Raw genomic sequence first — 114,337 nt, forward strand, 5'->3', positions numbered from 1 at the left:
TCCGGGTGACTTTGAGCAGGCGCTGCGAGTCGAATTCGTCGCCGACCGGGATGATAAGCCGGCCGGCGACGTCGAGCTGTTCTTGCAGGGCGAGCGGTGCGCCGGGCCCGGCGGCCGCAACCAGGATCGCATCGAAGGGTGCCGCCTCGGGCCAGCCCTTGGTGCCGTCGCCGGTGCGGACTTCGATATTGTCGTAGCCAAGCTTTTTAAACCGCTGCCTTGCCGTTTCAGCCAACGCGGCGTGGCGCTCGATCGTGTAGACGCGTTCGACGATCCGGCTCATTACGGCAGCCGCATAGCCCGAGCCGGTGCCAACCTCGAGGACGTGGTCACCGGCTCCGATCTCCGCCATTTCGATCATCAACGCAACGATGTAGGGCTGCGATATCGTCTGACCTTCGGCGATCGGCAACGGCCCGTCCTCATAGGCAAATTCTTCAAAACCAGGCTCGACGAAAGCCTCGCGCGGCACCTCGCGCATCGCCTGAAGGACATTGCGGTCGCGAATGCCACGGCGGCTTAAGTGAATGTCGACCATTTGGTTGCGGGCATGGGAGAGATCGAGCATTTTTCTGCTCCTCCTATGGGCCTCCGCCACAATCGCCCAAGCTGCTCAAACGGCACTTTGGCCGGTCCATGTCCCAAGGCCTCGGCAGTCCGCCTGGATTCATACAATGCGGTGCACCTTCCTAACCGTTGGCAAGCCCCGAGGTTCCCCAAAGACCAACCCGCTTTTGTCGGGCTCGCCAGGTTGCAGGATCGGCAAGCGGCGCTGGCGGCCGCCCAAACTTATTTCGAGGCAAATCCTTTCTCCGGCGCGACGCCACCCCAGATAACGACGGACGAGGGTATTCCGGAGGCATTTCCATGAACGACGAGGCCCGCACCACTGCGCAAACAACCGGCCTTGACCAGATCGATGTGATGGACCGCTACTGGCGCGCCGCGAACTACATTTCGGTTGGCCAGATCTATCTGCTCGACAATCCGCTCTTGCGCGAGCCTTTGCTGCCCGAGCACATCAAGCCGCGGCTGCTCGGCCATTGGGGCACGACACCCGGCCTCAATTTCATCTATGTGCATCTGAACCGGATCATCCGTGAACGTGGTCTCGATGTTCTGTTCATCTGCGGTCCGGGTCACGGCGGCCCGGCAATGGTCGCGAACACCTGGCTCGAGGGGACCTACAGCGAGATCTATCCCGAGGTCGGCAAGGACGAAGACGGCTTGCGAAAGCTGTTCCGGCAGTTCTCGTTTCCCGGCGGAGTGCCGAGCCACGCGGCTCCGGAGACGCCCGGCTCGATCCACGAAGGCGGAGAGCTCGGTTATGCACTGGTCCATGCCTTCGGCGCCGCCTTCGACAATCCGAACCTTGTGGTCGCCTGCGTCGTCGGCGACGGCGAAGCCGAGACCGGTCCGCTCGCCGCGGCCTGGCATTCCAACAAGTTCCTGAACCCGGCATCCGACGGCGCCGTCCTGCCGATCCTGCATCTCAATGGCTACAAGATCGCCAGCCCGACGATCCTCGGCCGCATGGAAGACGAGGCGTTGCGCAGCCTGTTCCTCGGCTATGGCTACGAAACCTTCTTCGTCCAAGGTCATGAACCTGCTGCGATGCATCGGGAGATGGCCCGCACGCTCGATACCGTGCTCGACCGGATCCACTCCATCCAGGAGCCTGCACGAGCCGCGGGCTGGAAGGGAGAGCGGCCGCTGTGGCCGATGATCGTGCTGCGCAGCCCAAAGGGCTGGACTGGGCCGAAAGAGGTCGACGGTAAGAAGGTCGAGGATTTCTGGCGTTCGCACCAGGTACCGGTATCGAACGCACGCGGCGATGCGGCGCACCGCCAGATCCTCGAAGACTGGATGCGCAGTTACGACCCGGAAAAACTGTTCGATAAAGGCGGCCATCTCCTGGCGGAGATCGCGGCGCTGGCACCTACGGGGTCACGACGCATGGGCGCAATCCCCTACGCCAATGGCGGCCTGCTGAAACAGGACCTCGTGCTTCCCGACTGGAAAGGCCTGGCGCTCGACGTACCGCGTCCGGGCGGCACTGTGGGAGAGGCGACGCGCACGGTCGGAAGCTATCTTCGCGACGTGGTCCGCTTGAACGCCGAGGCCAGGAATTTCCGGCTGATGGGACCGGACGAGACATCCTCCAACCGCCTCGACGACGTGTTCGAGGTTACGGACCGCGTCTGGATGGAGCGGATCGAGCCCTACGACGTCCATCTTTCCCGTGACGGCCGCGTCATGGAAGTGCTCAGTGAACATCTTTGCCAAGGCTGGCTGGAGGGCTATCTGCTGACCGGCCGCCATGGCCTGTTCTCGTGCTACGAGGCGTTCGTCCACATTGTCGATTCCATGGTCAACCAGCACGCCAAATGGCTGAAGACCTCCGGCGAACTTGCCTGGCGCAAGCCGGTCGCCTCGCTCAACTACCTGCTGACCTCGCATGTCTGGCGGCAGGATCACAATGGTTTCAGCCATCAGGACCCGGGCTTTGCCGATTTCGTCGCCAACAAGAAGGCCGACACGGTCAGGCTCTATTTCCCGCCCGACGCCAACACGCTGCTGTGGATTACCGACCATTGCCTGAAAACCTACAACCGCATCAACGTCATCGTCGCCGGCAAGCAGCCGGCGCCGCAATGGCTGTCCGCCGAAGACGCGGAAGCGCACTGCAAGGCCGGTGCCGGCATCTGGGAATGGGCCGGGACGGTTGCCAAGGGCGAAGATCCGGATGTGGTTCTCGCTTGCGCCGGCGACGTGCCGACGCTGGAGACGCTTGCCGCAGCCGACATCCTGCGCTCAGGCATTCCGGACCTGCAGATCCGCGTCGTCAATGTCGTCGACCTGATGATTTTGCAGTCGAATTCCGAGCATCCGCATGGCTTTGCCGACGACAGATTCGACGCGCTGTTCACCAAGGCCAAGCCGGTCATCTTCGCCTATCACGGCTACCCCTATCTCATTCACCGCCTGACCTACCGGCGCGCCAACCACGACAACATGCATGTGCATGGCTTTCGCGAGGAAGGCACGACGACGACGCCGTTCGATATGGTGGTGCTCAACCAGCTCGACCGCTATCATCTGGCGCTCGCCGCGATCGCGCGCGTGCCGGGGCTGGCCGAGCGGGCGAAGGATCTTGCCGCGGCGCTGCATGGGAAATTGGCTGAGCACACGGCCTATGTCCGCGAACATGGCGAGGACATGCCCGAGATCCAGAAATGGTCCTGGCCACAGGACAGCGCGACGAGGGCCGGCGATTGATGCGACGATCGATCCTTGCGTTGAATGCCGGCTCGTCGAGCATCAAGTTCCGACTTTACGATCTTGCAGCGTCCGCCGAGCTGGATCTTGCCTCGCGCGGTTCACTGGATCTGGGCGATGCGCCAAGGCTGACCGCGAAAGCCGCCGATGGGGAGCTGCAGTGCGATCGGCCACTTGCCGCAGACGCATCACGCGACATGGGCATCGGCCAGATGCTGCAATGGATCGAGAACGAACTTGGCGGAAGGAAACTGATCGCCGCCGGACATCGCATCGTCCATGGCGGACGCGAGTTCGTCGAACCTGTCCGCCTGATGCCGACAATTATCGAGGCACTCGACAGGCTGACGCCGCTTGCGCCACTGCACCAGCCGCGCAGCCTCGCGCCGATCCGGGCGCTTGCCGCGTTGCGGCCCGACCTGCCGCAGGTCGGATGCTTCGACACGGCCTTCCATCGGACCATCGAGCCTCTGGTCAGCCGTTTCGCGCTGCCGCGCCACTATGAGGCAGACGGCATCCACCGCTACGGCTTTCACGGGCTTTCCTACGAATATGTCGCCGGCCGGCTCAAGCAGATATCGCCCGATCTGGCGGCGAAAAGAACCATCGTCGCCCATCTCGGCAACGGGGCGAGCCTGTGCGCCATGCGCGACGGGCGAAGCGTCGATACGACGATGGGCTTTTCGGCGCTTGACGGCCTGGTCATGGGCACACGCTGCGGCGCCATCGATCCGGGCGTGCTTTTGTACCTGCTATTGGAAAGAGGGATTTCGGGAGAGGCGCTGCAAGACATGCTCTACGAGGAATCCGGCCTGCTCGGCGTGTCCGGCATTTCCGGCGACATGCGCACGCTGGAAGCCAGCGACGACCGCCGGGCGCGCGAAGCGGTGGAGCTTTTCGCCTTCCGCGCCGCCAGGGAGATTGCCGCCCTCGCCAACACGCTGGGCGGGTTCGAATGCCTGGTGTTCACCGGCGGCATCGGCGAGCACTCGGCCCCGGCCCGCAAAGCGATTTGCGACAGGCTTGGCTGGCTCGGCGTGGCGATCGACGAGGCGGCCAACAGCTCCCATGCCGCGCTGATGAGCCAGGCGGAGGGCAAGGTCGAAGTCCGCGTCGTGGCGACCGACGAAGAAGGTGTCATCGCCCGCCACACGCGCAAGGTAATGGAGGGGCCCGGCTGATGCGGATGGCCTCGAATGACCCCGCTTGCGGCAGCCCTGCTCGTGCGGCTACGAAGCGAGCGCGGCCGATCTGTTGAAGACGATGGTCACTCGCGTTCCTTTGCCGGGGGTCGAGTCCACCTCGAACCGGGCTTTGGCGTTCTCGGTCAGCGATTGCGCGATCAACGCTCCGAGCTTGCCGGGTTTCGGCCAGGTCTCGCCTTCGGGCAGGCCGATGCCGTCATCGGCGACAACGATGAGAAAGCCGTCGCCGTCGACAACACTGCGCAGCGTGATTGTCCCGCCTTCGCGGCCCGGAAAGGCGTGCTTCAGCGCGTTTGTCAAAAGCTCATTGACCACCAGACCCGTTGGCATCGCCACGTTGATGGACACGGGATAAGTGTCGACCTTCATGTCCAGCCGGATGCCTTGCATGGCATGCGACGTCATCACGGCGGAAGCGATCTGGCTGAGATAGACGCCGAGGTCCACCTCGGCCTTCTGTTCGTCGACCGACAGCGTCTGGTAGAGAATTGCGAGCGCATCGACGCGGCCGGCGAGACGCTCGAAACGCTTCTGATCGGGTGACGCCGCGCTGCGGGCCTCCAACCTGATGAGAGCCGTGATCATCTGGAGATTGTTCTTCATCCGATGCTGCAATTCGCGCAGCAGCATGTCCTTTTCCCGGATGCGTTGTTCGAAGGCTTCGCTGTCACTTGCCTTGTGCGCGGTAACATCGACAAGGGCGACCAGTCGAAAGGACCGTCGCCCGCGCTCGTCCTCGATCAGGTTCGAATAAACATCGACAATGGCGGGCTCTGTGCCGGCACGTTGCATGCTGAACGTTCCCGCGCGATCGATATCCTCGACGATGGCCCGGGCCAGCGGCCGATGCTCGTATTCGCCCAACCCTTCTCCGTTCAGCGCAGCCCAGTTGCGGCGCTCCAGCTCTGCGACGGAAACGCCTGACAGTTTCTGGAACTCGGAATTGACGTAGACAACGCGTTCATCGCCGCCCAAATCGGAAATTGCGATTGCAATCGGCAGCTGGTCGAGAAACCTCTTGTAGCTGTCACTGTCCAGGGCGCCCGCCAGATCGAGGGTGTCGAGCAATTGCTGGATCTGGTCTGTTTCGGCTTCGGCGGACATTCCAAGCTTTCGATGTTTCGGGTGGGACCATGATCAATATCAGGTCGCTCGCCAACTGCGAAGTCCGCTCGTTGCCACCGCGCGGCCAAGCATGGGGGAGAGCCGAGATCGTGGGAAGCGGCTGAAGGCTCAGCTCGAATGACTCTGCTCGACCAGATGGTATTTGTACCGGTCGCGAATGTGCTCGTTGAAGAACCGGCCCTTTGACGAGGCTTTGCGGAATGCCGCGTGGACCTGCGGCGGCACGTCCTCGTAATCATAGCGGTTTCCGCTCGGGACGAACCATACGGAGAGTACCCTCGTCGCCGGCTGGTAATCGATGTTTCTGATCGCAGTTGAAGGCATCCTCGACAGGTCCAATGCTCGGCAGTGCTCAATTCCATGCCGTCGTGGGAATAACCCTGCACGGAGAGCGAGGTTCCTTGCTGCCGAAGCAGCCTTGCCGCTACGGGCTGGCTTCACCAAATACGGTTGATGCCATCGCCCAAGACATCGGCTGCAGCCCGCCAGGGCGATCTCTTTGCCGCCGCCGCCGACCTGCCGGAAGGATTCCGCTACCGGCCCGAACTGATCACGCCGGACGAAGAAGCAGCGTTGGCAAGCCAGCTCGCAACCCTGCCTTTTCAGGCCTTCGACTTTCACGGCCATCTCGCAAACCGGCGGGTGGTCGGTTTTGGGCTGCGTTATGATTACGACCGGCGCGAAGTCGTCGAGGCGCCGCCGATACCCGGCTTTCTGCTGCCGCTCAGGGAAAAGGTTGCGGATTTTGCCCGCTTGCCCGCCGAGACCTTCGTGCAGGTTCTGATCAATGAGTACCGGCCGGGCGCCGGTATCGGTTGGCACCGCGACAAGCCTCATTTCGAGGCCGTCGCCGGTGTTTCCCTGCTGGCCGCCTGCAGCTTTCGCCTGCGGCGGAAAAACGGCACGCGATGGGACCGCAAGACGGTCATCGTCGAGCCAAGATCGGCCTATCTGATGACGGGCGCCGCACGCAGCGAATGGGAGCATAGCATCCCGCCGGTTGCCGAGCACCGCTACTCGATCACGTTGCGCACGCTGCGGCCGCAACGCGTTTAAAGCAGAGCGGTAAGGAAGCCCGAGCACTGCCCTAAGAACTGGGCTGAAACAAATTCATCCGGCGCCGTGCCGACCGGCAAAGTCCGCCAGCATGGCGCGCTGGCCTTTCAGGATCTTGACGTTGGCTTCAGGCAGGGAGAACCAACCCGCTCTGTCGACTTCGGCAAATTCCTTCATCGAGCCGGACCTTGGCGGCCATTCCATGACGAAGGTGTTGCTGCTGATGGCGTCGCTGTCGAAATCCGCCTCGACACACCATGCGATGACGAGCTTGCCGCCCGGCTGCCTGTAGCTGCCAAGGCTTTCGAAATCTCCGTCAATGGCAAGACCGAGTTCCTCTTCGGCCTCGCGTTTTGCTGCCGCCAGCTCGTCCTCGTTCTCGTCGACTAAGCCCTTCGGGATCGACCATGCGCCGTCGTCCTTCTTCGCCCAGAATGGTCCGCCGGGATGCACCAGCAAGACCTGGAGATGTCCTTCCCTTCGGCGAAAGATGAGCAATCCTGCGCTGCGTTGGGCCATTCCGCTATTCCCCTGACGAAAATGAAACGAACGTCCGGGCCGGCATATGGAACAGCCTGCCATGGCGGAACGATTTCCGCGCGCAGCCGTTCCGTCCGTTCGGCAAATGAGTGATCGACATGGCGACGCCGCGAGCTGCCTGGAAGGGCTTTATGAAAGTCGGATCGGTTTCCTGTGGCGTCAAGATCATCGGCGCCGTCAGCGAGGCCGAGAAAGTGCATTTCAGGATCCTGAACCGCAAGGACGGTCTCCCGGTCAAGAGCGCCTATCTAGACGAGGAGACCGGCGACACGGTCGAGGCGGCGGAGCAGGTAAAAGGCTATGAGGTCGAAAAGGGCGAGTTCATCCGCATTGAGCCGGACGAAATCAAGAAACTGAAAATGGTATCGCAGCATACGCTCGAAATCGGCGAGTTCGTGCCTGCCGCCGAAATCGACGCACGCTACCTCGAAAAACCCTACTATCTCGTTCCGGCCGACGCGCCCTCCACGGAGGCTTTCGCGGTGATCCGGGACGCCATGGCCAGGAAAAAGGTAGCAGCCCGCTCCTGCGTCGTGCTCTACCAGCGAGGCCGAGAGGTGCTGATCCAGCCGCTGGGCAAGGGCATGGTAATGACGGAATTACGCAACCACAATGAAGTGGTCGCGGCGGACGCGGTGTTCGAAGGGCTGAAGGCTCGCAAGGTCGATCCCGAGATGCTGGAAATCGCGCAATTGCTGATCGACAAGAAGCCCGCCAAATTCGACCCGTCGAAGTTCGACGATACTTATGAAAAGGCGCTGGTTGCAATGATCGAGGCCAAGCGCAAGGGCAAGAAACCGCCCAAGCCGGCACCTGAGCCCAAGACGAACGTCATCAATCTCGCCGATGTTCTGCGCAAAAGCCTGGCGCAGGAAGGCGGCAAGGCTCCCAGCAAAAAGCCGAGAACGGCCCCGAAACGCAAATCAGCCTGAATGTCCGAAAGCCGATCGAACGGAACCGAAAACGCTCGCTCGCATTTAGATGACGTAGCAATCCGTCGGCAAGCCAAGCGGAGCGGGGGACTGGTGGACGTCGTTGAACTAAGGACTGGCGGGATCCCGCAAGTTTCCTCCGCCGATCTGATGCAGGCGTTGCCTGTGGCCGTCTACACTACCGACAAACGAGGCTACATCACCTTCTTCAACGAAGCCGCTGCCGATCTCTGGGGATATCGTCCGGTTATCGGCCAGGATCGCTGGTGCGGGTCATGGAAGCTTCGCCACCTCGACGGGCGACCGATGGCGCATGACGAGTGTCCAATGGCCGTTGCCTTGCTCGAGGAGCGGGACGTTCGTGGGGGCCGAGCCATCGCCGAGCGGCCGGACGGCCAACTCATCCCGTTCAGTGCGCATCCGGTCCTGCTTCGCAATGAAGCCGGCGAGGTTGTCGGCGCCATCAACACCCTGCTCGACCTGCGCGTGCAGACGCTGGCCGACGACGCCGGCATAAGGCTCGCCGCCATCGTCGAATCCTCGATGGACGCCATCGTGTCCAAAGACCTGAACGGCATTATCACCAGCTGGAACGACGCGGCACAACGCCTGTTCGGCTATACGCCCGCCGAGGCGATCGGGCGCCCGGTGACGATCCTCATCCCGCCCGACCACCTGGATGAGGAAGCCATGATCATCAGCCGCATTCGCGCCGGCGAACGGATTCCTTCATACGAGACTATTCGGCAGCGCAAGGACGGCACCTTGGTTCCGGTTTCGCTCACCATCTCGCCGATACGCGACGGCATCGGGCGTATCATCGGCGCCTCCAAGATCGCGCGCGACATCAGCCCCCACAAGGAAAGCGAACGGCGCATCCGCACACTCATGCGCGAAGTCAACCATCGCGTTAAAAACCAGTATTCGGTGATCGTCTCGATGATCCGCGAGACCAGCAAGCTGGCGGGTACGCCAGAGGCCTTCCTTTCACAGGTCCGGGAACGCATCATGGCGCTATCGGAATCGCACGACCTCCTGGTCGATGCGGAATGGCGTGGCGCGACCATCGGCGAATTGATCCATGCCCAGACCAAGGCCTTCGCGACACAGGCCCGGCTGTCGATGAGCGGGCCGATGATCATGCTGCAGCCGAACGCGGTGCAATATCTCGGCATCGCCTTTCACGAGCTGGCCACCAATTCGGTAAAGCACGGAGCGCTGTCGCGCCATGACGGACGGGTCGAGGTCGAATGGACCGTGACGCCCGCCGCCGATGGCAGCCATGGCTTCCGCCTTGTCTGGCGGGAGCTGGACGGACCATTGGTGGATGAAAACACCCGACGCGGTTTCGGAACGGTTGTGCTCAAACGCGTCACGCCGCAGGCGCTCAGCGGCACCGGCCGCCTGGAATTCGCCAGGCGCGGCGTCGCCTGGACGTTGGAAGCGCCGCTGCGCTTCGTGCAGATGTCGACGGCTGGCATCGCGGCTGATTGAAGGCCGCTACACCGGCCGCGGCTTGGCGACCGTGTGGCAGCACAATCCCCATGGAGGCAACCAGGAGGAGCAGCGATGAGTTGGCTGGGCATCTGGCAAAACCAGTACGGGTCGGTGCTCGAACTGACCAGCGAAGAGGGCGGACGGATCAGCGGAACCTTCAGGACGGCGCTGGAGGACAGCGCCTTTTTCGGCATGACGGTGCCGCTGTTCGGAGCCTGCCATGGAGATGTCATCGGCTTCACCTGCGCGGCCGAAGGGCGGGTCGGAGCCGCAGCGGTGAGCTATACCGGCATTCTCAGGGATGGGAAGCTGGAGATGCTGTGGCACACCGTTGCGGATGCCGCTCTGTCGGCGGAAAAGGAAGGTGCCCCGGCCCGAGCCAGGAAACTGCCCGCCTGGCGCGCCTTTGGAACCAGCCTCGACAGTTTTGAACGCGTGTCCTGACGCGTCGCGCCCGCCGCTCGCAAGTGAGGCAGCAGGGTCCCGCGGCGCGTAGGAACTCGCACCGACGATGGCGCGTTGGTGCGCCAGGACATGCTTTGTTCGCCACGGGGTCGACCCAATGAGCGTGCTTTATCGCGCAGCGAAAATCGCCGAACAGGCTCATGCCGGGCAGACGGACAGGACAGGGCGGCCTTATATCGACCATTGCCGCCGGGTCGTCGATGCCGTCGAAACGCTCGACCAGAAAGCCATCGCCTATCTTCACGACGTCATCGAAAAAGGCGACGGCTGGAACCGCGACCGGCTTGAGGCGGCCGGGTTCGGGCCGTCCATCGTGTCTGCCGTCGACGCCATGACGCGGCTGCCGAACGAGGGTGATGCCGCTTTCGTTCGCAGGGCCGCGGCCAATCCGTTGGCGTTGCCAGTCAAGCGCGCCGATCTCGCCGACAATCTATGGCAGGCACGGCAGATCGGTGCCTCGACAGCGAAATACGAAGACGGCCTACGCATTCTCAGGGAAGAGTTCGCGAGCTGACGGACAGCTGACGGCTGTCGCCGATGTGGGTCTACTCGGTGACGTGCGGCGTGTGCCGCTTGTCTTCCGCGGGATCGGCGTCGATCCGCGCCCTGCCGGGATCGAACGCACCATGGCGGGCGATCGCCAATGCCGGGGTGTCGGGCGTCTCGTAGGCCCACATGAAGTCTTCTGCCGACGAACCGACCGCATGAACACGCCAATAGCTTGCCGTGCCCTTCAGCGGGCCGTGGCTCGTCGTGTTCGTCTTCTCCAAGAGGTCGAAATAGATGTCCTCGAAGGGTATGTAGAAAACAGGATCATGGCCGTCTTCATAGAGCACCTTTGCCCGCTCGCTCGACGCAATAATGGCATCGGAGAACCGAACGGTCACAGTTCCATCGAACGGGACAATCCTGAGCGGGCCGGGGCGGGGGGCGGAATCTGCGGCTAAGGACTGCATTCGACTTCTCCGTTGACTGCGCTGCCTTCCCGAAACGTGTTGTTGCCCGTCTGAGTTCCAGACCGCGGGCGCGCCGAGGCCGGTGGTGGAACGGTTTTGCAAGGTCGTCGTTGTTTCAGACCTCCGCACGCGCCATAATCGCAATGGCCGCCACTCGCCGACTCAACCGCAAATGGACCACATGCTGGATCGATCGCCTACCCTCCCAAGGTCGCTTGGCGCTGCGCTGCGAAGGGAAGTGCCGCGGTTTACGGCACCCGGCAGTGAAATTTCATGCACCACGGTCGCATCCTACAATGTGCATAAATGCGTCGGCACCGACGGCAGGTTCGATCCGGAGCGGGTCGCGGCCGTGGTCAAGGAGCTCGATGCCGATATCATTGCTTTGCAGGAGGCCGACGAAAGGACCGGAAGCAGGCAGGGATTGCTGGATCTCGCAGCACTCGAGCGCGACAGCGATCTCGTCCCCACACATGTCCCGGAAAACCGCCGCAGCCATGGCTGGCATGGAAATCTGATCCTGGCGCGACGCGGCGTGGTCGAAAGCGTGAACCAGATCCGGCTGCCCGGCCTCGAGCCGCGCGGCGCGGTTATCGCGGACCTGGAGCTGAAGGGCGTCTCGCTCAGGATCATAGCCGCGCATTTCGGCTTGCTGCGGCGCTCGCGCTCGCAGCAAGCCAACGCGCTTGTCGAAGCCACGCACCCGGTTCTGCGGCCGACAATCTTGCTCGGCGATCTCAACGAGTGGCGCGTCCGCAACAGGTCTTCGCTGCTGGCCCTGCTGCCGCATTTCGGTCCGATCGATGCGGTTCTGCCGAGCTTTCCGTCGCGCTTTCCGCTGTTTGCGCTCGACCGCATCCTGGCCAGGCCGCCGCACCTCATTTCCAGCATCGAGGTGCACAAGACGCCGCTGGCGCAGCGCGCCTCCGACCATCTGCCCATCAAGGCCCGCCTGAACCTGGACGCGATAAGGCAGCCGCGACTGCAACCAGAATGAACCTGAAGGGTTGTTAGTCAGATTTTCAGATCGTTTGCTTCGCTGACGTTCGCCGGTGCATTTCATGGATACAGCCATTTCGCGGTTTGCCCAGGACAAGATCGCGGCCGGTAATAGCGGACTGCTGCTGATCGCCGACAATTATGACGCGTTTGCCGCGCGAATCCTTGCCGCGCGCAGTGCTACCAGCAGCCTCGACCTGATGTACTATCTCTGGCACGACGACCATAGCGGCCGGCTGCTTATGCAGGAGGTCGTCAAGGCGGCGGAGCGCGGTGTCCGCGTCCGCCTGCTGCTGGACGATATCAATCCGCGCAACAGCGACGCCGCTTACCTGGCGCTCAACAGCTACAAGAACATCGAGCTGAGGCTATTCAACCCCAGCGGCATGAGGAACGGCAGCATCTTTCGCTCGCTGGAGATGGTCGCCCGGCTGTTTGCGATGACCCGCCGCATGCACAACAAGGCCTGGATCGCCGACGAGAGCCTGGCCATCGTCGGAGGAAGAAACATCGGCGATGCCTATTTCGACGCTGCGGAGACGAATTTTCGTGATCTCGACCTGTTGCTTCTCGGTCCTGCCGTAGGGCAGACGATGCAGATCTTCGAGGCGTTCTGGAATTGCGAGGCGGCAAAGCCGATCCAACTGCTCAATCCGGCTACGGCGGGCTCGCGCGCCGATTTCCTCGACAATCTCGATGCGACCGCGGACGGCCAGCTTTTGAACAGCCTGCGTGCCTGGCGCACGATCACGGAGTTCATTGTAGCGCACAGCGACGTCTGCTGGACGAAAGGCGTTCGCGTCATTTCCGATCCGCCGGAAAAGGTGCGCGGCAAGAGGCGCAGGAACTGGCTGACAAAGGAGCTGCTTCCCGCTATCGCGGCGACCAGGCAGCGCCTCGAAATTGTCTCGCCCTATTTCATCCCCAGCCGCACCGGGTTGGCCATCCTGTCGAAGCTGGTGAACCGTGGCGCCGAGGTTGCAATCCTGACCAACTCGCTCGCCGCGACGGACGTCGCCGCCGTGCACGGCGCCTATGCCAAATACCGCCGCAAGCTGCTTAAAAAGGGTATCCAGCTTTTCGAATTGCAGCCATTCGACCGCCAGGCCAACATCTCCGTTTTCGGCTCAAAGGGAGCCAGCCTCCACACCAAGGCCTTCACGGTCGACGACACGTTGGGGTTTGTCGGTTCCTTCAATTTCGATCCGCGTTCGGTGTCGTTGAATGCGGAAATGGGCGTGCTTTTCCATGATACCAATCTGGTGATGGAGTTGCGCCGGCGGTTCGAGCGCGAAAAGTCGGCGCAGACGAGCTACCAGTTGGTCTTGGACAAAGGCGCCTTGCGGTGGCTCGGCATGGCGGATGGCGAGATGCGGCAATACTCGCATGAACCCGAGGCCAGTCTCTATCGGCGCATCGTTGCAGCGCTGGTTGGATGCCTGCCTATCGAATCGCAATTGTAGAGGCGACGGATTTGCCGGAACGCAACTCTTTGCTGGAACGGAACTCCGGGATGACGAGTTGTAACCGTTGTCCGGAGCATGCCGATGAAGACCACGATATACAGTTTTCTTGCCGAGCTCTTGCCATTCTGGATGGCGCATAAACGCAAAATGCGCGCCGACCGTGTCGCTGAGCGGCCGACACGATCTGCCGCAGATGACGATGTTCGGCCGTCCGGCGACCCGAATCGCGCAACACCGGCGCGACGGCGCAACGCGTCTTAGGGCGGGATGCCTTCAAATTACATCCCGCTCCAACTGTCTGGTTAGCCGCATTTCTGCGACGCCAAATGATTTCCCTGGCTGCAAAGCTCTAGCTCCTTGGCGATCACGCTATTGTCAAGTATCGCTACTCGAAATCCGGCGTTGCCAAGCATCCATTTTGCAGCACGTACGTTAATGGCACTACAGTTTGCCGCTACAGGTGAGCCCCATGAGTGATAGTGCGATAGAATTCTTGCAGGACTGGATTCACGAAAACGTTCATGTGCCGCCGCCTCCGATCAGGCTTGAAAGAGAGGCGGAAATCCTCGCCAGGGAATGCGAGGAAGAGGCGGCCGACGCCGGCGTACCCATCGAAGACATCGAGGAAGAGGTTGGCGACCTCAAGGATCTGCTCGTCGCCAAGCTTGAAGACGCAGCCGAGGACGAGGCCCGGCATCTGAATGGCGATGGCCAAAGGGCTTCCATGCCCGCGGCCGAGCAAAAGCCGTCCGTGCAAAGCCGTTCCGGAGCCGCTGTAAGGGTATGAACGAGGTGCGCCGCTTCGGCCTATTGTCCGATCAGCGTCAGCCCGAACAGGATCATCAGCCAAAGCCCGGCAGCAGCGACCGCAAGACGCGGCAGGACGCCGGCGCTGGGCAGATGCATGAACAGGATGGCGATGACGGCAGCCTTGGCCGCGGCGATCGTCAGGTTGAGTGCCGAATTGAAGGCGCCAAGCGCCAGGAAGGACGAGCCGACAGTCAGGGCCAGCAAGGCCAGAAGCCCGACATAGGCAAGCGTGAGTTTGCGGAACTCGCTCATCTGTTGATCAGATAGAGGACGGGGAACAGGAAGACCCAGACGATATCGACGAAATGCCAATAGAGGCCGATTGCCTGCACGCGGCGGAACCGGCTGGCCTCGATCGTGCGCGGCCACAGAGCGAGGATGCCGCCGATGACGATTACGCCGCAAATCAGATGCAAGGCATGCAGTGAGGTCATCGCGAAATAGAGGCCGAAGAAGAATTCGGCATGGACAGGATCCGGGCCCTTATAGATGAAAGGCGCGCCGAGCACCGGCGCCAGCCCTTCGCCGAATTCCCTGGCGTACTCCGTCGCCTTGATCGCCAGGAAGACGACGCCGAGCAGCGCCGTCGCAGCCAATGCCCGGCCGGCGGCGCGCCATCGCCGCGCGGCCGTGTACATATGGGCGAGCGCCATGGCGAAACTGCTGGTGATCAGGACGACGGTATTGGCCGTGCCCAGTGGCAGCGACAGATGCTTCGCCGCGCCGGCGAAGGCGTCGTCATAACTCAACCGGGCAAACATGAAGACGAGCAGGATGGCGCCGAACAGCATCGCCTCGGAGCCGATGAACACCCACATGGCAAAGCTGGCGGCTGCCGTTTCGCGAGCCGGCCGGTCGAAGGCGATGCTTGTGATCGGTGACTTCAAACCAGATCCTCCACCGGGTCCGACCGTTTCTCGGTCAGGCCTTTCATCGGATAATCGTAGGCTGGCCTGGTGACGGTCGGCATGCGATCGAAATTATGCGCCGGAGGCGGCGAGCTTGTTTGCCATTCGAGCCCGGTGGCTCGCCATGGATTATCCGGCGCCCGCGCGCCTCGAAACAGCGACCACGCCAAATAGAGGAGCGGCATCAGATAGCCGATCGCCAGCACCACGGCGCCTGCCGACGACAGGATGTGCCAGAAAGCGAATTCCGGCGGATAGGTATGGTAGCGCCGCGGCATGCCCAAAAAGCCGAGCACATATTGCGGAAAAAAGGTCAGGTTGAAGCCGATGAAGGTCACAGCCGCGGCTATACGGCCCCAAATCTCCGAATACATGCGGCCGGTGAGCTTCGGCCACCAGAAATGCAGCCCGGCCATGTAGGCGGTCACCATGCCGCCGACCATGATGTAGTGGAAATGGGCGACGACGAAATAGGTGTCGTGAACGTGGACGTCGACGGCGAGGGCGGCAAGGAAAAGGCCGGCCAGCCCGCCAAAAGTGAATAGCGCCAGGAAGAACAGGGCATAAAGCATCGGCGTCTCGAAGCTGATTTCGCCCTTGCGCAGCGTCAGGCTCCAGTTGAACACCTTTATCGCCGATGGGATCGCGACGCAGAAGGACAGGAACGAAAACACCACGCCGGCATAGGCCGACTGCCCGCTGACGAACATGTGGTGGCCCCAGACGAGAAAGCCGAAGACGGCGATCGCCATTGAAGCCAGGGCGACGGCCTTGTAGCCGAACAGTGGCCGGCGGCTGAAGCACGGCAGCACTTCCGAGACCACCCCCATGCCCGGCAGGATCATGATGTAGACGGCGGGGTGCGAGTAGAACCAGAACAGATGCTGGAACAACAGCGGATCGCCGCCGAGGTCGGGATTGAAGATGCCGATGCCGAAGACGCGCTCCAGCACGATGAGGATCAGCGATGCTGCAAGCACCGGCGTTGCCAGCACCATCACCAGGCTGGTGGCGTACAGCGTCCAGACGAAGATCGGCAGCCGGAACCAGGTGAGGCCGGGCGCCCGCAAGGTGTGGACGGTAACGATGAAATTGATGCCGGTCATGATTGTCGAAAAGCCGACGATGAAAACGCCAAATGCCGCGGTCGAGACAAAGCCGTTGGCATAGAGCGTCGACAGCGGCGTGTAGAAGGTCCAGCCGGTGTCGACGCCGCCCAAAAGCACCGAGGCGAGCGCGAACAGGCTGCCGAACATGAAGACATACCAGCTGGCCAGGTTGAGGCGGGGAAAGGCAAGATCGCGCGCGCCGATCATCAGCGGCAACAGGAAATTGCCGAGCGTCGCCGGGATCGACGGCACCAGAAAGAACCATACCATGATGATGCCGTGCAGCGAAAACAGCCGGTTGTAGACATCGTCGGAGACCAGGTCGCCGGCCGGCGTCGCAAGCTCGATGCGCATCAGCACGGCAAACGCACCGCCGAGGAAGAAGAAGGCCGTCAGCGAGACGAGATAGAGCCACGCTACCCGTTTGTGGTCGGTTGTCAGCAGCCAGGCGCGCGGCCAGGCACCCTCACTGAGATAGTTTGCCGGCGCCAAATCGCGATTCATTGCGGCGCCTCGCTGTTTGCCGCCGGGAACGAGGGAAATTGGAACGAAAGCGACTTGAGATAGGCCATCAGCATCTGCAACTCGGCTTCATCGACCAGACCGTCGAAGCTCGGCATCACCGGCTGGTAGCCGGCGGCGATTTCCTTGTTCGGGACAAGGATCGAATCGCGCAGATAGCGTTCGTCGGCGATGACCGTCTGCCGGTTCGCCAGCGCCACCGGCCGGCCGAAAATCCCATCGAGGCCGGGCGCCCGCACCTTACTGGAATTGCCATGACAGCCGGAGCAGCCGAGCGCGCGGAACAGTTTCCCGCCGCTCGCGGCGAGGCTTTCGCCTTCATCTTGGCTGCCCAGCCACGACGCATATTGCTCCGGAGCCTGCACCGTTACCCAGCCGCCCATTTCGGAATGCTGGGTGCCGCAATATTCGGCGCAGAACAGATGGTAGCGGCCCGGTTCGGTGGCAATGAACCAGACGTTGGTGGTGCGTCCCGGCACCGCATCCTGCTTCACCCGAAAGGCCGGCACATAGAAGGAGTGGATGACGTCCTGCGATGCCAGCGACACCACCACCGCCTTGCCGACCGGCACGTGCAGCTCGTTGATCTCACGCTGGCCGCCGGAATGGCGGAACTCCCACATCCATTGCTTGCCGAGGCCGGCGATCTCGATAGCGTCCGGCGGCGGATGGTCGCGCCGCACAAACAGGACTGCGCCCCAGCCGAAGAAGATGAAGGCCATCACCAGGCTGGCAATGCTCCATGTCATCTCCAGCGGCAGGCTGCGGGCACGCGCTCCGGTACGGTCGGCGGCGGAGCCGACGCGATATTTGACGGCGTAGCCGACCACGAGAACGGTCAGGAACAGGCCGAGCGCGGCCGCGAAGGCCAGCAATGTATAGAACAACGCATCGATGCTGCTTGCGATCGACGAGGCTTCCGGCGGGAAAAACCGGATACCGAAGCTCACGCCCGCCTCCTGCGCGCCAGCTGCAGTATGGCCGTCGCCAACCCCACCACCATCACGATGCTGGCGAGCTTCAAGGCAGCCCAAATCGCCGGCGTATATTGCCCCTTAGAGGTATCGAAGCCGGCGCAGAGCAGGAAGGCATGATCGGCGATCGAGCCGAGCTTGCCGGAAGATGCCTCGACAAGGGCAAGCTTAAGATCGCGCGGCGTGAAGCTCAGCGCCGGCAGCACCTGCGCTATCCGGCCTTTCGGCGTCAGCGCGATGACGGCGATCGGATGGGCGAACTGGTCGATCCTGGCGCGTGTGTCGAAGCTGATGCCAGCCTCCGCCGCAAGGGCGGCACCGGCGCCGTCGGCACTGGTCAGGAACCGCCATGCCGACAGGTTCCTCGCGTCGGCCACAGCGGCGACGGTGGTTTGCGCATCGCTCGCATCACCGGCCGCGTCGGCGGCATCGATCGAGACGAACAAAGCGCGATAGGTTTCGGGATCGAGCGACGTCTTTTTCAAATCCGAAGCGACCGCCTGTTGGGTCACACCACAAAGGTTCGGGCATTTGTCATAGCCGAAAATCAGCAGCGCCGGCCGGCCCGCAAGCGTTTGGCCGATCGTGCGCTGCACGCCGGATGCATCACGAAACACCCGGTCGAGGCTGAGCTGTGCGCCGATCTCGGGATCGAAGGCCGGGCGTGCGACGGCTGAGGCGGGCAGCACCACGAGGAGGGAAAAAGCGGTTAGCCAAGCCTTCACGGCCGGCCTCCCTGGCCTGGCGCGGTCCGGCAGCGAGCGGCCTGTGGCGCGCGTGGTATCTCGGCCTCGACCAATCCGCAGTCGGCGCCGGCGGCCGCCGGCGGCTGCCCCCAGTTCGGCAAACCGTGGCTGACGATCGCCCACATGGCGTCCTCGATCGGAATGCGAGCAATGCCGGCGGTGCGGTCGACCCAGCCGACTTTGTTCAGTGCCTGCTCCTCCGCCTTGCGGAAGGCGGCTAGGTCGTCTTCCGGAAAGCGCTGCAAGGCGGGACTGGCTCGGTTGCCGGCCGACGATGGCCCCGGCAGCGGCCACAACGGTCTGGTGTCGAAGACGAGCCCGAGGACGATGGCTGATGCCGCCAGGAACAGCAGCAAGCCGGCCGCGAAGGCAAGCAGCGCGCCCGGCCAGATATCGCGCGTTTCGGGATGGCGGGCCGCCCTAGCCATGCGCCGGCCCCCGGCGCCAGAAGCCGATACCGTCCGGCCGGCCAAGCACGAAAAGCAGCAGCGCAAGCCAGAGGCCGCCGGCTCCTGCCAGCGCGGCAAGGTCGCACCAGAACGCTGTCACACCGCCACCGGCAAGCGGCGGTCTGATCCGCCACAGGACATCGACATAATGGCCGGCCAGCACGATGCCGCAGATCGACAGAAGGCCGGCATGGCTGCGCTTTAGATCCCGGCTGAGCAACCCGGCAAAGGGGATCGCGAATTGCAGCGCAATCAGCAGCCAGAGCAGATATTGCCAGCCATTGCTGCTGCGAATGAGGTACCAGCGGATCTCGTTCGGCAGGTCGCCGCCCCAGGTCACCAGCCATTGCATGAACGACAGGTAGGCCCATAGCAGCACGAAGCCGAACAGCATGTTGGCCAAATCCTCGCTCAGCGCGACATCCTCCTCGCCGCCCGGCATGACCTCGATCGAGCGGTTCGCACACAGCACCGTCATTGCCAGAGCGTAAGCGCCGACGACTTCGGCGGATGCTTCCAGCAGCGCATAGATCGTCGAGGAGAACTCCGGCTCGAGCGAGAGCATCCAGTCGATGGCAAAGATCGTCACCGTCAGCCCATGCGCAATCAATCCAGCGGCATAGGCCTTGCCGCGGCCGGCGCTGCCGCGGCCGCTATCGGTCGTTGTCCAGTCGAGCACGCGCCACGCCAGCACCAGCCAGATCGCAGCGCAGGCGGCAAAGCGCAACAAAAAGAACGGAACGTTCAGATAAGAGAATTTCAGGCGCACCGTCTCGGGCAATGCAGCCGCGTCGGCACTCGCCCAGGGAAAGACCAGGTCGAGCCTGGGCAGAACCGGCAGCAGCAGAAGCAGCGCCAGCGGCAGCGTCGTGACCAAGCCGCGTAGCGGCTGGCGGATTGCCTCGCCCCAGCGGCCACCGGTCAGCCCATGCACCATCAGGATGGTCAGCGCACCGAGCGGCAGGCCGAGCAGGAACAGCGCCGCAGGCAGCCAGCCGGCCAACATGGCTCTGAGGTCGAAGGCCAATCCCGCGGCGCAAAGCACAAGTCCGGCGGCGGCCACGGCAAGCGCCGGCAAAATCAAACGTTCGGTGGCAAGCCGCATCATCGATCTGGCTCCGCATTGAGCTCGGCGCGGAGGCTTTCCGGCAGTTCGGCAATTGGCGCCTCGCGCGAATATTGCAGGGCGCGGATATAGGCGACGATCGCCCAGCGGTCGGCAGGCGGGACGCGCGCCGCGTAGGAAAACATGGCGCCATAGCCGTAGCTGATGACCTCATAGAAATGCCTGTCACTCGCCTTGCGCAGCGCGTCCTGATGATAGGTGGGCGGCGCTGGAAAGCCACGCTCGACGACCATGCCGTGGCCGTCGCCGGTGCGGCCGTGGCAAGGCGAACAGAAGATGTCGAAGCGCTGCCGGCCTCGCCGCAGCAGCGTCATGGTGACCGGATAGGGAAACGTGTCCGGCACCGGCGAAAGATCGGCATCGCGTGCGACCGTGTCCTCGGCCGGCGCCCGCGCCGACATGCCGTTGGCGAACTGGTTGCTCTTTTCGAGCGGATCGTAGCGCGGCTGGTCCTCCATGTCCTGCCGGCAGCCGGCGAGCAGCAAGGCTGCCGCCAGCAGACTCGTGCGCATGTTCACGCCTCCACCTCCTCGACGGTTTCGGCGCCAAGCCGGGTCAGCTGGCCCTTGGTCACGCCCTTGCGGAACTTCGGATCGGCGGCTTCGACGAGCAGGTAGAACTTGCCGCCGCGCGCGTAGGTGAAGCTCGTGGCATTGAAGACCGGGTGGTAATATTCGGGCAGGCGATTGGCGGCCAGCCCGCCGAAGAATGCGGCCAGCGCGGCGCCAAGTATCGCCGCCTCGAAGGCAATGACGAGAAAGGCCGGCCAGGAATGCAGCGGCCGGCCGCCGACATTGAGCGGATAGTCGATCTCGACCGAATAGAGGATCAGCCCGTAGACAAACACCGCGCCAGCGATGGCGCCGCCAAGGATGGCCCACGGCAAGCGCGTTTTGCGCATGCCGAGCATCTCGGCCAACCCACGCACATGGAATGGCGAGAACGCGTCCATGCGCCGGTAGCCACGCGCCCGCATGGTGCGGACCGCCTCGGTCAGCGCTTCCGGATCGGCGAAAGCCGCGATGACGCCGTAAAGGCTCATCCTGTGCTGCCCTCTCCCCGGCCAGCTTCTCGACCTCGAAGATGGTGATGGCCGGCAGGATGCGGATGAACAGGAAGACCAATGCGAAGAAGGTGCCGATCGAGCCGAACAGGATGCCGAAGTCGAGCCACCTCAATGACTGCTCGCCCCAGGACGACGGCAGGTAATCGCGGCTTGGCCCGGTGACGACGATGACATAGCGCTCGATCCACATGCCGACGTTGATGATGAGTGCAATGGCGAACAGCCCCGGCATGTTGAGGCGCACCCGTCGGAACCAGAGCAATTGCAAAACTGCGCCGTTGCAGGCGAGCATGGCCCAGAACAGCGGCGCATAAGGTCCGAAGGCGCGCTGCCACATCATCGTGCGCTCGTAGATCTCGCCCGAATACCAGGCGAAGAAGGCCTCGGACGCGTAGCCATAGATGACGATCATGCCGGCGGCGATCATCAGCTTGGCGGCATTGTCCATGTGCCGCAGCGTGATCAGATCCTGGACCGAAAACGCCCAGCGCAGCGGGATGGCGATGGTGAGCACCATGGCGAAGCCGGACAGCAGCGCTCCGGCAACGAAATAGGGAGGAAAGATCGTCGAGTGGAAGCCCGGCGTGATGGCGAAGGTGAAGTCGAGCGAGACGATCGAATGCACCGAGACGACCAGCGGCGTGGCCAGTGCCGCCATCAGGAAATAGACCGTCTGATAGCGCGCCCAATGAAAGGCCGAACCGCGCCAGCCGATTGCCAGTATGCCGTAGAACAGCTGCGCCGGGCGCGATTTCGCTCGGTCGCGCAGGACGGCGAGATCGGGCAGCAGGCCCATATACCAGAACATCAGCGAAACGCTGGCATAAGTGGCGATCGCCGCGAAATCCCAGACCAGCGGACTGCGCCATTGCGGCCAGTGCATATGGGTGTTGGGCAGCGGCAGCAACCAGTAGAAGAACCACGGGCGGCCGAGATGCAGGATCGGGAAAAGCCCGGCCATTGCAACGGCAAACAGCGTCATCGCCTCGGCAAAGCGATTGATCGAGGCGCGCCACGGCTGGCGCAGAAGCAGGAGCACGGCCGAGATCAGCGTGCCGGCATGGCCGATGCCGATCCACCAGACGAAATTGCCGATCATCGTGCCCCAGACGACGGGGACGTTGATGCCGTAGGCGCCAACGCCGACCGAGATCAGATAGGTGACCGAATAGAGGAAGATGAGGACGAAGACGAAGCAGGAAAAAAAAGCTGCCCAGAAATAGCGCGGCAGCCTGCCGTCGAGAACGATCGCACTGATACGGCCGCTGATCTCCGGAAGGTCGTGGCTGCCACGCAGAACGGGCAATGCGCCCGGTTTTGCAGCAAAAGCCTCAGCCATCGGCTTTCCCGCCTGACGAGAGACGGCCATTGATATTTTTGATCTTGCCGAGATAGGTGGTGCGCGGTCGCGTATTCAGCTCCTCGAGCAAGGCATAGTGATGCGGTGCCGCTTTTTCCTGCGCCACCCTGGCGCCCTTGCTGTTGAGATCGCCGAAGACGATCGCCTGCGTCGGGCAGGCCTGCTGGCAGGCGGTCACCACCTCGCCGTCGGCGATGGCGCGGTTTTCGATCTGAGCCTTGATGCGCTTTTCGGAAATGCGCTGGACGCAGTAGGTGCATTTCTCCATCACGCCGCGCGAACGGACGCTGACGTCTGGATTGTGCACGGCCTGTTCAGGTCCCGCCGCATCCTTGTCGAATTCCTGGAAGTCCAGGAAGTTGAAGCGCCGCACCTTGTAGGGGCAGTTCTGCGAGCAGTAGCGCGTGCCGATGCAACGGTTATAGACCTGCGCGTTGAGCCCGTCATGGGTGTGGGTGGTGGCGTTGACCGGACAGACGACCTCGCACGGCGCCTTCTCGCAATGCATGCAAGGCACCGGCTGGAAAAAGACCTCGGGATCGTCGAGTGGGCCGGAATAGTAGCGGTCGATCCGCAGCCAATGCATCTCATGGCCGAGTGCCGACTCGTCCGGCCCGACGGTGGCGATGTTGTTTTCCGCCTGGCAAGCAGAAACACAGGCCATGCAGCCGATGCATGCCGACTGATCGATCGACATGGCCCAGGCTTCCTGGCTGTATTGCCAGTCAGGATAGAGCGACTCGCTTGGCGTCGGCGGCACGCCGTCGCGCACGAAGTGCGGATCTTTGCGAAAGGCATCGAGCGAGGCATGGCGAACGATCGCCCTGCCCTCCATCGCCTGGTGGTGTTGTGTGGTGATGACCCGTGCGCTGCTGTCGCGCGGCGTGATCATGGCGCCATAGACGATCCAGGGAGCCTCAGGGCTTCGCAGCCTGTACGCGTCGTGGCCGTCAGCGAGTGCTGCCACCGAACCGAGCTTCCGGCCGAAACCCAGAGCAAGCGTCACGGTGTCGTCGGGATGGCCAGGCATGATCCAGACCGGCGCATCGATGTCCATGCCGTTCGAGGCGATGTTGACGACCCGGCCGTTTTCCACCTGAAACCGTCCTGATGTCGCCGGCGACATCAGGGCTGCGTTGCCCCAGACGATCTTGCTCAGCCGCCGCGGCAGCTCCTGCAGCCAGGACGAATTGGCATTGCGTCCATCGCGCAGCCAGGGATCGGCAACGAAACGGATTTCGACGCCTTTTGCCGCTTCGATGCGCGGCTTCAGGCCGCGCAAATCCGCAGGCATTGCAACATCGACTGGACTGCTGGCACTGCCGGATACAAAGCCGTCGCGAAGCGCCTTTCGCCACGCCGGATCGTCCAGTGCTTGCGCCCAAGTCGTTTGTGCCCATGTCCTACGGACGAGCGGCAGCGCAGAAACAGCTAATTCACCGCCAAGCACGGCCAGGAGTTCATGCACCGTCCGCCCCTCGTAAAGCGGCCTGATCAGCGGCTGCACGATCGACGCGGTTCCGTCATGGGCGCGCAGGTCACTCCAGCTCTCGAGATCATGCGCAGCAGGGATATGCCAGTGTGCGACGAAGGCGGTTTCGTCGCGGTAGAGACCCCAGTGGACAAGAAGCTTCAGCTGCGAAAACACGTCGTGGACATCAAGTCCCGCAGGCGCAGTGTGGAGAGGATTGGCGCCAAGTATGACAACGGTGTCGATGTCCCGCCCGGCGATCGCCCGGCAAAGACGCGCGAGGTCGCCCTCGATGGGCATCGCGTCGGGCGGCTCGATCAGTTCCACGGTGTTGCCAAGCGCACCAAGCCGCGCATTCATGGCAAGAGCGGCGGCATGGACGAACGGCGTTTGATGGGCGCCCGGCACGATCAGCGCCGAGCGGCCGGCCGCCTTCAGGTCGTTCGCGGCGGCAGCCAGCCAGGTCGGGTCCAATGCCAAGGCGCTTGGCGCCGCTTCGCCGCCAAGCACGGCGCTCAGCGCCGCTGCGACGGTTTCGACCTCGCTCGGCCGCACCGGCCGGCGATGATCGGCGGCAGCGCCGGTGATCGTCGGCGTCGACTCCACCGCATAGAGCCGGCTCATCGTATCGTCCGCCCGGCGCACGCGGCGTCTTGCAGCGAAATCACGGGCGTAGGCGAGACGACCGGGGCCCTCGCCCAGGAAATCCGCGTCGAGACTGAAAATCACCTCGGCGCGATCAAACCGGCAGACCGGTGCAAGCGCCCTGCCGAACAGGGCCTGTGTGGCTTCGGTGCCGGACAGCGTCGCCAGGGGATCGTGCCGGAACAGCCTCAGCCTGGGATAGCGCGCGCGCAGCGCCTCGAGCTGCGCCTTCATGGTGGACGAGGTCGTTGCTTCGATCAGCAGCGCCGTGCCAGCTCCAGCGAGCCGCGAGGTGAGCTCGGCCATGTCGGCAAGGAAGTCGTCATAGGCTGCGGGTTCGCCATGCTTCAGCGGCATGCGCGAGCGATCGGGATCGAACAGCGACAGCACCGCCGCCTGCATGACAGCGTCCGTCGCGCCGCGCGAGGCCGGATGGTCGGGATTGCCTTCCACCTTGGTCGGCCGGCCCTCATGGCTTTCGACCACCGCACCGATGCCGTAGCCGTCGCTCGACAGCGTGGTCGCGTAATAAAGCGGCCGGCCGGGAACGATGTTTTCCGGCTGGCGGATATAAGGCAGGATGTCTTCGGCCCGGCTGCAGGCGGCAAGCCCGGCCAGCGACAGCGATGCACCCATCAGCTTCAGCAGCGTGCGCCGGTCGAGCCGCGCCGGGATGCGCTCGGCGATCGAAGGAAATTCGGCATCGACGAAGCGGCGGAATTCCGGTGTATCGGCGAGTTCGTCGAGGCTCCGCCACAGCTCCGGACCAGGCGAAAGCCGTTCGCGCAGGCCGGCCATGTCTGGAGCCGCAATCGGCTTGTCAGCGGTGGCAGACATAACAGTCGGTCATGGTCTCGGGGTGGATATCGAGAAGGCTGATGAGCGACCGGCGGATTTCGGCGATGCCGGCCGGCGGCTTCCAGTGCATCAGGAACACGTCCTGCGGCGGACGCAAATTGGGCTCGGGATCGCGATGGCATCCCAGGCACCATTCCATCGACAGCGCGTGCGCCCGCCGTATCAGCGGCATGTCGTCGACCTCGCCATGGCACGTCTCGCAGGCGACGCCTTTGGCGATATGGATCGAATGATTGAAATAGACGAAGTCGGGCACACTGTTCACCCGCTGCCACTGCAATGGCTGCCCGGAGGCAAGGCTCGCCCGTACCGGCGCCAGCATGTCCGCGTTGGTGAAGAGCTGCGAATGGCAGGTCATGCACACCTCCGTCGCCGGCAGACCAGCCGATGACGAAGTCTCGACGCCGCTATGGCAATAACGGCAATCGAGGCCGAGCTCGCCGACATGGTGCCTGTGGCTGAACGGCACTGGTTGCGCCAACGGCCGGCCAACGCCGGTGACGAAGTCCGAACGCAGGATGGCGGTACCGCCGAGAGCCGCAAAGATGGCCATGAAACACGCGCCCCACAGAGCGAAGCGTGAAATGCCGTTGGCGCTCCTTGAAAAGACCTGCGGCATCCCCTCGCCGATTTCACATCCAGCAACCGTATCCACCCCCCCAAAGCCCCTAACTGCGGCTGCGTGGGTAAGTTCCGGCCGGGGCAGCGGAGATCACAGAATGGTTACCCCGCCCTGGCCCATCGGGTCGGGCTGACCGGAAACCATCGAACACTCCATGCGTTCGGATGAGGTCACGTTTCGTTTCACCCGGACAACCATCATGACCATCCCCGACCTCCATCCCATTCGCCGCTGGGCGCGCGCGGCATGAATCTCGCCGCATCATTCGCCAGGCGTTTCGTCGAAGGCACGCTGGCCGGCTACACAAGCGAACGCCACCCGATAGGGCGACGGTGGATCACCCTCAGCGAGCGCATCCTGTCAATGGCCCGGTCGGACAATGGCATCATGCAAAGCTTCAGGAACGCGGCCTTCAGCGTCGTCGGCCATCTACCGCGGCTGCAACGGCCGCTGCTGGAGCGGGTCGCCGGGCTGAAGGAATGAAGTGGTCGCATAAACCTTTTCGCCGGACGTGCGTTGTTGGGTTTCAAGCCAGGGAGATGACCATGCAGATGAAATCGGAAATCGCCGGCGAGGCCGCCAAGCAACGGCACATCCAGCGCCGTATCGACGAGAAGGACAAGTCCAAGTCCAAGGGCAAGCCAAAAGGCGCCATGCAGGCCGGTGCCCGCAAATATCCCGAGCCGCCCTTCCCCGAACAGCACCAGCCGAAGCCGGGGCATGAATGGGCGATCGAGCCGGCGCCGCTTTACGATGCGCCATTTTATATCGGATCGAAAAAGCTCGACGGCAAAGTGGCCGTCATTACCGGCGGCGATTCAGGCATCGGCCGCGCGGTGGCCGTGCTCTATGCACGTGAAGGCGCCGATGTGGCGATCGTCTATCTGTCGGAGGACAAGGACGCCGAAGAGACCAAAAGGGCCGTCGAAACCGAAGGCCGGCGATGCATCCTGATCAAGGCCGATGTCAGCGAACGCGGCCACTGCCACAACGCGGTGGCTGAGATCGTGCAGCAGTTTGGGCGGATCGACGTGCTGGTCAACAACGCCGCTTTCCAGGTCCATTCCAGCGATTTCAGCGAGCTGACCGAGGAGCATTTCGACACCACGCTGAAGACCAACCTCTACGGCTATTTCCACATGGCGCAGGAGGCCGTTCCGCACATGAAACCCGGTTCGGCGATCATCAACACCGGTTCAGTGACCGGCATCGAGGGATCGAAGCAACTGGTCGATTACTCCATGACCAAGGGCGGCATTCATGCCTTCACCCGCGCGCTCTCGGGCAACCTTGTCGACAAGGGCATAAGGGTCAACGCCGTGGCACCAGGCCCGGTTTGGACGCCGCTCAACCCCTCGGACAAGGAAGCCGGCGATGTTTCGAAATTTGGCGCCGACACACCGATGAAACGACCGGCACAACCGGAAGAGATCGCGCCAGCGTATGTGTTCCTCGCCTCGCCGCACTGCTCGAGCTACATCACCGGCGAGATATTGCCAATCGTCGGCGGCTACTGACGACATGTATTTCATAGCCTTGGCCACCGACTACGACGGCACGCTGGCGCATGAAGGGATTGTCGCCGAAAAGACACTTGCGGCGCTTCAACGCTTCAAGAAGAGCGGCCGCAAGCTCATTCTCGTCACCGGGCGCGAGCTGCCCGACCTGAAACGCGTCTTTCCCGAAGTCGCGATCTTCGACAAGGTGGTCGCGGAAAACGGGGCGCTGATCTACACGCCGGCCAGCGAGGAGGAGCGGACGATATCTCCGCCGCCCGCCCCCGAGTTCATCGCCAAACTCAGGAAACACGGTGTCAAACCGCTTTCGGTCGGACGCTCGATCGTCGCCACCTGGGAACCGCATCAGGTTACCGCGCTCGAGGTCATCAAGAAATTGGGGCTGGAGCTGGAAATCATCTTCAACAAGGGCGCGGTGATGATCCTGCCCAGCGGCATCAACAAGGCGACCGGGCTGACAGCCGCGCTTCAGGACCTCAGATTGTCGCCGCACAACGTCGTCGGTGTCGGCGACGCCGAAAACGACCACGCCTTCCTGCGCGCCTGCGGCTTCAGCGTCGCCGTCGACAACGCACTGCCGGCAGTCAAGGATACGGCGGATCTCGTGACACGAGGCGCGCGCGGAAAAGGCGTCGAGGAACTGATCGCCAAGGTGGTCGAGCGCGATCGCGAGCTTGTGCCAAGCCGCGATGGCATTCTGCTTGGCTCGGACGATGGCAAGGAGGTGTATCTGTCGCCAACCGATACGGTGCTGATCGCCGGCAGCTCGGGCATCGGCAAATCGACCTTGGCGACCGCATTGACGGAGCGTTTTGTCGAGAGAAAGTTCCAGTTCTGCATCTTCGATCCGGAAGGCGACTACGATGGCCTCGAGGGCGCCGTCCGGCTGGGCGACGGCTCGAACGCGCCGACGAAGACGCAGTTGCTCGATCTCCTGGAGAAGCCGGACAACAATCTGGTCGTCAACGGCCTGGCGCTGCGCGTCAACGAGCGGCCGGACTTCTTTGCCGACCTGCTGCCGGGCCTTGGCGGTGTTCGCTTCCGCACCGCGCGACCACACTGGCTGATCATCGACGAAGCGCATCACCTCTTGCCGAAGCGGCGCGACGACACGCCAATGGTTCTGGCGATGGAATTGCCGGGCACGATCCTGATCACCGTTCATCCGGATGCGATCTCAACCGAAGCATTGCGGCTGGTCACCGCCGTCATCGCACTCGGCCCCAAGGCGAAAAAGGTCGTCAAGACATTCTGTCGCGAGACCGGCACCGAACCGCCAAAGGACAAGGATCTGAGCTCTCCAAAAGACGAGCACGTGTTGTTCTGGCGGCCGCAGGCGCACAAGAAACCTTGCACGGTCGAGCCGATCGAGCCGCGGCAGTCGCTCAAGCGCCATAGCCGCAAATATGCCGAGGGCCAGCTCGACGAGAAGGGCAGCTTCTATTTCCGCGGCCCCGACCATGCGATGAACCTGCGCGCCCATAATCTGATGATTTTCGCCCAGATCGCCGAGGGCATTGACGACAAGACTTGGGAACATCATTTGCGCGCCGGCGACTATTCCAAATGGTTTCGCCACCAGATCAGGGATAAGGAGCTGGCGCGCGAAACCGCCGAAGCGGAGAAAGACGACACACTTTCGGCGCAGGAGAGCCGCAACCACGTCCTGGACGCAGTGCGCCGCCGCTATACCGCGCCCGCCACCGCGCCGAAGGAATAGATGCAAACTGCGCCTAGCCGGTCCGAAGCCGGGCTGAGTTGGAGAGGTCAGACGATCAGGTGATCGATCCTGATCGGCAGGTCGCGAATGCGCTTGCCGGTGGCGTGGTAGACCGCGCTCGCGACCGCCGCGGCGGTCCCGACATTGCCGAGTTCGCCCAAACCCTTGACGCCGGCCGGGTTCACCTCGTGGTCAATCTCCGGAACCAGTATCACTTCCAGCTGCTTCACGTCGGCGTTGACCGGCACGAGATAGTCCTGCAGGTCGCGATTGACGTAGCGCGCATGACGCTTGTCGATTTCCGTCGCCTCGTGCAAGGCTTGGCCGATGCCCCAGATCATGCCGCCCATCAGCTGGCTGCGAGCGGTGCGGGTGTTCATGATGCGCCCGGCGGCAAAGGCGCCGACGATGCGCGGGACGCGGATCTCGCGCGTATGGCTGTTGATGCGCACCTCGACGAATTCCGCGCCAAAGGCGTATTTCACCGAATCCTTGTCCTGGTCGCCGCCGTGGAACTCCGATTGCCCGGCATAGAGCTTCTTCAGCGCCTCCGGTGACGATCCCTTTGGCGCGAATTCGGCATATTCCTCGATCGCACCGATCTGCATCGTCTTGAAAACATCCGACAGCTTGGCCGATTTGCCGTTGTCCGCGACGATTTTCTCTTGGCTCATTTCAAGCTTGGCGTTGCCGGACCCGGCCAGCGGCCCGGCTTCGGCGACGGCCGCGGCGAAAAGCTGTGCGCGGACGGCATCGCAGGCCTTCAGCACCGCCGAGCACACGCTTGCCGTCGAAATCGACCCGCCGGACACCGGTGCCGGCGGCAAGGCGCTGTCGCCCATTTCGACGCTGACCTTGTCCATTTCTATCCCGAGCCGTTCGGCTGCCATCTGCGCTGCCACCGTGCGCACGCCGGTGCCGATCTCATGCGAGCCGCATTGGACGCGAACCTCGCCGTCAGTGGTCAGGCGGACGCGGGCGGCGCATGGCGCAGCCGCCGTCGGATAGATTGCGGTGGCGCAGCCCATGCCGACCAGCCAGTCGCCGTCACGCATCGAGCCAACCGCGGCCTCGCGCTTGGACCAGCCGAAGGCCTCGGCGGCCTGGTCGTAGCATTTCACGAGCGAGCGGCTGGAGAAGGGCTTGCCGCCGATCGGCTCCTTCTGCGGCTCGTTGACGCGGCGGAACTCGACCGGGTCCATGCCGAGCGCCACCGCCATCTCGTCCATGGCATTTTCCAGCGCATAGACATAGGGCGTCTCCGGCGGCGAACGCATGTAGCCAGGCGTATTGCGGTCGGCATGCACCAGCGAGACGTGGGTCAGCACCGAGCCGTAATCGTACATGCGTCCGGTGGCCGAAGTGCCACCGACGACATAGGGATCGGGCCGCGACGTGACTTCCCAGCCTTCGTGTGCAAAGGCGGTGATGCGGCCGTCCTGGTTTGCGCCGATGCGGATGCGGTGCCGGGTCTCCGCCCTATAGGTCTGCGTGCCGTACGCCTGAATGCGGCTGACGACGCAGCGCACCGGCCGGCCGACGCGGCGGGCCGCAACGGCAACGATCGCCGTGCGGGCCGTCATCGGCCCCTTGGAGCCGAAAGCGCCGCCGACATAGGGACTGACGATCCGCACATTGCCCGGATCGATCTTCAACTGCCGGGCGAGCTCGGCCTTCCAGCCGGTGACGTTCTGGCTTGGTTCGTAGACCGTAAGCTGATCGCCCTGCCAGACCGCCGTCGTCGAGAACAGCTCGATCGGGTTGTGGTGCTGGGTCGGCGTCGAATAGTTCTCGTCGATCTTCACTGCGGCTGCGGCATAGGCAGCATCGAAGTCGCCGGCTTTGACGTCCTCCTTGAACAACGGACTCTTGCCGGCGGCCGGCTCCATCTCCGTTCCCCTGGAATCGAAGCCGGCGCTGGGCGTCTCTTCGGCGTAGTCGGCGCGGATCAGCGCCGCGGCTTCCTCGGCCGCCTCGAATGTTTCAGCCACCACCAGCGCGATGATCTGGCCGTCGTGGAAAATGGCCTTGTCATGCAGCGGCGCGATCGAACTTGCACCGGTGTTGCCGAATTTCGGCTTGTCGATGCCGTCCATGTCGCCGACGCTGACGATATCGAGAACGCCGGGCACCTTACGCGCCCTTTCGAGCCGGACGGCGGTGATGCTGCCCTTGGCGATGCTGCTGGTAGCAAGTGCGCCATAGGCCATATTGGCGGTTGGAAGATCGGCCGAATAGCCGGCCTGTCCGGTGACCTTCAGGCGGGCATCGATGCGCGGAACGGGATTTCCCATGTTCTCTTTCGGCGCGGGAGCAGCTTGGTTCATGGGTCAGACCTTCATGTCGCGCGTTTCGAGCAGTGCCCGCACAAGCGTGCGCTTGCCGAGCGGTATCTTGAACGCATTGTGTTCGCGCGGTTTCGCCTCGGCGAACGCGGCTTCGGCGGCAGCTTCGGCCGCCTCATCGTCGAGTGCCTTGCCGCTCAGTGCTTCCTCGGCCGCCTTGGCCCGCCATGGCACGGTTGCCACGCCGCCGAGCGCAATGCGCGCCTGGCTGACGGTGTCGCCGTCCATATCCAGAGCCACGGCCGCCGAGGCCAGCGCGAACGCATAGGACTCGCGGTCGCGGATCTTCAGGTAGCGTGAGCGGCGGCTCCAGGCGCCAAGCGGCACCTCGATGGCCGTGATCACCTCGTCGGAGGCCAGTTCGGTCTCAACGTTGGGCGTATCTCCCGGCAGGCGATGTAGCCTCGAAAACGCTATCTTGCGCATACCGCGCCTTGCCTCCACCTCGACCGTCGCGCCGAGCGCGATCAGCGCTTGGGCGAAATCGCCGTGGTAGGTGGCGATGCAGGCGTTGCTGGTGCCAAGGACCGCATGTTGCCGGTTGAAGCCTTCCATGGCCGCGCAGCCGGAGCCCGGCTCGCGCTTGTTGCATGGCCAGGAGGTCTCGCGAAAATACTCGCACCGCGTCCGCTGCAGCACATTGCCGGCCAGGCTCGCCATGTTGCGGATCTGGCCGCTGGCGGCGAACTTCAGGCTTTCGGCAAGCATCGGGCAACGGCGCTTGATCTCGCCTGTGTCAGCAGCCTCGCCCATGCGGACCAGCGCGCCGAAGCGGATGCTGTCGTCGCCGACCTCGATCTGCCGCAGGGCCCTGTCACCGAGACCATTGAGATCGACCAGCCGTTCCGGCCGGGCCACGCCAAGCTTCATGTAGTCGGCCAGATTGGTGCCGCCGGCGATGAATTGCGCGGCGGCCTCGGTCGGCGGAACACCCTCTGCGGCAAAACGGGAAGCAATGGCGGCCGCCGCGGACACGCTGGCCGGTCTCTCGTAAACGAAGGGGCGCATCTCAGGCTTTCCTTGTTTCGTCCCGGGCCTGCATGATGGCCGCGACTATGTTGGGGTAGGCAGCGCAGCGGCAGAGATTACCGCTCATATACTCGCGGATATCGTCCTCGGAGCCGGCATGGCCTTCGTTGATGCAACCGATGGCGGACATGATCTGGCCGGGCGTGCAGTACCCGCATTGGAAGGCGTCATTGTCGATGAAGGCCTGCTGCATCGGATGCAGATTGCCGTCGGCGGAAGCGAGCCCTTCCACCGTGGTGATCTCATGGCCCTTGTTCATCACGACGAAGCTCAGGCACGACAGCACCCGCTTGCCGTCGACAAGAACGGTGCAGGCCCCGCACTGGCCGTGATCGCAGCCTTTCTTCGTGCCCGTCAGGCCGACATGGTCGCGCAGCGCGTCGAGCAGGCTGGTGCGATTGTCGAGGGCGAGATTGTAGGGCTGCTTGTTGATGCGCAGTGAAATCGCCGACAGATCGCGCGGCTCGGCCGAAGCGGCAGGTTGCGGGGCGGCGGCTTTTGCCGACGTGGCCATGAGCGGCCCTGCCGCAGCCGCCGAAACGGATCCGGTCATGAAACTGCGTCGGCTCAGGCTGGCAAGGGGGGGTTCGGACATGGCTGGCTCCCGGCTGGCTGGGTCTCAAGCCGGCCGAACCAGTCACGCAAGGCAAGGTTCCTCCGCCTCACGTGGCTGTGATCCTATGTTCATCCGAACCGTGCCGGGGAACTCTCGAGCCGGCTTGCCGTTCAACCCCGATCGGACAGAACCGAAATGGCGTCTGGAGCGAGATCATGAAGTCACAGATTGTTGCCGAAAGCGCCGGCCAAAGAACGTTCGTCGTTGTGCTTGATCCCGGCGAAGAGGCGTTTGCGCAGCTGGCCTCGTTTGCGGCCGACCACGGCGTTGGCAGCGCGTCGCTGACCGCGCTCGGCGCTTTCGAAAGGGCAACTGTCGGCTGGTTCGACCCTAGGGAAAGGACCTACCGGAAAATTCCCATCCGGGAACAGTGCGAGGTGCTGAGCGCGATTGGCGATGTTGCCATCGGCGACGACGGCAAGCCCAGCCTGCACGTCCATGCCGTGCTCGGATTGAGCGACGGCAGCACAAGGGGCGGCCATCTGCTGGACGCCATCGTTCGCCCGACGCTCGAGGTCACGCTGGTGGAAACGCCTGGACATCTGCGCCGCAGGCACCGTCCCGAACTCGGTGTCGCGTTGATCGACCTGGAGGCTTGATCCGAGCCGATCACTTCGTTGATTTAACTGCGGTCGTTTCGGGGGCGACTTCCCAACCGAAGACGCTGCGGCCGCCGAGCAGATGCGATTGGTCGAACTCCCCGGCGACGATTTCCTTCAGGCTTGGTCCGGTGACATAGCGCTCGACCTGCCGCGACTGGTCGTCCAGCCGCCGCAATGCGCCGATCTCTTCGTCACGGCCGAGCCTGGCCTTCTGGACGGCCGACTTCAGCACGCCTATCGTCTCGTCATAGACCTTCAGCGGCACAGGGAACGGATGCCTGTCCTTGCCGCCATGCGCCAGCGAGAAACGCCCTGGATCGGAAAAACGGCACGGCGCGCCATGCACGACTTCGGCGACCAGCGCCAGCGCCCGCACCGTGCGCGCGCCGACATTGGGCACCAGGAGAAGCCCGGCGAAATCTGTTGGGCCGCGCTCGGCCGCCGCCGCGATGTTGCCGTGCAGGCGGCGCATGACGACATCGCTTTCGCGTACATCGTGGTGCGCCGGCATCACCAGATGCGGCAGCAGCTTTTGTGCCGGCTCCGGCGCTGGCGCCGAACCCCGCTCCAAAGCGGCAAGCTCCCTCACGATGCGATCCGGTCCAAGGTCGTGCAGAAGGTCCAGTTGTCCCTGGCGCGACGCTTCGGCGCGGCGGTCGGTCAGGTTGACGATCTCGCCCTGGTTGGCGCCTTCGATGGCGGCATGCGGCTGGTCGACAAAGCTCTTCAGGCCCTCCGACAGCCAGTGATAGCGGCGCGCCACCTTGCTGTCGCCGTTCATGCCTTGCTGCACCACCACCCACTTGCCGTCATCGGTGACGATGAAGCCGTGCAGATAGAGATCGAAACCGTCCTGGACCGCGGCGCTGTCCACCTTGGCGACGAGCCGGCTGGCAGTCGCCAGGCCTTCCCCGTCGAGGCCGACACGCTCGCCGATCAGGGCAAGCTCGTGCGGGGTCTTGCGCGAATGCGCGCCGCGGCCGCCGCAAACGTGAATGCCGAGCTCGCTGGAAAGCGGCGACAGGCCGCGCTTCAAGGCACCGACGACGCTGGTGGTGATGCCGGAGGAGTGCCAGTCCATCCCCATCACGGCGCCAAAAGACTGGAACCAGAACGGATGCGCCAGCCGGCGCAGCAATTCATCGCGGCCGTAATGGTGGATGATCGCCTCGCACATGACCGCGCCAAGCCGCGTCATGCGGTCGCCGAGCCATTTCGGCACGCGCCCGCCGTGAAGTGGAAGGTCAGCACTTCCCGATCGCTGTGCCACGCTCTTTTGCTTGCTCCTTGAGTCCTGCCTCGACAGATAGGTATCGAAAGTGCCGCGAAGAAGCGATGGCCTGATTCAGACCGCGATCGTTGCGAGCCGCTAGAGCACTTCCAGGAAAAGTGTGAAACGGTTTTCCGTCCGGAATTGCGCAGAAACAAAGCGATAGAGCGGTTCGGCGTTTCCGTGAAACGATGAACCGCTCTACCGGGCAGGCTCGCTGAGGAGATCAAACTTCTGGATCTCGCAATGCTCGCCCACCGATGCCAGCAGATCCATTGGCGGTGCGCCAGTGTCGGGCCGCCTCCAACTGATCTCGAACGAGAACACAGGGTCCTTGAGATCTGGGCGCCTCTCTATTGCGACGAGGCGTGCCTGGTAGCCAAGCGGCCCGATGAGCGCATCGAGCTCCTGTCGAGCCGCGGCCTTCCACGTCAGTGCCAACTGGGCATGGTGTTCGCGCGACATTCGAAGGTCCACCCATTTCAGGACCAGCAAAGTGGCCAGCGTCAGCGCCGTGCCGGCCGCGCCCAAGCCGTATTGGCCGCCACCGAAAGCCAATCCGATCGCCGTCATCACCCACAACGTGGCCGCTGTGGTGACCCCGCTGACAAGATTGCCGCGGCGAAGAATGGCGCCACCGCCGATAAAGCCGACGCCGGTCAACACGCCCAGCGGAAAGCGCAGGACGTCCATCGATGCAAACGAATCCGGGTGCTTGCCAACGGTCTCCAGCAGAATACTGGCCTGGATCATTGTGATGGCGGCGGCCAATCCCACCAGCACGGTGGTGCGTAGCCCCGCCGCGTGCCCGCGCGCCTCCCTGTTGAGGCCTATCAAAAGGCCTGCGAGCGCGGTCAGAAGCAGCCGTGCCGCGATGTCTTGCCAAACCGGAACAACGAGGAGCATCGCGGTCACCCGTCAGGCCAAGCGCTGCTGGCCTGGATTGGCGCCAGGGTCAAAGCGAACAAGGGTAACAGCGTCTTCATCGCAGACTCTTTTCGTCGATAAGCAACAAACGATGCGCTTAGGTTTTGGTTGCGCAGCCGACGATTCACCTCGGCTATGGGCAGCGGCGGAACAAAACCTTCGGCTCGGGGTTGGTGGGTTCACGCCAACGAAGGATTTTCAATCATGGTCCGCTTGCTGGCTGCAGGAGCCGTCGCTTATCTGGCCTATCGCATTACCAAGGAGATCGGCGGGTCCGACGAAGTCGATCCGCTGGCGCCTTCGCCCGACCAGACCGGCCGCAAAGTGGCGAGGCGGCAAAGCAGGGCCCAGGGGAATGGCCGACGGCGGTAGCGAATGCCTCGGCGGCGGCGCGGACCAGCCATGACCGCATTTCCGTTGCCGCTCGACCTTCGTCCGATGGAAGCCAAAGCCGCCGACGCAATTCCTGGCGGCGACGGGCTTTGGCAGTACGAACCGAAATGGGACGGATTTCGCTGCCTCGTGTTCAAGGGCGACGATGCCGTCGATCTGCGTGCAAAATCGGGCAAGCCGCTTGGCCGCTATTTTCCCGAACTGGTCGCGGTGCTGCGCGATGTGAGGTCGCGACAGTTTGTGGCCGACGGCGAGATCATCATCGAGGTCGACGGCTCGACTTCATTCGAGGCCCTGCAAATGCGTCTCCATCCCGCCGAAAGCAGGATCCGCAAGTTGAGCCTGGAGACGCCCGCCATGCTGGTCCTGTTCGATATGCTGGCCGAACCCGGCGGCAAGGTCATCATCGAACAACCGCTCAGCGCCAGGAGACGGGCGATCGAGGCCTTTGTCGCGTCGGCGGGCCGGCCCGAACTGCGCCTGTCCAAATGCACGGACGATGCCGCTGCCGCCGAGCGCTGGCTGCAAGGCGCCGGCCATGGCTCGACCGACGGTGTCGTTGCAAAACTGATCGCCGAGCCATACCGGCCCGGCGAGCGCGCCATGGTCAAGGTCAAGCGGCTGCGCACTGCGGATTGTGTGGTCGGCGGCTTTCGCTATCTCGCCGGCAGCAACGAAGTCGGATCCCTGCTGCTTGGCCTCTACAATAACGAAGGCAGGCTGGACCATGTCGGATTCACCTCGACCATCGGCAAGGACGACAGGGCGGCGCTGACCAGACAGCTGGAAAAACTGCGGGCTAAACCGGGTTTCACCGGCAAGGCGCCAGGCGGACCAAGCCGCTGGAGCACGGAGCGCAGCGGACAATGGGAACCGATAAAGCCTGAACTGGTGGTCGAGGTTCGTTTCGACCATGTGACAGGCGACCGGTTCCGGCACGGAACCAAGCTGTTGCGCTGGCGGCCGGATAAGGAGCCCCGGCAATGCACGTTCGAGCAGATGGAGTAAGTCCCGCCGGAGGCAACGCTTCAAGGCGCTCTTGGTGTTCCGTTCTGCCGCCTACGACGGAACCGATGCAGAATTCACTGGTTCGCCGCACTAGCCGAGCCTCGGCAATCCATTGCCGAGGCTCGGGATGCAGTCTGAAAATCAAGCGGCTTCTTGCATTGCGCGTTCGTTGACACCGCTTTCGCCGAGCTTGGAAAGCGCTTCGTCGGTCGCGACCTCTTCCTTGAGTGTTGCCCTGAGCAGTTCGACAACGTCGCTCTTGCCGAGTTCTTCCGCCCATGCGATCAAAGTGCCGTAACGAGCGATCTCGTAATGCTCGACGGCCTGCGCCGCGCCGACAAGCCCGGCGTCGAGTGCGGGAGCACCGTTATACTCCTCGAGCACTTCCGAGCCCTCTTCGATGATGCCGTCAATCGCTGGACAGGTCTTGCCGCGGGCCGGCTTGCCGAATTTCTCGAACACCTCCTCCAGGCGATCGACATGTCCTTCGGTTTCCATGCGGTGCTTCTCGAAGGCGGCAGTCACTTCTTCCGACTCCGCGCCCTTGGCCATTTTGGGCAACGCTTTCAGTATCTTCTTCTCGGCGTAGTAGAGGTCTTTGAGCCCGTCGAGGAACAGGTCCTCGAGGCCCTTGCTTGCCGCCTTCGCGGCCTTTTTCGTAGTCGGCATGGTCGTCTCCCGGGAGTTGGTGGCAGCCTCGCAAAGTAGAGGCGTCCGATAACCCTCCGATGGGAAACAAGTTCCCTGACGGTTCAGGAGCTTTGAAAATTTTTCCGACGGCACTTGTGTCGTATCGCAAGGGGCCTCGACCTGCGGTAGCAACAGGCGAGAAAAGCACTCAGCGCTCGCCGGTATGTCCGACCAGGCGGATATATTCGGCCTCGGCCAGGCCGTAGCCGCCATCCGCTAGCGAAACGAGACCATCGCGGTCGCGGATAATGATTTCGCCGCGGCGGGACCGGATGAGCCCTCGGCCCTCAAGCAGCTGGAGCGCGACCGTGACGCCCGGACGTCTTACGCCGAGCATGATCGACAGGAATTCGTGGGTGATCGTCAGCCGGTCGCCGGCCACCCGATCGTCACACATGAGCAGCCAGCGCGCCAGCCGGTCTTCAAGCTTCGATCGCGCGTTGACCAGCGCGGTGTAGCCGGTCTGGACATGCAGACACTGCACGTAGCGCAACAAAAACAACCGCAGTGTCGGGCTTTGGGTCAGCGCTGCCTTGAATGGCTCGGCATCTATCCTGGCGGCTTCTCCCGCCAGTTGCACATAGCAATCATGGACCATGCGATCGTCGCCCATCACCAGGGCCGAGCCGGTCATACCTTCCAAGCCAATGAGGCCAACTTCCGCATCGCTGCCATTCGGCATTTTCGCAACCACTGAACCAATGCCGTCCTCGACGAAATAGATGGCCTCGATCGGTGATCCGGATACTTCGAGCGATTGCCGCAACTCCAGCGAACAGCGCTCGATGTGCGGCTCGAGGAATGCAAAATCGCCGGCGCTCATCCGGCGCAACAGCTTGTTTTTGAATAGATTTTGATTGGAAATTGCTGGATCAGACATAGCCGGGCCCAAAACAGGGCAAGAGCTTTTTGATCTCCCAGCCGTCCGCGCCCGGTATAACCTGCGGACGATACGGTTTATATAAGCGCTGAAAGGTATGGAGCCTACTAAATAAATAAATCAATCGATGCACGGCAGTTTCTCCTGCCGCTTGCCTACGAAAACATCCCACTGAAAGTTAGAGTTGAAAACGTACCAAAGGTGCTTTGGTACGAAATCGACAAATGAAAAATGTCGGGCGCGAAAGAGCCCGTCGCGAGGGATGCAACGGGCTCCATTCGGGCGTCGTGGGCTACGCCCAGTGATCCAAATGAGGGTGGCTTGGATCACTACAATAATGCAGGTGAAAGGTAGTCGTTCCCGATCTGTCCGCTCGGTAATTTCCGTACATTGAGTTTGGAGGCGAGCGGCGCTAATTGAATTTGAGTCGTCCACACAGACATGGCGAGTGGATGCTTGAAAGACGCTTCGCGCTTTCGCCCTTTTCAGGGAGGATGGTATGTCGATGCATGGTGCAGCAACTCCAGCCGAACTGAGCGTGCTGAGAAAAGCGCTCGACGACTGCTGCCGCGAGTTGGGTGTTGCGGACGACAGTCCGGTCCGCGAGCGGTTGGCCGCCCGTATCATGTCGCTGTTCAACGAGGGCGTGCTAAGCGCCGATCTAAAAGAAGCACTGGCCGCCGATCGCCAACACTAAAGCTGCTGCTATGGCGGGGTCCTCGGTGTAGAAGGGTCCGGCGCGGGTCGGCATTTTTAGCCAGGGTCCCAGAGACTTTTTGTCTGTTCACGACAAAACGCCCGCCGCTTATTACCGGCGGCAGGCGTTTTGTCGTGAGCGTGACGCTAAATGCGCCCAAGCACGACCAAGATGATGACGATGAGCAGCACCAGGCCGAGGCCACCGCCACCGTAATAGCCGGTGCCGTAGAACGGTCCGCCGCCCAAGCCGCTGAAGCCGCCAAGCAAGGCAAGGACCAAGATGATGATGAGAATGGTTCCAAGGCCCATGATGTCTGCTCTCCTTGTTTGCGCTGCCGCCATTCGCATCAGCGCGTTCGCATTGTACAAAGGTATGAACTCGCAAGGAGCATTCCTGTTCCGGCGGGACAGCAAGGCGCACGCTCATGTAGCGAGGAAAACGCCGGGCTGTGCAATGGCGCGCCGGCCACCTTGAACACCTGAGAACATGCTGAATTCATAGGAAATTTGTCGGAACCTTCGCCCGCCCGAACGGTTGTTTTCGTAGTCGCAACGCGACGACCCTCGTAAAAAAGGAGAAGCATCATGCTCACGAAAATTCTCGCAGCTTCGGCGCTTACGATCGGTCTGGCCACGTCAGCGATGGCCCAGAACGTCGGCGACCCCTCCGGAGCCGCTGCCGACGGCAGCGAGCGGACGGTCGTAGTCCCGGATAATGGCGGCCCTGACACCGGCACAGATTCGACCATCACCAACAGCATTCGCGATTTCTCAACGACGAATTCGAATGCCGACCGGAATTGCCCGCCGGGCCCGCAGGGGGCTCTGCCCGATGCGACCGGCAAGGCTCCGGGCACGATGGCGCCGACGGTGAACGACAACCACTGCGGCAAGTAAGCGCCCTGTGATCATAGCCTGACGAGGCTGCGGAGCGTGCGCTCCGCAGCCTCGTCAGTTTGCCATAAATCAGCCGCCTAACGGCCGCGGTGGTCGAAGCTGACGGCGATCTCCCGACCGTCCAGCGCCCGAATGATGAAGCCAACCAGCTCCTCGTCGGTTTGCCGGCACCAGGGAAAGCGTCTGCGCAAATCGGCTATGACGACGGTGGTCGAGAGAATGTCGCCGGAATGGTAGTCGCCCATGATGGTATGAACGGCAGCGTCGGTGTCAATACCGATTCCCAGCGGCGACTTGATCTGCCCCACGGAAGCCTCCACCCATCTCTCCCAGCCAACGATAGCAAGACTGCGGCAAAGCGAAAGAGCTTGTACGATTCCGTACGATCTCGTGGCTTGCGTTGCACTTTGCAGGACGCAGCCGGCGTCTTTTTGTTTTGCGTTTCCAAACCATTGTTTCGCGTGCGGGGGGGGGGGGGGCCCCCCCGCCCACCAGGCAACCTCGCCGCAGCTTCCGCGTTGAGCCATCGGAGGGATGACATCAGCCTCGGAGAACTTCCATGAAAACACTTCTATCGATCACTGCGGCAGCGCTGACGGCCGGCGCGCCTTTGGCTGCTTTTGCCCAATCGGCGACGCTGACACCTCTGACGACCGACACCATGAGCAAGGTTGACACGGCGACGTTCGTGAAGACGGTGCCCATCGCCAATACATTTGAAATCGAGTCGAGCCGACTTGCACAGAAGCAGGCGACGGCCGACGATGTGAAGGCCTTCGCGGCGCAAATGGTCACGGACCACGCCAAGGCCGGCGAGGACTTCAAGGCGGCGCTCAGCAAAGGTCAGACAACTTCGGCCACCGCGCCGGCCGGCCCGCCGCTGGACACCAAGCACCAGGCGTTGCTCGACCAACTCAAGGAGGCCAGCGGTGACAGCTTCCAATCGAAATATATCGACATGCAAACCCAGGCACATAAGGAAGCGGTGGCGCTGTTTTCCGCCTACGCAAATTCCGGCGACGATCCGGCGATGAAGGAGTTTGCCAAGAAGACGCTGCCGGTGCTGCAAATGCACGAACGTCATGTCAAGGACCTCGCTGCGGCGCATCAATGAGAGCGAAGACCGCCTGCGGTCTTGCCAACGGAAACGCCCCGGCATGAATGAAGCGGCTGTCGTCCGGCCCGGAACAAAGCACCGAGAGTGCCGTTATTCACCTGGCTTATTCCGGGGAGTATCCAATGGAAGGCGGCATTCGCGAGGCGCCAAGGGCATTAGCGCTGGGTTTCGGCGGCATCCTGGTCGCCGCTGTCACAGGCTGAAATCGCTTTCCGAACGGGACAGGCTGCCTTCATGCGCTACGGCGAGATATTTGCAAATGTTACGGCACTCATGTTGCTGGCCTTGATGATTGGCGGCGCCTTCGTCCTGTTTGGAGAGCCGCTGTGGCCGCGGCACTACGCGAGAATGGTGCTAGTTACGGATATCGAGGGCATGACCACCGCGTCAGTCCGAACAAGCTGCGTGCCCAGTCCATGCCTGCCCGACACCATCGATCACACCGTGCTCACTCCTCGCCCCGAGGACGGACCGTGATCTGCGATTTGCAGCAGACGCGGAGCGAGGAGATGCGGAAAGGGCCGCCACGCGACCTGCGCGACGGACCCTTTGGTTCAATCAAACCGTCTGGCCACGACTAGGTCAGGATAATCACGATCTTGTAGGTATTCGGGTCGACGATGACGATCCGACCATCGGCGAGCACGAAATACTCATAGCCTTCGTAAGCCGGAACGATCTTGACGATGCGCGCCGGCAGACGATGCAGCCGGACCTTCTTCCGCGGAACCTCGATGCCGACAGAGATGTCGAAATCGACGCTGGAAACGGGTTGGACGTTGGTCTCCTTGATGACCTGAGTGATCTGGGTTTTCTGTTCAACGGTCACATTGCTGATGGAAGCGGTCGAACTCTGGTCCTGCGTCTGCGTAGAAGCATTGCCCTGAGTCTGCTCGGTGGTCGTGGTCCCAGTCTTGCCCTGAGCCTGCTCCTCGGTCTTCATTTTCGTGTTGCCTTGGGCCTGCTCGGTAGTGGTGGTTCCGGTTTTGCCTTGGGCCTGTTCGTCGGTCTTCATCTTGGTGTTGCCCGTGGCCTGCTGGTCGGTCGTGGCGCCGGCCTTGCCTTGGGCTTGCTCGTCGGTCTTCAGCTTCGGTTTGCCCTGCGCCTGTTGATCAGTCGCAGCGCCGGCCTTGCCCTGAGCCTGCTCGTCCATCTTGGCGCCATTCTGGCAATTGGCAGCGCCGGCTGCGCAATTGGCGCCGGACTGGTCGTCGGTCGACTGCTGCGTCTGGGCAAGTGCAGCTCCGCAGCTGACGCTGATTGCTAGCAAGCTGGTGATCAGAACGCCTTTCATGAGAGATCTCCTTGGAAAATGCGTCCCTTCACCGCGTAAAACTGCGGCTAAAAAATTTTGTTCCAAACCAATGGAGCGAAACGGCAAGCGATCCGAGCGGCGGAACAAGCTCCACCTGATGACGTTACCCGCCTATAGCGACCCCGCTGCGAATAGCATGACGCGGCGCAGCGCAGAGGTGGCCCACCACGAAAGGAGACAATCATGAGAATGCATCTTTCGGCAGCCGCGGCTGGGTTCTTGCTGCTTGCGGGTATTGGCGCCGCTGCCGCTCAGGACGTGGTCATCGAACCGCAGCAGGAGACGATCGTACGCGAGTATGTGAAAAAGCAGCCTCTGGCGTCCGTCCAGCTTCCCGGCGTGGAGCTCAATGTCGGCTCGACCCTGCCCGATACCGTCGAGCTTCATGAGGTTCCCGACGTCAAATACCGCTATGTCGTCGTCGACAACCAGACCGTCCTGGTCGATCCGGGCACACGCAGGATCGTGAAGGTCATCCAGTGAGCAATGCGCGTCGTTTTTTGAAGGGACATGCGGCGCGTCCTGCATTGTCGATATCCCAAACTGGTGCCCGTGCCCCTGGGCATTCGGACGCAGAAAGGCCCGCCGTTCCGACGCACGGCGGGCCTCATAGCGGAGTCAGCGCGCTAGGCGGCAGCGTCCTGTGCTCGCTAGGCCAGAAACTTTGAGAGAATATTCCCGGCTCCGCATTTGGCGGGAAATACCGTTCTTTGATCTGGCGATCAGCATTTCCGATGATGCCCGCAAGGCTTCGCATTCCGCCTGGCCGCAATGATTTCAAAACCGATGGGATTGACCATGCCTGGGACTATCAACACTTTGCTTCCATTCCTCGCAGCAACTATAAACCGGCGCGCCGGCCTCGCTGTACTGTTTGCATCGGCGGTTGCGATTGTCGGCATGGCTGCGCCGTCGTTCGCCGAGGACAAGACGGCGATCAAGGTCGGCATCATGAGCGGCGAGGACGAGGACGTCTGGCGCGTCGTCACCGCCCAGGCGGCGGAGAGGGGGCTGACGATCGAGACCGTGGTGTTCAACGACTACACCCAGCCGAATGAAGCACTCGAGCGTGGCGAAATCGACGCCAACGCCTTCCAGCACAAGCCCTATCTCGACAACCAGATCAAGACGCAGGGCTATCACATCGTCCCGGTCGGCTATACCGGGGTCTGGCCGATCGGCCTCTATTCCAAGAAGTACGCGAAGATTGGCGACTTGCCCGAAGGCGCCGTCGTCGGCGTGCCGAACGATCCGTCCAATGAAGGGCGCGCGCTGCGTGTCCTGCAGAGCGAAGGTCTGATCAAGCTCAGGGAAGGAACCGGCATTCTGGCTACGACGACCGACATTGCCGAAAACCCGAAGAAATTGGTCGTCAAGGAGCTCGACGCTGGCATTGTCGGGCGCTCGGTGGAAGATCTCGACGGGGCCGTGGTCAACACGGATTGGGCGCTTAAAAGCGGCCTCACACCGGAGAACCGCATCGCCCAGGAGGCGGTGGCCGACAATCCCTACCGCAACTTCATCGCGGTCAAGGCCGGCAATGAAAACCAGCCCTGGGTAAAGACATTGGTCGCCTCCTACCAGAACGAAAAGGTGAAGGCCGAATTCGACCGGGTCTACAAGGGAACCGGCATCAGCGCCTATTGATACCGAGCTCGACTTGGCGCTGAAGCCCGGCATGATAAAGCGGTCCGCGCTCCAACGCGGACCGCGATCGCGTTTTGCGGGACACCTATACAGGAACTTTCATGAACCAGCATTTCGCCCCGGTCACCGAAGTCATGCATCCCGTCGGCAGCCGTTCCGCGGGACCGCACGATGTCGTACGCCTCATCGAGCTGAAGCGCCGCTTCGGCGCAACAGCGGCGCTGGACGGCGTATCGCTCAGCGTGCGCCAGGGCGAGATCCTCGGCATCATCGGCCGCAGCGGCGCCGGCAAGTCGACGCTGATACGCTGCCTGAACGGCCTTGAGCGGCCGGATACAGGACAGGTCTTCATCGAAGGCCGCGAGATCAGCCGGCTCGGCGAGCGCGAATTGCAGCCGCTGCGCCGGCGTATCGGCATGATTTTCCAGCATTTCAACCTGCTGTCCGCCAAGACGGTCGAAGACAATGTAGCGCTGCCGCTCAAGATCGAAGGCCGGCCCAGGGCCGAACGCCTGGCGCGCGCTGCCGAGCTGCTCGAGCTCGTCGGCCTGTCGGAGAAGGCGAAAGCCTATCCGGCGTCGCTGTCGGGCGGACAGAAACAGCGCGTCGGCATTGCCCGGGCGCTTGCGGCGCGCCCGGCGCTGCTGCTGTCGGACGAAGCGACCTCGGCGTTGGACCCGGAGACGACGCGCTCCATCCTTGCCTTGCTCAGAGACATCAACCGGCAGCTCGGCCTGACCATCCTGCTCATCACCCATGAGATGGAGGTGATCCGTTCGATCGCCGACCGGGTCGCGGTGATCGACGCCGGACGAATCGTCGAGCAAGGGCCGGTGTGGTCGGTGTTTGCCGATCCGAAGTCGGCGATCACACAAAGCCTGCTCGGCGGCATCAGGCCGCAATTGCCGGCGGAGATCGCAAGCCGGCTAACGCAGAACACCGGCGTGGAGGCGATCCTCAGGATCGACGTGGCGGGTGAGGCCGCGCGAAGCCCGCTGTTGTCCGATCTTGCCTCGGCAGTTCCCGGCTCGTTCCGCCTCGTGCATGGCGGCATCGATCACGTCCAGCAGCAGCCTGTCGGGACATTGTTCGTGGCGGTCGCGGGCAGCAATCAAGACCACCTGGCACAGGTGATCGCGTTCTTGAAAGCCCGCAATGCGCGGGTGGAGGTGCTTGGCCATGTCGCCAATTCTGTTTGAACTCCTGCTTCGATCCATCTGGGAAACGATCCTGATGACGGCCGCCTCCGGCCTCATCTCGCTGATTTTCGGGCTGCCGCTCGGCCTGGCCCTGGTCGCCACCGACCGCGGCGGCATCGCCGAAAACCTGTGGGTGAACCGCGCGCTCGGCGCGGTCATCAACGGTTTCCGCTCGGTGCCTTTCATCATCCTGCTGGTTGCGCTGATCCCGGTGACGCGGCTGATCGTCGGCACCTCGATCGGCACATGGGCCGCCATCGTGCCGCTGTCGATCGCGGCCACGCCCTACTATGCCCGGATCGCCGAAGTGTCGCTGCGCGAGGTCGACCACGGGCTGATCGAAGCGGCGCGCGCCATGGGCGGCAACCGCTGGACGATCATCCGCGAGGTGCTGGTGCCGGAAGCGCTGCCCGGCATCGTCGCCGGCTTCACGGTGACGCTGGTGACGCTTATCGGCGCCTCGGCCATGGCCGGCGCCATCGGCGCCGGCGGGCTGGGCGACCTCGCCATCCGATACGGCTACCAGCGCTTCGAAACGTCAGTCATGATCGCCGTGGTCATCGTCCTGATCGTCCTGGTCTGCGGCATCCAGTGGGCCGGCGACCGGCTGGTCGCGAGGCTGGATCATCGGAACTGAGCGTGGCACAGCGGAGATGCTGGCCAGCATCGTCAGCCGGCGCGCTTCTTTTCGGTCGCTGCCTGGTCAATCGCCAACCCGTTCGCCGACAGCGCGACGCCGAACTTTTCGCCGGCTTCTGCGGGTGTGTAATAGCCTAGGGCGATATCCCGAGCGACCAATTCCGGATCACGCTGCCAGGGATTGCCGTAGCCGCCGCCGCCCGGCGTGCCAACGCGCACGCGGTCGCCGGCCCTCAGCGTGATGTCCTGTTCCTTGGAGAGGTGCGGCGGCACATGCGCCTCACCGTCGCGGAACACGGTCACCGTGTTGACCGCGCCGTCCTTGCCGCCGAGCGCGCCTTGCGGGCCGAAACGGCCATGGTCCATGACGAAGGAGGCGCGGGCGTCGCCACGCAGGATCTCGACCTCATAAGCGAGCCCAAAACCGCCGCGATGCTTGCCGGCGCCGCCCGAGCCTTCGCGCAACGCATAGTGGCGATAGAGCACAGGGAAAGCCTGTTCCATGATCTCGACCGGCGGCGATTTGGAAATGCCGATGGTCGAGCAGCCATTGGTCAGGCCATCATGATCGGCATTGCCGCCATAGCCGCCGCCGGATATCTGGTACATGACGTAGTCGCGGCCACGGAGCGGATCGTTGCCGCCGAGCGCGAAATTGCCGCTGGAGCCGGCGGGAGCCGCAGTCACCCTGTCCGGCAGCGCCTGCACCATGGCCGCGAACACCGCCTCGGCGATGCGCTGCGAAACCTCGGCCGCGCAGCCCGATACCGGCCGCGGATATTTGGCATCGAGGAAGGTGCCTTCTGGCCGCTTGACGATGAGCGGCTCGAAGGCGCCGGCGCTGATCGGCACGTCGGGGAAAATGTGGCGCATGGCGAGGTAGACCGAGGACAAGGTCGTCGCCAGCACGCTGTTCATCGGCCCGGCGCAGGGTTTTGACGAGCCTGAGAAGTCGAAGCGGAGCGTGTCGCCTTTTTTCTCGACGGCAAGCGCAATGGTCAGCGGCTCGTTCACCACCCCATCGGAATCGACGAAGGCCTGCGACCGGTAGATGCCATCGGGAATTGCCGCGATGTTGGCACGCATCTGTTCAGCGGCCCGGCGCCGCAATTCGGCGATTGCTTCGACGACCGTTTCGTCTCCGTAACGATCCAAAATGCCGTTGAGCCGGTCCTGGCCGATCAGCAGTGCTGCCGCTTGCGCGCGGATGTCGCCGATGCGCTGGTCGGCAACCCTGATGTTCGAGCAGATGATGGCGTAGATCTCAGGGTCGAGCACGCCCTTCTTGAACAATTTCACCGGCGGCAGCCGCAAGCCTTCCTGCTCCACCGCAGTCGCCGAGGCGGAGAAGCCGCCCGGCACCGAACCGCCAATGTCGGGCCAATGGCCGGTGTTCGACAGCCAGCAGAATATCTTGCCGTCGCGATAGACCGGCATGGCGAAGCGCACATCCATCAGATGGGTGCCGCCGAGATAGGGATCGTTGACGATGTAGATATCGCCCGGCTCGGGCGGCAGGCAGCGTCCGTCGGCGATCATCTCGATCACCGTTTTGGTCGAATACTGCATGACGCCGACGAACACCGGCAGGCCCTGGCTGCCTTGCGCGATCAGCGAACCATCGACTGCCGAATAGATGCCGTCGGAGCGGTCATTGGCCTCGGCGATGACGGGCGAGAAAGCGGCGCGCGAAAACGTCAGGTCCATCTCGTCACAGACCTGCTGCAGCGCCGCCTGGAGGACCGAAAGGGTGATGGCGTCGAGCTTTTGCATCTCAGGCCTCACCAATGTCGATGATAATGTTGCCGTCGGCATCCGAGCGCGCCCGGTCGCCGGGCTCGAGCACGGTTGTGGCATCCATCTGTTCGAGGATCGCCGGGCCTTCGATGATGGGGTCGAGCGGCAACTTTTCCCTACTGTAGACCGGCGTGTCGTACCAGCGCCCGCCATACCAGACCGGCCGGATCTCGCGCCGCGCCTCTTCGAGCGTTTTGGCGCGGCCAGCCGGATCGATCAGCCGCGACAGATCGATCGCCGGCCGCACGCCGGTCACCGAGGTGTTGAGATTGACCAGATTGGCGCGGATTTCCGGCAGCTCGACCTTGAAGCGGGCGAAATAGGCCTTCTCGAACAGTTGCTGCAGGACCTCGCGCGTCACCGCAGACGACGGCAGCGGCACGTTAATAATATGCGTCTGGCCGACGAACTGCATGTCGGCGGAATGCGTGACGCGGATCGTCTCCGGCTTCACCGCTTCCTTGCCGATCAACTCTTCGCCTTCGTTTCGGTGCCGTTCCAATATAGCTTGGAGCTGGGCTTCATCGAGCCCCGCCACCGGCTGGTTGACCGTGTTGACGAAGTCATGGCGCAGATCGGCGACGACGCAGCCGAGCGCATTGGTAATGCCCGGCCGCGCCGGCACCAGCACCCGCGGCAGGCCGAGCTCGCGCGCCAGGGCGGTCGCATGCAGCGGCCCGGCGCCGCCGAAGGCGAACAGCGCGAAATCGCGCGGGTCGTGACCGCGCGACACCGAGACCATGCGGATGGCGCCCGCCATCTTCATGTTGCCCAGCCGCAGCACCGCACCCGCCGCCTCGACGCCGGACAGGCCGGTAGGTCGCCCGATCCTGTCCTCGAATATGCCCGTGACATGCTCGACGGTGACTGGGTTCTCGACCGCCAGCAGCTTCTTCGGCGCCAGCCGGCCGAGCACCAGATTGGCGTCGGTGATGGTCGGCTCCAAGCCGCCGCGGCCGTAGCAGATCGGCCCGGGATTGGCGCCGGCGCTTTCCGGGCCGATCTGGATCAGGCCGGCTGCATCGACGCGGGCGATCGAGCCGCCGCCGGCGCCGACTGTATGCACCGCCACCATCGGCACATGGATCGGCATCGCATATTCGATCTCGATCTCGTTCGACACCGCCGGTTCGGCATTGCGGATCAGCGCCACGTCGGTCGAGGTGCCGCCCATGTCGTAGGTGACCAGGTTTTCGAAGCCGGCGCGCTTGCCGGTATAGGCCGCGGCAATGACGCCGGAGGCGGGGCCGGACATAACGGTCTTGGCCGATTCACGTGTGACAAAGCGGGCCGAGATCATGCCGCCATTGCCGTTCATGATCAGGAAGTCGCGGGCGTAGCCTTTTGACGCCAGCTCCTTGCGCAGCCGTTCGACGTAGCGTTCGAGGATCGGTTGCACCGAGGCGTTGACCGAAGCGGTCACCCCGCGCTCGAATTCGCGCGCTTCCGAAAGCAGCGCATGGCCTGTCGTGATGTAGCCGTTCGGCCAAAGCTCGGCGCCGATCTCGGCCGCGCGCCGCTCATGCGCCGGGTTGGCGTAGGAATGCAGGAAATGGATGACGAGCGATTCGCAGCCGGCTTCGATCAGTTGTGAAATCGCTGCCCGCATCTCGGCCTCGTCGAGCGGTATGCGCACCGCGCCCGAGGCCTCGACCCGCTCCGACACTTCGAGCCGCAGATTGCGCGGAATGATCGGCACAAAGGTGCCTGTCATGCCATAGGCTTGCGGCCGTGTCCGCCGGCCAAGCTCGATGACGTCACGAAAGCCGCGCGTGGTGATCATGCCGGTTTTGGCCAGCCGGCGCTCCAGCACCGCGTTGGTTGTGGTCGTCGTGCCGTGCACGATGAGGTCGATGCCGTCCACGCGAAAGCCGGTGGCACCAAGAGCTGCAACGACGCCGAAAGCCTGGTTGTCGACCGTGGTCGGGGTCTTGGCGATATGCACCCGGCCACCATCACGGCCGTCGATCAGAAGCAGATCGGTAAAGGTGCCACCGACATCGATACCGGCGACGACGCTGCCCCTCGAATCCAGAGCTTGCGCCGAAAAATTCTGTTCCATTGTCGAAACCCGAAATGCCCGAACTGCTTACATGCCTCAGTTTGGAAAGCTGTTTTACGGCGACGTCTTGACGCAAATATCGTTTGTATACTAATAAATTCCGGACACAAGAGCTTACCGCTTCGGAGTGTGCAAGGGCACGCAGGAACCTGACCGGTTCGGGCGCGCAGGTGATAATTTGGCCCGGCGCTGAGCTGGCCCAGAAGGTTAGGTTTGATGAACACCACATCCGCGTTCAGCACCGTCGGCGCCCGGCCGTTGCAGTTCCCGATACCGGCCAATGTCTATGCCGAAACCGTGGTCTCGGTGAAGCACTATACCGACCGGCTGTTTTCGTTCCGCATCACCCGGCCGCAGTCGCTGCGCTTCCGCTCCGGCGAGTTCGTCATGATCGGCCTGCCCAATGCCGAGAAGCCGGTGTTCCGCGCCTATTCGATCGCCAGCCCGTCCTGGGACGACGAGCTGGAATTCTTCTCGATCAAGGTGCCGGACGGCCCGCTTACCTCGGAGCTGCAGAAGATCCAGATCGGCGATACCGTCATCATGCGGCAGAAGTCGACCGGCACGCTGGTGGTCGACGCGCTGACGCCGGCCAAGCGCCTGTTCATGATCTCGACCGGCACCGGCATTGCGCCCTTCGCCAGCCTGCTGCGCGATCCCGACACCTATGAGAAGTTCGGTGAAGTCGTGCTGACCCACACCTGCCGCGACAATGCCGAGCTCATCTACGGCCAGGAGCTGGTGGCCGCGCTGGAGAACGACCCGCTGATCGGCGAACTGACCGGCGGCCGCGTCACGCTCTATAATTCGACGACGCGTGAGACGTCCGAACGCATGGGCCGCATCACCGCGCTGATCGGCTCGGGCAAATTCTACACCGATCTCGGCATCGACAAGCTCAATCCCGAGACCGATCGCATCATGATCTGCGGCTCGATGCATATGCTGAAAGACGTGAAGGAACTGGCCGAAAGCCTCGACTTCCAGGAAGGCTCGCTGCATCATCCGGCAAGCTTCGTAGTCGAGCGCGCCTTCGTCGGCTGAGACGCGGCAGTTCAGCGTCCACTGCTTTGAGACCCTGATTTTGACCGGACGGTCAAAAATCGGCTGCCTTGACTGTCTTTTTCCGCTATGACCGCCTGAAGGACTCGTGAAGCGCTGCTTCACGGTCTATCTTCGGCATAAGTCGCTGAACAAGGGGCAGGAGATGAGCAGCACAATCCGCGAAACCGATCTCGGCACGTCCAAGATCACGCCGCTGCCGGCGCGCGCCGCCGCCAATGCGCCGATGCCGCAGGCCCATGCTATTGCTCGCAATCCCGGCATGAGGCTCGATCTTGGCTTCATGGAATCGATGCGCAGCGTCAACCGCTCGGCGCTGGAACGCCGCGTCGCCAGCCTGACCAAAAGACGCTCGATCAAGGCCGATAACCAGGCTGCCTGGCTGCTGCGTGCCGTCGCCTGCATGGACCTGACGACGCTGAACTCGAACGACACAGAAGAGCGCGTGCGCCGGCTCTGTGCCAAGGCGGTCAACCCATTCCGCCGCGACATTGCCGAGGGGCTCGGCATTACCGGCGAAAATATCCGCCCGGCGGCGGTCTGCGTCTATCATCCCTTCGTCGCCACTGCCGTCGAAGCACTGCGCGGCAGCGGCATCCGTGTCGCCGCCGTTTCCACGGCTTTCCCGCATGGCCTTGCCCCGCTTTCGACACGTCTGCAGGAGATCGAAGCATCGGTCCGGGACGGCGCCGACGAGATCGACGTCGTCATTCCGCGCGGTCTGGTATTCGGGGCGAAATGGCAGGAGCTCTATAACGAGATCGTCTCGATGCGGGCCGCCTGCGGCGAGGCGCATTTGAAGGTGATCCTCGGCACAGGCGACCTCGCCACGCTGCGCAATGTCATGCTCGCCTCGATGGTGGCGATGATGGCGGGTGCCGATTTCATCAAGACCTCGACCGGCAAGGAAAGCGTCAACGCGACGCTGCCGGTTGGCCTTGCAATGGTGCGCGCCATCCGCGCCTATTTCGAGGAAACCGGCTATCTCATCGGCTTCAAGCCGGCCGGTGGCATTTCCACGACAAAAGCCTCGCTCGATTGGCTGGTGCTGATGAAAGAAGAACTGGGCCGGCCCTGGTTGGAGCCGGAGCTGTTCCGCTTCGGAGCATCGAGCCTTTTGACCGACATCGAGCGCCAGCTCGAGCATCACCTGACCGGCCACTACTCGGCCAATCATCGCCACGCAATGGCGTGATTCGGAGCGCTTCATGAACATTCTCGAACGCTATCACGCCATGGATTACGGCCCGGCGCCGGAGGCCCGCAACGAGGCCGATGCCTGGCTGACGACCCGTGATTTCTCGAAAGCCCTGTTCATTGGCGGCGACTGGAAAGCAGCTGCAAATGGAAAGACCTTCGACACCAGCGATCCCGCCTCCGGCAAACTGCTGGCCAAGGTCTCGGATGCCGGTGCTGCCGATATCGATGCGGCGGTTTCGGCCGCCACAAAAGCGCTGCCGAAATGGAGCGCCAGCACCGGTTATCAACGCGCCAAAGTGCTCTATGCCATCGGCCGCGCCATGCAGCGCCACCAACGGCTGTTCGCGGTGCTGGAATCGATCGACAACGGCAAGCCGATCCGCGAAAGCCGCGACGTCGACGTGCCGCTGGCGATCCGTCATTTCATCCATCATGCCGGCTGGGCGCAGGCGCTGGACAGGGACTTTCCAGCCCATAAGGGCGTCGGCGTCGTCGGCCAGATCATCCCCTGGAATTTCCCACTTTTGATGCTGGCCTGGAAGATCGCGCCGGCGCTCGCTGCGGGCTGCACTGTGGTGCTCAAACCCGCGGAATTCACGCCGCTCACCGCGATCCTGTTCGCCGAAATCTGCGAGCGCGCCGGCGTGCCGAAGGGCGTCGTCAACATCGTCCAGGGCGGGCCGGAGGCGGGTGGGGCAATCGTCAACCATCCCGGCATCCAGAAGATCGCCTTCACCGGTTCGTCCGAGGTCGGCAAGATCATCCGCAAGGCCACCGCCGGTTCGGGCAAGAAACTTTCGCTGGAGCTTGGCGGCAAGTCGGCCTTCGTCGTTTTCGAGGATGCCGATCTCGACAGCGCCGTCGAGGGTCTGGTCGACGGCATCTGGTTCAACCAGGGCCAGGTCTGCTGTGCCGGCTCGCGCCTTCTGGTGCAGGAAGGCATCGCCGACGCCTTCATCGCCAAGGTCAAGACGCGGATGAGCCGGCTGCGCGTCGGCAGCCCGCTCGACAAGAACACCGATATCGGCCCGCTGGTCGATTTGACCCAACTCGACCGCGTCAAGGGCCTGATTGCCGAAGGCGCCAAGCAGGGCGCGATATGCTGGCAGCCGGACTCGGCACTGCCCGCCTCGGGCTATTACCATCTGCCAACGCTGGCGACAGGTGTTTCGCCGGCTAACATTCTGGCCCAGGAAGAGGTGTTCGGGCCGGTGCTGGCGACCATGACCTTCCGCAATACCGAGGAAGCGGTCGAGCTCGCCAACAACACACGCTATGGCCTGGCCGCCTCGGTGTGGAGCGAGAACATCAATCTTGCGCTGCACGTCGCGCCGCAATTGAAGGCCGGCGTCGTCTGGGTCAACGGCACCAACATGTTCGACGCCGCCTGCGGCTTCGGCGGCTATCGCGAGAGCGGCTTCGGCCGCGAAGGCGGGCGCGAGGGCATGTTCGAGTATCTCTCGGCAAAACTGCCGCTCGGCCCGATCATCAAACCGGCTGTGGCCACTGCCCAGCCCATCGAGCGCCCGGAAGGCGATGCCATCGACCGCACGGCAAAGCTGTTCATCGGCGGTAAGCAGGTCCGGCCGGACGGCAATTATTCCCTTGCCGTCGCCAGCGCCAAGGGCAAGCTCGCCGGCGAGGTCGGTCTCGGCAACCGCAAGGATATCCGCGACGCCGTCGCGGCCGCGCGCGCCTGCAAGGCCTGGCCGGAAGCGACCGCCTACAATCGCAGCCAGGTGCTTTACTATCTGGCCGAAAACCTGTCCGGCCGCGCCGACGAGTTTGCCGCCCGTCTGACCCAGCTCACCGGCGCGACGGCCAAGGCGGCGGGTGAAGAGGTCGAGCTGTCGATCGAGCGGCTGTTCCTCTATGCCGGGCTTGCGGACAAGTTCGAGGGCCGCGTCCACCAGCCGCCGGCCCGCGCCGTCACATTGGCGCTGCACGAACCGGTCGGCGTCGTCGGCATCGTCGCGTGGGACAACGCACCTTTGCTCGGCCTGATCTCGCTGGTTGCGCCGGCGCTCGCCATGGGCAACACCGTGGTCGCCGTGCCGGCCGAACGATATCCACTGCTTGCCACCGACCTTTACCAGGTCATCGAATATTCCGACGTTCCGGCGGGCGCCATCAATATCGTTACGGGCCGTAGCGCCGAGCTGGCCGGCGTGCTCGCCAAGCACGACGATGTCGACGGGCTCTGGATGTTCGCCGATGCCGAGACCTGTGCCAAGGCGGAGGCCGAGTCCATCGGCAATCTCAAGCGTGTCTGGACCGGCAACGGCCACAGCCTCGACTGGGCGTCGAGCGAAGCAGCCGGCGATGCCTTGCTGCGCCGTGCGATCGAAGTCAAGAACGTCTGGGTGCCCTACGGCGACTGAGTGTCCCGGAGGGACGTCCGGGCTTGACGGGCCAAAAGATGTTCTTTACCGAGAAAAAACATTTGGCCGGCAGGGCGAATATCGAAACAGGCGGGATGGTAGCGCCCTTCTGGCACATTGCGCCCCGGCCTTGTGCCGGTAAAAAGCCGAACGACCACAGACAGGCGAGGAGAAAAGCATGGCGGATCTGACAGGCAAGGTCGTTGTCGTCACGGCGGCGGCGCAAGGCATCGGCCGGGCAAGTGCGCTGGCTTTCGCCAAGGCCGGCGCCGTCGTCCATGCCACCGACATCAACGAAGTGGTGCTCGCCGACCTCGGCAAGACCCCCGGTATCAAGACCCGCAAGCTGGATGTGCTAAACGACGAGGCGGTGAACGCCGCTTTTGCCGAGATCGGCGTCGTCGACGTGCTGTTCAACTGCGCCGGCTTCGTCCATTCCGGCTCGATCCTCGAGATGAAGGACGGCGATCTCGACTTTGCCTATGATCTCAATGTCCGCTCGATGATCCGCACCATCCGCGCCGTGCTGCCCGGCATGCTGGAGCGCGGCGACGGCTCGATCATCAACATGGCGTCGCTGGCCAGCTCGACCAAGGGCGTGCCCAACCGTTTCGTCTACGGCCTGACCAAGGCGGCCGTTATCGGCCTGACCAAATCGGTTGCCGCCGACTATGTCGGCAAGGGCATACGCTGCAATGCGATCTGCCCGGGCACGGTCGAAAGCCCGTCGCTGCACGACCGCATGCACGCGCAGGGCGACTACGAAGCAGCCCGCGCCGCCTTCATCGCCCGTCAGCCGATGGGCCGGCTCGGCACGCCCGAGGAAATCGCCGACCTCGCCGTCTATCTCGCCGGTGCCACCTATACGTCGGGGCAGGCCTATAATATCGACGGTGGCTGGTCGATCTAGGAGTCTGAAAATCCAATTCTGCCGGGCGCCTGGCGCGGCGTCCGCGCTTGCCTAGGCTCACGTACTTTAAGTACGCTCCGCTCCGGTCCTCGAAACCCACGCCATTCGCCGCAGCGGAGCGAGTTTGCAAACGGCCTCTGGTCGCAACTGGGAGAAAAAACTGCATGAAACTGCTGCGCTATGGCGAGGCGGGGAGCGAACGCCCTGGCCTCCTTGATGCGGATGGAACGATCCGCGACCTCTCCGCCCATGTCACCGACATTGCCGGCAAGGCGATCGACCCGGCATCGCTCGAAACATTGTCGAAGCTCGATCCGAAATCGCTGCCGGCGGTTTCCGGCAAGCCGCGGATCGGCGCCTGCGTCGCCGGCACCGGCAAATTCATCTGCATCGGTCTCAACTATTCCGACCACGCCGCCGAGACCGGCGCTACCGTGCCGCCGGAGCCGATCATCTTCATGAAGGCAAGCTCGGCTATTGTCGGGCCGAATGACGACGTGCTGATCCCGCGCGGCTCGGTCAAGACCGACTGGGAGGTCGAGCTCGGCGTGGTCATCGGCAGAAAAGCGAAGTATGTCACCGAGGCCGAGGCGCTGGATTATATCGCCGGCTATTGCGTCGCGCATGACGTCTCCGAGCGCGCCTTCCAGGCTGAGCGCCAGGGCCAGTGGACCAAGGGCAAGAGCTGCGACACGTTCGGGCCGATCGGTCCGTGGCTGGTGACCAAGGACGAGGTCAAAGACCCGCAGAACATTCCGATGTGGCTGACGGTCAACGGCAAGACGATGCAAAACGGCTCGACCAACACCATGGTCTTCGGCGTCGCTTATCTCGTGTCCTATCTCAGCCAGTTCATGTCGCTGCACCCCGGCGACATCATCTCGACCGGCACGCCGCCCGGCGTCGGCCTCGGCATGAAGCCGCCGGTGTTCCTGAAGCCCGGCGACGTCGTGGAACTCGGCATCGAAGGGTTGGGGGTACAGAAGCAGACGTTCAAAGCGGACGCGTAGGCGCTCTTCCTTCTCGCCATGTGGGAGAAGGAAAGGAGGCGCTACTTCATCACCCTCCCATCAGTTCCAAACCGGTACGTCTTCGCCGGATCCGGCGTCGCGTAGAGCGTGGCACCAGGTTCGGCATTGTAGACGCCAAAAATGCGCACGGTGATCAAGCCGGCCTTCTCGCAGTCGAGATAGAGGTTGGTGTCGGCGCCGAGGTGCTCGGCATGCACGACCGTGCCTTTCCAGGCGCCGGATTTGGGATCGACGGTCAAATGTTCGGGCCGGACGCCGATGGTCTTTGCCGTTTCGCCAAGCCTGGTGCCGTCGACGAAATTCATCTTCGGTGAGCCGATGAAGCCGGCGACGAATTCATTTGCCGGCGAATTGTAAAGCTCCATCGGGCCGCCGATCTGCTCGATCTTGCCTGCGTTGAGGACCACAATCTTGTCGGCCAGCGTCATCGCCTCGACCTGGTCGTGGGTGACATAGATCATCGTCGCCTTCAGCCGACGGTGCAGCTGGGCGATCTCCAGCCTGGTGTTGACGCGCAGTGCGGCATCGAGGTTCGACAGCGGCTCGTCGAACAGAAAAAGCTTGGGTTCGCGCACCACGGCGCGGCCAATGGCGACGCGTTGACGCTGGCCGCCGGACAATTCGGCCGGGCGCCTTTCGAGGTAGGGCTCCAGCGACAGCATCGACGAGGCGATGCCGATGCGGCGGTCGATCTCGGCCGCCGGCGTGCCCGCCTGCTTGAGGCCGAGGCCCATATTGTTCTTCACCGTCAGATGCGGGTAGAGCGCATAGGTCTGGAACACCATGGCGATGCCGCGCTTGGCCGGCGGCGTGGCGGAAACGTCCGCCCCGTCGATGACCACGCGGCCCGAGGTCGAGTCCTCCAGCCCGGCAATGACCCTGAGCAGCGTCGACTTTCCGCAGCCGGATGGACCGACGAAGACGACGAACTCGCCATCCGTCACCTCGAGGTTGATGCCCTTCAGCACCTCGACCGGCCCGAAGGCCTTTTTCACGTTCTCGATGTTCAGCGAGCCCACGGCTTCGTCCCTGTTCTAGAGTTTCACGGCGAGGCCGCTGCGCACGCTCTCGTCGGCGGCAAGGCAGACGGCGAGCGACTTCACCGCGTCGTCCATGTGGCGGCCAAGATCGAGGTCCTCGCGGATCGCCTTCAGCACAAACGCCTGTTCGAGGTCACAGAGGTCCTGATGGCCGGGCTCGCCTTCCATCGACAGCATCTCGTCCGGTTTGGCGAACTTGCCGTCCGCGCCGGTTGCAGCACTGTGCAGGCGGATGGTCGAGGTCTTGGTGTGGGTGTCGATGTCGTCGGACCTGACGCCCTCCTTCATGACGATCGACACGCAGCCGTTGGGCGAGATCACGTCTTTGACGAAGAAAGCCGTCTCCGAAATCATCGGCCCCCAGCCGGCCTCGTACCAGCCGACCGAACCGTCGTCGAACAGCACCTGCAGGTGGCCGTAATTGTACATCGTGGGCGCAATCTCGTCGCTCAGCCGCAGCCCCATACCGCGCACCTCGACCGGCCTGGCGTCGGTGATCTGCAGCATCACGTCGAGATAATGCACGCCGCAGTCGACGATCGGCGACGTCGTTTGCATCAGCTGCTTGTGCGTCTCCCAGCTGTGTCCGGAGGATTGCTGGTTGAGATTCATGCGGAACACGTACGGGCCGCCGAGCTTCCGCGCCTCGGCGATCAGCCTGATCCAGGACGGGTGGTGGCGCAGGATGTAGCCGATCACCAGTTTCTTGCCGTTGGCCTTGGCCGCGGCTACGACGCGTTCTGCGTCCGCGACCGTCGTTGCCAGCGGCTTTTCGACAAAGACGTGGCAGCCAGCCTCGAATGCCTTGACCGCATAATCGGCATGGCTGTCGGAATAGGTGGCGATGCAGGCGACGTCAGGCCGTTCGTCACGCAGCGCCTCGTCGAATGAACGCCGGATGCCATAGCTCGAAAGCCCTTCCGGCAGCGGCACATCCGAGCGGTTGACCAGTGCGGTAATCTGGAAGCCCGGGTTGGTGTGATAGGCCAGCGCATGGCTGCGCCCCATATTGCCGAGCCCGGCGACGACGACGCGAAGGGGTGTTTGCGAACTCACTTGACCGCTCCCGAAGTGATGCCGCGGATCAGCTGCCGCGAGAAGATGACGTAGAGGATCAGCACCGGCATGATCGCCAGCGACAGTGCGGCCAGAATGGCGTTCCAGTTGGTGACAAACTGGCCGAGGAACAGCTGCGCGCCGAGCGTCACCGTCTTGGTCTCCTCCGACGGCGCCAGGATCAGCGGGAACCACAGGTCGTTCCAGATCGGGATCATGGTGAAGACCGCGACCGTCGCCATCGATGGCCGCACAAGCGGCAGCACCAGCCGGAAGAAGATGGTGTATTCGGACAGGCCGTCGATCCTGCCGGCATTCTTCAGATCGTCGGAGACTTGCTTCATGAATTCCGACAGGATGAAGACGGCGAGCGGCAGGCCTTGCGCCGTGTAGACCAGGATCAGCGCCGTCAGCGTGTTGACCAGCCCGCTCGCCACCATCAGCTGCAGGATGGCGACGGTGCCGAGGCGGATCGGGATCATGATGCCGAGCGCCAGGTAAAGCCCCATCAGCGAATTGCCGCGGAAGCGGTATTCCGACAGCGCGAAAGCCGCCATGGCGCCGAACAGAAGCACGAAGAACAGCGAGGCGACGGTGACGACAAGGCTATTCTGGAAATAGTGGATGAAGTCGCCCTGGCCGATCACCGTGGTGTAGCCGATCAAGTCGAAGGTCCCTGGCGTCGGCGGCGTCAGCGGCGCGCCGAAGATACCGGCACGTGATTTGAACGAATTCATGATCACGAGGATCACCGGAAACAGCGCGATCGCGGTGTAGGTCAGAAGGATCGCATGCGCGCCGATGGTGCGGGGCAGCGAACGGGTTGCGGTGCTCATGGTCACGCTCCCCTAAAACTGGTAGCGACGCAAGCGCGTCTGCACGAGGAATAGGTAGACGCAGACGCCGCCGAGGATGATCAGGAACATCATCGTGGCGATCGCCGCGCCCATATTGGGGTCGCCGACCTGCAGCTGGAAACCGAAGAAGGCGCGGTAGAGGAAGGTGCCGAGGATATCGGTCGAATAGTTCGGCCCGGCCAAGGCGCCTTGCGCCGTGTAGATCAGGTCGAAAGCGTTGAAATTGCCGACAAAGGTCAGGATCGAGATAATGCCGATCGACGGCAGGATGAGCGGCAGCTTGATCTTCCAGAATTGCGCCATGCCGGTGATGCCGTCGCATTCGGCGGCCTCGATCACCTCTTCGGGGATGGACAGCAGTGCCGCATAGATCAGCATCATCGGGATGCCGACGAACTGCCACACTGAGATCAGGCTGAGCGCGGTCAGTGCATATTGCGCCTTGCCGAGCCAGGGCGTGAACAGGCTTTTCAGGCCGACAAGGTCCATCATATGCGGCGCCACGCCCCATAGCGGCGACAGTATCAGCTTCCAGGCGAAGCCGACGATAACGAAGGACAGGATCGTCGGCACGAAGATTGCCGTGCGGTAGAAGGCGGAAAACCGCAATCGGGGGCTGGACAGAAGTGCTGCCAAAAGGACGCCGATCGGGTTCTGCACCAGCATGTGGATGATGAAGAACCAGACATTGTTCCGCAGCGCGTTCCAGAAATTGACCGACCAGTTGGGATCACCGAACAGCATGCGGAAATTTTCCAGTCCGACGAACACCTGCGACTGGTTGATGTTGCGGAACAGCGACAGCTGCAGCGTGCCGGCCAGCGGCAAGATCATGATCGCCGTGTAGACCAGCAACGCCGGTGCCAGGAAAACGCCGATATGCCAGCGGAACGGTCTTTTCGGTGCTGCGGCCATGCGTTCGGTCCCCGCCGATCAGGTCTTGCTATTGCCGTCAAAAGCCACGGCGCCTCCCTCCCCCTCGAGGGGAGGGTGCCTCGCGAAGCGAGGCGGGTGGGGTCGGCCGAGGCAGCGCGCCATCGTCGTTCGACCGTGCTTTCCAGCAACGATCAAGCTGCCGCCTGCCTCGACCGACCCCCTCTGTCGCCTTTGGCGACATCTCCCCTTCAAGGGGGGAGATATCGCTTCGCCGCGCCTTACTTCGCCGGCTTGTACCAGCTGTCGAGGCCGTCCTGCAGCTTCTTGGCGGCAGCTTCCGGCGTGTCGGTGCCGTTGATGACGTTGGCCGATTCAACCCACGTCTCGTTTTCGAGGTTCGGCGTGCCGCGCGACAGGATCTGGTAGGTCGAGCGGATCGTCGACTTGCACTTGCCGCGCCAAGAGACGAATTCCTGGGCCAGCGGGTCTTCCATCTTCACCGGCGTGTTGTTCAGGCTGAAGAAGCCGGGCAGCGCGTTGGCGTAGATGGTAGCGAAATCCGGCGAGGCCACCCAGGACAGGAAGGTCTTGGCCGCATCCGCGTTCTTCGAGGCCGCATTGAGGCCCATGCCGATATCGGTGTGGTCGGAGATGTAGCAGGTGTCGCCGGCCTTCTGCACCGGCGGCGGGAAGGCGCCCATCTTGAATTGCGCCTGCGTGTTGAACAGGCCAATTTCCCACGAGCCGGCCGGGTAGATGGCGGCGCGGCCGAGCGTGAACAGGTTCTGGCTGTCCGGATAGGTCTGCGCCTCGAAGCCGTCGCCGAGATAGTCCTTCCACTTGGCCAGTTCCTTGTAGGGCTCGACCCACTGCGGATCGGTCAGCTTCTGCTCGCCCTTGATCAGCGCCAGGCGGCCTTCCTCGCCCTTCCAGTAATTCGGGCCGATGTTCTGGTAGCCCATGGTCGCGGCTTCCCAGAGATCCTTGGTGCCCATCGCCATCGGGATGTAGGTGCCGTCGGCCTTGATCTTGTCGAGCGCGGCGTAGAACTCCTCATTGGTCGTCGGCACCTTGATGCCGAGCTTGTCGAAGGCGTCCTTGTTGTAGATGAAGCCATGGATGACCGAGGCCATCGGCACGCAGAAGCTCGACTTGCCGTCGTCGGTCTGCCAGGCGGCCTTGGCAACATCGGAGAAGTTCTCCATGCCGGGCAGCGTCGAGATATCGGCGAGATTGCCCTTCTTGAAGAGTTCCAGCGATTTGTCGAACGGGCGGCAGGTGATCAGGTCGCCGGCCGAGCCGGCGGCGAGCTTGGCGCCGAGGGCGGCGTCATATTCGGTCGGCGCCGACGGTGCGAACACCACCTTGATGCCGGGGTTCTTGGCCTCGAAAGCCGGGATCAGCTTGTCCTTCCAGATGGCAAGGTCGTCGCCGCGCCAGCTTTCGATGTTGAGCGTTACGTCGTCGGCATAAGCCACCCCGGCGGTGCCGAGAATGCTGGTGCCGAGAAGAAGTGCCGTCAGTAGCTTCGTTGTCATGCTCAGTCTCCCTGTTGACCTTTTTCAGGTTCGGTTTTGATGAGAACGGAGGCATTGCGCCCCTTGCTCCCCTCGATCGCGGAAAGGGCTGGCCGCAGCTTGTGGCCGGTCCCTTCCAGTATCTTCTCGGCCGCATCGGCGCTGGCGGCGCCGGCGGCGAGCAGAATAGCGGTCTTGACGACGCCGCCGCTCTTATCGAGCAGGCGCGCCGCCTCGTCCTTGTCGCGCCCGCTGACGGCGGCAACGATGCGTGCGGCGCGGTCGCGCAGCTTGATGTTGTCGGCCGTGAGGTTGACCATGTAGCCATCATGGACATGGCCGAGATGGATGGCTGCCAGCGTCGACAGCATGTTGAGTGCGATCTTCTGGGCGGTACCGGCACCCATGCGCGTCGAGCCGGCAATCAGCTCGGGCGGCGTTTCGAGCAGGATGGCGATGTCGGCCAGCCGCAGCAGCAGCGCATCCCCGTTGTTGGCGACAGCAATGGTCGCCGCGCCGCGGCGCCTGGCATCCTCGATCGCCCTGACAGCATAAGGCGTCGAGCCGCTGGCCGAGACGGCGATCAGGCAGTCGCCCTTGCCAACGCCGGCGGCGGCGACCGCTGCCGAAGCTTCGTCAGTGTCATCCTCCGGCCCGCCGGCCAGTGTCTTGAAAGCTTCGTCGCCGCCAGCGATCAGGATGGCGATACGGTCGCGCTGGATGCCGAAAGTGCCCGGCAGCTCCAGCGCATCGGCCAATGCCATCAGGCCCGAGCTGCCGGCGGCCGCATAGGCGAGCTTGCCGCCGCTTTTCAGTCTGCTTGCGATGATTTCGGCTGCCGCGGCAATGGCAGGAATGGCGCCGTGAACGGCCTTGGCGGCCTCGATCTGCGCGTTGGCCAAAGAGGAAAGGACGGCTTCCGGGGCCTGGATATCCAGTCCCTCGGCATTGTGGTGAAGCGCTTCGGTGCGCGTTTCGGCCATCCGCTTTCCTCCAATCGAGAAAACCATACCAAAAAAATACCACTTGTCCACACGCATTAATCAAATCCTTGCGGTGGCGCAGGCTTGCGGACGAAATCAGCTGATTTTCCAACAAACTACGCCTTAACTTTTTTGAAACGGAAATTAATCCTTGGCTATTGGTATTTTATTGGTATTATCCGTCTGGAGGAGAAATCGCGTGAAATTCGTGCTCGGCATCGATGGCGGCGGCACCAGCTGCAGGGCGGCCCTTGCGACGGCCGATGGCAGCGTCCTCGGCCGCGCCAAAAGCGGCGCCGCCAACATCCGAACCGATCTCACCGGCGCCAGGGCCAACATCGTCGACGCGGCGCAGCAGGCCTTTGTCGCCGCGGGCAGAGATCCTGGACTGATCCCGCAAACTCCGGCCATTCTCGGCCTAGCCGGCGCCAATGTCGGCACCTACAGGCAGCAGCTCGAAGCGATCTTGCCGTTCCGCATCAGCCGTGTCGAGACCGACGCCGAGATCGCGCTGGAAGGCGCGGTCGGCTCTGGTGACGGCGCCATGGCCATACTCGGCACCGGCACCGCCTATATGGCGCGCAAGAACGGCCGATCGCGTGCCATCGGCGGCTGGGGGTTCCAGGTCGGCGACCAGGGCAGCGGCGCCCGCATCGGCCGCGACCTGCTCGAGCAGACGCTGCTCGCCTATGACGGCATCCGCGAAGGATCGCCACTGACGCAGGCCATGCTCGCCATCTTCCGCAACAATCCCGAGGATGTGGTCGAATTCACCACCAATGCCAAGCCCGGCGATTTCGGCGGCTTCGCACCCAAGGTGTTCGAACATGCCGAAAAAGGCGACGTCGTCGCTATCTGGATCCTCGACAAGGCGGTGGCCGATGTCGAGGCAGCACTTGGCGTGCTCGACCTTGGTGGCGACGATCCGCTTTGCCTGCTCGGCGGCCTGGCGCCGCTTTACGCGCCGCGCCTGTCGGCGCGCTACCGGGCGCTGCTGAAGCCGCCGCTCGACGACGCGCTGGGCGGCGCGGTTCAGATGGCGGTTCGGATTTTTACGAAGGCGGCGGAGGCGGCGCGATGAGCGACGCCGCCGACCAGATTTTCGCGGCGCTGAGACAATCGTCGCAGAGTGGCGCGCCACTCTATCTGCAGCTGAGGAAAAGCATCGAGGACGCCGTCAAACGCGGGCTGATCGGACCGGGCGATGCGCTGCCTTCCGAGCGCGACATCGCCAGCAAGGCCGATATTTCGCGCGTCACCGTGCGCAAGGCGGTGCAGGACCTGGTCAAGGGCGGCATCCTCGTCCAGCGTCATGGTTCCGGCACCTTCGTTGCGCCGCGCATGGAGCGCGTCGAGCAGTCCCTGTCGATGCTGACCTCGTTTACCGAGGACATGGCACGGCGCGGCATGGCGGTGCGTTCGGCCTGGCTCGACCGCGGCCTCTATCCGCCATCGCCCGACGAGATGATGGTGCTCGGCCTGGCGTCGAACGAATTGGTGGCGCGCGTCGCGCGCCTGCGCATTGCCAACGACACGCCGCTGGCGATCGAGCGCGCCTCACTATCGACAAGCGTGCTGCCCGATCCGGCGGCGATCGGTTCGTCGCTCTACGCGGCGCTGGAAAAGACCGGCAACAGGCCGGTGCGGGCGGTGCAGCGCATTTCCGCCACCAATCTCGGCGATGGCGACGCGCATCTGCTGGAAGTGCCGCCGGGCATTGCCGGCCTGCACATCGAGCGTATCTCCTATCTGGCGAGCGGCAAGGTGATCGAGTTCACCCGCTCCATCTACAGGGGCGACGCTTATGATTTTGTCGCCGAACTCCGGCTGAGCGGGCCGGGCGAAGAGGGCAGGCCATGACCGCAACAATGACCCATATGCGGCGCGAGATCGAGGAGATCCCGGAGGCCACCGCCCGCCTGCTCGACGGCTCGGCCGCCGTGCTGACGGTAGCCGGGCGCGGCATTCGCGAGCGCGACCCGAATTTCATCGTCACAGTGGCGCGCGGCTCGTCCGACCATGCCGCGACCTTCATGAAATATGCCGTGGAGCTGACCGCGGGCCTGGCGGTTGCATCGGTCGGCCCGTCGATCGCCTCGATCTATGGCGCAAAGCTCAAGCTGGGCGGCTCGGCCTGCCTGGCGATCTCGCAGTCGGGCAAGAGCCCGGACATCGTTGCGATGGCGCGAGCGGCGCGGGCCGGCGGTTCGCTGACCGTCGCCATCACCAACACCGCCGATTCGCCGCTCGCGCGGGCTTCGGACTACGCGATCGACATCCTTGCCGGACCGGAGCGCAGCGTCGCAGCGACGAAGACCTTCGTCAATTCGGCGGTCGCAGGGCTCGCTCTGATGGCGCATTGCACCGGCGACGACAAACTTCTGGCAGCACTTGCCCGCTTGCCGGAGCATTTTCGGAAGGCGATCGCTTGCGACTGGATGGCGCTGGCCGGGGCACTCGAGACGCCGAAATCGCTGTTCATCCTTGGCCGGGGCCCGTCGGCGGCGATCGCCAACGAGGCGGCGCTGAAATTCAAGGAAACCTGCGCCATGCATGCGGAAGCCTATAGTGCCGCCGAAGTCATGCACGGCCCGCTGGCGCTAGTCGGTCCCGGCTTCCCAGTGCTGGCGCTGGCTGCCCGCGATGCGTCCGAACCATCCGTCGCCGAGGCCGCCGACAGCCTGGCCGGCAAGGGCGCCGCTGTCTTTGTGACTTCGGACAAGGCAAAGAAGGCGCAGCCTCTGCCGCATGTCGCCACCGGTCATCCGCTGACCGACCCGCTGACACTGATCGTGTCGTTCTATGGTTTCGTCGAGGCTTTTGCCCGCCATCGCGGCCTCGACCCAGACACGCCGCCCAATCTGCGCAAGGTGACGGAAACGCTATGAGCGATCGCTTTGCGCTGACCGGCGCCCGGATATTCGATGGCGATGACTGGCACGACAATGCGGCGCTTGTCGTGCGCGACAGCCTCGTCGAGGCCATCGTTGCCGCCGGCGCCGTTCCATCCGGTGTTGCGCCTATCGAGACCGGCGGCGGTATGCTGGTTCCGGGTTTCGTGGATTTGCAGGTCAATGGCGGTGGCGGCGTCATGCTCAACGACCATCCCGACGTCCCCTCGATCGAGACCATCTGCCGGGCGCACGCGCCCTTCGGCACGACGGCGCTATTGCCGACGCTGATCACCGACACGTCCGAGATCACCGCCGCGGCGGTTGCCGCCGGAGCAGAGGCCGCACAACGGAAGGTGCCGGGCTTCCTAGGCCTGCATCTCGAAGGCCCGCATCTGTCGATCGCCCGCAAGGGCGCACATGACCCGGCCTTGATCCGGCCGATGCTAGATCCCGACCAGGCGATGCTGATCGCGACGCGGAAAAACCTGCCGGTGCTGCTGACTACGGTGGCGCCCGAATCCGTCGAGCCCGACCAGGTATCGGCGCTCAGCAATGCCGGCGTCATCGTCAGCATCGGCCATTCCGATACCGACTATGCCACGGCCCGCACCTTTTCCGAGGCCGGCGCAAAGGTGGTCACCCATCTTTTCAACGCGATGAGCCAGATCGGCAATCGCGAGCCGGGGCTGGCGGGCGCGGCAATCGATACCGGCACATTCTATGCCGGCATCATCGCCGACGGTATCCATGTCGATCCGGCCACCATGGCCATCGCCTTGCGCGCCAAGCAGGGGCCGGGCAAGATCCTGCTCGTCACCGACGCCATGGCGACGATCGGCACCGACATGACCTCGTTCACGCTGAACGGTCGCACCATCCACCGCAAGGATGGCAGGCTGACACTTGCCGACGGCACGCTGGCGGGCGCGGATCTCGACATGATTTCCGCGGTGCGCTTCGTGCATCGCGTGGTCGGTCTCGACCTCGACGAAGCCTTGCGCATGGCCTCGCTCTATCCGGCGCAGGCGATCGGCCAGTCGCACCGGCTCGGGCGCTTCGCCAGGGGAACCGCCGCCAACATCGTTTCGTTGTCGGACGATCTGGACATGAAAAGCGTCTGGATCGACGGCGCCAGGGTTTTTGCAGCCAGCCCTGCTTGTTAGGGTTAGCCGGCTTTGGACGTATAGAGGTCTTTGTAGGCTTCGCGCAGCAGGTTCTTCTGCACCTTGCCCATCGTGTTGCGCGGCAGTTCGTCGACGAAGATCACCTGTTTCGGATGCTTGTACCTGGCGAGGTGCCCAGCGATGGCCTCGATGATCGCGGCGGCGCTGATCGTCGAGCCCGGCGCCCTCACCACGATCGCCGTGACACCCTCGCCGAAATCCGGATGGACAACGCCGATGACAGCGCTTTCGGCAACACCGGCAAGAGCGTCGATCTCGCTCTCCACTTCCTTCGGGTAGATATTGTAGCCGCCGGAAATGATCAGGTCCTTGCCGCGGCCGACGATGTGGACATAGCCGTCGGCATCGATCAGCCCGAGATCGCCGGTGATGAAGTAGCCGTCGTCGCGGAATTCCGCCCTGGTCTTTTCCGGCATGCGCCAGTAGCCGCAAAAGACGTTCGGGCCCTTGACCTCGATCATGCCGACCTCGCCCGGGGCAAGTGTTTCGCCGCCATCGGGATCGGAGATGCGCAGGCAGACGCCGGGCAAAGGGAAGCCGACCGTGCCGGCACGCCGCTCGCCCTCGTACGGGTTCGACGTGTTCATGTTGGTCTCGGTCATGCCGTAGCGCTCGAGGATGGCGTGGCCGGTGCGCTCGCGCCACGCTCTGTGCGTCTCGGCCAAAAGCGGTGCCGAGCCGGAAATGAACACCCGGATGTTTTTCGCCGCTTGCCGGTTCAAACCGTCCTGCTGCAGCAGGCGGACGTAGAAGGTCGGCACGCCCATCAGCGCGGTGGCGCGCGGCAGTAGCGAGACGATGCGGGTCGGGTCGAATTTGGTTTCGAACAGCATCGAGGCGCCGGCCATCAGGACGACATTGGTGGCGACGAAAAGGCCATGCGTGTGGAAAACCGGCAGCGCGTGAATCAGCACGTCTGCGGCAGTGAAGCGCCAGAGGTCGACCAGCACCCGCGCATTCGAGGCGAGGTTTTCGTGGCTGAGCATGGCGCCTTTCGAACGGCCGGTGGTGCCGGACGTGTAGAGGATCGCGGCAAGGTCGTCCGGTCCGCGCGCCACATCGTGGAAGTCCACGGCCGCCTCAGAGGCTCGATCAGTCAACGAACCCTCGCCCTTGCTGCCGAGTGTCGCGACCGCAGCGCCCGAGGTCTGCGCCAAAGCGCCGATCTCGCCCGCTCGCGCCGGGTCGCAGACGACCAGTCGCGGCTCGGCATCCCTGAAGAAATAGTCGAGCTCGGTCAGCGTATAGGCGGTATTGAGCGGCAGGAAGATCGCGCCGGCACGCAGGCAGGCGAGATAAAGGAAAATGGCCTCCGGGCTCTTCTCGACCTGAACGGCGACGCGGTCGCCGGCTTCGACGCCCAGCTGCGACAGCGCATGCGCCAGTTGAGCGGAGCGCGCCAGCGTCTCGCCATAGCTGATCGAGCGCCCATCCTCTGTCTCCATCAAAAGGCGTTCGGGCGCGGGCATCCGGGCACGGAAAGCATCGAACAGATGGTTGCTCATATTTCCCCCCGAGCGGCTGGTCCGGCCGGACGGCAGCGGTCAGCCGGCCGCCTTGTCCGCCGCTGCCCTGATTGCCTCGATGTTTGCCCGGTAGGCGTCGACGCTGCCGCCCTTGAAGATAGCCGCGCCGGCGACCAGCACGCTGGCGCCGGCCGCGGTGACAAGGGGCGCAGTTTCAGGCGAAATGCCGCCGTCGATCTCGATCCGGATCGGCCGGTTGCCGATCAGCGCCTTCACCCGCTTCACCTTGTCGACGATCGCTGGAATGAAAGCCTGGCCGCCGAACCCCGGATTGACCGTCATGATCAGGACCAGATCAAGCCGGTCGAGCACGTATTCGATCATCGTTTCCGGTGTCGCCGGGTTGAGTGACACGCCGGCCTTCTTGCCAAGGTTTTTGATCGTCTGCAGCGAGCGGTCGAGATGTGGCCCGGCTTCGGCGTGCACCGTGATGCCGTCGCAGCCGGCCTCGGCGAAGGCGGCCAGATAGGGGTCGGCCGGCGCGATCATCAGATGGCAGTCGAAAAACGCCTCGGTGCGGTTGCGGATCGCCTTGATCACCGGTGGCCCAAACGTGATGTTCGGGACGAAATGCCCGTCCATGACGTCGAGGTGGATCCAGTCGGCGCCGGCGGCCGTCACCGCCTCGACCTCGTCGCCGAGCTTCGAGAAATCGGAAGCAAGCACCGATGGCGCGATCAGGGTTTTTTTGCTCATGATGCGGCCTTCCCGTACGCCCCGGTTTGCGGACCCTCTGTCTGTATCGACTGCCTAGACCATGAGTCCGGAAAGTGGAAGCCGGTTTGTCCTTCCGCCGATGCAGCGGCTTCAGGTTTGCGCTGCCTTCTCATCTGCCCGCTGAAGAAAAACCCCGCCGGATCGCTCCGGCGGGTATTGGGTGACGAGTACGGTCACTGTTTGAAGTTCTGGATTTCCCGCGCCGTATCCTATTGCTCCGGCTGCGGCTTGCGCCTTGGCACGACCTGCTGAGGAACATTCGGATTCAGCAGCAGGTTCGGCTCAAGCGTCGATTTCCTGCGGACCGGGACGCAGTCCGGATATCGTCCGACCGTTCCGATAGGGCAGCGCCGCTTGATGATCGGCTGGCACTGGCCATTGATCGGCCGCGCGCCCGGTGCGCATTCCAGCCGTGGTTTGCGGCAGGCGCCGTCGCGCAGCTCTGTCCCACGCGGACAGACGCAGGCGCCGCGCTTGTTGTGGATCTGGCCAGGTATCGGGCACTCCACCACAACCGGCTTCTTGCGCCTGCAGGCATTGCCCTGCAGTTCCGTGCCCCGGGGGCAGACGCAATCGCCGTTGGCGTCGTGGATCTGACCACGGATCGTGCACTGCTTGGGCTGCGGCCGAATTGGCCGGCAGGCATTGCCCCTGACTTCCGTGCCCCTCGGGCAGATGCAATCGCCAGCGGCGTTATGGATCTGGCCCCGAATGGTGCACTGTTCGGGCTTTGGCTGGATTGGCCGGCAGGCATTGCCCCTGACTTCCGTACCTCTCGGGCAGACGCAATCGCCAGCGGCGTTGTGGATCTGACCCCGAATGATGCATTGCTCGGGCTGCGGCTTGTTGCCCACGCAAGCGCCGTTCTCCAGCTCGGTCCCGCGCGGGCAGACGCAGCGTCCGTCATCGGTACGGATCTGGCCTTTGAGCAGGACGCAAGGTTTTGGCTTCGGCACGATGACCGTGCCTCCGCCGGACAAGCATTGGCCGTTACGGAAGGTCGTGCCTGGCGGGCAGACGCAGTTGCCGGCGTCGTTCATGACGAAGCCTTGCGAGCATTCCTTCTTCACCTCATGCGTGATGATGAAGGGATGGCAGGCATAGGCCTTGCCGCGATCGCCCTGCACATTGGCGGCACCACGAGACAACACGTCGCCACCGCCTTGCACCGGCGTCTTCGGAGACAGCACGCCGACGCAGTTCTGGCCGTTGACAGTGCCCTGCAGATTGGTCAGACGGCCATCGTCGGGAATGATCACGGTCACATTGTGCACATGGCTTTCCCCGGCGCCGAGCGTCAGTTGGGCGATGCAGGACAGAGGCAAGGTTGCCGGCTCCTGCGAGCAGCCGAAGGGCGGATCGATCGAGGTGATCGCAACGCCTTCCAGCCGGCCGAGGCCTTCGACGCCGATCGCATCGCCGATGCGAACCGGACCGGAGAAGGCGCTCGTCCCATCGTTCGTGATGGTGATCTTGAACGAGCAGGGCTGGCCGGGCTTGCACTCGGCGTCGCCAGTCTTCTCGACGCGGATGGTCGAGGCGCCGCCGCCCTTGGCGCAGGCCTGGCCGATCGGATAGACGATATCGTCTCCCGGAGCCGGGCCGTAGGAGCCGCGTGCGCAGTTCTCGAATTCGCCGTTCGCGGCAACCGTCACGTCGAAATGGCGGCTGGTTCCAGGCGTCATAACGGCGCCGGGAATCTGGCACGACAGCGCATTGGCCGGAACCGGTCCGCAAGCCCATTCCGCGCCGTCTGGGGTGACGCTCTGGATCTGGACCGGCGCTCCGCCGGCTATCAGCGTCGCGGCATCGTTGACCCGCACCGGACCGGTCGGGGCTGTGGCGCCGAGGCTGATGACGGTAATGCGGCAGGAAACGACCGCAGCACCGGCCAGCGAGCCATTGCACACCTTGGTGATGCGCATGGCCGGCTGCCCGCCATTCGGATGACGGATGCGTTCCTTGGCGCAGGCCCTGTTGTTGGTGATGTCGTTCTCACCGGGAATGGCCTTCACCTCGGCGCAGTTCTCGACACTATCGGGCCGGAAGTTGGCCGGCATCACCGCCCTGACGAAGATCGGCGTCGAGGCGCCCGGCATAAGCGCGATGCCGGGATTGTCGCAGCGGAACTTGCCGGAACCGTTCGGTCCGCACGTCCATGGCGGCGTCGGGCCGAAGGTCGAGGATGCCGGCGCGCCGCCCGGATAGCTATCGACGACCGTCAGCGGCCCATTGTAGGGGACGCTGCCATTGTTGATGATGTCGATCACGAAGGTGCAGACGCCATCGGCCGAACAGAATTCGGTGCGGGCGCGCTTCTTCAGGATCAGGTCGACCTTCTTCTCCACCGGTGGCCGGCAGTCGCGGTCACGATCGCCACGGCGGCAGACCGGGATCGACGCACAGCCGCGGTCGTTTAGCTGGCTGCCGAAAAGCGGCTTGCCGCTGGCGCCGTAATTGTAGGTGGCGCAGTTGCGCAAAACGCTGCCTTGCCAGCCTGCGGCCGGCTTGAAGCCGAGCTTGAGGTCGACAGAGGCACCCGGATTGAGCGTGGTCACCGGATGGGTGCAAATCATCGGGGTGATTCCAGGCGCGCAGACCCAAGGCGGGTTCGGCCCTGAATCGAGGGTGGAGCCGGCCGGCAGGGTGACTTCGTCGAGCACGATCTTGCCGTAGTAGGGCGCATCGCCGACATTGGTGACCCTGATGGTGAAGTCGCAGCCGCCCGCCATCGTGCAACGTTGCACGTCGGCACGCTTTTCGACTTTCAGATCCGGTTCCTTGTCCTTCGGCGGGCACCTCTGGTCACGCGGGATGACGATGTCGATGGTCTGCGTACAGCACAGGCCCCAGCCCTCCTTCGGGCCGGCATAGGTTTCGATACCGGTGACGATGATGTGGATGACGTCGCCCGGTGAGGCGCCGACGATCTTCCAGTTGAGCACACCGCCGCCGGCCGGCACCAATTGGGTGTCGGGAATGATTGTGATGCCGGGTGTCGTCGTCGAAAGCTGCACCCATTTGCCAGCCATCTCTGGGCCGACCGGCATATGGTAGATGAAGGCGCCGCCGCCGGGCACGCAATCGACCGTGCCTCGCTCCACCTTGAAGCATTCACGATTGCCAGGAGGTGGAGGCGGTGGGTTGCACTCGGTGACGTCGATCTTGATCGACGTCTTTGCACCCGTGAGGTAATTGCCGTCGTCCGGCTTGCCCGGATCCTGCGACAGGATTTCGATGCCGGCGCCGCGTTCGCGGCTCACCTTGACCACGCCCTGGTTGTTAACGATTGCCGGCGACGGAAACGCCGCATGGTCGATCTTGGCGGTGATCTGGAAGGTGATGGCGCGCTCGTTCGCAGCGCCGATGCCGTCGAGGTCGCTGGCGGAAATCCGGAAATCGGACACCGTCGCCGTATCGTCCGGGCCAGCCGAACTGCTGATCGCAGCGCCGGGCAGCGGTCCGCCGGATGCGTCGGTGCCGTCGCCGGTCACATGCACGCCGACAATCCGCAGGCCGTGCGGGAGTTGGTCCCTGAAGTCGAGCCTGACCTTTTTCAGCATGGCCGCGAGGCCCGGGCCGGCAAAACCCTGCGGATTGCCGCGCAAGCCAAAGCTCAGCGAGTATACGACATAGTCGCAGCCTCTCTGGCCGCCTTTCTTGGTGAAGAAGGGCACGATCCGGCCCGGCTCCGGGTTGACGATGCGAGGATTGTCGAAATCGAGCTTGGGATCTGGAATGACAGTGCCTGCATCGGCAGGCTTGGCCTTGGCCGGAGCAAGGTCTTCAGCGAAGCCTTGCAGCGGGCTCAGCATGGCGACCGCGATACCGGCCGCCATCAGCCAGCGCGCGCCGCGCCTGGCGAGTGACAGGGGTTTCATGATGGTCTCCATGACGAATGATTGTTTGCCGGTTGATTGGCTGCTCGTCGCAAGCGGGGACTGTGCAAAATTGCTCATCTTCCCCTTCTCACGGTTCGCAGCTGACGGCTGGGGTTCTGAGCGGCAAGGTCATCTTGCAGCAAGGGTAGTAGCCACCCTTGTCGCGGTCGGACTGCCTGTAGAAGCAGAGCCCGACATCGACCCTGTCGCCAGGATAATGGCCGGTGATACCGATCGTGAATGGCGCGCCGGGCGCATGCGACAGGGGCGAAGTCACCCCGACGCCAGGCGTCCTGGACAGAGCCTTGATCGAATCGCCGCCGAAGCCGGTATGGTCATGAAGATAGAGATCGGCCTCGAGGCCGGAGGGCGTGCAGAAATACTCGACATCCTCGACATCAAGGCAAGGAGGCAGATTGCCGGGGGGCGGGAAGTCCGGCGGATAGAACGGTGGCAGATAGCCGCCCGGCACCTGCTCGTAATAGCCGGCACGGCCTTCGCAGGGGCGCCAGACCTCGACGTCGCCGACATGGCCTTCCACTTCCGGGTCTTCGAAATAAGTGTCGAAATCGACGAACCACGAGCCGAAAGGCGGCACGTTGGCCGGCCTGACCAGCGCCGTCGGCGTGATCTGCACGCCGTGCACGGCAAGCGGCCCCCCGGCTGCGAGCTGTTCGGCGAGCGCCGGGTTGTCGCGCAACTTGTCGCCGGTATCGACCAGCGTGTCGGTGCAGATGCCGGTATCGAGATTGCCTTCGGAATCGTAGCCATATTGCAGGTCGAGGCCGCCGGCCGACTGCCGGTTGTCTTGCGGGAAGCCGACCGCATATTCCTGCGGCACTTCCACCCAAACCGATTCCGTTGCCGGATCGTCCGGATTTTCGCGCCAGTAGCGGATGACCTCACCCTTGCCGGAATCGGCGAACTGGCTGTAGTCGTAGCGGTTTTCCACCGGGCCGCGCTGAGCCAGATACATGAAGCCCTTGTTGTCAAAGGCGATGTCGGTGACCGCGTAATCCTTGTCGGCCTTGACGGTCAGCTCCCAGCGCGGGTCGCCGAAGCTGCCGTCGCCGGCAATGCCCACCGACCAGATCTCCGCCTTTTCCCCGACCGAGTAATAGAGCCGGCCGCCACGATAGGCGACCGACCAGACGCGGCGCTCGTCCTGTGTGTAGCCCCAGCTATCGGGGTCCTCGCTGTCGAAGGCAGCACCCTGGATGTCCATCACCGAGCCGTCGTCGGCGACTGGGGGCAGCCCGTGCGCCGGGCGGCCGGCGACGCCGTGGTCGAACGTGTCGACTAGCGCGCCATTGGCGTCGATGCGGTGGATAAGGCCGGTGTCGAGATCGCTGGCGAAGAACTGGCGGTGGATATTGTCGAAAGTGACGTCGCCGATGCCGGGACCGCTATTGGCGTCGATATCGGCGAATTTCGAGACGGCGCCGGTGATGCCATCGATCTTCCAGATCGTTCCGGGGCCGCCGCCGTTTTCGGTGCCGAACTGGCCGTCCATGAAGACCGCGTCAGCCGTGCCGCGGCGCTGCCGCTCCGGCCGGCCGTCGGCATCGCCGTCTGGTGTGACGATGCGGATGCCGTGCAGCGAGGTGGCGCCGGCATAGAGGTTTGGAATGGCCGAGGGAACGCCGTCGCGCACGCCGTCGTCATAAGTGATGCCGAACACCTGGCCGATTTGCTCGGCCGTGACCTCGAAGGGTGGCGGGGTGAAGACCAATTGGCCAGACGCCGGCCCGCCCAGCCTTGAAACGTCGAAGACGCGCAAGGTTGCGCGCGCCGTGTCGATGAAGGTCTCGTCGACCGGATCGACGCCCGGCGGCAGGCCTTCCTCGAAATTGGGGATGATGGTGCCAGAGAATCCGGTCACTGCCATCGAGCCGGGATAGATGATCTGGGTTTCCTGGGCCTGTGCCGAGCCGCCGAGCCAGAGCCCAGCGGCGAGTGCCAAGGCCGATAATCCGCTGGCAGCCTGGATTGCGCGGCGCAAATGGCCGGCACGAGAGCGCACGGACGCGCCATGGTCGCAAGACATGGATCTCCCCCCACAGGTCATGGGAGAAACATCCGGTCTCGGCGCGCAAATCAGGGCAAGGCGCGGCGTTCCGGCACGTTCATCCCTGATCGAATTGTCTGCTTTCCTCACCGTCATGATACGCCGGCGTCCGCGCAGGGTCAACGGAACCAGCGGAAAGCCCAGCGCATCGACCCGGTCCCGAAGGCGACTGTCGCGCTGAGTTCCTGCTGTTCCCGGAGACCATCGAGCCTCTGGATCTGTGGTCATGGGGCTTTCCTTTCCGGGGCCGCACCACGCGGCACCTGAGCGTCAGTCGCGAGGTGAGGCGGAAAGGTTCATGGACCGGGGCCGGGCCGGCTGGATCACGGCCGGAAAATACGGGCCTGCCGGTCCCGAATCCGATCAACCGCGATGAATGGTGAACGCCTTGCGCAGAATGCTTGCGCGCCACGCAGCCTGTTCTTATATACGCGCCAAGCCGTCCAGCGCCGAATGCCGGTTGCCGGAGCGGAATTTCTTGTGAACAGGGGCTTTCGTCGGAACGCCTGTACGGGTCCTGAGAGCCTGCTTAGCGGAGAGATTAGAGAAATGGCAAAAGTAATCGGTATCGATCTGGGAACAACCAACTCCTGTGTCGCCATCATGGACGGCAAGGAATCCAAGGTCATCGAGAATGCGGAAGGCGCGCGCACGACCCCTTCGATCGTCGCCATCAACAGCGACGGCGAGCGCCTCGTCGGCCAGCCGGCCAAGCGCCAGGCGGTCACCAATCCTGAAAACACCATTTTCGCGGTCAAGCGCCTGATCGGCCGCCGCTATGACGATCCGGTGACGGAGAAGGACAAGAAGCTTGTCCCCTACAAGATCGTCAAGGGCGACAATGGCGATGCCTGGGTCGAGGCCGGCGGCAAGAACCAGTCGCCCAGCCAGATCTCGGCGATGATCCTGCAGAAGATGAAGGAAACGGCGGAAGCCTATCTCGGCGAAAAGGTCGAGAAGGCGGTCATTACCGTTCCGGCCTATTTCAACGACGCCCAGCGCCAAGCCACCAAGGATGCAGGCAAGATCGCCGGCCTGGAAGTGCTGCGCATCATCAACGAGCCGACGGCGGCAGCACTTGCCTATGGCTTGGACAAGAAGGAAGGCAAGACGATTGCCGTCTATGACCTTGGCGGCGGCACGTTCGACATTTCGGTGCTCGAAATCGGCGACGGCGTGTTCGAAGTGAAGTCGACCAATGGCGACACCTTCCTCGGCGGCGAGGATTTCGACATGCGTTTGGTCGAATATCTGGCGGCCGAGTTCAAGAAGGAACAGGGTATCGACCTGCGGAACGACAAGCTCGCCCTGCAGCGCCTCAAGGAAGCGGCTGAAAAGGCCAAGATCGAGCTGTCGTCCACCACGCAGACCGAGATCAACCTGCCCTTCATCACCGCCGATGCCAGCGGCCCTAAGCACCTGACGCTAAAGCTGACGCGTGCGAAGTTCGAGAGCCTTGTCGAAGATCTCGTCCAGCGCACCATCGAGCCCTGCAAGGCGGCGCTCAAGGATGCCGGCCTCAAGGCCGCTGAGATCGACGAGGTCGTTCTGGTCGGCGGCATGACCCGTATGCCCAAGATACAGGAGATCGTGAAGCAGTTCTTCGGCAAGGAACCGCACAAGGGCGTCAACCCGGATGAGGTCGTCGCACTTGGCGCTGCCATCCAGGCCGGCGTGCTGCAGGGCGACGTCAAGGACGTGCTGTTGCTCGACGTGACGCCGCTGTCGCTCGGCATCGAGACGCTGGGCGGCGTATTCACGCGGCTGATCGAGCGCAACACGACGATTCCGACGAAGAAGAGCCAGGTGTTCTCGACGGCTGAGGATTCGCAGTCGGCGGTGACCATCCGCGTCTTCCAGGGTGAGCGTGAAATGGCCGCCGACAACAAGGCGCTCGGCCAGTTCGACCTGGTCGGCATCCCGCCTGCGCCGCGTGGCGTGCCGCAGATCGAGGTCACGTTCGACATCGACGCGAACGGCATCGTCAACGTTTCGGCCAAGGATAAGGGCACCGGCAAGGAGCACCAGATCCGCATCCAGGCGTCTGGCGGCCTTTCGGACGCTGACATCGAGAAGATGGTCAAGGATGCCGAGGCCAATGCCGAAGTCGACAAGAAACGTCGCGCACTGGTCGAGGCCCGCAACCAGGCCGAGGCTCTGGTGCATTCCTCGGAGAAGTCGCTGAAGGACTATGGCGATAAGGTCTCGGAGACCGACCGCACGGCGATTGCCGATGCGATCGCGGCGTTGAAGACCGCTGCCGAAGGCGATGATGTGACCGAGATCGAGGCCAAGACGCAGACGCTCGCCGAAGTCTCGATGAAGCTCGGCCAGGCGATGTACGAGGCTTCGCAGAAGGAAGCCGCCGAGGCCGACGCCAAGGCTGATGCCGCCAAGGACAGCGATGTGGTCGATGCCGATTTCGAGGAAATCGACGAAGACGACGAGAAGAAGAAGTCGGCCTGAACCGCCTGACGGTACAGGTAAGCAAAAAGCCCGGCGCACAGCCGGGCTTTTTTGCAACCCTTTGCCGGAAAAACGCCGAGCTACCCGAAAAAATGCGGACAAAGCCTCGTAGACACTGGCATCCCGGCTCCATCACACCTAAATCGGAACAGCGTGCCGGCAAACGACGCAACGATACTTCAAGACGTTGACTATCCGGACTGCGGGAAAACATGAAAGCTGATTTTTACGAAACGCTGGGCGTGCAAAAAGGCGCCGACGAGAAGGAGCTCAAGAGCGCTTTCCGCAAGCTGGCCATGCAGTTCCATCCCGACCGCAACCCAGGCGACCATGCCTGCGAGCACAAATTCAAGGAAATCAACGAAGCCTACGAAACGCTGAAGGACCCGCAGAAGCGCGCCGCCTACGATCGCTTCGGCCACGCCGCCTTCGAGCACGGCGGCATGAATGGCGGGGCGCAAGGCTTTGGCGCCGGCGGCTTCGCCGACATTTTCGAGGACATTTTCGGCGACATGATGGGCGGGCGCCAGCGTCGCTCGTCCGGCGGTCGCGAGCGCGGCGCCGACCTGCGCTATAATATGGAAATCACGCTGGAAGAGGCATTTTCCGGCAAGACCGCGCAGATCCGCGTGCCGGCATCGATCTCCTGCTCGGAATGCTCGGGCAGCGGCGCCAAGCCCGGCACCCAGCCCGTCACCTGCTCGATGTGCAACGGCCACGGCAAGGTGCGCGCCACGCAAGGGTTCTTCTCGATCGAGCGCACCTGCCCGCAATGCCAGGGGCGCGGCCAGACCATCAAGGATCCATGTCCGAAATGCGCCGGCCAGGGCCGCGTCACCGAGGAGCGCTCGCTGTCGGTCAACATCCCTGCCGGGATCGAGGACGGCACCCGCATCCGGCTTGCCAATGAGGGCGAGGCCGGCCTGCGCGGCGGCCCATCGGGCGATCTCTACATCTTCCTCGCGGTCAAGCCGCACGAGTTCTTCCAGCGCGACGGCGCCGATCTTTATTGCAAGGTGCCGATCTCGATGACGACGGCAGCACTTGGCGGCTCGTTCGAGGTGACGACATTGGACGGCACCCAGACGAAGGTGAAGGTGCCGGAAGGCACCCAGAACGGCCGCCAGTTCCGCCTCAAGGGCAAGGGCATGCCGGTGCTGCGCCAGCCCAATATCGGCGACCTCTACATCCAGACCGTGGTCGAGACGCCGCAGAACCTTTCGCGCCGCCAGCGCGAATTGCTGGAGGAATTCGAGCAGCTTTCCTCAAAGGACAATTCGCCCCAGTCGAGCGGATTTTTCGCCCGCATGAAGGACTTTTTCGAAACGTTCGGCGAGCATTGAAGCTGATCCCTGGAAACGCTTCCCGAGCGTCATCAACACCTTATCCGGGGATTCGCCTTGTCTTGCACCTCGTAGCTGCTAAGTAGCATGCGAGGGAGCGTTGAGGAGGACTTTCGATGACGCGTAGTCCCGGACTGCGAAAGACGCTGGCGGAAAAGTTCGACGACGAACTGAAGTTCTTCAAGGGCTGGATCGACAAGCCGAAGGCGGTCGGTTCGATCGTCCCGACCAGTTCCATCACCGCGCGCAAGATGGCCTCGATCGTCAATCCGAAATCCGGCCTGCCGGTGCTCGAGGTCGGGCCTGGCACAGGCGTCATCACGCGCGCCATCCTCGCTCAGGGCATAAAGCCTGAAAATCTCTACGCGGTCGAATATTCCACTGATTTCGTGCGCCATCTGCGCCAGCTTTATCCAGGCGTCAACGTCATCGAGGGCGACGCCTTCAATCTCGACGCGACGCTCGGTGACAAGCGCGATCTGGTCTTCGATTCGGTGATATCGGGCGTGCCGCTGCTCAACTTCCCGGTCGCCCAGCGCATCGCCTATGTCGAGAGCCTGCTCGACCGCATCCCGGCGGGCCGGCCGATCGTGCAGCTGACTTACGGGCCGCTGTCGCCGATCCCGCCGGGCCGCGGCGACTATACGGTCGAGCATTTCCATTTCGTCATCCGCAACATTCCGCCGACGCAGCTTTGGATCTACCGACGCGGGGCCGCCTGAATTGCAGCGTTGGGTTTGAATAGCACTTGTCTTATACCCATCGGGTGACAAGGCAGACCCCATGGCTGTGATCCCGAAAATTCTCGTCGTCGCCGGTTCGGTGCGCAGCGGCGCCTATAGCGCCAGGACCGCCGACGTTGCGCAGAAGGAACTTGCCATGCAGGGCGCGGAGGTGACCCGCATCTCGCTCGCCGACTATCCGTTGCCGATCCTCGACCAGGATCTGGAAAAGGAAGAAGGCATTCCCGAAAACGCCGTCAAGCTCGGCCGGATGATCGCCGCCCATGACGGGCTGCTGATCGCGACGCCCGAATATAACGGCTCCATTCCACCGCTGCTCAAGAACACCATCGACTGGGTAAGCCAGCTGCGCAAGGATGGCGGCCAGACGTTCAGGCCGCTTGCCGGCAAGGTTGCCGGCCTCTGCTCGTCTTCCAACGGACCCTTCGGCGGGATACGCTGCATCAACCATCTGCGCGCCGTTCTGGTGCGCTGCCGGATGGAGGTGGTGACACCGGAATGCTCGGTGCCGGAGGGCGGCAACGCCTTCGACGACGAGGGCAACTTCAGGGACGAGAGACTACGCCAATCGATGGAGCACCTATGCCGAACGCTGATCGAAACCTCGCGCATGCTGTCGACGCGGATCGAGGCATGATCCCGGACGCCGCGCATGCCGACACGATGCAGGAAAGGCTGATCGTCGGCCTCGACCTGCCGACGCTGAAGGAAGCCGAGAAAGCGGTGCGCGAGCTCGACGGGATCGTCTCCTTCTACAAGATCGGTTACCAGCTCGCCTTTGCCGGCGGGCTCGACTTCGCCCGCGAGCTGGCCAGCGGCGGCACCAGGATCTTTCTCGACATGAAGCTGCTCGACATCGATAACACGGTGGCCAAGGGGGTCGACAACATCGTCAGGATGGGCATGAGCATGCTGACCATCCATGCCTATCCGAAGACGATGAAGGCGGCGGTCGAGGCTGCGAAGGGCAGCGACCTTTGCCTGCTCGGGGTCACCGTGCTGACCTCGATGGACGAGCAGGACGTGATCGACGCCGGCTATGAATATGATCCGCATACGCTGGTGCTGAGGCGCTCCGAGCAGGCGCTACATGCCGGCATGGGCGGCATCGTCTGCTCGGCCGAGGAAGCGGAGGCGGTGCGCCGCATCGTCGGCCCCAACCTGGCCGTCGTGACGCCGGGGATCCGGCCCACGGGCAGCGACCATGGCGACCAGAAGCGGGTGGTGACGCCGGCGCAGGCGATCCGCAACGGCTCCAGCCACCTCGTGGTCGGCCGGCCGATCGTCGGCGCGGCCGACCGGCGGGCGGCAGCTGAAGCCATCCTCGATGAAATGCGCTCGGCATAAGGACCAAAAACCAGGAGAAACCGATGCCCAAGGGATACTGGATCGCTCGCGTCGACGTGCGCGATGCGGAAGGCTACAAGGACTATGTCGCAGCCGCCAAGCTGGCCTTCGACCGCTTCGGCGCCAAGTTCCTGGCGCGCGGCGGCGCGCATGAGAAGGCCGAGGGGCCGGGCCGCGACCGCAATGTGATCATCGAGTTTCCGTCACTTGCGGCGGCGCATGACTGCTACCACTCGCCCGAATACCAGCGCGCGGTCGCGATCCGCCAGAAGGTGGCTGATGGTGAAATCGTGCTGGTCGAGGGGATTTAGGCGCGAAGTCGGTTCATCGCGGTCTCGGCCATCGCATTGGCGAGGCTCAGGCCCCATTGCTGGCGACAGTAATCGCGGAAATCGAAGCAGGGCAGGCCGGGGCAGACCTCGAACTCGATGAGGTGCACGCTGTCGTCGGCTTCGACCCGGAAGTCGATGGAAAACACATCCCGCAGGCCAAGCCCGACCATCAGGCTTTCGGCGATGCGACGAATTCTTGCATCGGCTCGAGGCTGGCTGGCGCCAACGGGAAGCAGCAACGGCTCAGCGTAATTTCCCGCGGCTTTCGCCGCTACACCGGTATCGCCGTAAAGCGCCAGGCTGTCCTGCATGGTCTGGAAATCGCTGCCCGAATCGACAAGGGCGATGCCGATCGCCTCGGCGCCGGTATCCGGCTTCAATCCGAGAAAACTGGCGCGCGCGTTGCGGCCGGCGACATAGGGCTGGACCACGACATCGTCGCGATAGGCGGCGAAGACGCGCCGGCTAAGCTCCAGCGCGTGGCCGAGATCGTGGCAGCGCGAATCCGGCCAGATGCCGATCTTGGCGCCGAGCCGGTTCGGCTTGACGAACCAGCCGGCGGGCGAGTCCGGCGGCGCGACCAGCCAGGCTCCGTCACGGGCAAGGCCCGCCCGCGGCACCGGCAAGCCAAGCGCGCCGAGCACGGCGCCGGAACGGAACTTATCCTGACAGAGCGCAAAAAGCGCATCGTCGGCGCCGATCGCCTTCAGGCCGTTCAGCCGTGCCAGAGCTGGTGCCGCGCCGCCGCGGAAATAGGCGATGCCGTCGGTCAGTGTCCAGACGAGCGTGGTCTTCGGGTCCTCGCCGGCGAGAACGCTTGCGGCGGCGTCGAGTGTCACCGGCGCAAACGACAAGCCGCGCTTCTGGCAAGCGGCGGCAAGTGCGTCGAATTCAGCAGCGATGTCGGTCGATTGCGCCAGATAGGAGGCGATTTCGACGGCACGCTCCGGCACGTGGTTATCGGCGACCAGCCGATCGAAGCAGGCCTTTTCCGGCTCGTAGACAAGGATCAGCTTCGGCTTGCGGCTTGACATGGGTGGAACGGCTCCTGGCAGCACGATTGCCTACCATCGCACGGGGAACGCATTCGGCTTGCGCGGAACCGACGTTGATCGGACGCCTGCACGACAGCAAGCGCACCATCTTCTTGTTTGACCATGATCTTTTCCGAACCAAAGGTTCGGGACCATGGTCTAGCCAATCAGCACGCGCGGCTCGAAGCGACCATTGACTGGAATGTCGAGCATAAACGTCATGCCGGCTTGCGGGTCGAGCAGGCGCTGCTTCTCGCTCTTGCCGGACCAGGCGGAGGTGACCGCGATCCGGTCGGCATTCCTGCCGACAAAAGCCGGACAGGACGGCTGCGTCGCCGGCATCGCCACCGAACGGACAAGCTTGCCGTCGGGTCCATAGGCTTCGACGACGCTGCCGCCCCAGCAAGCGTTCCACAATATGCCGTCGCGGTCGAGCACCGAACCATCGATATAGCCCTTGGCCGAACGGTGATCGACGAAGACCTTCGGTTCGCCAACCGGCAGGCCGGTCGCAGGATCGCAGCCGACGCGCATCAACAGCCCGGTGCTGGTGTCGGTATAATGGGCGATGGTCCCATCTTCGGAAAAGCAGATCGAATTGGGCACCGTGAGATCCGCATAGAGCCGGCGCAGCTCGCCCTTGAAGAACCAGTAGATAGAACCGGCGGCCTTCTCCTCGCCCTTACCCATGGTGCCGACCCAGAGGGCGCCGCAAGGGTGAACGCGGGAATCGTTCGAGCGGGTGACCGTATTATCGGCCTCGATCGGCGTGTGCAGCGTCAGCTTGCCGGTCGCGACATCGCGGACATGCAGGCCGGTCTCGGTGGCGATCAGCTGGCGTTGGTCGTCGACGATGGCGATGGCGCTGGCCATCTGACCGAGCTCGTGGATTTTGACCGCACCGCCGGACAAGCGCTGTTCCAGGAGCTGGCCGTTGACGATGTCGAACCAATAGAGCGTGTCCGTGGCAGGGTCATAGCTTGGCCCCTCGCCGAGTTGGCAGACATGGTCGGAAAAAACCGAAACGATGGTCTCGCTCATCATGCCGCTCCAAACGCCGCGTCCCAGGCCACGACCGCAGCCTTCGCCCGTGCTGCCACTTCGTCGATGCTCATGCCCGGCTTGAACAGGCTGGAGCCAAGACCGAAGACGGTGACGCCGGCCGCTTTGTAGCCGGCAAAGTCCTTGTCCGAAACGCCGCCGACGGCGCCGACCAGCACACTGGCTGGCAGCACCGCGCGCATCGCCGAAATGCCCGCCGCGCCAAGCACGCTCGCCGGGAAGAATTTCAATGCCGAGGCGCCGAGCCGGATTGCTTGAAATGCCTCGGTCGGCGTGAACACGCCGGGCATCGTCACCATGCCGTACTGCATGGCACGGCCCATGACCTCGGCATCGATATTGGGGCTGACCAGCAGCCGCCCGCCGGCCTTGTGCAGACCGTCGACATCGGCGGCGGTGAGCACCGTGCCGGCGCCGACCAGCGCCGTCGGAGGAAGCGCTTCGACAATACTGGCGATGGAAACAAAAGGCTCGGGCGAGTTGAGCGGCACCTCGATTGCTTCGATGCCGGCGCCGAAGATCGCCTGGCCGATCGCCACCGCCTCGCTTGGCTTGAGGCCACGCAGGATCGCGACCAGACCCCGCTTGAGCTTTGGAAAAGGTGCGGTTTCGGTCATGCGGCAACTCCATTTTTGGCGATCATGCCATTTTCGCGCGCGGCTTCGGCAAGGCCGGCACGCACCGCCTCATCGGCGTCGACCGCCCTGAAAGCGAGCCCGGCAAGGCCGAGCGCCTCGGCATAGAGCCTGCCGAGTGCGCCCGATGCGATCAGCACGACGGGCACGGCGCTTGCCCCATAGCGGCTATTTGCCGAAGCGATCTCGCCGCCGATCAGCAGGCCGGACAGAGAGGCTGCGGCATCTTCGGGCTTCAGGTCCTGCAACAGGCTGGCGGCGCGGATCGAGAACAGTCTTGAAACGATGTCACCGCCCTCGGCCAACGCCTTCAGGCACCAGTCCCGGAAAAACGGACTTTCGGCGGCAACCGGCTGCGGCGGCTCGCCCAGCGAATGGCGCAGGATCGAGTGCGCAGCCAGCACCGAAAACAGCTCGCCGGTCGGCCAGGTGCCGAAGCCGGCAATGGAACCGTCCTCGACCAGCACCCATTTCGAATGGGTGCCGGGCATGCAGACGAGGTGGCGTCCCTGTGCCGGCAAACCGGCGCCGGCAAGCTGCGTTTCCTCGCCGCGCATGACGTCAGGTGCATCGGCAAGGCGTTGGGCAAGGCCGGGCACGATGCGGATGTCGCGGCGCTGGCCGGGGATGCGGGCAGCGCCGGCGAGGATAGCGCCGATCGGCGCCGGCACGCTGACATAGGGCGCCTCCAGCCAGCCCTGGCGCGAACCGGCCATCCCGCAAATGATGACCGGCAGCGCCTCGGGGGCACCCATGGCAGCCAGATGCCCTTCGAGAACGGACGAAAATCCTTTAGCCTGGGCGGTGATCAGCCCGTCATCGCCGCGCCGCTCGGCGAGAACCTTGCCGGCGCCGTCGAGCAGCCACACCCTCATCCGGGTGGTGCCCCAGTCGACGGCCGCGACAGAAGGGGCCTTGCTCGATGAGATCACAGGAACCCCCCGTCGACGATCAGCATCTGCGCGGTCAGCATGCGTGAAGCATCCGACGCCAGGAACAGCACGGTGCCGACAACGTCTTCCGGCTGCATCACCTCTTTGATGCACTGCTTGGCGACGTGGGCGGCGAGCGCCTGTTCGGTGACCCAGAGCTTTCTCTGCCGCTCGGTGATCACCCAGCCGGGCGCGATTGCGTTGACGCGAATGCCGTCGACGCCGAGCTTGCCGGCAAGACCCTTGGTGAGGCCGACGATGCCGGCCTTGGCGGCGGTATAGGCCGGCATATCGGGATGGTTGATGAGAAACGAGGTCGAGGTGAAATTGATGATCGAGCCGCCACCGGCCCGCTTCATGCCCGGCGCCACCGCCTGTGCGCTGAAGAAATGCGGGCGCAGGTTGATGGCATGATTGTTGTCCCAGAACTCGACCGTGACGTCTTCGACGGCATGACGGTCATCCTGCGCGGCATTGTTGACCAGCACGGTCACGTCGCCATGCGCCTCGGCGGCTTTGGCAACTGATAACCGCAATGCCTCGATATCGCGTATATCGGTCTTGAGATAGAGCGGCCGCCGGCCGAGCTCCTTGTCTAACCGATCGGCCAGCGCCAGGCTCGGACGGTCGGCGATATCGATAAAGGCGACCTTTGCCCCCTGGCGGATAAATCCCTCGGTCAAGGCGGCTCCAATGCCGGAGCCGCCACCGGTGATCAGCACCGAAGCGCCTTCGAGGTCGGCAAAGCGTGCCGATGGCATCATGAATTCTCTCCCGGTCCAACGATCTCGGTCTGACCGGCGCGCATCCTATCCAGCCATGTCGGGCGGGCAAGGGCGAAAGAGTGGATAGTCGGGACTTATGTCCGACAAAAGGCCGCACGCGCCCCCGATCGATCAGCCGCCCAGCCGGACGTGGTACAATTCGACGGCGGCTCCGCTGGTCCCGGCAACCGGCTCAAGCCATTCCGGTACGCTGCCGCGCATCAACCCGGCGAGAAAACCTGCCGGCGCCTTGGCGGCGAGGAGCTTGCTTTCGGGGCTGCCGGGGCACAATGCGACGAGGCCGACGTGATGATCCGCCAGGATTGTCCTGGCATCGGCATCGGACCCAAGGAAGGCATCGAGCGCCAGCAGGTTGCCGGCGACGTTGCGATGATAAGGCCCGGCGAAGACGCGGTGTCCGGAATAGGCCAGGATCGGCGATCCGAGATTGGAAATTGCCAGCACCGTGGTGCCGGGCAGGCGGCCAAGCGCCGCAAAGGAGGCCATGCGCTGGCAAGCGACATCGGCGCCGTCGCCATTATCGGCGGCGGTATTGCTGTCCTCGAAGGCGACCGAGGTCGCCGCGGCAGCCCCAGTCCAGACGGCATTCACCGAAACCAGCCAGACGGCGGCCATGCGCAGCGCCACGCCGCGCGACGGGCTGGCCTCGGCCCGTTGACGCCATTTGGCAATCCAGGCAGCAAGCGGGATGACGGCGAAGGCGATCGAGAATGTCGAACCGCGCACCTGCCAGGCACTGACGATGAAGGCCACGACAAGCAGCGTGCCGACAAGGCTGTCCTGCCGCCGCCAGCCGCCACGGCCAAGGCGAAGCGCCATCAGCACGAGCGCGATGAGCGGCGTAGCATAGCGCGCCACCACCCCGGCCGGATCTTCAGCGAGAAGCTTGAACAGCGATTGCGCCTCGTCGATGTGATCAAGCCATAGCTCCTTGAGGCGCGGATCGAGGTTGGCATAGGGCGCTGCCAGGCATTGCGGGAACAAAAAGACGACGACTGCGGCCAATATCAGGGCAAGCAGGCCAAGCGAGGCGATGCGCCGTTGGCGCGTGCGGCCAGCGGGCTCGACCGACGCTATCGCCGCAAGGCCGGTTCCGGCAATCGCTGCGACGACGAACTGCACGGTCGAGAAGGCGTCGCATTGCGCCTGACCCCAGGCGGACGGTGCGATGGTGGCGACAAAGACGAGAGCGGACACGCCGGCAAAGCCGAGGCCGAAATCCCTGGCAATCGGCCTCTCGCCATCGGCGTCGAGGGCAAACAGCGTGGCGACAGAGGCGCCGATGGTGGCGACATAAGGCGCGGTTTCCATGCCGACGGCCAGCATCAATCCGGCGCACAGGCCGGAGAGTAGTGCCGCCGGCCTGCGCAACGGCGCTTCAAGCAGAAGGCTCAGGCTGGCCATGCTCAGCATCAGTTGGACATTGTGGTGATCGAGCGCGCCAGGCGAAAAAATGCCGAGGAAGTGCAGTGCGGCGGCGCCGACGACGACAGCGGGCAGCACGGCGCCGTCACCAGCAAAGCTGCGCGCGGTGCGAGCGGTGAAAAACACGGTCAGGCAAAAGAGCAGCGCCGGCCACAGCACTTGCGCAAAATTCTCGGCAAAGACCGTGCTCCCGGTCAGGGCCGACACGGCCGTGATGGCGGCGATCGGCGCATCGACCAGCCGCGACCAGTGCATGACGAAGCCGCCTTCCAGGCCCATCCTGTACTGGTGCAGATCGAACCAGCTTTGGCCGGCCAGCATGTCGCGAACTTCGACAAGGCGCAGCAGATTGTCGTTGTCGCCGCCGGCATTGGTCAGTTCCGGGAAACCGGCAAAGGCATTGACGGCAAGCGCCAGCAGCGTGGCAAGCAGCGCCAGCGCGATATCGGACCTCCAAATGGAGGCGCCATCGTCGGCTGTGCTCATATCAGGACCTTTGGAAGGAATACGGGGCGGTTTAAACCTAGCCTTAACAGCTTCAATAAATAGTAAAGCCGCCCCGAGCGAGGCCGGCGTTTGAGCGGTCAGCGATCTCTCAGGGCATCCGGAGACGAAAATGCCACAAGAAGTGCGCCATGAGCCGAGCATCGCCGTGCTCCTGCCTTGCTACAATGAGGAGCTGACGATCGGCGAAGTGGTGCGGCGCTTTCGCGAGACGCTGCCTTCCGCCGCGATCTATGTCTACGACAACAATTCGCGCGACCTGACGGCGCTCCGAGCCCGCGCCGCCGGCGCCATCGTGGTGCGCGAGCCGCGCCAGGGCAAAGGCAATGTCGTGCGCCGCATGTTCGCCGACATCGAGGCCGACATCTACCTGATGGCCGACGGCGACGGCACCTATGCGCCGGAGGACGCGCCGCAACTGATCAACACGCTGCTGACCGAGCGCTCCGACATGGTGGTGGGCACCAGGCGCGGCGTCGCCGACGATGCCGGCAGGACTGGCCATGCCTTCGGCAACCGCATCTTCAACAGCCTCTACAAGCGGCTGTTCGGCTCGGACTTTACCGATATCTTCTCGGGGTACCGCGCCTTCACCAGGCGCTTCGTCAAGAGCTTTCCCGCCGTTTCCGGCGGTTTCGAGATCGAGACCGAAATGTCGGTGCACGCCTCGCAGCTCAAATTGCCGGTCAGCGAGATCGGGCTCGACTATGGCCGCCGGCCGGAAGGCTCCTCGTCGAAGCTGTCGACCTTTCGCGACGGCGCGAAGATCCTGTGGATGTTCGCCATGCTGATGAAGGAGACACAGCCGCTGCGTTTCTTCGGCGCTTTTTCGGTGTTCTTCCTGGCATCGAGCCTGTTCCTGATGGCGCCGGTGCTGATCGAGTTCGCCGAAACCGGGCTTGTGCCGCGCATGCCGACCTGGGTGCTGTCGGTCGGGCTGCTGCTGCTGTCGATGCTGGCGGCGGTGACCGGGGTAATCCTCGATTCGGTGTCGCGCGGCCGGGCCGAGCAGAAGCGCATCTTCTATCTGTCGATGCCTTCCGGTCGCGTCGAACGTGAACGTGCAAGCGCCCTCGCGACTTTGAAGGCCGGACCGGGCAAGACCCCGCGCGCGGCCTAGAGCCTGAATGGGACGCCTCGCCCGCTTCATTTTCGCCGGCGGCATCGGCTTCGTCGCCGACGCGGCGGCGCTTTGGCTGGTGCTGGCGATAACACCGCTCGGACCATTCGCGGCTCGCATCATTTCGATCGGTTTTGCCCTGTCCGTCACCTGGTTGATCAACCGCCATCTGACGTTTTCGCCTTCCAGCCGCGGCATCGCGCAGGAGGGCGCACGCTATGGCGGCGTCGGCATTGCCACCAGCGTCGTCAATTATCTCGTCTATTGCGCCACGCTGTTCGCGCTGCCGATGGTGTCGCCGCTCATCGCCCTTGCGGTCGCCTCGCTGATTGCCATGGCGCTGTCCTTCCTCGGCTATTCCAAGCTGGTCTTCGATCGCTGACGGCGCATCGCATTGGGATCTGCGCCAAACGAAGCGCAGCCTCATCATGACCTTGGCCGATTGGCAGAAGCCGCCGATTTCCTTATATCGCTGTCGTCGATGCATCGGCGCGAAAATCGGAATCGATTTTCGGACAGCACGATGCATGGATTCAAAAGTGTTGGAGCGTACTTTGTGCATCCAAGTGGATCGCTCCAAGTGCGCCGGAGAGCCGCAATGCCCCTGAAAGTCGCCGTCCAGATGGACCACATCTCCACCGTGTCGATTGCCGGCGACACGTCGTTTGCGCTGTCGCTGGAAGCGCAGCGGCGCGGCCACCAACTGTTCCACTACACGCCCGACCGGCTGTCGCTGCGCGACGGCAAGGTGTTTGCCCGCATCGAGGCGATGCAGGTCCGCGACGAGAAGGGCAATCATTATTCGCTGGGCGAGAAGGTGCGCACCGACCTTTCGGAAATGGACGTCATCCTTTTGCGGCAGGATCCGCCGTTCGACATGAACTACATCACCACCACGCATATCCTCGAGTGCATCCATCCGAAGACGCTGGTGGTCAACGATCCGGCCTGGGTGCGCAACAGCCCGGAAAAGATCTTCGTCACCGAATTTCCCGACCTGATGCCGGACACGCTGATCACCAAGGACCCGCTCGAGGTCGCAGCCTTCCGCAAGGAGTTCGGCGATATCATCGTCAAGCCGCTCTACGGCAATGGCGGCGCCGGCATCTTCCATCTGCATGAGGCCGACCGCAACCTAGCCTCGCTGCTCGAAATGTTCGGCCAGATGTTCCGCGAACCGTACATCGTGCAGCGCTACCTGAAGGAGGTGCGCGCCGGCGACAAACGCATCATCCTGATTGACGGCGAGCCGGTCGGCGCCATCAACCGCGTGCCGGCCGAGCACGATTCGCGCTCCAACATGCATGTCGGCGGCCGTGCCGAAAAGACCGAGCTGACGGAGCGCGAACGCGAGATCTGTGCCCGCATCGGCCCCTCGCTGAAGGAGCGCGGTTTCATCCTCGTCGGAATCGACGTCATCGGCGACTACATGACCGAGATCAACGTGACGTCGCCAACCGGCATACGCGAGGTGCAGCGCTTCGGCGGCGCCGACATCGCCAGCCTGTTCTGGGATGCGGTGGAGGGCAAGCGTAACTAGTCTCGCTTCGGAGCGGCCGCGTTGCAACCCATTGGAGCCGCTGCGTTCAGCCGTTCCCCAAATGTTCTTGCCTTCGCCGGAAATCTGTGGTTGTCTCCGGTGACGCCGTTCGCGGCATGATCGCAAGGGCTTGGGGCAAGCCTGCAGCCGGGGTGAAGACATGGTGGCGCGGGTTCGCACGGTTGCTTTCCAGGGCATCGAGGCCGTGCCGGTCGACGTGCAGGTGATGATCGCGCCGGGCAAGGTCAACATGCACATCGTCGGCCTGGCCGACAAGGCGGTGGCCGAAAGCCGCGAGCGGGTGCAGGCGGCGCTGCATGCATCCGGCCTGTCGATGCCATCGAAGAAGGTCACCGTCAATCTGGCGCCGGCCGACCTGCCCAAGGAGGGCAGCCATTACGATCTGCCGATCGCGCTCGGTTTGATGGCGGCGCTCGGCGCCATTCCGGGCGACATGCTGGCCGGCTATGTCGTGCTTGGCGAATTGTCGCTCGACGGCACCATTGCCGCGGTGGCCGGAGCGCTGCCGGCGGCGATCGGCGCCAATGCCGAAGGCAAAGGCCTAATCTGCCCGTTTGCCTGCGGGCCGGAAGCGGCGTGGGCCGGCAAGGATTTCGACATATTGGCGCCGCGCAGCCTGATCGCCATCGCCAATCATTTTCGCGGCACGCAGGTTCTGTCGCGGCCGGAAGCCGGCATCCACGCCTCGGCGCGCGACTTGCCCGACCTTGCCGACATCAAGGGCCAGGAGACCGCCAAGCGGGCGCTGGAAGTGGCGGCGGCCGGCGGTCACAACCTCTTGATGGTCGGGCCGCCGGGGTCGGGAAAATCGATGCTGGCCCAGCGGCTGCCGTCGATCCTGCCGCCGCTGGCGCCGAGGGAGTTGCTCGAAGTCTCGATGATCGCCTCGGTGGCCGGCGAACTCGGCGAAGGCAAGCTGACCGACCGGCGGCCGTTCCGCGCGCCGCACCATTCGGCCTCGATGGCGGCGAAGATGCCATGGCGTTTATCGCGCGATCGGAGAACCTACCGGCGGGCTGCCTCGCCTTTGACCAGTTCGACGACCATACGGCGGAGATTCACAAGTTTTTTGTCGACGCGTCGTTTCGCGGAAAAGGAATCGGCCGTGCGCTGATGGGGGCCGCGCTGGCGGAGATCCGGAAAGGCCGAATCCGGACGGTATTGATCCACACGACGTTCTACATGAAAAACGCCATTGCCGTGTATGAGTCGTTCGGCTTCAGGCCCTGCCCGCCCTTCCGTGAAACCCCGGAGCCGGTCAGACATACCGATATTTTCATGTCGTGCTCGATCTCGCCCGCGTGAGGTTAGAGGCAGCCGCGGTGTGGAGGACGCGGCGTCCCTCGACTTGCCCTATTTTTGGAAATCGAACCTAGGCCCCGATGATCCTCTTCCTGAGGCGCATCGTCAGAATGGGCGTTGGCGCACTTCATGCAGGACCCCTCCCGGCCCTTCGGGTCACCCTGCCCTCAAGGGGAGGGGGACGCCGGCTCCCGCGCCTTCGCTTCAGGCGCCTTGCTTCGCCTTCAGTTCCAGCCGCCGCGCGTGAAGGACCGGCTCGGTGTAGCCGTTGGGCTGGATGCGGCCTTTGAAGACGAGGTCGCAGGCGGCGAGGAAGGCGATGGACTTGTCGAAATCCGGTGCCATCGACCGGTAGAGCGGATCGCCTTGGTTCTGGCGGTCGACAATCGCCGCCATGCGCTTCATCGTTTCCATGACCTGCTCGGGCGTGCAGACGCCGTGGTGCAGCCAGTTGGCGATGTGCTGCGAAGAGATGCGCAGCGTGGCGCGGTCCTCCATCAGGCCGACATCGTGGATGTCGGGCACCTTGGAGCAGCCGACGCCCTGGTCGATCCAGCGCACGACGTAGCCCAGAATGCCTTGTGCGTTGTTGTCGAGTTCCTTCTGGATGTCTTCAGGCGACCAGTTCGGCCGCACTGCGACCGGCACCGACAATATGTCATCCAGCTTCGCCCTGGGCCGGCTTTTCAGCGCCTGCTGCACGGCGTGGACATCGACCTTGTGGTAGTGCGTGGCGTGCAGGGTTGCCGCCGTCGGCGACGGCACCCAGGCGGTGTTGGCGCCGGCCTTAGGGTGCGCGATTTTCTCGGCCAGCATCGCCGCCATCAGGTCGGGCATCGCCCACATGCCCTTGCCGATCTGGGCGTGGCCGGCCAGCCCGCATTCGAGCCCGGTATCGACGTTCCAGGCTTCATAGGCGGCAATCCAGGCGGCCTGCTTCATGTCGCCCTTGCGGATCATCGGGCCAGCTTCCATCGAGGTATGTATCTCGTCGCCGGTGCGGTCGAGGAAGCCGGTGTTGATGAAGACGACGCGGTCCTTGGCCGCGCGGATCGCCTCCTTGAGGTTGACGGTGGTGCGCCGCTCCTCGTCCATGATGCCCATCTTGATGGTGTTTTTCGCCATGCCGAGCAGCGCTTCGACGCGGTCGAAAATCTCGACGGCGAAGGCAACCTCTTCCGGCCCATGCATCTTGGGTTTTACGATGTACATCGAGCCGGCGCGAGAATTGGCGCGGCGCCCGCTCGGGCCAACATCGTGCAGCGCGATCAGCGCCGTCAGCGCCGCATCCATGATGCCTTCCGGCACCTCGTTGCCGTCGCGGTCCGATATCGCCGGATTGGTCATGAGGTGGCCGACGTTCCTGACCAGCATCAGCGAGCGGCCGGGCACGGTCAGCGTGCCGCCATCGGGCGCGGTATAGATGCGGTCGGGATTGAGCCTCCGGACAAAGCTCTTGCCGGCCTTGGTGATCTCTTCCGCCAGGTCGCCCTTCATCAGGCCGAGCCAGTTGCGGTAGACCAGCATCTTGTCCTCGGCATCGACGGCGGCCACCGAATCCTCGCAGTCCTGGATGGTGGTCAGCGCCGATTCCAGCACGACATCGGCAATGCCGGCCGGATCGGTGCGGCCGATCTGGTTGTTGCGGTCGATGACGATTTCGATGTGCAAGCCATTCCTGGTCAGCAGGACGGCTTCGGGGTCGGCGGCATCGCCGCGATAGCCGGCAAACTGCTTGGGGTCGGCAAGCGTGGTGGCGCCGCCGCCCTCGCCCAGCCGCAGCATGCCGTTGGCGACCGAAAGCCCGTTGACGCCAGCCCATTTGCCTGTCGTGAGCGGCACCGCCTCGTCGAAGAAGCTTTTCGCCCAGGCGACGACCTTGGCGCCGCGCGCCGGATTGAATTTGTTGCCTCGCTCGGCGCCGTCCGTCTCGGGGATGGCGTCGGTGCCGTAGAGCGCATCATACAGCGAGCCCCAGCGCGCATTGGCGGCATTCAGCGCATAACGCGCATTCATCACCGGCACCACCAACTGCGGCCCGGCGACCAGCGCGATTTCCGGGTCGACATTTTCGGTCGTCACGCTGAAGGCCGGGCCCTCGGGCAGGAGATAGCCGATCTCGCGGAGGAAGCTCTTGTAGGCCTCCATGTCGACGGGCGCGCCATTGTCACGATACCAGCGGTCGAGCTTGTCCTGCATGGCATCGCGTTTTTCGAGCAGCGTCCGGTTTTTGGGCGAGAGATCATGGACGATCGCCGAAAAACCGCTCCAGAATGCCTCCGCTTCAATGCCGGTGCCCGGCAACACCTCGTTCACGACAAAATCATGAAGCTCGCGGGCAATCCGCAATCCGGCGATCTCGACGCGATCGGTCATCAGGGCTTCTCCAGACGAAAGGCTAGGCCGGGCCTTTGGCATGTCGCGGTTGCAGGGTCAATTCGGCATAGGTGAAGGTAGGGCGTTTTCGCCGTTGCAGGAGCTGCCAATCTCCCCACTTGTGGGGGAGATGCCCGGCAGGGCAGAGGGGGGCGTGAAGGATCGCCGACCTTGCCATTTACGACCAGCCGCAAGTCTGAGGTGTTACCGCGAAAGACTGAGACGTTGGCGGGACAGCGCCCCCCTCTGTCCTGCCGGACATCTCCCCCTCGAGGGGGGAGATGGCTAATCACACCGCAATCCTTGGCCTGCCCGACGCGACCGCCACGACATGTGCCTCGATGAACATGCGCTGGCCCTCGACGGTGGAGACGCGGAACTCGCTGGCGATTTCGATCTCGGCGCTGTCGGTGCCGGCGTCCTTCGCCCGCCCGGCGGCGATAGCGCGCACATCTTTCTCCGCCGCGGCGATCGCCGCCGCCTCGTCGTTGAAATCACGCACGCTTTCGCCCGAGGCGACGCGGAACAGCCCTTCCTTGGGCTGGCTGACCCGCGCCTCTGCCGAAACCCGGACCTGGCCGACGACGGCGCCGAGCGCATTGGCCACGTCGGTATCCTCCGGCACCACGCATCGATTGCCGACCAGCTCGGCCAGGCCGGCATAATGCAGCGGCGCCGAGGCGCCGAGGCCGATGACCGGACGGTCGAGCGCGACGCTGAGCCGGGCGATGCCGGGATGCGCGTCGACGGCGCGCTGGACCAGGGCGTGGGCGACGGTCGCCGCGCCATCCAGCCCATCCTCCGCAAAGGCGGTTTCGAGGATGACTTCCGCCGACAGGCGGGTCAGCGTGGTCAGCACCCGTTCCGAGATCGCCTCCGGCGAGGCGGCAATGAACTGGCCGCGGCCGTCACGCCTGCGCGCGAACAGCTCGGCACCCAGACGCGCCGCGGCCGGATCCCAATTGGACTGCCTGCCCAGCACATGGGCGGCATCCGACGGCGTGAAGCCGGCGACATGCACCAGCCCGCGCGACACCAGCCGGTTCAAGGTGGCGTTCTGGGCATTCGAGGTCAGCAATCTGTCGAGAGCCTGCGGCACGGCGCCGATCAGCTCGTAAAGCTTGGCTTCAGCACCGGTCAGCCCCGCGGCGAGCCGCTCCGGCACCCCGGTCCTGACCGCCAGCCGGCCATCCATGCGGCCGGGATTGGGTGCGCGCAGCTGGCGTTCCAGTTCTGATGTGACGGCGTCGCCATACATCATGCCGGCCAGCGCCAGCGGCACCAGGCGGCGCGGCCCGAGCAGGATCTTCGGGTTGAGCGCGCCGTCCTCCAGCGCCACTTCGGAATCGCCGCCGAGGCCAAAAGTGCGCATGGCGACGGCCTCGACCATGGTGCGGAAGCCGCCGACGGTGGCGCCTTCCGGATCGAGCCGCGGCCGGCCCTTGTCCAACACCGCGACGTCGGTGGTGGTGCCGCCGATATCGGAGACCACGGCATTGTCGAGGCCGGTCATGTGGCGGGCGCCGACAAGGCTGGCGGCCGGGCCGGACAGGATCGTCTCGATCGGCCGCTGGCGGGCAAAGGCGGCCGAGACCAGCGCGCCGTCGCCGCGCACCACCATCAGCGGGGCGGCGATCTTGCGCGCGGCCAAAAAACCTTCGGTTGCCGCGACCAGCCGGTCGATCATCGAGATCAGCCGGGCGTTGAGCAAGGTCGTCAGTGCCCGGCGCGGGCCGCCGAGCTTGGCCGACAGCTCGTGGCTGGCGGTGACCGGCAGGCCTGTTATGTCGCGGATCAGGTCGCGGGCGGCAAGCTCGTGCGCCGGGTTGCGGGTAGCAAAATAGGCGCAGACGGCAAAGCCGGACACCGACTTTTCCAATTCCGGCAAAGCTGCCTCCAGCCCGGACAGATCGAGTTTTGCCGCATTGCCATGGACATCGTGGCCGCCGGGGCAGAACACCACCGGGTCAGTGCCAAGCGCCGCCTTCAGCCCGTCGCGGGCCAGATCGCCTTCGGCAAAGCCGATCATCACCAACGCGACGCGCCCGCCCTGGCCCTCGACCAGCGCATTGGTGGCAAGCGTCGTCGACATCGACACCAGCTTGATCGCCGCCGGGTCGGTGCCGGCTTTTTGCAGCACCGCATCGACCGCGCCCGATATGCCGACCGCCAGGTCGTGACGGGTGGTCAGCGCCTTGGCCTTGGCCAGCACTTTTCCGCCGGGGCCGCCGGCTTCAGACCACAACACGGCGTCGGTGTAGGTGCCGCCGGTGTCTATTCCGAGGAACAGGGGGGAGGGTTTGGTCTTGGCAGTCATATTTTGGGTCCGGAGAATTCGTCTCCGCCCCTTAGCGGATACCGGCCGATCGATAAAGCCGCGATGGCTGGGCCACGGGCGAACACGCTGCAGGCTCGCCCAATGCCGGCGGGACAGCACCCCCCTCTGTCCTGCCGGACATCTCCCTCTCAAGGGGGGAGATTGGGTGTCACCCACGCTCTCGCAAATTTTCAACGCTGCAAACAGGGTGGCCGCCGGCGAAGCTGCCAATCTCCCCCCTTGAGGGGGAGATGTCCGGCAGGACAGAGGGGGGTGTGACGGATCGCAACCTTGGCAATTACCCGACAAACCCCACGCGCTTGTGCGATCCGTCACAAAACGGCTTGTTGGCGGAATGGCCGCAGCGGCAGAGCAAGGCGCGCTGCGTGCGGTCGACCGTATGGCCGGTGCCGGTGACGATTTCGAGATTGCCCTCGAGCTTGAGCGGGCCGTTGGTCGTCGGGGTAACCGTCAGCGGGCCGTCCCGCGCGTCCAGCGCCGGCGTGTCCTTCAGCGCCGGCTCGCCGGTGGCGGCAAAACCTGCCTTGGCGTGGCTGCCGTCGCAGAACGGCTTGTTTTCCGAAGCGCCGCAGCGGCAGAGCGTGGTGCGGAAAAACGTCTCGCCGCCCAGCACGATTTCGGCATGCAGCGCCAGCGGGCCGTTTTCCCGGATGCGCACGGTGTTGACCACCGGCGGCTTTTCCTGCGGTCCGCCATCCTTGCGGACATAGGTGATGGCGCCGGACGGGCAGCTTTCGGCGAGCGCCACGATTTTCTCGACGCTGGCCGCCTCGGGGTGGATCCACTGGCCGGGCGCGTTGGGCACGAAGACATGCGGGTCGCCAAGCACGCAGTTGCGCGAATGGATGCAGCGTTTTCCCGAAAAGCCGATGTCGATCTTCTCGCCTTCGACCATACCGGCCATGGGTGTATCTCCTTGTGAAGGCGTCACGCTATGGCGGCGGCCCGGACGGCGTCAAGGGCGGCCGATCTCCCCCCTCGTGGGGGAGATGTCCGGCAGGACAGAGGGGGGCGCGAAGGAACTCCAGCTCACGAACTCTTTGAGCACCTACCTCGGGCGGCAGGGGAAGGGAATCCGCATTTCTTTGCCGCCGCACCACATTTTGTTCTTGCTTTGTGCCGGCAGCTATGCTACTAATCTGGGTATGGCGCTAATTGGCTCCAACGACCCGCCCGCCGAGGCGGGTTTTTTGTTTCAGCTTTGAATTCCGGTGTTGCCGGCCGATGTTGGCGGGACGGCGCTCCGCTGCTATGGCCTCTGTACGACCACCTGGCCCACAAGGGTAAGGCAATCGCATACGGGGTCCCCCGGCCCTTCGGGCCACCTTGCTCCCCGGTGGGGAGAAGAGGCTGGCGCCGGCGCAGGCGACCTCCTCTCCCTTCGGGGAGAGGTCGGATTGCCCCGCCCTTCGCAATTCGGTCGGCAATCCGGGTGAGGGGGCACTTGCCCATACGCGATTGCCCCCAACAAGAGGGAGACAGGCAACTCACGGAACCAGATCGATTTCCTCGGTCTCGCCGCCGCTGCAGGTGTAGCAGCAATCGTCGCATTTTTCGGTGTTGGCGGGGCCGACACCCCAATAGGTATTCTCGTCACCATCGACCCAGGCGCCGTAGCAGATCGATTCGCCGTCATTGCAGGACAGCGGGATCGACTTGGTCTCGCCGTCGTTGAGATAATAATCCTGATTGTTGCCCGGCCAGACATGGTCGCGGTCCTGGCTGTACAGTTCGACGCGCATGGCGTTGGCATGGCTGTTCTTGATCTCGAACGTGACGTCGCCGGCATAAGCCGCCGGCGCAAACGATGCGGCAAGACAGAGCGCGACGGCGAAGCGCCGCGCGGAAGCGTAAGACAACATGATGATTCCCCCCGGAATGAAACGGCCTGCCCGGCCGCGTGGGGAGCATGGCATGGCGGCGGGATGGGTGGAAGAGGGTGGCGGCATTTGCGCGTCGCTAAAGGCGCGGCGCTCCTAAAAGACCCCCTCTCCGGCCGCTTCGCGGCCGCGCCGTACGCCATGAAGGCCGGTCCCAACACAGCAAATTGCCAGCACCGCCATCAGGAGCATCACCCTGCTGCTTCTGCCGTAAGAAAACCTCTTCAACATGAAGAAGCCGAACAGCCGGCCACTTCGAGCAGGATATCTGTTTCAGTCTAGCTGTGAGAAATAATTAGATGGCATGCCGTCTCTTCTTGATAGAGACAGAATGGAGCTTACTGCTCGCTGCTGCTAACGTGCGAAGAACAAAAGCGAAGGCGATTCGATAATGAAAATTCCAGCTGCTTTGACATCGCTCTATCAGAATGACCACTCGCTCTCGGCTTTCGTTACCACGGCGGTCGGCACAATTTCGTCTCACATAAATTCTAGCCGAATGGAGTTCTTTCCTGAATACACCGATCACAATGTAACACATTTAGAAAGCGTACTTAGTACGACGACGAGTTTAATGACAGAGGAAGCAAAAGCTCTTCTAACTCCAGAAGATGCGGCCGTCCTATGCGTGGCCACTGCACTTCACGACTTCGGGATGCACATTTCAAAAGAAGGCTTCCAGACACTGATATCCGAGGCAAATCCGATGGTGCCTACGGGCGAGTTTTCGGACGCATCGTGGCATTCTCTTTGGCAAGACTTTATGGGTGAAGCGGCACGATTCGACGGACGAAAGCTTCGCGCAATTTTTGGCGAAAATTTTCGCCCCGTTCGTCACCCTCCCCCAGCGGAACAACCTTGGGAAGACTTTGACTATTTGCTGGTGGGAGAGTTCCTTCGTCGTCATCATCCACGACTGGCATATGACATCGCTTTGACTGGAATGCCCGCAAAAGCCGGCAAATTTATACGCATTTGTCAGGCCGATACAGATCATCAGCGATTTCTTGCAGAGTTGGCCGGATTAGTCGCACGCAGTCACGGCATGGAGCTACGGCCGTGTTTAACCTATCTGGAGAAAAAATTTCACAATCGCGTCGATCCTCGACGCGTGCGCGCTCCCTATCTGATGGTTCTACTGCGTATTGCCGACTTCTTTCAGATCCAACCGCAGCGGGCTCCAAAAGAGCGCACCGATGTGGTCTCATTTAAAAGCCCTCTGTCAGACTTGGAATGGAAAGTTCATCAGTCTGTCACCGAAATAAATAACAGCGGCAGCGACCCCGAAGCAATCGTCGTAAACGCCAACCCTCCAGACGTATCTTCCTTTATACGACTTCGTTCTTGGTTTTCCGACCTTCAGTCGGAGTTGGACAGATCTTGGGCAATACTCGGTGAGGTTTACGGGCTTCAAAAACACAACCTACTGTGCAACTTGAATTTACGAATTCGCCGCGTTCGGTCTAACATTGATAACATCGTCGACTTTGCGTCAGCAGTAAACTACCTACCAATCGATGTTTCTTTCACATCTGCTAACAACGATCTCTTGAACTTGCTTATCGGCCCCCTTTATGGCGGCGATATCGGAGTAGGCATTCGAGAACTGATTCAAAATGCCGTTGATGCGGTACGAGAGTTTGACGACCTTCCGGAAGCCGTAAAGAATGGCGACGATACCAAGCGCTTTGAAATCTCCAGTGACGTGCAGATTTCGATCGAGCTAGACGATAAGTCTCAACCGACTTTTTTCGAGATAACCGATCGAGGCGTAGGGATGACGGCCGACGTTGTTGTAAACTATTTTCTTAAGGCCGGCGCATCCTTCCGCCGTAGCGATCAATGGAAGGCTTTACATGAAGATGACAAAGGGCATTCGAAAGTAATACGGAGTGGTCGATTCGGAGTCGGCGCACTTGCCACCTTCTTGTTAGGCGAGGAGATCGAAGTAGAGACAAGGCACATTTCCTTGGGCAAGAATCAGGGATTGCACTTTATTGCGTCTATTGATGCCGATTCTATCAATGTTACTCGTATTAACTCCCCGGTTGGGACAAGGATTCGAATTAAACTGAGCGATGCTGCTAAAACCTCTTTGAAGAGAGGGATTTCTGAGGGGCGTCCCAACCCCCTGTCGTTATACGGCGAGCCTATGGGCCACTACTTTTCTCGCTATCCAAAGCTGCTTCGGATGTATGGCGGCAAGGAGATACCTGTAAATATCAACGAGATGGTACCGTCTGAGGGCGATGATTTTGCCCACGGATGGCGAAAATTCTCTGATGAGAACTTTACAGTTTTTTGGAAGCCCTATGAGACGTCGCCACGGAGATTTTTATGCAACGGCATACTGGTTCAGTCTCGATATGAGGGGCCCGCCATCCAAGCATCAGCTAATTTCTTTCTAGATATGCCCCACTTGTCCATCTATGATCGGGATGGTCTTTTGCCCATAAACCTTCAGAGATCTGAGGTAAAAGTCGAAAAGGCTCCCTTTATTATCAAGCTGAAAAGCTGTCGAGTAGACGATTTTATCATTTACACTCTGATAAACGCGCCTACTGACGGAAGCCTTGAGTGGTTTGGCCGATTTCATGGCGGCGCTCGGGCGTCTCCGTATGGTCATACGGGAGCGGGCGCGCTTTGGTTTTTGACGAATAAAGGCTTCGTCCCAAAAGATTCTACAGTTATCGCAGAATTCAACCCAGGAAAGGCTATTTTGGCACTCGGCTCAGATCGAGGTTTTGAGGACTGGGGTGGAATATGCCTTGATATCATTGATGAACATACATTGCTTGGCCAGTACGAAACAGATGCAGTTCGGCAGGGAAACCGGACAAAAAGCTTATTGAAGGACGCAGTGATCTACATGCACACGGTTCCGGGCTGCACTAGTGTTTTCAGCCGTGTCTTGGTTCCGCCCTATGTTCGTAAGAAGGTAGAGTCTCTTTCTCCCGGCAAAGATGTCCTGAAGGCTTTGAAGGCGTTGAAGTATTTTGACCCTACTATACAAGCCTGGGGGGAGAGTATCAAAGACGTCCAAGGCGCAACAATCGCTTACGCGGTGGCTGAAAAGTTGTGGACTGCGGAGTCTGGGCAAGCAATGATACTAATGGAAGTTGACTTGAAGCCGCCTACAAGCCGTGAAAATAGGAGCCTGTTGGCGGATCGCTGGATGGATATACTGGAGACGCCTATGATACCGTTCGGCCTGACCGATAGAAATAACTTACTCGCCAACGCTTACAAGAAAGTCCCAAAGCTAGTTCAGGCGAATCTCGACCAATATGCTGACAGAAACAAGTTTCAGGTTTAATCCCCCATCTTCAGCGCCTGGATAAACGCCTCCTGCGGGATATCGACCTTGCCGAACTGCCGCATCCGCTTCTTGCCCTCTTTCTGCTTGTCGAGCAGCTTGCGTTTGCGTGAGACGTCGCCGCCGTAGCATTTGGCGGTGACATCCTTGCGCAGCGCCGAGATGGTCTCGCGGGCGATGACCTTGCCGCCGATCGCGGCCTGGATCGGGATCTTGAACAGATGGTGCGGGATCAGCTCCTTCAGCTTCTCGCACATCTGGCGGCCGCGCTTTTCCGCCGCCGTGCGGTGGACCAGCATCGACAGCGCGTCGACCGGCTCCTCATTGACCAGGATCGACATCTTGACCAAGTCGCCTTCCTTGTAGTCGGTCAAATGATAGTCGAAGGAGGCGTAGCCCTTGGAGATCGACTTCAGCCGATCGTAGAAGTCGAAGACCACCTCGTTGAGCGGCAAATCGTATATCAGCATGGCGCGCTTGCCGACATAGGACAGGTCGGCCTGGATGCCGCGCCGGTCCTGGCATAGCTTCAGGATGCCGCCGAGATAGTCGTCGGGGGTGAGGATCGTGGCGCGGATCCATGGCTCCTCGATGGCGGAGATCTTGACCACGTCGGGCATGTCGGCCGGGTTGTGGAGTTCCTTGACCGTGCCGTCGTTCAACAGCAGGCGGTAGACGACGCTCGGCGCGGTGGCGATGAGGTCGAGGTTGAACTCGCGCTCCAGCCGCTCCTGGATGATTTCGAGATGCAACAGGCCGAGGAAGCCGCAGCGATAGCCAAAGCCGAGTGCGGCACTGGTTTCCATTTCGAACGAGAAGGACGCGTCGTTGAGGCGCAGTTTGCCGACGGCGGCGCGCAGGTCTTCGAAATCGGCGGCATCGACCGGGAACAGGCCGCAGAACACCACCGGCTGCGCCGGCTTGAAGCCGGGCAGGGCTTGTGCCGTCGGGCGCTTGTCCTCGGTGATGGTGTCGCCGACGCGGGTGTCGGCGACTTCCTTGATCGAGCCGGTGAAGAAGCCGAACTCGCCGGGACCGAGCTCGTCGACATTGATGCGGGCGGGCGTGAAGACCCCGGTGCGCTCGACCAGGTATCTGGCGCCGGTGCCCATCATGCGGATGGTCTGGCCCTTTTTCAGCACGCCGTCGATGATGCGCACCAGCACGATGACGCCGAGATAGGCGTCGTACCAAGAGTCGACCAGCATCGCCTTCAGGGGTGCCGCGATGTCGCCCTCGCGCGGCGGCGGCAGATCGTTGACGATGGCTTCGAGCACATCGGGAATGCCTAGCCCGGTCTTGGCCGAGATCAGCACGGCGTTGGAGGCGTCGATGCCGATCACCTCCTCGACCTGTTCGCGGATGCGCTCGGGCTCGGCGGCGGGCAGGTCGACCTTGTTCAGCACCACGACGATCTCGTGGTTGTTGTCGATCGCCTGGTAGACATTGGCCAGCGTCTGCGCTTCGACGCCCTGCGAGGCATCGACGACCAGCAGCGAACCTTCGCAGGCGGCGAGCGAGCGCGACACTTCATAGGCGAAGTCGACATGGCCGGGCGTGTCGATGAGGTTAAGGATATAGTCCTGCCCATTGTTGGCGCGGTACTTCAGCCGCACCGTCTGCGCCTTGATGGTGATGCCGCGCTCGCGCTCGATGTCCATCGAGTCCAGCACCTGCTCCTTCATGTCGCGCAGCTCCAGGCCGCCGGTCGACTGGATCAGCCGGTCGGCAAGCGTGGATTTGCCATGGTCGATATGGGCAACGATGGAGAAATTGCGGATGTTCTTGATCGGCGTGGTCATGCGGCGCGCTTTAGCAGGGGCACGGTACATCGGCAAGCGGCGGGGCGCGGGTGCGGCGGCGGCGCGGCAAAGTCGTTAAACTTTGATCCATGAGATTAGAGCATAGTTCGCACCCGGCGTGATAGCCCCACTGGCCTATCGCCGTTTCGGGGGATCGGAATGCCGCTGTCAGCACGCAAATTTCTCACATCGGTGAGCGGCTCGTTCGCGCCGATGCTCGCCATCTTGCTTATCCCGATGGTTGCCGCATTGGGTTTTTCCATCGACTATACCTCGGCGGTTTCAACCAGGGCATCGATGCAGAACGCCCTCGATGCAGCGTCGCTGTCGATCACGACGCTTGCGACGGACACCTCACTGGCGGACCGCCAGGTGAAGCTGCAGGAGTCATACCTGGCCAATGGCGGGCAAGGCACGGCCAAGCTCGACAGCTTCGTCGTCGCCACCGACGGCACTGCCAGCATCAAGGCTTCGGCTGGCTTCGCCATGCCGACGAGTTTCATGCAGATCGCCAAGATCAACACGGTGCAGGTCGGCGTCGCGTCGGCCGTAACAAAGCGGCCGGCATTGGTGGAGGCCACGTTCAAGGTCGACAATATCTCGGGCTATTGGAACAAGACGATGACGCTCTATGGCACCAAATTCGCTGAGACGACTGCCAACAAGCTGATGAAGATCGACTACACATACAACGGTTATGGCGATCCTAAGGGCTACGGCACGGCCAGCGTGTATACGGTCAACGGAACGACGACCACGCTCGTCCAGCAGCAAGTATGCGCGACCACCACAGTGCTCAGCTTCTACGGCTTACCCAGAACCACGATCACTCAGACCGACTCATACGGCAGGAAATACGCAACCACCTGCGTCAGCACGATGTATCCCGCGACGAGTGCCGGTGCGGTGATCGACGTCAGCCAGATGGACCAGCTGTACCTGCGGATGGATGTGCCGTCCGGCAATCCATCCGTGCTCAAATCGAACGATCCGGCGACATCGAACCGGCTTTACGCCGACGGCGTCGAAATTGCGAACGGAGAAACCGTCGATATCTTCACGCTTGTGCCATGCGGCCAGAGCAGCAAACAGGCTTGGGAAGATGGCGGCAATCCCGTACCGGCAGCCATTTCGAATGCCGACTTCTTCTACACGGTGACCGGCAAGTGCGCCTTCAACAAGCGGCCTTCGGAAACTGTGCTTACACAATAGCCGGGCCGCGTGCCGATCTCCCCCCGTGTGGGGGAGATGGCCGGCAGGCCAGAGGGGGGCGCTGTCCCGCGGCTCTCGTAATTTGCAAATCTGGCAATCTCCAATCCGCTTGGCCCATCCTTGCATCGAGTTGGCGTCGCTCGGCGTCCAAGAGTTGCACCTAAGCTGATGCTCTATGGCGCCCCCCTCTGTCCTGCCCTCTTTGCCACCACTTGGCATCTCCCCCACTAGGGGGGAGATCGGATGTCGCCTCGGCTCTCGCCAATCCCTGAGACGAAAAACTTGGACTTCTCCTCAATCACGAAGCGGTGATGCTGTAACGAACCGTGTGTCGGCGGCGAAGTGTGGGCATGGAACCGCACAGGAGAACAGCGATGACCGGATCGAAACGCGGCACGGCCCTTGTCGGGCTTGCCCCAGCTCTGCTTTCGGCGGCTTTGTTTTCGGCAATCGGGCTGTCGGCAACCAGCGCGGCTGCCGGCCAGACGCTGACCGTCGTCGAGCTGTTCACCAGCCAGGGCTGCTCGTCCTGCCCGCCGGCCAACGCCAATCTGATCAAGGTCAAGGACCGGCCCGGCGTGCTGGCGCTGTCCTTCAACGTCACCTACTGGGATTATCTCGGTTGGAAGGACACATTCGGCAAAGAAGAATTCACGCAGCGCCAGGTCCGCTATGAACCGTCGCTCGGCCGTTCCGGCCCGTTCACGCCGCAAGTGGTGGTCAACGGCAAGGCCGATGCGGTCGGCGCCAGGCCGGGCGAGATCGAGCAGCTGATTTCGAGCGGCGGCCACGCCGATGGACCTTCGCTGTCGCTCGCCGGTGGAAAGGTCAGCATCGGCGCCGGTCCGGTGCCCGGCGGCAAGGCCGATGTCTGGCTGGTGCGTTACGGCAAGGGCGTCATCGAGGTGCCGGTGGCGCGCGGCGAAAACACCGGCCGCACGCTGCCGCACGCCAATGTCGTGCATTCGCTGACCAGGCTGGGCAGTTGGACCGGCGACGCCACCGCGCTGCCGTTGCCGGCCGCTGCAAGCGGCCTCAGCACCGCGGTGCTGGTCCAGGTGCCGGGCGGCGGGCCGATCCTCGGTGCCGCTGCGAATTAGAACCCGTTCCGAATTTGCGCAACGCCGCAGCGGCGCCGCCGCATGCGATCAACCCTGCCATAACCCAAGGAGACCACCATGACCAATCACCTGACCCTGGCGGCACTCGCCCTCGCACTTTGCTCGACGGCGCTGTTCGCCGGAGGCGCGGCGCGGGCCGAAGATGCGATGAAGCCGGCGATGGCGATAAACGCCATGAAGCCGGCAACCGATGCCATGAAGCCGGCCGGCGCCATGGCGCCTGATGCAATGGCCACAACTGCGATGAAGGCGGGCGATCCGATGAAGGCCGACTGCATGGACAAGGCCGCCGCCGAGACGGACGCCATGAAGAAGGCAGAGGCGACCAAGGCCTGCGATGCCATGGCTCCGGCCAAATAGGCGATGCGCACAGCAATGTGAGAGCCCGGCGGATCTATCCGTCGTATAATCCACACCAGCATCATGGGAGATCAGACATGACCGGAGCCCTGAAACGATCGTCGATTTTCGCAAAAGCAGCACTTGCCGCGCTCATCCTCACGGCTGCTGCTGCCGTGTTCTGGCAGACACCGGCAGTCTCGGCCGAAGACGCGGTGGTGATCCCGCCGCCGGCAATGGACGAGAAGGCCACCGCCGGGACCGAAAAGGCGGTCTTCGCCGGCGGCTGCTTCTGGGGCGTCCAAGGCGTGTTCCAGCACGTCAACGGCGTAACCAGCGCGGTCTCCGGCTATGCGGGCGGCGACAAGGACACGGCCGTCTATGAAATGGTCGGCACCAGCCGGACAGGCCACGCCGAATCCGTCGAGATCACCTACGAGCCATCCAAAGTCAGCTATGGCCAGTTGCTGCAGGTGTATTTCTCGGTGGCGCACAATCCGACGCAGCTGAACTACCAGGGGCCGGACAGCGGCACCCAGTACCGCTCGACGATTTTTGCCGAAAACGACACGCAGAAAAAGATCGCCGAAAGCTACATCGCCCAGCTCGACAGGGCCAAGGTGTTTGCAAAGCCGATCGTGACGACGCTGGAGACCGGCAAGACCTTCTATCCGGCCGAGGACTATCACCAGGACTTCCTGACGCTCAACCCGACCTATCCCTATATCGTCTACAATGATCTGCCCAAGGTCGAGAATCTGAAGCGGCTGTTCCCCAATCTCTACAGCGAAAAGCCGGTGCTGGTGCTGGCCGCCAACAAGAGCTGATTTTTTGCGCCGGCGGGCGCGACGGAGAATAAGCGTCGGCGATCCTTCGCACCCCCCTCTGTCCTGCCGGACATCTCCCCCGCAAGGGGGGAGATCGGCTATCACCTCGACCTTCGCCAAATCTCCAACGTTCAGGACGAGCGGAGCGCTGAAACTGCTAATCTCCCCCCTTGCGGGGGAGATGGCCGGCAGGCCAGAGGGGGGTGCTGTCCCGCCAACGTCTCGAAACTACCTCCCCTTTTTCCAGGGCAGGCTCCAACGCACTTTCTCCAGTGTCGCCTTTGCCTCGGCCGAGTCCGGGTCGGGCTCTGTCTCACGATAATGCGCCGAGCCCCGAGGCGGGTAGGCAAGCGTGTTGTTGAGGGCAAATTTGTCGATCTGGCTGAACTCGGGGAAAGGCAGGTTTTCCGCCTCGCGCCAATCGCTGACCCTTTTCTCCGCGGCGATGCGTTTTTCGTCGTCGACCGCAAGATCGGTGGCTCTGTATTCCAGTGACGAAGGGAAGGCGAACTGCGCGCCGGCATCATCCATGATGTTGATCATGGACAACAGGATGTCCTCGCGGATGGCTTGGAATTCGGCCACGTCGGCGGTTTTGACGTAGGTGAACACGTCGATGTCGAGCGAATAGGCGCCGAAGCCGGCAAAGCGCACGCGGCATGGCTCGTCGATGACGCGCGGATGGGCGATCAGCAGCTTGCGCAGCTCGGCCAGGACGTAACGCAGCTGATCGGGCGTCGTCTCGTAGCGCAGCTGCAGCGTCGTCGCGAACCGGGTGCGGTCGCGATGCGCGTAGTTCTCGATCTGCATGCCGGCGAAATCCGAATTCGGCACCGAGATGATCGTGCGGTCGAGCGACCGGATGCGTGTCGAGCGCATGCCGATATGCTCGATCGTGCCGGACTGGTCGCCGAACTTGCAGAAGTCGCCGACGCTGACCGGCCGATCGGCATAGAGCGTCAGGCCGGAGAGGAAGTTCTGCAGCGTCGGCTGCGCCGCCAGCGCCACCGCCAGACCGCCGATGCCGAGACCAGCAATGACGCCTTCGTAGGGAATGGCGAGCACTTCGGCCAACAGCAGGAAGGCGACGACCAGCACGGCGACGCGCGCGACGCCGGTGGACAGCGAAATCAGCGTGTCGTGGTAGCCGGGCACTTGCCACAGTCCACGATAGTGTTCGGCGACCTTGCCGATCAGGTGCCAGACCACCGGCACGGCACCGATCACGATCAGGCTCCAGGCGATTGCCTTGACCGGGGCGGCGACCACTTGCGGCAGACCGAGCGGGCGCAGCGTCAACAGCAGGAAGAACCCAAGCACGATCGAACGCACCGCCCATTCGACGATGCGGAAGAAGGCCGAGCTGTCCGTCCTTCGCACAATCAAGGAAATCAGCGCATTGGCGATGAAGCCGAAAACGATGCCGGCCACTGCGGCAAGGCCGAGCATCCACCACTGCCAGTGCTCCATCGGTCCGGCGCGGGTGAGCAGGCCGGGGCTGATCTCGCGGGCGAGGCCACGGGCGATGAAGAACGGGTCGGTGCTGGCGAAGGCAGCGAACTCCGGCGCCACCGGCACGTCTTCCACGTCGGCGTAGAGCGCGCGGATGTGGACGAGCGTCTCGGGCGTGAACTGCCAGATCTTGCCCTTCTCGGTCTCGACCGGGCCGATGACGATGTTGCCGGCGGGATGCTCGAAATAGATGAAGGGGGTGTTGCTCTTCGGGTCGTCGGGGATCTCCTGCCAGTAGACATAGCCGATGCGGTCGATGACCTTTTTGAGATAGCGCTCGAGCAGGAACGCCTCGTCGCCGCGCACCGCCTGACTGTAGTTGCGCAGGTCGAGCGCCGCCTGTGCCGGATCGCCGGCCTCGGTGAGGCCGCTCAACAGTACCTTGAACGTATCGCGTGGCGAGGCGAGCCTGCTCGGATCGTCGACCATGTCGACGGCTTCGCCACGCGCTTCCTGGAATTCGGCGAGCTTGGCCTGAAGCTGGCCAAGTGGCGGCCCGACGATAGACCACTCGCCATTCTTGCGGCGAAAGGTGAGATCGAAGGAAACCCTGGTGCCATATTGCGGGAGCGTCGCCGTCACCTCGTCGCCGGCAATCGTATCATGCGGCAGGCTCCACAGGCGGAACGTCGCGTTGTCGATGACGGTGAACAGGAGCTTGGTGTAATCGGGCATGTTGAGGCCGCCGCGGTCGGCCTCGGTGACGTCGACGAGGCCCGCTGCCAGACCGGCAAGACCCCGCCGCCGGTCGCGCGCGGCACGTTGTCGGCGCCGCTCTCGTTCATCGTCTGCAGGAACGAGCGCATGGTGCTCATCGGGCTCGACTGGTCGACACGGACGTCCTCGACGGCGCTGACGCGCACGCCTGTCCACCATTCGGCGGTGGCGACATCGAAACGGCCCATGAAGCTTTCGCCGTCAGGCGACTGGACGAAGGTGAAGGCGCCCTGGCGGTCGCCTTCGAACCAGTGGCCGACAAGCTTGTCGCCTTCGGCCTTCGCCTCGATACGGCCGCTGTAAAGCGGGTAGACGCCCTTTACGTCGGCGCCGGTCTGCTCGAACTTGATCTGGGCGCCGCCGCCGCGCCATTTCGTGTCCCACACGCCGGTCCAGCTGGCCGCGTCCTGCGCATGCGCCTGCGACATGGCCGGCAGCAGGCCTGCAAGCGCGAGTGCGCCGACCAGCGCGACCGTCCGGATCAGCATCAGCAACAGCCGATCCTGTCTCGCCGCAAAAAAGGGGGTCATTCTGTTGCCCTTCTTCTGCCGGCGATTCTGCTGGGCCGGCCAGAGAAGGTTATTCCGCTTGAAGATGAATATTCTGTTTCGGGCGGCGCCGGCGAAGCCGGTCAGTCATAGGTCAGATCCGTCGCCTTGCCGCCGAACACGCGGTAGGCAAAGAACGAATAGAAGATGATGATCGGCAGCACGACGACTGTCCCGACCAGGATGACGGCCAGGCTTTCGGGTGCCGAAGCAGCCTGCCAGATGGTCAGCCGGTCGGGCACGACGAAGGGGTAGAACGACCAGGCGAGCCCGGCAAAGCCAAGCGTGAAGATCGCGGCCAATGTCAGGAACGGGAGCAGCGCGTGGCGATCGTCGGGCTTCGGCAGATGAAAGGTCTGGCGCCACAGCCACAGGAACAGCACTGCCGACAGGATCGGCAACGGCGACAAATAGACCATGGCCGGCCAGACGAACCATTTGTCGAAGATGCGCGCGCTGGCAAAGGGCGTGGCCAGCGATACTGCAACCATGCCGAGCGCGGTCAGCACCAGTGCCGTGCGCAGCCACAGCACCGCTTTCTTCTGCAAGTCGCCTTCCGTCTTGTAGATGACCCAGGCCGCGCCCATCGCCGCGTAGGCGGCGGCAAGGCAGAGCGCCACCAGCGCCCCGAAAGCCATGCCGCCAGGGCCGACGTCGAGGCCGAGCACATAGACGCCGAGCATATAGCCCTGCGCCAGCGACGCGATGACCGAACCGAGGAAGAAGATGCGGTTCCAGCGGTGCTTCCTGCCGGCCGGCACTTTGGCGCGGAAATCGAAGGCGACGCCGCGCAGGATCAAGCCGACCAGCAGCACGAAAACCGGAATGTAGAGCGCGGTCAGGATGGTGCCGTGCGCCAATGGGAAGGCGACCAGCAGCAGGCCGACCGCCAGCACCAGCCAGGTCTCGTTGGCGTCCCAGAACGGGCCGATGGCGGCGATCATCGTATCCTGTTCGGTGTCTTCGGCTGCGGCGAACAGGATGCCGATGCCGAGATCGAAGCCGTCGAGGATGACGTAGATCAGGATGGCTAGGCCCATCAGGCCGGCGAAGATCAGAGGCAACAGGGTCGGCCAGTCGAAGCTCATGATGTTTCTCCCGGTTGCGCAACCGGCTGCGACAGCGGCCTGTTCATGACGCCCGGCAGCGGCGAGGTGTCACCATCCTTCGCCGCCTTCAATGCCAGATGCACCAACACGCCGAGATAGGCGATCAGCAGCAGCACGTAGAGGATGAGATAGACCGCGAGCGACAGCGCGACATGGCTGCCGGCGACCGGGCCGACAGCATCGGCGGTACGCAGCACGCCGGTGACCAGCCAGGGCTGGCGGCCGATCTCGGTGGTGTACCAGCCGGCCAGCGTCGCCAGCCAGCCGGACAGCGCCATCGGCACCATGACCAGCGCCAGCGGCTTAGGCAGGCTGTGGCAGCGCTTGAGGAAGAAGGCCGCCGACCAGGAGACGGCGAGCATCAACAGGCCGGTGCCGACCATGATGCGGAAGCCCCAGAACACCGGAAACACCGGAGGATGGTTGCCGGCATAATCGTTCAGCCCCGGTACGATGCCGCCGGCGCTGTGCCTGAGGATGAGGCTGGCGCCGTCGGGAATGGTGAGCTCGAACCTGTTCTCCTTGGCCGCTTCGTCGGGAAGCGCAAACAGCACCAGCGGCACGTTGGGACCGGTGTTCCAGTTGGCCTCCATGGCGGCGATCTTCTGCGGCTGATGTTCAAGCGTGTTGAGGCCGTGCTGGTCGCCGGCAAAGATCTGGATCGGGATCAGGATCGCGGCGGCGAAGACACCGGTGCGCAGCGCCTTCCACATCGATTCCGAGCGATCGCCGTAGAGATAGCGCAGCGCCGACAGGCCAGCGATCAGGAACGAGACGGTCAGCCCCGAAGCAAGCAGCATATGAACGAGCCGGTAGGGCATGGACGGATTGAAGACAACGGCCCACCAGTCGGTGGCGTGCGCAACACCATCGCGAATTTCGAAGCCGGCCGGCGTCTGCATCCACGAATTGAGGGCGATGATCCAGAAGGCGGACAGAGTGGTGCCGCCGGCTACCAGCACCGTCGCCAGCGTGTGGACGCGGTTTGAGACGCGGCGGAAGCCGAACAGCATGATGCCGAGGAACGCCGCCTCGAGGAAAAAGGCCGTCAGGATCTCGTAAGCCAGCAGCGGGCCGGCGATGTTGCCGACCGTCTCCATATAGCCCGGCCAGTTGGTGCCGAACTGAAAACTCATGGTGACGCCGGAAACCACGCCCATGGCGAAGGACAGCGCGAATACCTTAACCCAGGTGAAATAAGCGCGCATCCAGGCGGAGTCGCCTGTCGCGTTGTAGCGGAGCTTGAAGAACAGCAGCACCCAGCCGAGCGCGATGGTGATCGCCGGGAACAGGATGTGGAACGAGATGTTCGCGCCGAACTGTATGCGCGACAGGATGAGCGGGTCCATGGCGGCTCCAGCTGCTGCTTGTTTGTACAAGGATAGGCTTCATGCGCCGGGCGGTCAAAGCGGCGTCCCGCCGCGAGGCGGAACGCCGCAGTGCCGGTTAATCTGCTTTTGCGTGGAATTTTGCTGGACGACCAGGCGGGTGTTGCCTATTCCGGCGAACCTCGATGTCCAGAACTGTCAGGAGCGCCATTGACATCCGGATTTGCGCACCGACATTCAGCGGATTAAATCAACAACTCTGTTTCAAGCAGCCGTTTTCAGCCATGCAGCCGATCATCTCGATTTCCGGGGTCACGAAGACCTACGCCACCGGCTTCAAGGCGTTGAAGGAGATCAATCTCGATATCGTGCGCGGCGAGATATTTGCGCTGCTGGGGCCGAACGGCGCCGGCAAGACGACGCTGATCTCGATCGTCTGCGGCATCGTCAACCGCTCGTCGGGCACCGTCACGGTCGACGGCCATGACATCAACCGCGACTACCGCGCTGCGCGCGGCCTGATCGGGCTGGTGCCGCAGGAACTGACCATCGATGCCTTCGAGAGCGTGTGGGCGACGGTCAATTACAGCCGCGGCCTGTTCGGCAAGCCGGCGGACAAGGCGTTCGTCGAAAAAGTGCTGCGCGACCTGTCGCTCTGGGACAAGAAGGACGCCAAAGCGATCACGCTGTCCGGCGGCATGAAACGCCGGCTGATGATCGCCAAGGCGTTGTCGCACGAGCCGCGAATCCTGTTCCTCGACGAACCGACCGCCGGCGTCGATGTCGAGCTGCGCCAGGACATGTGGGCGATGGTGCGCCGGCTGCGCGAAGACGGCGTCACCATCATCCTGACCACGCACTACATCGAAGAAGCCGAGGCGATGGCCGATCGCGTCGGCGTCATCAACCGCGGCGAGATCGTGCTGGTCGAGGACAAGGCCGAGCTGATGCGCAAGCTTGGCCGCAAACGGCTTGTGCTGGAACTGCGCAGCCCGTTGGCCACCGTTCCCGATGCTTTTTCGCACTACGCGCTGGAGCTTTCGCCCGATGGCGGGCAGCTGACCTATACCTATGACAACCAGAGCGAACGGCCGGGCGTCGCCTCGCTGATCCGCGAGCTCGAGGCGGCCGGCATCCAGTTCCGCGACATCGATACGGAAAACAGCTCGCTCGAGGAGATCTTCGTCAATCTGGTGAGGAAACAGGCATGAACCCGCGCGCGGCCATGAACCTTCATGCGGTATGGGCGATTTATCGGGTGGAGATGGCGCGCGCCCTTCGCACTGTGCTGCAGAGCATCGTTTCGCCGGTCATTTCGACGTCGCTCTATTTCGTCGTCTTCGGCTCGGCCATCGGCTCGCGCATCACCGAGATCGACGGCATCAGCTACGGCGCCTTCATCGTGCCGGGGCTGATCATGCTGTCGCTGCTGACGCAGTCGATCTCCAACGCCTCCTTCGCCATCTACTTTCCGAAATTCGTCGGCTCGATCTACGAATTGCTGTCGGCGCCGGTGTCCTATCTGGAGATCGTCATCGCCTATGTCGGAGGTGCGGCGACAAAGTCGATCGTGCTTGGCCTGA

The 114,337-nt window shown here is 63.2% G+C and carries 104 protein-coding genes and 2 pseudogenes (2 of these 106 cut by a window edge); 52 read left to right on the forward strand and 54 right to left on the reverse strand.

The annotated features are described in order from the left end of the window. Positions 1-568, reverse strand: partial view of a protein-L-isoaspartate(D-aspartate) O-methyltransferase gene (locus NKH37_RS10410; protein WP_353005768.1) — the 5' end (the start) only. The gene continues 1,433 nt to the left of window position 1, outside the view; the window shows 568 of its 2,001 coding nt (coding positions 1-568); it begins with the start codon at positions 566-568; the stop codon falls past the left edge of the window. 299 nt (positions 569-867) lie between these two features. Between NKH37_RS10410 and NKH37_RS10415 the strand changes: the two genes are divergently transcribed. Both NKH37_RS10415 and NKH37_RS10420 read left to right on the forward strand, forming a co-directional pair. Beyond that, on the forward strand, positions 868-3,279 hold the full coding sequence (locus tag NKH37_RS10415; protein ID WP_353040983.1) for a phosphoketolase family protein: 2,412 nt from the start codon (positions 868-870) through the stop codon (positions 3,277-3,279). Further along, complete coding sequence (locus NKH37_RS10420; RefSeq protein WP_353040985.1) at positions 3,279-4,460, forward strand: acetate/propionate family kinase; 1,182 nt, start codon at positions 3,279-3,281, stop codon at positions 4,458-4,460. Before NKH37_RS10415 ends, NKH37_RS10420 begins: the two co-directional genes overlap by 1 nt. Positions 4,461-4,508: 48 nt before the next feature. On the opposite strand, the gene NKH37_RS10425 is transcribed toward NKH37_RS10420, so the two are convergent. Then, a complete protein-coding gene (locus tag NKH37_RS10425; RefSeq protein ID WP_353005767.1) occupies positions 4,509-5,588 on the reverse strand; it encodes a sensor histidine kinase in 1,080 nt (359 codons plus the stop codon). Positions 5,589-5,717: 129 nt separating this feature from the next. Next, a complete protein-coding gene (locus NKH37_RS10430) occupies positions 5,718-5,933 on the reverse strand; it encodes a KTSC domain-containing protein (protein ID WP_352476940.1) in 216 nt (71 codons plus the stop codon). Between the two features lie 129 nt (positions 5,934-6,062). Between NKH37_RS10430 and NKH37_RS10435 the strand changes: the two genes are divergently transcribed. After that, complete coding sequence (locus tag NKH37_RS10435; protein ID WP_353005766.1) at positions 6,063-6,665, forward strand: alpha-ketoglutarate-dependent dioxygenase AlkB; 603 nt, start codon at positions 6,063-6,065, stop codon at positions 6,663-6,665. 54 nt (positions 6,666-6,719) lie between these two features. Here NKH37_RS10435 and NKH37_RS10440 read toward each other — a convergent pair whose 3' ends face one another. Continuing rightward, positions 6,720-7,184 (reverse strand): NUDIX hydrolase, encoded by a 465-nt coding sequence (locus NKH37_RS10440; protein ID WP_353005765.1) that lies wholly within the window; start codon positions 7,182-7,184, stop codon positions 6,720-6,722. Positions 7,185-7,303: 119 nt separating this feature from the next. Here NKH37_RS10440 and ku point away from each other — a divergent pair, with 119 nt between their 5' ends. The 4 genes from ku (at position 7,304) to NKH37_RS10460 (ending at position 10,613) form a co-directional block, all read left to right on the forward strand. Next, positions 7,304-8,137 (forward strand): non-homologous end joining protein Ku, encoded by an 834-nt coding sequence (gene ku, locus NKH37_RS10445; protein ID WP_353005764.1) that lies wholly within the window; start codon positions 7,304-7,306, stop codon positions 8,135-8,137. 93 nt (positions 8,138-8,230) lie between these two features. Next, complete coding sequence (locus tag NKH37_RS10450; protein WP_353005763.1) at positions 8,231-9,631, forward strand: PAS domain-containing HWE histidine kinase family protein; 1,401 nt, start codon at positions 8,231-8,233, stop codon at positions 9,629-9,631. A gap of 75 nt (positions 9,632-9,706) precedes the next feature. Further along, on the forward strand, positions 9,707-10,078 hold the full coding sequence (locus NKH37_RS10455; RefSeq protein ID WP_353005762.1) for an avidin/streptavidin family protein: 372 nt from the start codon (positions 9,707-9,709) through the stop codon (positions 10,076-10,078). Between the two features lie 118 nt (positions 10,079-10,196). Further along, positions 10,197-10,613, forward strand: a complete 417-nt coding sequence (locus NKH37_RS10460) for an HD domain-containing protein (RefSeq protein WP_353005761.1) — start codon at positions 10,197-10,199, stop codon at positions 10,611-10,613. 31 nt (positions 10,614-10,644) lie between these two features. Here NKH37_RS10460 and NKH37_RS10465 read toward each other — a convergent pair whose 3' ends face one another. Then, the gene (locus tag NKH37_RS10465; protein ID WP_352473066.1) at positions 10,645-11,055 is read right to left on the reverse strand and encodes a DUF427 domain-containing protein; all 411 of its coding nucleotides are present in this window, start codon (positions 11,053-11,055) and stop codon (positions 10,645-10,647) included. A 181-nt stretch (positions 11,056-11,236) separates the two neighbouring features. Between NKH37_RS10465 and NKH37_RS10470 the strand changes: the two genes are divergently transcribed. From NKH37_RS10470 to NKH37_RS10480, 3 genes are all read left to right on the forward strand, one after another. Continuing rightward, positions 11,237-12,052 carry an endonuclease/exonuclease/phosphatase family protein gene (locus NKH37_RS10470; RefSeq protein WP_023720520.1) on the forward strand — a complete coding sequence of 272 codons (816 nt, stop codon included), beginning with the start codon at positions 11,237-11,239 and terminating at the stop codon, positions 12,050-12,052. 64 nt (positions 12,053-12,116) lie between these two features. Continuing rightward, complete coding sequence (locus tag NKH37_RS10475; RefSeq protein WP_353040987.1) at positions 12,117-13,517, forward strand: phospholipase D family protein; 1,401 nt, start codon at positions 12,117-12,119, stop codon at positions 13,515-13,517. A gap of 472 nt (positions 13,518-13,989) precedes the next feature. Further along, the gene (locus NKH37_RS10480) at positions 13,990-14,307 is read left to right on the forward strand and encodes a DUF768 domain-containing protein (RefSeq protein WP_023720522.1); all 318 of its coding nucleotides are present in this window, start codon (positions 13,990-13,992) and stop codon (positions 14,305-14,307) included. Positions 14,308-14,327: 20 nt separating this feature from the next. On the opposite strand, the gene NKH37_RS10485 is transcribed toward NKH37_RS10480, so the two are convergent. The 12 genes and pseudogenes from NKH37_RS10485 to NKH37_RS10540 all read right to left on the reverse strand — a co-directional run bounded on the left by NKH37_RS10485 (position 14,328) and on the right by NKH37_RS10540 (position 26,183). Beyond that, positions 14,328-14,582, reverse strand: a complete 255-nt coding sequence (locus NKH37_RS10485; protein ID WP_352791025.1) for a cytochrome C oxidase subunit IV family protein — start codon at positions 14,580-14,582, stop codon at positions 14,328-14,330. Continuing rightward, a complete protein-coding gene (locus NKH37_RS10490) occupies positions 14,579-15,217 on the reverse strand; it encodes a cytochrome c oxidase subunit 3 (protein ID WP_353005760.1) in 639 nt (212 codons plus the stop codon). Before NKH37_RS10490 ends, NKH37_RS10485 begins: the two co-directional genes overlap by 4 nt. After that, positions 15,214-16,851 (reverse strand): cytochrome c oxidase subunit I, encoded by a 1,638-nt coding sequence (ctaD, locus tag NKH37_RS10495; protein ID WP_352481434.1) that lies wholly within the window; start codon positions 16,849-16,851, stop codon positions 15,214-15,216. Before ctaD ends, NKH37_RS10490 begins: the two co-directional genes overlap by 4 nt. Then, entirely contained in the window at positions 16,848-17,819 is a 972-nt protein-coding gene (gene coxB / locus NKH37_RS10500; protein ID WP_353005759.1) for a cytochrome c oxidase subunit II, read from the reverse strand. The genes ctaD and coxB overlap by 4 nt, the downstream gene beginning before the upstream one ends. After that, entirely contained in the window at positions 17,816-18,568 is a 753-nt protein-coding gene (locus NKH37_RS10505) for an SCO family protein (protein ID WP_352856082.1), read from the reverse strand. Before NKH37_RS10505 ends, coxB begins: the two co-directional genes overlap by 4 nt. Beyond that, positions 18,565-19,017 (reverse strand): hypothetical protein, encoded by a 453-nt coding sequence (locus NKH37_RS10510; RefSeq protein ID WP_023720528.1) that lies wholly within the window; start codon positions 19,015-19,017, stop codon positions 18,565-18,567. The genes NKH37_RS10505 and NKH37_RS10510 overlap by 4 nt, the downstream gene beginning before the upstream one ends. Further along, positions 19,010-20,146, reverse strand: a complete 1,137-nt coding sequence (locus tag NKH37_RS10515) for a hypothetical protein (protein WP_352481432.1) — start codon at positions 20,144-20,146, stop codon at positions 19,010-19,012. The genes NKH37_RS10510 and NKH37_RS10515 overlap by 8 nt, the downstream gene beginning before the upstream one ends. Next, positions 20,143-20,676 (reverse strand): c-type cytochrome, encoded by a 534-nt coding sequence (locus tag NKH37_RS10520; protein ID WP_352481518.1) that lies wholly within the window; start codon positions 20,674-20,676, stop codon positions 20,143-20,145. Before NKH37_RS10520 ends, NKH37_RS10515 begins: the two co-directional genes overlap by 4 nt. 2 nt (positions 20,677-20,678) lie before the next feature. Further along, complete coding sequence (locus tag NKH37_RS10525) at positions 20,679-21,206, reverse strand: DUF3341 domain-containing protein (protein ID WP_352481431.1); 528 nt, start codon at positions 21,204-21,206, stop codon at positions 20,679-20,681. A gap of 190 nt (positions 21,207-21,396) precedes the next feature. Then, a pseudogene (nrfD, locus tag NKH37_RS10530) lies at positions 21,397-22,599 on the reverse strand (NrfD/PsrC family molybdoenzyme membrane anchor subunit); the annotation flags it as partial. Then, on the reverse strand, positions 22,562-25,543 hold the full coding sequence (locus NKH37_RS10535) for a TAT-variant-translocated molybdopterin oxidoreductase (protein ID WP_353007322.1): 2,982 nt from the start codon (positions 25,541-25,543) through the stop codon (positions 22,562-22,564). The gene NKH37_RS10535 and the pseudogene nrfD, both read right to left, overlap by 38 nt. Beyond that, positions 25,527-26,183 carry a cytochrome c3 family protein gene (locus NKH37_RS10540; protein WP_023720534.1) on the reverse strand — a complete coding sequence of 219 codons (657 nt, stop codon included), beginning with the start codon at positions 26,181-26,183 and terminating at the stop codon, positions 25,527-25,529. Before NKH37_RS10540 ends, NKH37_RS10535 begins: the two co-directional genes overlap by 17 nt. Before the next feature lie 249 nt (positions 26,184-26,432). Between NKH37_RS10540 and NKH37_RS10545 the strand changes: the two genes are divergently transcribed. From NKH37_RS10545 to NKH37_RS10555, 3 genes are all read left to right on the forward strand, one after another. Next, on the forward strand, positions 26,433-26,669 hold the full coding sequence (locus NKH37_RS10545; RefSeq protein ID WP_352548013.1) for an FAD-dependent monooxygenase family protein: 237 nt from the start codon (positions 26,433-26,435) through the stop codon (positions 26,667-26,669). A 62-nt stretch (positions 26,670-26,731) separates the two neighbouring features. Continuing rightward, complete coding sequence (locus tag NKH37_RS10550) at positions 26,732-27,703, forward strand: SDR family oxidoreductase (protein ID WP_352481428.1); 972 nt, start codon at positions 26,732-26,734, stop codon at positions 27,701-27,703. Between the two features lie 4 nt (positions 27,704-27,707). Then, the gene (locus NKH37_RS10555; protein ID WP_353007319.1) at positions 27,708-29,423 is read left to right on the forward strand and encodes an HAD family hydrolase; all 1,716 of its coding nucleotides are present in this window, start codon (positions 27,708-27,710) and stop codon (positions 29,421-29,423) included. 47 nt (positions 29,424-29,470) lie between these two features. On the opposite strand, the gene NKH37_RS10560 is transcribed toward NKH37_RS10555, so the two are convergent. From NKH37_RS10560 to NKH37_RS10570, 3 genes are read right to left on the reverse strand one after another with little or no spacing between them, the layout of a single operon-like run. Beyond that, a complete protein-coding gene (locus NKH37_RS10560) occupies positions 29,471-31,750 on the reverse strand; it encodes a xanthine dehydrogenase family protein molybdopterin-binding subunit (RefSeq protein ID WP_353007317.1) in 2,280 nt (759 codons plus the stop codon). A 3-nt stretch (positions 31,751-31,753) separates the two neighbouring features. Continuing rightward, positions 31,754-32,776, reverse strand: coding sequence for an FAD binding domain-containing protein (locus tag NKH37_RS10565; RefSeq protein ID WP_353007315.1), 1,023 nt, complete (start codon positions 32,774-32,776; stop codon positions 31,754-31,756). A 1-nt stretch (position 32,777) separates the two neighbouring features. Continuing rightward, positions 32,778-33,392, reverse strand: coding sequence for a (2Fe-2S)-binding protein (locus NKH37_RS10570; RefSeq protein ID WP_353007313.1), 615 nt, complete (start codon positions 33,390-33,392; stop codon positions 32,778-32,780). 176 nt (positions 33,393-33,568) lie between these two features. On the opposite strand from NKH37_RS10570, the gene NKH37_RS10575 reads away from it, so the two are divergent. Continuing rightward, entirely contained in the window at positions 33,569-34,012 is a 444-nt protein-coding gene (locus NKH37_RS10575; RefSeq protein ID WP_353007311.1) for a PPC domain-containing DNA-binding protein, read from the forward strand. Between the two features lie 10 nt (positions 34,013-34,022). Here the strand turns inward: NKH37_RS10575 and NKH37_RS10580 are convergent, their stop codons facing one another. Continuing rightward, entirely contained in the window at positions 34,023-35,285 is a 1,263-nt protein-coding gene (locus NKH37_RS10580) for a DUF763 domain-containing protein (protein ID WP_353007309.1), read from the reverse strand. Positions 35,286-35,486: 201 nt separating this feature from the next. Then, complete coding sequence (locus NKH37_RS10585) at positions 35,487-36,191, reverse strand: MgtC/SapB family protein (RefSeq protein ID WP_031194456.1); 705 nt, start codon at positions 36,189-36,191, stop codon at positions 35,487-35,489. 225 nt (positions 36,192-36,416) lie between these two features. Here NKH37_RS10585 and NKH37_RS10590 point away from each other — a divergent pair, with 225 nt between their 5' ends. Together NKH37_RS10590 and NKH37_RS10595 are read left to right on the forward strand one after the other, a co-directional pair. After that, on the forward strand, positions 36,417-36,584 hold the full coding sequence (locus NKH37_RS10590; RefSeq protein WP_353007307.1) for a hypothetical protein: 168 nt from the start codon (positions 36,417-36,419) through the stop codon (positions 36,582-36,584). A 30-nt stretch (positions 36,585-36,614) separates the two neighbouring features. Continuing rightward, positions 36,615-37,613, forward strand: coding sequence for an ATP-dependent DNA ligase (locus NKH37_RS10595; protein WP_353007305.1), 999 nt, complete (start codon positions 36,615-36,617; stop codon positions 37,611-37,613). A gap of 141 nt (positions 37,614-37,754) precedes the next feature. On the opposite strand, the gene NKH37_RS10600 is transcribed toward NKH37_RS10595, so the two are convergent. Together NKH37_RS10600 and NKH37_RS10605 are read right to left on the reverse strand one after the other, a co-directional pair. Further along, complete coding sequence (locus NKH37_RS10600) at positions 37,755-38,282, reverse strand: YciE/YciF ferroxidase family protein (RefSeq protein WP_352495102.1); 528 nt, start codon at positions 38,280-38,282, stop codon at positions 37,755-37,757. Positions 38,283-38,451: 169 nt separating this feature from the next. Beyond that, complete coding sequence (locus NKH37_RS10605; protein WP_502895982.1) at positions 38,452-39,126, reverse strand: Crp/Fnr family transcriptional regulator; 675 nt, start codon at positions 39,124-39,126, stop codon at positions 38,452-38,454. A gap of 556 nt (positions 39,127-39,682) precedes the next feature. Between NKH37_RS10605 and NKH37_RS10610 the strand changes: the two genes are divergently transcribed. Then, entirely contained in the window at positions 39,683-39,880 is a 198-nt protein-coding gene (locus NKH37_RS10610) for a hypothetical protein (protein ID WP_023720547.1), read from the forward strand. Positions 39,881-40,026: 146 nt separating this feature from the next. Here the strand turns inward: NKH37_RS10610 and NKH37_RS10615 are convergent, their stop codons facing one another. Further along, the gene (locus NKH37_RS10615; protein ID WP_023720548.1) at positions 40,027-40,191 is read right to left on the reverse strand and encodes a DUF3309 family protein; all 165 of its coding nucleotides are present in this window, start codon (positions 40,189-40,191) and stop codon (positions 40,027-40,029) included. Positions 40,192-40,467: 276 nt separating this feature from the next. Here NKH37_RS10615 and NKH37_RS10620 point away from each other — a divergent pair, with 276 nt between their 5' ends. Continuing rightward, the gene (locus tag NKH37_RS10620; RefSeq protein ID WP_353007304.1) at positions 40,468-40,779 is read left to right on the forward strand and encodes a hypothetical protein; all 312 of its coding nucleotides are present in this window, start codon (positions 40,468-40,470) and stop codon (positions 40,777-40,779) included. A 77-nt stretch (positions 40,780-40,856) separates the two neighbouring features. On the opposite strand, the gene NKH37_RS10625 is transcribed toward NKH37_RS10620, so the two are convergent. Next, a complete protein-coding gene (locus tag NKH37_RS10625) occupies positions 40,857-41,087 on the reverse strand; it encodes a hypothetical protein (protein ID WP_353007301.1) in 231 nt (76 codons plus the stop codon). Between the two features lie 251 nt (positions 41,088-41,338). On the opposite strand from NKH37_RS10625, the gene NKH37_RS10630 reads away from it, so the two are divergent. The 3 genes from NKH37_RS10630 to NKH37_RS10640 are packed head-to-tail and all read left to right on the forward strand — an operon-like array spanning position 41,339 to position 42,373. Then, positions 41,339-41,893 (forward strand): DUF4142 domain-containing protein, encoded by a 555-nt coding sequence (locus tag NKH37_RS10630; protein WP_353006767.1) that lies wholly within the window; start codon positions 41,339-41,341, stop codon positions 41,891-41,893. Between the two features lie 47 nt (positions 41,894-41,940). Further along, entirely contained in the window at positions 41,941-42,099 is a 159-nt protein-coding gene (locus NKH37_RS10635; protein ID WP_353006765.1) for a hypothetical protein, read from the forward strand. A gap of 31 nt (positions 42,100-42,130) precedes the next feature. Further along, entirely contained in the window at positions 42,131-42,373 is a 243-nt protein-coding gene (locus tag NKH37_RS10640; RefSeq protein WP_353006762.1) for a polymerase, read from the forward strand. Between the two features lie 100 nt (positions 42,374-42,473). Here the strand turns inward: NKH37_RS10640 and NKH37_RS10645 are convergent, their stop codons facing one another. Next, positions 42,474-43,298 carry a DUF1236 domain-containing protein gene (locus NKH37_RS10645; protein ID WP_502905992.1) on the reverse strand — a complete coding sequence of 275 codons (825 nt, stop codon included), beginning with the start codon at positions 43,296-43,298 and terminating at the stop codon, positions 42,474-42,476. A gap of 96 nt (positions 43,299-43,394) precedes the next feature. Here NKH37_RS10645 and NKH37_RS10650 point away from each other — a divergent pair, with 96 nt between their 5' ends. The 4 genes from NKH37_RS10650 (at position 43,395) to NKH37_RS10665 (ending at position 46,694) form a co-directional block, all read left to right on the forward strand. Beyond that, positions 43,395-43,694 (forward strand): DUF1236 domain-containing protein, encoded by a 300-nt coding sequence (locus NKH37_RS10650; RefSeq protein ID WP_353006759.1) that lies wholly within the window; start codon positions 43,395-43,397, stop codon positions 43,692-43,694. A 315-nt stretch (positions 43,695-44,009) separates the two neighbouring features. Next, complete coding sequence (locus NKH37_RS10655) at positions 44,010-44,858, forward strand: MetQ/NlpA family lipoprotein (RefSeq protein ID WP_352858736.1); 849 nt, start codon at positions 44,010-44,012, stop codon at positions 44,856-44,858. A 134-nt stretch (positions 44,859-44,992) separates the two neighbouring features. Beyond that, positions 44,993-46,057, forward strand: a complete 1,065-nt coding sequence (locus tag NKH37_RS10660) for a methionine ABC transporter ATP-binding protein (RefSeq protein WP_353006769.1) — start codon at positions 44,993-44,995, stop codon at positions 46,055-46,057. Beyond that, complete coding sequence (locus NKH37_RS10665; protein ID WP_352495104.1) at positions 46,038-46,694, forward strand: methionine ABC transporter permease; 657 nt, start codon at positions 46,038-46,040, stop codon at positions 46,692-46,694. Before NKH37_RS10660 ends, NKH37_RS10665 begins: the two co-directional genes overlap by 20 nt. A gap of 32 nt (positions 46,695-46,726) precedes the next feature. On the opposite strand, the gene NKH37_RS10670 is transcribed toward NKH37_RS10665, so the two are convergent. Beyond that, positions 46,727-48,469 carry a hydantoinase B/oxoprolinase family protein gene (locus NKH37_RS10670; RefSeq protein WP_353006757.1) on the reverse strand — a complete coding sequence of 581 codons (1,743 nt, stop codon included), beginning with the start codon at positions 48,467-48,469 and terminating at the stop codon, positions 46,727-46,729. 1 nt (position 48,470) lies between these two features. Beyond that, on the reverse strand, positions 48,471-50,555 hold the full coding sequence (locus NKH37_RS10675; protein ID WP_353006755.1) for a hydantoinase/oxoprolinase family protein: 2,085 nt from the start codon (positions 50,553-50,555) through the stop codon (positions 48,471-48,473). Positions 50,556-50,771: 216 nt separating this feature from the next. On the opposite strand from NKH37_RS10675, the gene NKH37_RS10680 reads away from it, so the two are divergent. From NKH37_RS10680 to NKH37_RS10700, 5 genes are all read left to right on the forward strand, one after another. Next, the gene (locus tag NKH37_RS10680) at positions 50,772-51,599 is read left to right on the forward strand and encodes a ferredoxin--NADP reductase (RefSeq protein ID WP_353006752.1); all 828 of its coding nucleotides are present in this window, start codon (positions 50,772-50,774) and stop codon (positions 51,597-51,599) included. A 163-nt stretch (positions 51,600-51,762) separates the two neighbouring features. Next, on the forward strand, positions 51,763-52,812 hold the full coding sequence (gene deoC, locus NKH37_RS10685) for a deoxyribose-phosphate aldolase (protein WP_352846780.1): 1,050 nt from the start codon (positions 51,763-51,765) through the stop codon (positions 52,810-52,812). A gap of 13 nt (positions 52,813-52,825) precedes the next feature. After that, complete coding sequence (locus tag NKH37_RS10690) at positions 52,826-55,198, forward strand: aldehyde dehydrogenase family protein (RefSeq protein WP_353006750.1); 2,373 nt, start codon at positions 52,826-52,828, stop codon at positions 55,196-55,198. A gap of 178 nt (positions 55,199-55,376) precedes the next feature. Continuing rightward, positions 55,377-56,108: an SDR family oxidoreductase gene (locus NKH37_RS10695; protein ID WP_352791479.1), complete on the forward strand. Its 732-nt coding sequence runs from the start codon at positions 55,377-55,379 to the stop codon at positions 56,106-56,108. A 164-nt stretch (positions 56,109-56,272) separates the two neighbouring features. Further along, positions 56,273-57,118, forward strand: a complete 846-nt coding sequence (locus NKH37_RS10700; RefSeq protein ID WP_353006748.1) for a fumarylacetoacetate hydrolase family protein — start codon at positions 56,273-56,275, stop codon at positions 57,116-57,118. Positions 57,119-57,159: 41 nt separating this feature from the next. Here the strand turns inward: NKH37_RS10700 and NKH37_RS10705 are convergent, their stop codons facing one another. The 6 genes from NKH37_RS10705 to NKH37_RS10730 all read right to left on the reverse strand — a co-directional run bounded on the left by NKH37_RS10705 (position 57,160) and on the right by NKH37_RS10730 (position 63,468). Beyond that, complete coding sequence (locus tag NKH37_RS10705) at positions 57,160-58,158, reverse strand: ABC transporter ATP-binding protein (protein WP_353006746.1); 999 nt, start codon at positions 58,156-58,158, stop codon at positions 57,160-57,162. A 15-nt stretch (positions 58,159-58,173) separates the two neighbouring features. After that, a complete protein-coding gene (locus tag NKH37_RS10710) occupies positions 58,174-59,235 on the reverse strand; it encodes a Gfo/Idh/MocA family protein (protein WP_023718924.1) in 1,062 nt (353 codons plus the stop codon). Then, complete coding sequence (locus NKH37_RS10715) at positions 59,232-60,071, reverse strand: carbohydrate ABC transporter permease (protein WP_023718923.1); 840 nt, start codon at positions 60,069-60,071, stop codon at positions 59,232-59,234. Before NKH37_RS10715 ends, NKH37_RS10710 begins: the two co-directional genes overlap by 4 nt. Positions 60,072-60,083: 12 nt before the next feature. Beyond that, a complete protein-coding gene (locus NKH37_RS10720; RefSeq protein WP_023718922.1) occupies positions 60,084-61,007 on the reverse strand; it encodes a carbohydrate ABC transporter permease in 924 nt (307 codons plus the stop codon). Between the two features lie 239 nt (positions 61,008-61,246). Then, positions 61,247-62,506, reverse strand: coding sequence for an ABC transporter substrate-binding protein (locus NKH37_RS10725; RefSeq protein WP_023718921.1), 1,260 nt, complete (start codon positions 62,504-62,506; stop codon positions 61,247-61,249). A 2-nt stretch (positions 62,507-62,508) separates the two neighbouring features. After that, on the reverse strand, positions 62,509-63,468 hold the full coding sequence (locus NKH37_RS10730) for an N-acetylmuramic acid 6-phosphate etherase (protein WP_023718920.1): 960 nt from the start codon (positions 63,466-63,468) through the stop codon (positions 62,509-62,511). 199 nt (positions 63,469-63,667) lie between these two features. Between NKH37_RS10730 and NKH37_RS10735 the strand changes: the two genes are divergently transcribed. Genes NKH37_RS10735 through nagA form a run of 4 tightly spaced genes read left to right on the forward strand, consistent with a single transcriptional unit; the run spans position 63,668 to position 67,525 of the window. Further along, positions 63,668-64,549, forward strand: coding sequence for a glucosamine kinase nucleotide-binding domain-containing protein (locus tag NKH37_RS10735; RefSeq protein ID WP_023718919.1), 882 nt, complete (start codon positions 63,668-63,670; stop codon positions 64,547-64,549). Beyond that, positions 64,546-65,328: a GntR family transcriptional regulator gene (locus NKH37_RS10740; RefSeq protein WP_023718918.1), complete on the forward strand. Its 783-nt coding sequence runs from the start codon at positions 64,546-64,548 to the stop codon at positions 65,326-65,328. The genes NKH37_RS10735 and NKH37_RS10740 overlap by 4 nt, the downstream gene beginning before the upstream one ends. Then, on the forward strand, positions 65,325-66,356 hold the full coding sequence (locus NKH37_RS10745; RefSeq protein ID WP_352481410.1) for an SIS domain-containing protein: 1,032 nt from the start codon (positions 65,325-65,327) through the stop codon (positions 66,354-66,356). Before NKH37_RS10740 ends, NKH37_RS10745 begins: the two co-directional genes overlap by 4 nt. Then, positions 66,353-67,525, forward strand: a complete 1,173-nt coding sequence (nagA, locus tag NKH37_RS10750; protein ID WP_353006743.1) for an N-acetylglucosamine-6-phosphate deacetylase — start codon at positions 66,353-66,355, stop codon at positions 67,523-67,525. The genes NKH37_RS10745 and nagA overlap by 4 nt, the downstream gene beginning before the upstream one ends. Before the next feature lie 2 nt (positions 67,526-67,527). Here nagA and NKH37_RS10755 read toward each other — a convergent pair whose 3' ends face one another. From NKH37_RS10755 to NKH37_RS10770, 4 genes are all read right to left on the reverse strand, one after another. Next, entirely contained in the window at positions 67,528-69,051 is a 1,524-nt protein-coding gene (locus NKH37_RS10755) for a malonate--CoA ligase (RefSeq protein WP_353040990.1), read from the reverse strand. A gap of 39 nt (positions 69,052-69,090) precedes the next feature. Continuing rightward, positions 69,091-69,768, reverse strand: a complete 678-nt coding sequence (gene rpe / locus NKH37_RS10760) for a ribulose-phosphate 3-epimerase (protein WP_023718915.1) — start codon at positions 69,766-69,768, stop codon at positions 69,091-69,093. A 230-nt stretch (positions 69,769-69,998) separates the two neighbouring features. Continuing rightward, positions 69,999-73,748: a DUF7929 domain-containing protein gene (locus NKH37_RS10765; RefSeq protein WP_353006741.1), complete on the reverse strand. Its 3,750-nt coding sequence runs from the start codon at positions 73,746-73,748 to the stop codon at positions 69,999-70,001. A 10-nt stretch (positions 73,749-73,758) separates the two neighbouring features. Further along, positions 73,759-75,966 (reverse strand): hypothetical protein, encoded by a 2,208-nt coding sequence (locus NKH37_RS10770; RefSeq protein ID WP_502895966.1) that lies wholly within the window; start codon positions 75,964-75,966, stop codon positions 73,759-73,761. Between the two features lie 321 nt (positions 75,967-76,287). On the opposite strand from NKH37_RS10770, the gene dnaK reads away from it, so the two are divergent. The 6 genes from dnaK (at position 76,288) to NKH37_RS10800 (ending at position 81,948) form a co-directional block, all read left to right on the forward strand. Continuing rightward, positions 76,288-78,204 (forward strand): molecular chaperone DnaK, encoded by a 1,917-nt coding sequence (dnaK, locus tag NKH37_RS10775; RefSeq protein ID WP_023718912.1) that lies wholly within the window; start codon positions 76,288-76,290, stop codon positions 78,202-78,204. A gap of 212 nt (positions 78,205-78,416) precedes the next feature. Further along, complete coding sequence (gene dnaJ / locus NKH37_RS10780) at positions 78,417-79,547, forward strand: molecular chaperone DnaJ (RefSeq protein WP_023679852.1); 1,131 nt, start codon at positions 78,417-78,419, stop codon at positions 79,545-79,547. Between the two features lie 116 nt (positions 79,548-79,663). Next, positions 79,664-80,269: a phospholipid N-methyltransferase PmtA gene (gene pmtA, locus NKH37_RS10785; protein ID WP_352481404.1), complete on the forward strand. Its 606-nt coding sequence runs from the start codon at positions 79,664-79,666 to the stop codon at positions 80,267-80,269. Between the two features lie 61 nt (positions 80,270-80,330). Next, a complete protein-coding gene (locus NKH37_RS10790; protein WP_353040992.1) occupies positions 80,331-80,927 on the forward strand; it encodes an NADPH-dependent FMN reductase in 597 nt (198 codons plus the stop codon). Next, positions 80,924-81,637, forward strand: a complete 714-nt coding sequence (gene pyrF, locus NKH37_RS10795) for an orotidine-5'-phosphate decarboxylase (RefSeq protein WP_352593293.1) — start codon at positions 80,924-80,926, stop codon at positions 81,635-81,637. The genes NKH37_RS10790 and pyrF overlap by 4 nt, the downstream gene beginning before the upstream one ends. Positions 81,638-81,660: 23 nt before the next feature. Beyond that, on the forward strand, positions 81,661-81,948 hold the full coding sequence (locus tag NKH37_RS10800; RefSeq protein ID WP_023718908.1) for a DUF1330 domain-containing protein: 288 nt from the start codon (positions 81,661-81,663) through the stop codon (positions 81,946-81,948). Here the strand turns inward: NKH37_RS10800 and NKH37_RS10805 are convergent. The 6 genes from NKH37_RS10805 to NKH37_RS10830 form a co-directional block, all read right to left on the reverse strand. Beyond that, positions 81,945-83,003 carry a D-alanine--D-alanine ligase family protein gene (locus NKH37_RS10805; RefSeq protein WP_352481402.1) on the reverse strand — a complete coding sequence of 353 codons (1,059 nt, stop codon included), beginning with the start codon at positions 83,001-83,003 and terminating at the stop codon, positions 81,945-81,947. The genes NKH37_RS10800 and NKH37_RS10805 overlap by 4 nt on opposite strands. A gap of 159 nt (positions 83,004-83,162) precedes the next feature. Beyond that, positions 83,163-84,044, reverse strand: a complete 882-nt coding sequence (locus tag NKH37_RS10810; RefSeq protein ID WP_352481401.1) for an SMP-30/gluconolactonase/LRE family protein — start codon at positions 84,042-84,044, stop codon at positions 83,163-83,165. After that, positions 84,044-84,682, reverse strand: a complete 639-nt coding sequence (locus NKH37_RS10815; protein WP_023718905.1) for a 2-dehydro-3-deoxy-6-phosphogalactonate aldolase — start codon at positions 84,680-84,682, stop codon at positions 84,044-84,046. The genes NKH37_RS10810 and NKH37_RS10815 overlap by 1 nt, the downstream gene beginning before the upstream one ends. Next, positions 84,679-85,629, reverse strand: coding sequence for a 2-dehydro-3-deoxygalactonokinase (locus NKH37_RS10820; protein ID WP_031193988.1), 951 nt, complete (start codon positions 85,627-85,629; stop codon positions 84,679-84,681). Before NKH37_RS10820 ends, NKH37_RS10815 begins: the two co-directional genes overlap by 4 nt. Next, positions 85,629-86,396: an SDR family NAD(P)-dependent oxidoreductase gene (locus tag NKH37_RS10825; RefSeq protein WP_352848319.1), complete on the reverse strand. Its 768-nt coding sequence runs from the start codon at positions 86,394-86,396 to the stop codon at positions 85,629-85,631. The genes NKH37_RS10820 and NKH37_RS10825 overlap by 1 nt, the downstream gene beginning before the upstream one ends. Positions 86,397-86,528: 132 nt before the next feature. Continuing rightward, positions 86,529-88,328, reverse strand: a complete 1,800-nt coding sequence (locus tag NKH37_RS10830) for a GtrA family protein (protein WP_352481399.1) — start codon at positions 88,326-88,328, stop codon at positions 86,529-86,531. Positions 88,329-88,458: 130 nt separating this feature from the next. Here NKH37_RS10830 and NKH37_RS10835 point away from each other — a divergent pair, with 130 nt between their 5' ends. The 5 genes and pseudogenes from NKH37_RS10835 (at position 88,459) to NKH37_RS10855 (ending at position 92,332) form a co-directional block, all read left to right on the forward strand. Continuing rightward, positions 88,459-89,466, forward strand: coding sequence for a glycosyltransferase (locus NKH37_RS10835; RefSeq protein WP_353006738.1), 1,008 nt, complete (start codon positions 88,459-88,461; stop codon positions 89,464-89,466). A 7-nt stretch (positions 89,467-89,473) separates the two neighbouring features. Continuing rightward, complete coding sequence (locus tag NKH37_RS10840; RefSeq protein ID WP_352481398.1) at positions 89,474-89,848, forward strand: GtrA family protein; 375 nt, start codon at positions 89,474-89,476, stop codon at positions 89,846-89,848. Positions 89,849-90,064: 216 nt separating this feature from the next. Continuing rightward, the gene (gene gshB, locus NKH37_RS10845; RefSeq protein ID WP_353006735.1) at positions 90,065-91,006 is read left to right on the forward strand and encodes a glutathione synthase; all 942 of its coding nucleotides are present in this window, start codon (positions 90,065-90,067) and stop codon (positions 91,004-91,006) included. Between the two features lie 160 nt (positions 91,007-91,166). Further along, positions 91,167-91,997 (forward strand): annotated as a pseudogene (locus NKH37_RS10850) (YifB family Mg chelatase-like AAA ATPase); the annotation flags it as partial. Positions 91,998-92,005: 8 nt separating this feature from the next. Continuing rightward, positions 92,006-92,332, forward strand: a complete 327-nt coding sequence (locus NKH37_RS10855; RefSeq protein ID WP_353040994.1) for a GNAT family N-acetyltransferase — start codon at positions 92,006-92,008, stop codon at positions 92,330-92,332. Positions 92,333-92,533: 201 nt separating this feature from the next. Here NKH37_RS10855 and NKH37_RS10860 read toward each other — a convergent pair whose 3' ends face one another. From NKH37_RS10860 to NKH37_RS10875, 4 genes are all read right to left on the reverse strand, one after another. Further along, complete coding sequence (locus tag NKH37_RS10860; protein ID WP_353006732.1) at positions 92,534-94,705, reverse strand: malate synthase G; 2,172 nt, start codon at positions 94,703-94,705, stop codon at positions 92,534-92,536. 289 nt (positions 94,706-94,994) lie between these two features. Continuing rightward, a complete protein-coding gene (locus tag NKH37_RS10865) occupies positions 94,995-97,022 on the reverse strand; it encodes a hydantoinase/oxoprolinase N-terminal domain-containing protein (RefSeq protein ID WP_353006729.1) in 2,028 nt (675 codons plus the stop codon). A gap of 298 nt (positions 97,023-97,320) precedes the next feature. After that, positions 97,321-97,947 (reverse strand): CDGSH iron-sulfur domain-containing protein, encoded by a 627-nt coding sequence (locus NKH37_RS10870; protein WP_353006085.1) that lies wholly within the window; start codon positions 97,945-97,947, stop codon positions 97,321-97,323. Positions 97,948-98,530: 583 nt separating this feature from the next. Then, positions 98,531-98,902 (reverse strand): hypothetical protein, encoded by a 372-nt coding sequence (locus tag NKH37_RS10875; protein WP_353006088.1) that lies wholly within the window; start codon positions 98,900-98,902, stop codon positions 98,531-98,533. 412 nt (positions 98,903-99,314) lie between these two features. Between NKH37_RS10875 and NKH37_RS10880 the strand changes: the two genes are divergently transcribed. Then, a complete protein-coding gene (locus NKH37_RS10880; RefSeq protein WP_353040996.1) occupies positions 99,315-102,239 on the forward strand; it encodes an HD domain-containing protein in 2,925 nt (974 codons plus the stop codon). Here the strand turns inward: NKH37_RS10880 and lepA are convergent. Next, complete coding sequence (gene lepA, locus NKH37_RS10885; protein ID WP_023718891.1) at positions 102,236-104,041, reverse strand: translation elongation factor 4; 1,806 nt, start codon at positions 104,039-104,041, stop codon at positions 102,236-102,238. The two genes, NKH37_RS10880 and lepA, sit on opposite strands and share 4 nt — an antisense overlap. A gap of 159 nt (positions 104,042-104,200) precedes the next feature. Between lepA and NKH37_RS10890 the strand changes: the two genes are divergently transcribed. The 4 genes from NKH37_RS10890 to msrA all read left to right on the forward strand — a co-directional run bounded on the left by NKH37_RS10890 (position 104,201) and on the right by msrA (position 107,540). Next, positions 104,201-105,253: a TadE/TadG family type IV pilus assembly protein gene (locus NKH37_RS10890; protein WP_352848307.1), complete on the forward strand. Its 1,053-nt coding sequence runs from the start codon at positions 104,201-104,203 to the stop codon at positions 105,251-105,253. A 374-nt stretch (positions 105,254-105,627) separates the two neighbouring features. Next, positions 105,628-106,353 (forward strand): DUF1223 domain-containing protein, encoded by a 726-nt coding sequence (locus tag NKH37_RS10895; protein WP_353006082.1) that lies wholly within the window; start codon positions 105,628-105,630, stop codon positions 106,351-106,353. Positions 106,354-106,431: 78 nt separating this feature from the next. Continuing rightward, positions 106,432-106,734 carry a hypothetical protein gene (locus NKH37_RS10900; RefSeq protein ID WP_353006081.1) on the forward strand — a complete coding sequence of 101 codons (303 nt, stop codon included), beginning with the start codon at positions 106,432-106,434 and terminating at the stop codon, positions 106,732-106,734. Positions 106,735-106,811: 77 nt separating this feature from the next. Beyond that, entirely contained in the window at positions 106,812-107,540 is a 729-nt protein-coding gene (msrA, locus tag NKH37_RS10905) for a peptide-methionine (S)-S-oxide reductase MsrA (RefSeq protein ID WP_353006080.1), read from the forward strand. 228 nt (positions 107,541-107,768) lie between these two features. Here the strand turns inward: msrA and NKH37_RS10910 are convergent, their stop codons facing one another. From NKH37_RS10910 to NKH37_RS10925, 4 genes are all read right to left on the reverse strand, one after another. Continuing rightward, a complete protein-coding gene (locus NKH37_RS10910; protein ID WP_353040998.1) occupies positions 107,769-109,727 on the reverse strand; it encodes a mechanosensitive ion channel family protein in 1,959 nt (652 codons plus the stop codon). Then, positions 109,631-110,299: a hypothetical protein gene (locus tag NKH37_RS10915; protein ID WP_353041000.1), complete on the reverse strand. Its 669-nt coding sequence runs from the start codon at positions 110,297-110,299 to the stop codon at positions 109,631-109,633. Before NKH37_RS10915 ends, NKH37_RS10910 begins: the two co-directional genes overlap by 97 nt. A 101-nt stretch (positions 110,300-110,400) precedes the next feature. After that, the gene (locus NKH37_RS10920; protein WP_352717213.1) at positions 110,401-111,405 is read right to left on the reverse strand and encodes a cytochrome d ubiquinol oxidase subunit II; all 1,005 of its coding nucleotides are present in this window, start codon (positions 111,403-111,405) and stop codon (positions 110,401-110,403) included. Continuing rightward, the gene (locus NKH37_RS10925; protein WP_352895372.1) at positions 111,402-112,775 is read right to left on the reverse strand and encodes a cytochrome ubiquinol oxidase subunit I; all 1,374 of its coding nucleotides are present in this window, start codon (positions 112,773-112,775) and stop codon (positions 111,402-111,404) included. The genes NKH37_RS10920 and NKH37_RS10925 overlap by 4 nt, the downstream gene beginning before the upstream one ends. Positions 112,776-113,038: 263 nt before the next feature. On the opposite strand from NKH37_RS10925, the gene NKH37_RS10930 reads away from it, so the two are divergent. Both NKH37_RS10930 and NKH37_RS10935 read left to right on the forward strand, forming a co-directional pair. Then, positions 113,039-113,965 (forward strand): ABC transporter ATP-binding protein, encoded by a 927-nt coding sequence (locus tag NKH37_RS10930; protein ID WP_023718883.1) that lies wholly within the window; start codon positions 113,039-113,041, stop codon positions 113,963-113,965. Positions 113,966-113,979: 14 nt separating this feature from the next. Then, a protein-coding gene (locus NKH37_RS10935) for an ABC transporter permease (RefSeq protein WP_023718882.1) crosses the window boundary here: on the forward strand, positions 113,980-114,337 show its 5' portion. 404 nt of this gene lie beyond the right edge of the window; only the first 358 of its 762 coding nucleotides appear in the window; its start codon is at positions 113,980-113,982; its stop codon lies off the right edge, out of view.

The sequence above is a fragment of the Mesorhizobium sp. M1217 genome, from assembly GCF_040318275.1.
Taxonomy (GTDB): Bacteria; Pseudomonadota; Alphaproteobacteria; order Rhizobiales; family Rhizobiaceae; genus Mesorhizobium.

Coding starts and splice junctions, on each gene's coding strand:
- NKH37_RS10650 (WP_353006759.1), top strand. CDS start 43,395: ATGAGAATGCATCTTTCGGCAGCCGCGGCTGGGTTCTTGCTGCTTGCG.
- NKH37_RS10720 (WP_023718922.1), bottom strand. CDS start 61,007: ATGGCCGCAGCACCGAAAAGACCGTTCCGCTGGCATATCGGCGTTTTC.
- NKH37_RS10585 (WP_031194456.1), bottom strand. CDS start 36,191: ATGCTCCTCGTTGTTCCGGTTTGGCAAGACATCGCGGCACGGCTGCTT.
- dnaJ (WP_023679852.1), top strand. CDS start 78,417: ATGAAAGCTGATTTTTACGAAACGCTGGGCGTGCAAAAAGGCGCCGAC.
- NKH37_RS10550 (WP_352481428.1), top strand. CDS start 26,732: ATGCAGATGAAATCGGAAATCGCCGGCGAGGCCGCCAAGCAACGGCAC.
- NKH37_RS10920 (WP_352717213.1), bottom strand. CDS start 111,405: ATGAGCTTCGACTGGCCGACCCTGTTGCCTCTGATCTTCGCCGGCCTG.
- NKH37_RS10560 (WP_353007317.1), bottom strand. CDS start 31,750: ATGAACCAAGCTGCTCCCGCGCCGAAAGAGAACATGGGAAATCCCGTT.
- NKH37_RS10455 (WP_353005762.1), top strand. CDS start 9,707: ATGAGTTGGCTGGGCATCTGGCAAAACCAGTACGGGTCGGTGCTCGAA.
- NKH37_RS10520 (WP_352481518.1), bottom strand. CDS start 20,676: ATGCGCACGAGTCTGCTGGCGGCAGCCTTGCTGCTCGCCGGCTGCCGG.
- NKH37_RS10895 (WP_353006082.1), top strand. CDS start 105,628: ATGACCGGATCGAAACGCGGCACGGCCCTTGTCGGGCTTGCCCCAGCT.
- NKH37_RS10800 (WP_023718908.1), top strand. CDS start 81,661: ATGCCCAAGGGATACTGGATCGCTCGCGTCGACGTGCGCGATGCGGAA.
- NKH37_RS10695 (WP_352791479.1), top strand. CDS start 55,377: ATGGCGGATCTGACAGGCAAGGTCGTTGTCGTCACGGCGGCGGCGCAA.
- NKH37_RS10565 (WP_353007315.1), bottom strand. CDS start 32,776: ATGCGCCCCTTCGTTTACGAGAGACCGGCCAGCGTGTCCGCGGCGGCC.
- NKH37_RS10700 (WP_353006748.1), top strand. CDS start 56,273: ATGAAACTGCTGCGCTATGGCGAGGCGGGGAGCGAACGCCCTGGCCTC.
- NKH37_RS10900 (WP_353006081.1), top strand. CDS start 106,432: ATGACCAATCACCTGACCCTGGCGGCACTCGCCCTCGCACTTTGCTCG.
- NKH37_RS10755 (WP_353040990.1), bottom strand. CDS start 69,051: ATGAGCAACCATCTGTTCGATGCTTTCCGTGCCCGGATGCCCGCGCCC.
- NKH37_RS10725 (WP_023718921.1), bottom strand. CDS start 62,506: ATGACAACGAAGCTACTGACGGCACTTCTTCTCGGCACCAGCATTCTC.
- ku (WP_353005764.1), top strand. CDS start 7,304: ATGGCGACGCCGCGAGCTGCCTGGAAGGGCTTTATGAAAGTCGGATCG.
- NKH37_RS10545 (WP_352548013.1), top strand. CDS start 26,433: ATGAATCTCGCCGCATCATTCGCCAGGCGTTTCGTCGAAGGCACGCTG.
- NKH37_RS10860 (WP_353006732.1), bottom strand. CDS start 94,705: ATGACCGATCGCGTCGAGATCGCCGGATTGCGGATTGCCCGCGAGCTT.
- NKH37_RS10470 (WP_023720520.1), top strand. CDS start 11,237: ATGCTGGATCGATCGCCTACCCTCCCAAGGTCGCTTGGCGCTGCGCTG.
- NKH37_RS10790 (WP_353040992.1), top strand. CDS start 80,331: ATGGCTGTGATCCCGAAAATTCTCGTCGTCGCCGGTTCGGTGCGCAGC.
- NKH37_RS10690 (WP_353006750.1), top strand. CDS start 52,826: ATGAACATTCTCGAACGCTATCACGCCATGGATTACGGCCCGGCGCCG.
- NKH37_RS10485 (WP_352791025.1), bottom strand. CDS start 14,582: ATGAGCGAGTTCCGCAAACTCACGCTTGCCTATGTCGGGCTTCTGGCC.
- NKH37_RS10525 (WP_352481431.1), bottom strand. CDS start 21,206: ATGAGCCTTTACGGCGTCATCGCGGCTTTCGCCGATCCGGAAGCGCTG.
- NKH37_RS10480 (WP_023720522.1), top strand. CDS start 13,990: ATGAGTGATAGTGCGATAGAATTCTTGCAGGACTGGATTCACGAAAAC.
- gshB (WP_353006735.1), top strand. CDS start 90,065: ATGCCCCTGAAAGTCGCCGTCCAGATGGACCACATCTCCACCGTGTCG.
- NKH37_RS10835 (WP_353006738.1), top strand. CDS start 88,459: ATGCCACAAGAAGTGCGCCATGAGCCGAGCATCGCCGTGCTCCTGCCT.
- NKH37_RS10840 (WP_352481398.1), top strand. CDS start 89,474: ATGGGACGCCTCGCCCGCTTCATTTTCGCCGGCGGCATCGGCTTCGTC.
- msrA (WP_353006080.1), top strand. CDS start 106,812: ATGACCGGAGCCCTGAAACGATCGTCGATTTTCGCAAAAGCAGCACTT.
- NKH37_RS10425 (WP_353005767.1), bottom strand. CDS start 5,588: ATGTCCGCCGAAGCCGAAACAGACCAGATCCAGCAATTGCTCGACACC.
- NKH37_RS10655 (WP_352858736.1), top strand. CDS start 44,010: ATGCCTGGGACTATCAACACTTTGCTTCCATTCCTCGCAGCAACTATA.
- dnaK (WP_023718912.1), top strand. CDS start 76,288: ATGGCAAAAGTAATCGGTATCGATCTGGGAACAACCAACTCCTGTGTC.
- NKH37_RS10740 (WP_023718918.1), top strand. CDS start 64,546: ATGAGCGACGCCGCCGACCAGATTTTCGCGGCGCTGAGACAATCGTCG.
- NKH37_RS10475 (WP_353040987.1), top strand. CDS start 12,117: ATGGATACAGCCATTTCGCGGTTTGCCCAGGACAAGATCGCGGCCGGT.
- NKH37_RS10855 (WP_353040994.1), top strand. CDS start 92,006: ATGGCGTTTATCGCGCGATCGGAGAACCTACCGGCGGGCTGCCTCGCC.
- NKH37_RS10880 (WP_353040996.1), top strand. CDS start 99,315: ATGAAAATTCCAGCTGCTTTGACATCGCTCTATCAGAATGACCACTCG.
- NKH37_RS10510 (WP_023720528.1), bottom strand. CDS start 19,017: ATGGCTAGGGCGGCCCGCCATCCCGAAACGCGCGATATCTGGCCGGGC.
- NKH37_RS10460 (WP_353005761.1), top strand. CDS start 10,197: ATGAGCGTGCTTTATCGCGCAGCGAAAATCGCCGAACAGGCTCATGCC.
- NKH37_RS10915 (WP_353041000.1), bottom strand. CDS start 110,299: ATGACCCCCTTTTTTGCGGCGAGACAGGATCGGCTGTTGCTGATGCTG.
- NKH37_RS10575 (WP_353007311.1), top strand. CDS start 33,569: ATGAAGTCACAGATTGTTGCCGAAAGCGCCGGCCAAAGAACGTTCGTC.
- NKH37_RS10730 (WP_023718920.1), bottom strand. CDS start 63,468: ATGGCCGAAACGCGCACCGAAGCGCTTCACCACAATGCCGAGGGACTG.
- NKH37_RS10555 (WP_353007319.1), top strand. CDS start 27,708: ATGTATTTCATAGCCTTGGCCACCGACTACGACGGCACGCTGGCGCAT.
- NKH37_RS10615 (WP_023720548.1), bottom strand. CDS start 40,191: ATGGGCCTTGGAACCATTCTCATCATCATCTTGGTCCTTGCCTTGCTT.
- NKH37_RS10865 (WP_353006729.1), bottom strand. CDS start 97,022: ATGACTGCCAAGACCAAACCCTCCCCCCTGTTCCTCGGAATAGACACC.
- NKH37_RS10870 (WP_353006085.1), bottom strand. CDS start 97,947: ATGGCCGGTATGGTCGAAGGCGAGAAGATCGACATCGGCTTTTCGGGA.
- rpe (WP_023718915.1), bottom strand. CDS start 69,768: ATGAGCAAAAAAACCCTGATCGCGCCATCGGTGCTTGCTTCCGATTTC.
- NKH37_RS10815 (WP_023718905.1), bottom strand. CDS start 84,682: ATGACCGAAACCGCACCTTTTCCAAAGCTCAAGCGGGGTCTGGTCGCG.
- NKH37_RS10420 (WP_353040985.1), top strand. CDS start 3,279: ATGCGACGATCGATCCTTGCGTTGAATGCCGGCTCGTCGAGCATCAAG.
- ctaD (WP_352481434.1), bottom strand. CDS start 16,851: ATGAATCGCGATTTGGCGCCGGCAAACTATCTCAGTGAGGGTGCCTGG.
- NKH37_RS10675 (WP_353006755.1), bottom strand. CDS start 50,555: ATGGAACAGAATTTTTCGGCGCAAGCTCTGGATTCGAGGGGCAGCGTC.
- NKH37_RS10590 (WP_353007307.1), top strand. CDS start 36,417: ATGGTCCGCTTGCTGGCTGCAGGAGCCGTCGCTTATCTGGCCTATCGC.
- NKH37_RS10465 (WP_352473066.1), bottom strand. CDS start 11,055: ATGCAGTCCTTAGCCGCAGATTCCGCCCCCCGCCCCGGCCCGCTCAGG.
- NKH37_RS10435 (WP_353005766.1), top strand. CDS start 6,063: ATGCCATCGCCCAAGACATCGGCTGCAGCCCGCCAGGGCGATCTCTTT.
- NKH37_RS10630 (WP_353006767.1), top strand. CDS start 41,339: ATGAAAACACTTCTATCGATCACTGCGGCAGCGCTGACGGCCGGCGCG.
- NKH37_RS10595 (WP_353007305.1), top strand. CDS start 36,615: ATGACCGCATTTCCGTTGCCGCTCGACCTTCGTCCGATGGAAGCCAAA.
- NKH37_RS10810 (WP_352481401.1), bottom strand. CDS start 84,044: ATGAGCGAGACCATCGTTTCGGTTTTTTCCGACCATGTCTGCCAACTC.
- NKH37_RS10925 (WP_352895372.1), bottom strand. CDS start 112,775: ATGGACCCGCTCATCCTGTCGCGCATACAGTTCGGCGCGAACATCTCG.
- NKH37_RS10745 (WP_352481410.1), top strand. CDS start 65,325: ATGACCGCAACAATGACCCATATGCGGCGCGAGATCGAGGAGATCCCG.
- NKH37_RS10535 (WP_353007322.1), bottom strand. CDS start 25,543: ATGTCTGCCACCGCTGACAAGCCGATTGCGGCTCCAGACATGGCCGGC.
- pyrF (WP_352593293.1), top strand. CDS start 80,924: ATGATCCCGGACGCCGCGCATGCCGACACGATGCAGGAAAGGCTGATC.
- NKH37_RS10805 (WP_352481402.1), bottom strand. CDS start 83,003: ATGTCAAGCCGCAAGCCGAAGCTGATCCTTGTCTACGAGCCGGAAAAG.
- NKH37_RS10540 (WP_023720534.1), bottom strand. CDS start 26,183: ATGCCGCAGGTCTTTTCAAGGAGCGCCAACGGCATTTCACGCTTCGCT.
- lepA (WP_023718891.1), bottom strand. CDS start 104,041: ATGACCACGCCGATCAAGAACATCCGCAATTTCTCCATCGTTGCCCAT.
- NKH37_RS10765 (WP_353006741.1), bottom strand. CDS start 73,748: ATGAGCAATTTTGCACAGTCCCCGCTTGCGACGAGCAGCCAATCAACC.
- NKH37_RS10670 (WP_353006757.1), bottom strand. CDS start 48,469: ATGCAAAAGCTCGACGCCATCACCCTTTCGGTCCTCCAGGCGGCGCTG.
- NKH37_RS10715 (WP_023718923.1), bottom strand. CDS start 60,071: ATGAGCACCGCAACCCGTTCGCTGCCCCGCACCATCGGCGCGCATGCG.
- NKH37_RS10910 (WP_353040998.1), bottom strand. CDS start 109,727: ATGCCCGATTACACCAAGCTCCTGTTCACCGTCATCGACAACGCGACG.
- NKH37_RS10415 (WP_353040983.1), top strand. CDS start 868: ATGAACGACGAGGCCCGCACCACTGCGCAAACAACCGGCCTTGACCAG.
- NKH37_RS10515 (WP_352481432.1), bottom strand. CDS start 20,146: ATGATGCGGCTTGCCACCGAACGTTTGATTTTGCCGGCGCTTGCCGTG.
- NKH37_RS10830 (WP_352481399.1), bottom strand. CDS start 88,328: ATGAGCACAGCCGACGATGGCGCCTCCATTTGGAGGTCCGATATCGCG.
- deoC (WP_352846780.1), top strand. CDS start 51,763: ATGAGCAGCACAATCCGCGAAACCGATCTCGGCACGTCCAAGATCACG.
- NKH37_RS10660 (WP_353006769.1), top strand. CDS start 44,993: ATGCATCCCGTCGGCAGCCGTTCCGCGGGACCGCACGATGTCGTACGC.
- NKH37_RS10570 (WP_353007313.1), bottom strand. CDS start 33,392: ATGTCCGAACCCCCCCTTGCCAGCCTGAGCCGACGCAGTTTCATGACC.
- nagA (WP_353006743.1), top strand. CDS start 66,353: ATGAGCGATCGCTTTGCGCTGACCGGCGCCCGGATATTCGATGGCGAT.
- NKH37_RS10665 (WP_352495104.1), top strand. CDS start 46,038: ATGTCGCCAATTCTGTTTGAACTCCTGCTTCGATCCATCTGGGAAACG.
- NKH37_RS10620 (WP_353007304.1), top strand. CDS start 40,468: ATGCTCACGAAAATTCTCGCAGCTTCGGCGCTTACGATCGGTCTGGCC.
- NKH37_RS10680 (WP_353006752.1), top strand. CDS start 50,772: ATGAACACCACATCCGCGTTCAGCACCGTCGGCGCCCGGCCGTTGCAG.
- NKH37_RS10430 (WP_352476940.1), bottom strand. CDS start 5,933: ATGCCTTCAACTGCGATCAGAAACATCGATTACCAGCCGGCGACGAGG.
- pmtA (WP_352481404.1), top strand. CDS start 79,664: ATGACGCGTAGTCCCGGACTGCGAAAGACGCTGGCGGAAAAGTTCGAC.
- NKH37_RS10605 (WP_502895982.1), bottom strand. CDS start 39,126: ATGAGCGCCGGCGATTTTGCATTCCTCGAGCCGCACATCGAGCGCTGT.
- NKH37_RS10825 (WP_352848319.1), bottom strand. CDS start 86,396: ATGATGCCATCGGCACGCTTTGCCGACCTCGAAGGCGCTTCGGTGCTG.
- NKH37_RS10440 (WP_353005765.1), bottom strand. CDS start 7,184: ATGGCCCAACGCAGCGCAGGATTGCTCATCTTTCGCCGAAGGGAAGGA.
- NKH37_RS10770 (WP_502895966.1), bottom strand. CDS start 75,966: ATGACCACAGATCCAGAGGCTCGATGGTCTCCGGGAACAGCAGGAACT.
- NKH37_RS10635 (WP_353006765.1), top strand. CDS start 41,941: ATGAAGCGGCTGTCGTCCGGCCCGGAACAAAGCACCGAGAGTGCCGTT.
- NKH37_RS10930 (WP_023718883.1), top strand. CDS start 113,039: ATGCAGCCGATCATCTCGATTTCCGGGGTCACGAAGACCTACGCCACC.
- NKH37_RS10890 (WP_352848307.1), top strand. CDS start 104,201: ATGCCGCTGTCAGCACGCAAATTTCTCACATCGGTGAGCGGCTCGTTC.
- NKH37_RS10610 (WP_023720547.1), top strand. CDS start 39,683: ATGTCGATGCATGGTGCAGCAACTCCAGCCGAACTGAGCGTGCTGAGA.
- NKH37_RS10640 (WP_353006762.1), top strand. CDS start 42,131: ATGCGCTACGGCGAGATATTTGCAAATGTTACGGCACTCATGTTGCTG.
- NKH37_RS10600 (WP_352495102.1), bottom strand. CDS start 38,282: ATGCCGACTACGAAAAAGGCCGCGAAGGCGGCAAGCAAGGGCCTCGAG.